Annotated in this window: 98 protein-coding genes and 3 pseudogenes (1 of these 101 running past the window's edge); 42 read left to right on the forward strand and 59 right to left on the reverse strand. The window is 59.3% G+C overall.

All coding sequences use genetic code 11. The features are described from left to right. Positions 1-211 precede the first annotated feature (211 nt). From L6762_RS06960 to L6762_RS06975, 6 genes and pseudogenes are all read right to left on the reverse strand, one after another. On the reverse strand, positions 212-379 hold the full coding sequence (locus L6762_RS06960; protein ID WP_002319681.1) for a cysteine-rich KTR domain-containing protein: 168 nt from the start codon (positions 377-379) through the stop codon (positions 212-214). Positions 380-501: 122 nt separating this feature from the next. Beyond that, positions 502-2,421, reverse strand: coding sequence for a tetracycline resistance ribosomal protection protein Tet(M) (gene tet(M) / locus L6762_RS06965; protein WP_002364936.1), 1,920 nt, complete (start codon positions 2,419-2,421; stop codon positions 502-504). A gap of 15 nt (positions 2,422-2,436) precedes the next feature. Next, a pseudogene (locus L6762_RS12045) lies at positions 2,437-2,490 on the reverse strand (hypothetical protein); the annotation flags it as partial. Between the two features lie 9 nt (positions 2,491-2,499). Continuing rightward, positions 2,500-2,907 (reverse strand): annotated as a pseudogene (locus L6762_RS12050) (HD domain-containing protein); the annotation flags it as partial. 453 nt (positions 2,908-3,360) lie between these two features. Then, positions 3,361-3,864 carry a CoA-binding protein gene (locus L6762_RS06970; protein ID WP_135012911.1) on the reverse strand — a complete coding sequence of 168 codons (504 nt, stop codon included), beginning with the start codon at positions 3,862-3,864 and terminating at the stop codon, positions 3,361-3,363. 3 nt (positions 3,865-3,867) lie between these two features. Next, positions 3,868-5,382, reverse strand: a complete 1,515-nt coding sequence (locus tag L6762_RS06975; protein WP_237186215.1) for an O-acetylhomoserine aminocarboxypropyltransferase/cysteine synthase family protein — start codon at positions 5,380-5,382, stop codon at positions 3,868-3,870. Between the two features lie 341 nt (positions 5,383-5,723). Here L6762_RS06975 and L6762_RS06980 point away from each other — a divergent pair, with 341 nt between their 5' ends. Then, the gene (locus L6762_RS06980; RefSeq protein ID WP_237186216.1) at positions 5,724-6,350 is read left to right on the forward strand and encodes a DedA family protein; all 627 of its coding nucleotides are present in this window, start codon (positions 5,724-5,726) and stop codon (positions 6,348-6,350) included. Between the two features lie 107 nt (positions 6,351-6,457). On the opposite strand, the gene L6762_RS06985 is transcribed toward L6762_RS06980, so the two are convergent. From L6762_RS06985 to L6762_RS07000, 4 genes are all read right to left on the reverse strand, one after another. After that, a complete protein-coding gene (locus L6762_RS06985) occupies positions 6,458-7,654 on the reverse strand; it encodes an RNase H family protein (protein ID WP_237186218.1) in 1,197 nt (398 codons plus the stop codon). A 346-nt stretch (positions 7,655-8,000) separates the two neighbouring features. Beyond that, positions 8,001-9,839 (reverse strand): dihydroxy-acid dehydratase, encoded by a 1,839-nt coding sequence (gene ilvD / locus L6762_RS06990; protein ID WP_237186219.1) that lies wholly within the window; start codon positions 9,837-9,839, stop codon positions 8,001-8,003. 174 nt (positions 9,840-10,013) lie between these two features. Next, on the reverse strand, positions 10,014-10,523 hold the full coding sequence (locus L6762_RS06995) for a GNAT family N-acetyltransferase (RefSeq protein WP_237186221.1): 510 nt from the start codon (positions 10,521-10,523) through the stop codon (positions 10,014-10,016). A gap of 8 nt (positions 10,524-10,531) precedes the next feature. Beyond that, positions 10,532-10,774 carry a hypothetical protein gene (locus L6762_RS07000; RefSeq protein WP_237186223.1) on the reverse strand — a complete coding sequence of 81 codons (243 nt, stop codon included), beginning with the start codon at positions 10,772-10,774 and terminating at the stop codon, positions 10,532-10,534. A gap of 347 nt (positions 10,775-11,121) precedes the next feature. On the opposite strand from L6762_RS07000, the gene L6762_RS07005 reads away from it, so the two are divergent. The 3 genes from L6762_RS07005 (at position 11,122) to L6762_RS07015 (ending at position 15,267) form a co-directional block, all read left to right on the forward strand. Next, positions 11,122-12,327 (forward strand): cobalamin-independent methionine synthase II family protein, encoded by a 1,206-nt coding sequence (locus tag L6762_RS07005; protein WP_237186474.1) that lies wholly within the window; start codon positions 11,122-11,124, stop codon positions 12,325-12,327. 396 nt (positions 12,328-12,723) lie between these two features. Then, entirely contained in the window at positions 12,724-13,458 is a 735-nt protein-coding gene (gene treR, locus L6762_RS07010) for a trehalose operon repressor (protein WP_237186225.1), read from the forward strand. Positions 13,459-13,617: 159 nt separating this feature from the next. After that, positions 13,618-15,267, forward strand: a complete 1,650-nt coding sequence (locus L6762_RS07015; protein WP_237186227.1) for an alpha,alpha-phosphotrehalase — start codon at positions 13,618-13,620, stop codon at positions 15,265-15,267. Here the strand turns inward: L6762_RS07015 and L6762_RS07020 are convergent. Continuing rightward, the gene (locus L6762_RS07020; protein ID WP_237186229.1) at positions 15,264-15,797 is read right to left on the reverse strand and encodes a TetR/AcrR family transcriptional regulator; all 534 of its coding nucleotides are present in this window, start codon (positions 15,795-15,797) and stop codon (positions 15,264-15,266) included. The two genes, L6762_RS07015 and L6762_RS07020, sit on opposite strands and share 4 nt — an antisense overlap. Before the next feature lie 174 nt (positions 15,798-15,971). Between L6762_RS07020 and L6762_RS07025 the strand changes: the two genes are divergently transcribed. Continuing rightward, positions 15,972-17,513, forward strand: coding sequence for an MFS transporter (locus L6762_RS07025; RefSeq protein WP_423817089.1), 1,542 nt, complete (start codon positions 15,972-15,974; stop codon positions 17,511-17,513). 135 nt (positions 17,514-17,648) lie between these two features. Here L6762_RS07025 and L6762_RS07030 read toward each other — a convergent pair whose 3' ends face one another. Together L6762_RS07030 and L6762_RS07035 are read right to left on the reverse strand one after the other, a co-directional pair. Further along, positions 17,649-18,662, reverse strand: coding sequence for a magnesium and cobalt transport protein CorA (locus L6762_RS07030; protein WP_237186236.1), 1,014 nt, complete (start codon positions 18,660-18,662; stop codon positions 17,649-17,651). Positions 18,663-18,786: 124 nt separating this feature from the next. Beyond that, entirely contained in the window at positions 18,787-20,082 is a 1,296-nt protein-coding gene (locus tag L6762_RS07035; protein WP_237186238.1) for an adenylosuccinate synthase, read from the reverse strand. A gap of 261 nt (positions 20,083-20,343) precedes the next feature. On the opposite strand from L6762_RS07035, the gene L6762_RS07040 reads away from it, so the two are divergent. Together L6762_RS07040 and L6762_RS07045 are read left to right on the forward strand one after the other, a co-directional pair. Beyond that, the gene (locus tag L6762_RS07040) at positions 20,344-21,261 is read left to right on the forward strand and encodes a DUF308 domain-containing protein (RefSeq protein WP_237186240.1); all 918 of its coding nucleotides are present in this window, start codon (positions 20,344-20,346) and stop codon (positions 21,259-21,261) included. A 117-nt stretch (positions 21,262-21,378) separates the two neighbouring features. Then, a complete protein-coding gene (locus tag L6762_RS07045) occupies positions 21,379-21,804 on the forward strand; it encodes a low molecular weight phosphatase family protein (RefSeq protein WP_237186241.1) in 426 nt (141 codons plus the stop codon). Between the two features lie 89 nt (positions 21,805-21,893). Here L6762_RS07045 and L6762_RS07050 read toward each other — a convergent pair whose 3' ends face one another. Then, on the reverse strand, positions 21,894-22,880 hold the full coding sequence (locus tag L6762_RS07050; RefSeq protein WP_423817090.1) for an aldo/keto reductase: 987 nt from the start codon (positions 22,878-22,880) through the stop codon (positions 21,894-21,896). 251 nt (positions 22,881-23,131) lie between these two features. On the opposite strand from L6762_RS07050, the gene L6762_RS12055 reads away from it, so the two are divergent. Both L6762_RS12055 and L6762_RS12060 read left to right on the forward strand, forming a co-directional pair. Next, a complete protein-coding gene (locus tag L6762_RS12055) occupies positions 23,132-23,392 on the forward strand; it encodes a methylenetetrahydrofolate reductase (RefSeq protein ID WP_423817092.1) in 261 nt (86 codons plus the stop codon). 36 nt (positions 23,393-23,428) lie between these two features. After that, entirely contained in the window at positions 23,429-23,674 is a 246-nt protein-coding gene (locus L6762_RS12060) for a hypothetical protein (RefSeq protein ID WP_423817091.1), read from the forward strand. 137 nt (positions 23,675-23,811) lie between these two features. On the opposite strand, the gene L6762_RS07060 is transcribed toward L6762_RS12060, so the two are convergent. Together L6762_RS07060 and L6762_RS07065 are read right to left on the reverse strand one after the other, a co-directional pair. Next, positions 23,812-25,329, reverse strand: coding sequence for an MDR family MFS transporter (locus tag L6762_RS07060; RefSeq protein ID WP_237186243.1), 1,518 nt, complete (start codon positions 25,327-25,329; stop codon positions 23,812-23,814). A gap of 177 nt (positions 25,330-25,506) precedes the next feature. Next, complete coding sequence (locus L6762_RS07065; protein ID WP_237186244.1) at positions 25,507-26,364, reverse strand: ChaB family protein; 858 nt, start codon at positions 26,362-26,364, stop codon at positions 25,507-25,509. Positions 26,365-26,639: 275 nt separating this feature from the next. Here L6762_RS07065 and L6762_RS07070 point away from each other — a divergent pair, with 275 nt between their 5' ends. Then, on the forward strand, positions 26,640-28,616 hold the full coding sequence (locus L6762_RS07070; RefSeq protein ID WP_237186245.1) for a M13 family metallopeptidase: 1,977 nt from the start codon (positions 26,640-26,642) through the stop codon (positions 28,614-28,616). Between the two features lie 196 nt (positions 28,617-28,812). On the opposite strand, the gene L6762_RS07075 is transcribed toward L6762_RS07070, so the two are convergent. Both L6762_RS07075 and L6762_RS07080 read right to left on the reverse strand, forming a co-directional pair. After that, complete coding sequence (locus tag L6762_RS07075) at positions 28,813-29,997, reverse strand: tyramine oxidase subunit B (RefSeq protein ID WP_237186246.1); 1,185 nt, start codon at positions 29,995-29,997, stop codon at positions 28,813-28,815. A 214-nt stretch (positions 29,998-30,211) separates the two neighbouring features. Further along, positions 30,212-30,769, reverse strand: a complete 558-nt coding sequence (locus L6762_RS07080) for a DUF4870 domain-containing protein (protein ID WP_237186247.1) — start codon at positions 30,767-30,769, stop codon at positions 30,212-30,214. A gap of 178 nt (positions 30,770-30,947) precedes the next feature. Here L6762_RS07080 and nadE point away from each other — a divergent pair, with 178 nt between their 5' ends. Then, a complete protein-coding gene (gene nadE, locus L6762_RS07085; protein WP_237186260.1) occupies positions 30,948-31,772 on the forward strand; it encodes an ammonia-dependent NAD(+) synthetase in 825 nt (274 codons plus the stop codon). A gap of 89 nt (positions 31,773-31,861) precedes the next feature. Further along, positions 31,862-33,130, forward strand: coding sequence for an ATP-binding protein (locus L6762_RS07090; RefSeq protein ID WP_237186262.1), 1,269 nt, complete (start codon positions 31,862-31,864; stop codon positions 33,128-33,130). Here L6762_RS07090 and L6762_RS07095 read toward each other — a convergent pair. Then, complete coding sequence (locus L6762_RS07095) at positions 33,118-33,855, reverse strand: phosphatase PAP2 family protein (protein ID WP_237186264.1); 738 nt, start codon at positions 33,853-33,855, stop codon at positions 33,118-33,120. The genes L6762_RS07090 and L6762_RS07095 overlap by 13 nt on opposite strands. Positions 33,856-33,953: 98 nt before the next feature. On the opposite strand from L6762_RS07095, the gene L6762_RS07100 reads away from it, so the two are divergent. Together L6762_RS07100 and L6762_RS07105 are read left to right on the forward strand one after the other, a co-directional pair. Continuing rightward, positions 33,954-34,409: a carboxymuconolactone decarboxylase family protein gene (locus tag L6762_RS07100; protein ID WP_237186266.1), complete on the forward strand. Its 456-nt coding sequence runs from the start codon at positions 33,954-33,956 to the stop codon at positions 34,407-34,409. 95 nt (positions 34,410-34,504) lie between these two features. Next, complete coding sequence (locus L6762_RS07105) at positions 34,505-34,867, forward strand: GNAT family N-acetyltransferase (RefSeq protein ID WP_237186268.1); 363 nt, start codon at positions 34,505-34,507, stop codon at positions 34,865-34,867. 89 nt (positions 34,868-34,956) lie between these two features. Here L6762_RS07105 and L6762_RS07110 read toward each other — a convergent pair whose 3' ends face one another. The 7 genes from L6762_RS07110 to L6762_RS07140 all read right to left on the reverse strand — a co-directional run bounded on the left by L6762_RS07110 (position 34,957) and on the right by L6762_RS07140 (position 41,271). Then, positions 34,957-36,261 carry a M18 family aminopeptidase gene (locus tag L6762_RS07110; protein ID WP_237186270.1) on the reverse strand — a complete coding sequence of 435 codons (1,305 nt, stop codon included), beginning with the start codon at positions 36,259-36,261 and terminating at the stop codon, positions 34,957-34,959. A gap of 10 nt (positions 36,262-36,271) precedes the next feature. Beyond that, complete coding sequence (locus L6762_RS07115) at positions 36,272-37,420, reverse strand: CPBP family intramembrane glutamic endopeptidase (RefSeq protein WP_237186271.1); 1,149 nt, start codon at positions 37,418-37,420, stop codon at positions 36,272-36,274. A gap of 60 nt (positions 37,421-37,480) precedes the next feature. After that, a complete protein-coding gene (locus tag L6762_RS07120) occupies positions 37,481-38,206 on the reverse strand; it encodes a hypothetical protein (RefSeq protein ID WP_237186273.1) in 726 nt (241 codons plus the stop codon). Continuing rightward, positions 38,196-38,855: a hypothetical protein gene (locus L6762_RS07125; RefSeq protein ID WP_237186274.1), complete on the reverse strand. Its 660-nt coding sequence runs from the start codon at positions 38,853-38,855 to the stop codon at positions 38,196-38,198. Before L6762_RS07125 ends, L6762_RS07120 begins: the two co-directional genes overlap by 11 nt. Before the next feature lie 118 nt (positions 38,856-38,973). Then, positions 38,974-40,275 (reverse strand): glycosyltransferase 87 family protein, encoded by a 1,302-nt coding sequence (locus L6762_RS07130; protein WP_237186278.1) that lies wholly within the window; start codon positions 40,273-40,275, stop codon positions 38,974-38,976. A gap of 6 nt (positions 40,276-40,281) precedes the next feature. After that, positions 40,282-40,749, reverse strand: coding sequence for a hypothetical protein (locus tag L6762_RS07135; RefSeq protein WP_237186279.1), 468 nt, complete (start codon positions 40,747-40,749; stop codon positions 40,282-40,284). Between the two features lie 18 nt (positions 40,750-40,767). Continuing rightward, positions 40,768-41,271: a DUF456 domain-containing protein gene (locus L6762_RS07140; protein WP_237186280.1), complete on the reverse strand. Its 504-nt coding sequence runs from the start codon at positions 41,269-41,271 to the stop codon at positions 40,768-40,770. Between the two features lie 199 nt (positions 41,272-41,470). On the opposite strand from L6762_RS07140, the gene L6762_RS07145 reads away from it, so the two are divergent. From L6762_RS07145 to L6762_RS07155, 3 genes are all read left to right on the forward strand, one after another. Then, positions 41,471-44,311 (forward strand): multicopper oxidase domain-containing protein, encoded by a 2,841-nt coding sequence (locus L6762_RS07145; RefSeq protein WP_237186288.1) that lies wholly within the window; start codon positions 41,471-41,473, stop codon positions 44,309-44,311. A 141-nt stretch (positions 44,312-44,452) separates the two neighbouring features. Next, positions 44,453-45,070: a lytic transglycosylase domain-containing protein gene (locus L6762_RS07150; RefSeq protein ID WP_237186290.1), complete on the forward strand. Its 618-nt coding sequence runs from the start codon at positions 44,453-44,455 to the stop codon at positions 45,068-45,070. A gap of 84 nt (positions 45,071-45,154) precedes the next feature. Continuing rightward, positions 45,155-45,556: a cupin domain-containing protein gene (locus L6762_RS07155; protein WP_237186292.1), complete on the forward strand. Its 402-nt coding sequence runs from the start codon at positions 45,155-45,157 to the stop codon at positions 45,554-45,556. A gap of 74 nt (positions 45,557-45,630) precedes the next feature. Here L6762_RS07155 and L6762_RS07160 read toward each other — a convergent pair whose 3' ends face one another. From L6762_RS07160 to L6762_RS07230, 15 genes are all read right to left on the reverse strand, one after another. Continuing rightward, positions 45,631-46,797: a cytochrome P450 gene (locus L6762_RS07160; RefSeq protein WP_237186298.1), complete on the reverse strand. Its 1,167-nt coding sequence runs from the start codon at positions 46,795-46,797 to the stop codon at positions 45,631-45,633. A 272-nt stretch (positions 46,798-47,069) separates the two neighbouring features. After that, the gene (locus L6762_RS07165; protein ID WP_237186299.1) at positions 47,070-48,563 is read right to left on the reverse strand and encodes a DUF1846 domain-containing protein; all 1,494 of its coding nucleotides are present in this window, start codon (positions 48,561-48,563) and stop codon (positions 47,070-47,072) included. A 77-nt stretch (positions 48,564-48,640) separates the two neighbouring features. After that, entirely contained in the window at positions 48,641-49,372 is a 732-nt protein-coding gene (locus tag L6762_RS07170; protein ID WP_237186301.1) for a glycerophosphodiester phosphodiesterase family protein, read from the reverse strand. Between the two features lie 145 nt (positions 49,373-49,517). Further along, complete coding sequence (locus tag L6762_RS07175; RefSeq protein ID WP_237186302.1) at positions 49,518-51,143, reverse strand: McrC family protein; 1,626 nt, start codon at positions 51,141-51,143, stop codon at positions 49,518-49,520. A gap of 2 nt (positions 51,144-51,145) precedes the next feature. After that, a complete protein-coding gene (locus tag L6762_RS07180) occupies positions 51,146-52,987 on the reverse strand; it encodes an McrB family protein (protein WP_237186304.1) in 1,842 nt (613 codons plus the stop codon). A gap of 273 nt (positions 52,988-53,260) precedes the next feature. Then, on the reverse strand, positions 53,261-53,830 hold the full coding sequence (locus L6762_RS07185; protein WP_336603590.1) for an ATP-binding protein: 570 nt from the start codon (positions 53,828-53,830) through the stop codon (positions 53,261-53,263). Further along, positions 53,827-54,603, reverse strand: a complete 777-nt coding sequence (locus tag L6762_RS07190) for a transposase (RefSeq protein WP_237186306.1) — start codon at positions 54,601-54,603, stop codon at positions 53,827-53,829. Before L6762_RS07190 ends, L6762_RS07185 begins: the two co-directional genes overlap by 4 nt. Positions 54,604-54,679: 76 nt before the next feature. Further along, entirely contained in the window at positions 54,680-55,639 is a 960-nt protein-coding gene (locus L6762_RS07195) for an AlbA family DNA-binding domain-containing protein (RefSeq protein WP_237186308.1), read from the reverse strand. Between the two features lie 138 nt (positions 55,640-55,777). Continuing rightward, a complete protein-coding gene (locus L6762_RS07200; protein WP_237186310.1) occupies positions 55,778-56,863 on the reverse strand; it encodes a Fic family protein in 1,086 nt (361 codons plus the stop codon). A 146-nt stretch (positions 56,864-57,009) separates the two neighbouring features. Next, a complete protein-coding gene (locus tag L6762_RS07205; protein WP_237186312.1) occupies positions 57,010-58,296 on the reverse strand; it encodes a PLP-dependent aminotransferase family protein in 1,287 nt (428 codons plus the stop codon). Between the two features lie 2 nt (positions 58,297-58,298). Further along, a complete protein-coding gene (gene speB, locus L6762_RS07210) occupies positions 58,299-59,318 on the reverse strand; it encodes an agmatinase (RefSeq protein ID WP_237186479.1) in 1,020 nt (339 codons plus the stop codon). Between the two features lie 389 nt (positions 59,319-59,707). Beyond that, the gene (locus tag L6762_RS07215) at positions 59,708-60,640 is read right to left on the reverse strand and encodes an aldose 1-epimerase family protein (protein WP_237186314.1); all 933 of its coding nucleotides are present in this window, start codon (positions 60,638-60,640) and stop codon (positions 59,708-59,710) included. 8 nt (positions 60,641-60,648) lie between these two features. After that, positions 60,649-61,983: a galactokinase gene (gene galK, locus L6762_RS07220; RefSeq protein WP_237186315.1), complete on the reverse strand. Its 1,335-nt coding sequence runs from the start codon at positions 61,981-61,983 to the stop codon at positions 60,649-60,651. A gap of 12 nt (positions 61,984-61,995) precedes the next feature. Beyond that, positions 61,996-63,120, reverse strand: coding sequence for a galactose-1-phosphate uridylyltransferase (gene galT / locus L6762_RS07225; protein WP_237186316.1), 1,125 nt, complete (start codon positions 63,118-63,120; stop codon positions 61,996-61,998). Beyond that, positions 63,117-63,887 (reverse strand): DeoR/GlpR family DNA-binding transcription regulator, encoded by a 771-nt coding sequence (locus tag L6762_RS07230; protein ID WP_237186317.1) that lies wholly within the window; start codon positions 63,885-63,887, stop codon positions 63,117-63,119. The genes galT and L6762_RS07230 overlap by 4 nt, the downstream gene beginning before the upstream one ends. Positions 63,888-64,133: 246 nt before the next feature. On the opposite strand from L6762_RS07230, the gene L6762_RS07235 reads away from it, so the two are divergent. From L6762_RS07235 to L6762_RS07250, 4 genes and pseudogenes are all read left to right on the forward strand, one after another. Continuing rightward, positions 64,134-67,199 carry a glycoside hydrolase family 2 TIM barrel-domain containing protein gene (locus L6762_RS07235; protein ID WP_237186318.1) on the forward strand — a complete coding sequence of 1,022 codons (3,066 nt, stop codon included), beginning with the start codon at positions 64,134-64,136 and terminating at the stop codon, positions 67,197-67,199. 27 nt (positions 67,200-67,226) lie between these two features. Continuing rightward, positions 67,227-68,636 (forward strand): MFS transporter, encoded by a 1,410-nt coding sequence (locus L6762_RS07240; protein WP_237186320.1) that lies wholly within the window; start codon positions 67,227-67,229, stop codon positions 68,634-68,636. Between the two features lie 203 nt (positions 68,637-68,839). Continuing rightward, positions 68,840-69,049: pseudogene (locus tag L6762_RS07245) on the forward strand (sodium:solute symporter); the annotation flags it as partial. A gap of 17 nt (positions 69,050-69,066) precedes the next feature. After that, positions 69,067-69,921 carry a GNAT family N-acetyltransferase gene (locus tag L6762_RS07250; RefSeq protein ID WP_237186321.1) on the forward strand — a complete coding sequence of 285 codons (855 nt, stop codon included), beginning with the start codon at positions 69,067-69,069 and terminating at the stop codon, positions 69,919-69,921. Between the two features lie 90 nt (positions 69,922-70,011). Here the strand turns inward: L6762_RS07250 and L6762_RS07255 are convergent, their stop codons facing one another. Continuing rightward, positions 70,012-71,070, reverse strand: a complete 1,059-nt coding sequence (locus L6762_RS07255) for a sugar phosphate isomerase/epimerase (protein ID WP_237186323.1) — start codon at positions 71,068-71,070, stop codon at positions 70,012-70,014. A 257-nt stretch (positions 71,071-71,327) separates the two neighbouring features. Here L6762_RS07255 and L6762_RS07260 point away from each other — a divergent pair, with 257 nt between their 5' ends. Further along, positions 71,328-72,977 carry a thiamine pyrophosphate-binding protein gene (locus L6762_RS07260; protein WP_237186325.1) on the forward strand — a complete coding sequence of 550 codons (1,650 nt, stop codon included), beginning with the start codon at positions 71,328-71,330 and terminating at the stop codon, positions 72,975-72,977. 112 nt (positions 72,978-73,089) lie between these two features. Here L6762_RS07260 and L6762_RS07265 read toward each other — a convergent pair whose 3' ends face one another. The 4 genes from L6762_RS07265 to L6762_RS07280 all read right to left on the reverse strand — a co-directional run bounded on the left by L6762_RS07265 (position 73,090) and on the right by L6762_RS07280 (position 77,202). Then, the gene (locus tag L6762_RS07265) at positions 73,090-74,382 is read right to left on the reverse strand and encodes an ABC transporter permease (protein WP_237186326.1); all 1,293 of its coding nucleotides are present in this window, start codon (positions 74,380-74,382) and stop codon (positions 73,090-73,092) included. Beyond that, positions 74,379-75,068 carry an ABC transporter ATP-binding protein gene (locus L6762_RS07270; protein WP_237186328.1) on the reverse strand — a complete coding sequence of 230 codons (690 nt, stop codon included), beginning with the start codon at positions 75,066-75,068 and terminating at the stop codon, positions 74,379-74,381. Before L6762_RS07270 ends, L6762_RS07265 begins: the two co-directional genes overlap by 4 nt. 3 nt (positions 75,069-75,071) lie before the next feature. Further along, a complete protein-coding gene (locus L6762_RS07275) occupies positions 75,072-76,496 on the reverse strand; it encodes an efflux RND transporter periplasmic adaptor subunit (RefSeq protein ID WP_237186331.1) in 1,425 nt (474 codons plus the stop codon). A gap of 235 nt (positions 76,497-76,731) precedes the next feature. Beyond that, on the reverse strand, positions 76,732-77,202 hold the full coding sequence (locus tag L6762_RS07280; protein WP_237186333.1) for a hypothetical protein: 471 nt from the start codon (positions 77,200-77,202) through the stop codon (positions 76,732-76,734). A gap of 253 nt (positions 77,203-77,455) precedes the next feature. Between L6762_RS07280 and L6762_RS12065 the strand changes: the two genes are divergently transcribed. Then, positions 77,456-77,908 carry a DUF805 domain-containing protein gene (locus L6762_RS12065; protein WP_423817093.1) on the forward strand — a complete coding sequence of 151 codons (453 nt, stop codon included), beginning with the start codon at positions 77,456-77,458 and terminating at the stop codon, positions 77,906-77,908. Positions 77,909-77,985: 77 nt separating this feature from the next. Here the strand turns inward: L6762_RS12065 and L6762_RS07285 are convergent, their stop codons facing one another. Next, positions 77,986-78,390 carry a tautomerase family protein gene (locus tag L6762_RS07285; protein ID WP_237186480.1) on the reverse strand — a complete coding sequence of 135 codons (405 nt, stop codon included), beginning with the start codon at positions 78,388-78,390 and terminating at the stop codon, positions 77,986-77,988. Between the two features lie 167 nt (positions 78,391-78,557). On the opposite strand from L6762_RS07285, the gene L6762_RS07290 reads away from it, so the two are divergent. The 3 genes from L6762_RS07290 to L6762_RS07300 all read left to right on the forward strand — a co-directional run bounded on the left by L6762_RS07290 (position 78,558) and on the right by L6762_RS07300 (position 81,039). Further along, a complete protein-coding gene (locus tag L6762_RS07290) occupies positions 78,558-79,295 on the forward strand; it encodes a GntR family transcriptional regulator (RefSeq protein WP_237186335.1) in 738 nt (245 codons plus the stop codon). A gap of 14 nt (positions 79,296-79,309) precedes the next feature. After that, positions 79,310-80,203 carry a 5-deoxy-glucuronate isomerase gene (gene iolB / locus L6762_RS07295; protein ID WP_237186341.1) on the forward strand — a complete coding sequence of 298 codons (894 nt, stop codon included), beginning with the start codon at positions 79,310-79,312 and terminating at the stop codon, positions 80,201-80,203. Between the two features lie 86 nt (positions 80,204-80,289). After that, a complete protein-coding gene (locus L6762_RS07300) occupies positions 80,290-81,039 on the forward strand; it encodes a sulfite exporter TauE/SafE family protein (protein WP_237186343.1) in 750 nt (249 codons plus the stop codon). A gap of 50 nt (positions 81,040-81,089) precedes the next feature. On the opposite strand, the gene L6762_RS07305 is transcribed toward L6762_RS07300, so the two are convergent. Both L6762_RS07305 and L6762_RS07310 read right to left on the reverse strand, forming a co-directional pair. Further along, complete coding sequence (locus L6762_RS07305) at positions 81,090-82,541, reverse strand: sugar porter family MFS transporter (protein ID WP_237186345.1); 1,452 nt, start codon at positions 82,539-82,541, stop codon at positions 81,090-81,092. A 43-nt stretch (positions 82,542-82,584) separates the two neighbouring features. Next, entirely contained in the window at positions 82,585-83,463 is an 879-nt protein-coding gene (locus L6762_RS07310; protein WP_237186347.1) for a sugar phosphate isomerase/epimerase family protein, read from the reverse strand. A 243-nt stretch (positions 83,464-83,706) separates the two neighbouring features. Here L6762_RS07310 and L6762_RS07315 point away from each other — a divergent pair, with 243 nt between their 5' ends. Beyond that, positions 83,707-84,687, forward strand: a complete 981-nt coding sequence (locus tag L6762_RS07315; protein WP_237186349.1) for a Gfo/Idh/MocA family protein — start codon at positions 83,707-83,709, stop codon at positions 84,685-84,687. Between the two features lie 75 nt (positions 84,688-84,762). Next, positions 84,763-85,539, forward strand: coding sequence for a TIM barrel protein (locus L6762_RS07320; protein ID WP_336603589.1), 777 nt, complete (start codon positions 84,763-84,765; stop codon positions 85,537-85,539). 103 nt (positions 85,540-85,642) lie between these two features. On the opposite strand, the gene L6762_RS07325 is transcribed toward L6762_RS07320, so the two are convergent. Next, complete coding sequence (locus L6762_RS07325) at positions 85,643-86,518, reverse strand: TIM barrel protein (RefSeq protein ID WP_237186350.1); 876 nt, start codon at positions 86,516-86,518, stop codon at positions 85,643-85,645. A gap of 365 nt (positions 86,519-86,883) precedes the next feature. Here L6762_RS07325 and L6762_RS07330 point away from each other — a divergent pair, with 365 nt between their 5' ends. From L6762_RS07330 to L6762_RS07340, 3 genes are read left to right on the forward strand one after another with little or no spacing between them, the layout of a single operon-like run. Further along, positions 86,884-87,903, forward strand: coding sequence for a substrate-binding domain-containing protein (locus L6762_RS07330; RefSeq protein WP_237186352.1), 1,020 nt, complete (start codon positions 86,884-86,886; stop codon positions 87,901-87,903). Positions 87,904-87,914: 11 nt separating this feature from the next. Continuing rightward, positions 87,915-88,946 carry an ABC transporter permease gene (locus tag L6762_RS07335; protein ID WP_237186355.1) on the forward strand — a complete coding sequence of 344 codons (1,032 nt, stop codon included), beginning with the start codon at positions 87,915-87,917 and terminating at the stop codon, positions 88,944-88,946. After that, positions 88,943-89,863: an ATP-binding cassette domain-containing protein gene (locus L6762_RS07340; protein ID WP_237186357.1), complete on the forward strand. Its 921-nt coding sequence runs from the start codon at positions 88,943-88,945 to the stop codon at positions 89,861-89,863. The genes L6762_RS07335 and L6762_RS07340 overlap by 4 nt, the downstream gene beginning before the upstream one ends. A gap of 135 nt (positions 89,864-89,998) precedes the next feature. Here the strand turns inward: L6762_RS07340 and L6762_RS07345 are convergent, their stop codons facing one another. From L6762_RS07345 to iolC, 5 genes are all read right to left on the reverse strand, one after another. After that, positions 89,999-90,913 carry a sugar phosphate isomerase/epimerase family protein gene (locus L6762_RS07345; protein ID WP_237186359.1) on the reverse strand — a complete coding sequence of 305 codons (915 nt, stop codon included), beginning with the start codon at positions 90,911-90,913 and terminating at the stop codon, positions 89,999-90,001. 214 nt (positions 90,914-91,127) lie between these two features. Then, positions 91,128-92,633, reverse strand: a complete 1,506-nt coding sequence (locus L6762_RS07350; protein WP_237186360.1) for a CoA-acylating methylmalonate-semialdehyde dehydrogenase — start codon at positions 92,631-92,633, stop codon at positions 91,128-91,130. Positions 92,634-92,775: 142 nt separating this feature from the next. After that, positions 92,776-94,692 carry a 3D-(3,5/4)-trihydroxycyclohexane-1,2-dione acylhydrolase (decyclizing) gene (gene iolD, locus L6762_RS07355; RefSeq protein WP_237186482.1) on the reverse strand — a complete coding sequence of 639 codons (1,917 nt, stop codon included), beginning with the start codon at positions 94,690-94,692 and terminating at the stop codon, positions 92,776-92,778. Positions 94,693-94,740: 48 nt separating this feature from the next. Beyond that, a complete protein-coding gene (locus L6762_RS07360) occupies positions 94,741-95,649 on the reverse strand; it encodes a Cgl0159 family (beta/alpha)8-fold protein (RefSeq protein ID WP_237186361.1) in 909 nt (302 codons plus the stop codon). A 17-nt stretch (positions 95,650-95,666) separates the two neighbouring features. Continuing rightward, positions 95,667-96,638 carry a 5-dehydro-2-deoxygluconokinase gene (gene iolC / locus L6762_RS07365; protein ID WP_237186363.1) on the reverse strand — a complete coding sequence of 324 codons (972 nt, stop codon included), beginning with the start codon at positions 96,636-96,638 and terminating at the stop codon, positions 95,667-95,669. A gap of 201 nt (positions 96,639-96,839) precedes the next feature. Here iolC and L6762_RS07370 point away from each other — a divergent pair, with 201 nt between their 5' ends. Then, positions 96,840-98,018: a Gfo/Idh/MocA family protein gene (locus L6762_RS07370; protein ID WP_237186365.1), complete on the forward strand. Its 1,179-nt coding sequence runs from the start codon at positions 96,840-96,842 to the stop codon at positions 98,016-98,018. Positions 98,019-98,098: 80 nt separating this feature from the next. Here L6762_RS07370 and L6762_RS07375 read toward each other — a convergent pair whose 3' ends face one another. Both L6762_RS07375 and L6762_RS07380 read right to left on the reverse strand, forming a co-directional pair. Then, positions 98,099-98,587, reverse strand: a complete 489-nt coding sequence (locus L6762_RS07375) for a hypothetical protein (RefSeq protein WP_237186367.1) — start codon at positions 98,585-98,587, stop codon at positions 98,099-98,101. Between the two features lie 8 nt (positions 98,588-98,595). Continuing rightward, on the reverse strand, positions 98,596-98,754 hold the full coding sequence (locus L6762_RS07380) for a hypothetical protein (RefSeq protein ID WP_237186369.1): 159 nt from the start codon (positions 98,752-98,754) through the stop codon (positions 98,596-98,598). Between L6762_RS07380 and L6762_RS07385 the strand changes: the two genes are divergently transcribed. The 5 genes from L6762_RS07385 (at position 98,753) to L6762_RS07405 (ending at position 104,946) form a co-directional block, all read left to right on the forward strand. Further along, on the forward strand, positions 98,753-99,514 hold the full coding sequence (locus tag L6762_RS07385) for a LamB/YcsF family protein (protein WP_237186379.1): 762 nt from the start codon (positions 98,753-98,755) through the stop codon (positions 99,512-99,514). The two genes, L6762_RS07380 and L6762_RS07385, sit on opposite strands and share 2 nt — an antisense overlap. Positions 99,515-99,667: 153 nt before the next feature. Further along, a complete protein-coding gene (locus L6762_RS07390; RefSeq protein WP_237186381.1) occupies positions 99,668-101,434 on the forward strand; it encodes an urea amidolyase family protein in 1,767 nt (588 codons plus the stop codon). 8 nt (positions 101,435-101,442) lie between these two features. After that, positions 101,443-103,197, forward strand: coding sequence for an acetyl/propionyl/methylcrotonyl-CoA carboxylase subunit alpha (locus L6762_RS07395; protein ID WP_237186383.1), 1,755 nt, complete (start codon positions 101,443-101,445; stop codon positions 103,195-103,197). Between the two features lie 176 nt (positions 103,198-103,373). Continuing rightward, positions 103,374-104,183: a hypothetical protein gene (locus tag L6762_RS07400; protein ID WP_237186384.1), complete on the forward strand. Its 810-nt coding sequence runs from the start codon at positions 103,374-103,376 to the stop codon at positions 104,181-104,183. Positions 104,184-104,250: 67 nt separating this feature from the next. Continuing rightward, positions 104,251-104,946, forward strand: coding sequence for a GntR family transcriptional regulator (locus L6762_RS07405; RefSeq protein ID WP_237186386.1), 696 nt, complete (start codon positions 104,251-104,253; stop codon positions 104,944-104,946). On the opposite strand, the gene L6762_RS07410 is transcribed toward L6762_RS07405, so the two are convergent. Further along, entirely contained in the window at positions 104,943-106,178 is a 1,236-nt protein-coding gene (locus tag L6762_RS07410) for an NRAMP family divalent metal transporter (protein WP_237186387.1), read from the reverse strand. The two genes, L6762_RS07405 and L6762_RS07410, sit on opposite strands and share 4 nt — an antisense overlap. 185 nt (positions 106,179-106,363) lie before the next feature. Next, entirely contained in the window at positions 106,364-109,141 is a 2,778-nt protein-coding gene (locus tag L6762_RS11940) for a choice-of-anchor M domain-containing protein (RefSeq protein WP_272878695.1), read from the reverse strand. Between the two features lie 124 nt (positions 109,142-109,265). Between L6762_RS11940 and L6762_RS07425 the strand changes: the two genes are divergently transcribed. The 5 genes in view from L6762_RS07425 to L6762_RS07450 are tightly spaced (at most 13 nt apart) and all read left to right on the forward strand, a layout consistent with a single transcriptional unit that may run on beyond the window. Next, positions 109,266-111,362 (forward strand): TIGR03773 family transporter-associated surface protein, encoded by a 2,097-nt coding sequence (locus tag L6762_RS07425; RefSeq protein WP_272878696.1) that lies wholly within the window; start codon positions 109,266-109,268, stop codon positions 111,360-111,362. Then, complete coding sequence (locus L6762_RS07435) at positions 111,328-112,926, forward strand: anchored repeat ABC transporter, substrate-binding protein (protein ID WP_237186395.1); 1,599 nt, start codon at positions 111,328-111,330, stop codon at positions 112,924-112,926. The genes L6762_RS07425 and L6762_RS07435 overlap by 35 nt, the downstream gene beginning before the upstream one ends. 13 nt (positions 112,927-112,939) lie before the next feature. Continuing rightward, positions 112,940-113,980 carry a choice-of-anchor M domain-containing protein gene (locus L6762_RS07440; protein WP_237186397.1) on the forward strand — a complete coding sequence of 347 codons (1,041 nt, stop codon included), beginning with the start codon at positions 112,940-112,942 and terminating at the stop codon, positions 113,978-113,980. Further along, a complete protein-coding gene (locus L6762_RS07445; protein WP_237186399.1) occupies positions 113,977-114,756 on the forward strand; it encodes an anchored repeat-type ABC transporter ATP-binding subunit in 780 nt (259 codons plus the stop codon). Before L6762_RS07440 ends, L6762_RS07445 begins: the two co-directional genes overlap by 4 nt. Continuing rightward, positions 114,753-115,343 carry the 5' portion of an anchored repeat-type ABC transporter permease subunit gene (locus tag L6762_RS07450; protein ID WP_237186400.1) on the forward strand. 261 nt of this gene lie beyond the right edge of the window, so only the first 591 of its 852 coding nucleotides appear in the window; it begins with the start codon at positions 114,753-114,755; the stop codon falls past the right edge of the window. The genes L6762_RS07445 and L6762_RS07450 overlap by 4 nt, the downstream gene beginning before the upstream one ends.

Consider the following 115,343-nt stretch of genomic DNA (forward strand, 5'->3'; position numbering starts at 1 on the left):
AGCAACGGTCTTGTCCGGTATGGCTTGAGGTTATTTGTAGAGATTTAACGCTCATATTTTTGCTGCGGGTGGGGCCGTTGTCTAGTTGGTGGGTGTGGGGTGCGTGTCTACTTTTGAATAAGCCTCAATGAATCAAGAAACATCAAAAACTAATCATAATAACAATACATAAAACAGAAAGAGCCGATAAAATGAGAATGCTAATCTCAGATTATCGGCTCTGCGTCTTTGCGTCTGGCTCTGTAATCACAGTTAACTTGAACTGCTTTATATCAACTAAATTTTCCTGTCTACATTTAGGACAATAGAGAGGAAAGTTCTTCAATTCAGTATCTTCCCTTATTTTCAAACGTGTTTTATTTCCACAGATGGGACACAGTACCCACTCACAGTTTATAATAATTATCTTCTCCTTTACATTTAATTCAAATCTGTATTAAAGAATATTTCATCTCGTTTCGTTTAACAAGAAGCCACATTTATATAACAATATAAAATGTGCTAAGTTATTTTATTGAACATATATCGTACTTTATCTATCCGACTATTTGGACGACGGGGCTGACAAACAGATTCACCAGTAGTAACATAGTACCCTTTTAACTCTGTTAAACAAACGCTACGTCCATTTGTAAAGAAAGTTAAATCATTACGATATTCTTGAATACACCGAGCAGGAATTTCTCCACTAAGAATGACCTCATTATTTTTCAGTTGAGTATTTACGATATTTGCACAATATTTGGGAGCATCGTTATATGCTCGTGAAAGATATTCTTGTGGTGCATAAATTTTAAAACTAAGATATGGCTCTAACAATTCTGTTCCAGCTTTTTTTAAAACTTGTTCCAATACAATAGGAGCAAGCATCCGAAAATCTGCTGGGGTACTAACAGGGCTATAGTATAAGCCATACTTAAAACAGATTTTACAGTCCGTCACATTCCAACCATACAATCCTTGTTCACAGCCATATCGTATCCCTTCCATAACTGCATTTTGAAACGATTGATTTAAGTATCCAAGAGAAACCGAGCTCTCATACTGTACTCCGCTCCCTAATGGAAGCGGTGCTACAGAAAGACCAATGGAAGCCCAGAAGGGATTCGGTGGCACTTCGATGTGAATGGTATACTCTGCTTTTTTTAACGGTCTTTCCATATAAATGACTGTAGGCTTTTTTATTTTTACCTCCACATGATACTTTTCTTGCAATAGAGCACAAGTCACTTCCATTTGTACTTTCCCTAAGAAAGAAAGTATGATTTCATGTGTCGTAGAATCCACATAATATTGTAGAAGCGGGTCACTGTCGGAGATTTCTAAAAGTGCATCAAGTAACATTTCCCTTTGTTGAGGTTTGCTCGGTTCAACAGTTGTTTGCAGCAGAGGGAGCGGATTTTCAATTCTCTCTCTCTGTGGCAATAGCTTTGTATCTCCAAGAACACTATTTAGCTTCAAAAACTCATTTTGCAAAATAACAATTTCCCCGGAATAAGCCTTATCAATTTTACATAATTCACCATTTATTGAAGTATACATTTCTGTAATTTTTATTTTTTCCTTTTCCGATATTCTAACCGAATCCCGCAAATGCAGGATTCCGCCATAAAGGCGTACATATGCAAGACGTTGTCTTTCTTCCGAATATTCAATTTTGAAGACATTTCCGCAAAGTTCAGACTTCTTTCTGTATGTTGATGAATAAAATTTATTCGTTATCACTTCTATAAGCTGCTCAATCCCTATGTTGCTTTTTGCGCTTCCATGATAAACAGGGTACAAGGAGCAATTCTGAAATCTTATGCTTTCCTCTTGTTCGAGTTCCAATGCTTCTAATGATTTACCGGACATATATTTCTCTAAAAGGTCATCGTTTCCCTCTATTACCGTATCCCATTGTTCAGATTCGGTAAAGTTCGTCACACACATATTAGGATACAGTTCTACCTTCTGTTTGATTACAATTTCGGCAGAAAGTTTCTCTTTAATATCCTGATAAACCGTTGATAAATCAATTCCATTTTGGTCAATCTTATTGATAAAAAAGATTGTGGGAATCCCCATTTTCCTAAGTGCATGAAATAATATACGAGTTTGTGCTTGTACGCCATCTTTTGCAGAAATCAGTAGAATTGCCCCATCTAAAACTGATAATGAACGATATACTTCTGCTAAGAAATCCATATGTCCTGGCGTGTCTATGATGTTCACCTTCGTATTTTCCCACTGAAAAGAGGTTATTCCTGTCTGAATTGTAATTCCTCTCTGACGTTCTAAAAGCGTATTATCCGTCCTCGTTGTACCTTTGTCCACGCTTCCTAATTCTGTAATCGCTCCACTGTTATATAATAAGCTTTCTGTTAAGGTAGTTTTTCCTGCATCAACATGAGCTAAAACACCTATATTAATAATTTTCATGTGATTTTCCTCCATTCAAAAGCCAAAAAGGCATAAAAAATCCCAGTGACAGATACTCTTATCACTGGGTACAAAAAACTAACCCCTCCTAAATAAGGTGCGGTAACTGCTCTGACCAAATTTTTCATCGAAGAACCGAGTCAAAATAATGTAGCTCGCTGCAGAGTGTGGGGACCACTGGTCTGAAGGTACTGCAGAAGGCACGTTCAAACCCGTTGCACGTATCTGGTCAGCCAGGAAACTATAGCGCGATGACTCGTTGAGCTGACTCGCGAAAGATTGACTAGCTTTGCCTACGTCGTGAGATCCGCACAGGAAAGCCACGAATCGCTGGCAGTCTTCACTCGATAAAGCAAGCTGTTCTTGAATGAACCTACGGTGATTTTCTGAGAGGTAGTGACTCCATAGGTAAGCCCCAACCTGGGCAGAATCCATCATGTGCTGGGGAAGGTTAAGCCAATCAGTACTCTGGTCGTCAGACCGGTCAGTCTTGGCCCATAGACTAGCGGCTTGCGGACTCCAGCTAGGGAAATCATCGGTAAAAAGCTACTTCATCGTCAACCTTCTTCGCGTGGGTACATCAGTTTAGTAGTATCTCCTAGTGCTTAGTAAACACCTTCAAGATTTTTATGTCAACTAGTATATGTGAGAAAATTTTTAGTATCTAGAACCATGTGAAAAGCCCCCCGGCAGTCAAAGCCAGGGGGCAGCCTCATCGACACGAGGAATAGGTACTTGATGCACATCTACTAGGGCTCATCTCCAAACTTCTTTGAAGATCAGTCTCGTGAAGCCCTCATCCTATTTCACCAGCTTTTTCGTGAAGGTGCTACCTACTGGAGCAACTGCAGATAGCCCTGTTCCTTGCCTCTATCCCCCTCCAGAAAAGACCACCAGCCAGGTGGTCATTTCTGATGTAGATGGTACCTACCCCAGGGGTTAAGCCAGGACCTGCCGCTTGGACGAAATCACGCCGGTCACGAAGCCCGCCAGGTGCAGGCCGCCGTGGAAGCGGGCGTGCTCAATCTTCACGCACCGGTCCATCACCACGTTCAGCCCGGCGTCCTCACCCAGCCGCGCAGCTTCCTCATTCCAGGAGCCCAGCTGCATCCACACCGTCTTCGCGCCCACCTCAATGGCCTCCTGCACCACACCCGGCAGGTCCTCGTTGCGGCGGAAAATCTCCACCAGGTCAGGGGCCTCAGGCAGGTCAGCCAGTGACGCGTACACCTTCTGCCCCAGCACCTCCTTACCCTTAGCTGCCAAAATCGGGTTCACAAAGTACAGGGTGTAAGGGCTCGACGACTGCAGATAGGTCGCCACAAAATACGAAGAGCGCGAAATCTTGTCAGACATACCCACAATCGCAATGGACTTAGTCTCGTGCAGAATCTTTAGTCGCTCCGGTGCGCTGGGGCCTTCCCAGGTACGAATCTCAGTCACGGCTTAGGCCTCCTTCTTGGGTGCAGGGATCTCGCAGGCAGGCGCGGACGCCGGGGCGGACGTCCCAGCCCCCTCCCGCGCGGCGCGTTCGGCGGCGTGGGCGGCAGCGTCCGCCTCCAGGGCAGCCTTCTGGGCAGCAGCCTCAGCCTCGGCAGCCTCACGGCGGGCCACCAGCTCATCAGCGCTAGCAACACCAACGACCTCACCGGCGTGGTTGCGGCCGGAGGCAACGGTCAGGGCCTGGTCCAAATCCCAGATGATATCGACGGCATCTTCCAGACCCACCGAAATACGGATCAAGTCCTCGCCCACGCCACCGGCAGCCAGCTGCTCAGCGGTCAGCTGCTGGTGGGTGGTGGACGCCGGGTGCAGAATCAGGGTGCGGGCATCACCAATGTTGGCCAGGTGGGAGGCCAACTGCAGGTTCTTGATGAACTCGGCGCCCACGTCGCGTCCGCCCGCCTTCTCGGTGCCGGCAACGCCGAAGGAGAAGACCGACCCAACCCCCAGCGGCAGCAGCTTCTGTGCCCGCTCATAGTGGGGGTGCTCCGGCAGGCCGGCGTAGTTAACGTAGGAGATGCGGGCGTCCTCGTTTAGCCAGGCGACGACGTCCTTGGCATTGGCCAGGTGGGCGTCCATGCGCTGGGGCAGAGTCTCAACACCCTGCAGCAGGTTGAAAGCCGCCTGGGCTGAGAGGGAGGGGCCGAAGTCACGCAGCTGCTCCGAACGCAGCTTGGTGAGGAAGCCGTATTCGCCGAAGTTACCCCACCAGGAGATGTTGTTGTACGAGGGAATCGGCTCGGTCATGGTAGGGAACTTACCGTTGCCCCAGTTGAAGCGGCCCGACTCGACAACCACACCGCCCAAGGTGGTGCCGTGCCCGCCCAGGAACTTAGTAACCGAGTGAATCACGATGTCAGCGCCGTGTTCGATGGGGCGGATCAGGTAGGGGGTAGAGAGGGTGGCGTCCACGACCAGGGGAATATCGTTCTCGTGGGCAACGCGGGCCAGACCCTCTAGGTCAGCGACCTGCCCCGAGGGGTTAGCCACGATTTCGGTGTAGACAGCCTTGGTTTCAGGACGAATCGCGGCGGCATAGTCGGCCGGGTCAGTGCCGTCCACAAAGGTAGTGTCGATACCGAACCGGCGCAGGGAAACATCCAGCTGGGTGATAGTGCCGCCGTAGAGGTTGGACGAAGCAACAATATGGTCCCCAGCCTGGCAGAGTGCCGCGAAGGTAATGAACTCAGCGGCCATACCCGAAGCGGTCGCCACCGCACCGATACCGCCCTCCAGCGAAGCGATACGCTCTTCCAGCGCCGCCACAGTGGGGTTACCCAGGCGGGAGTAGATATTGCCGTACTTCTGCAGGGCAAAAAGGTTGGCGGCGTCGTCCGCGTCCTTAAAAACAAAGGAGGTGGACTGGTAAATCGGAACCGCACGAGCACCGTGCTCGGCGTCGGGGGTACCGCCCGCGTGCAGGGCACGGGTGCGGAAGCCAAAAGTATGCTCAGCCATGGACTCTCCTGATAGTAGGCCTAGTTATCTACCCTCCATAGTCACCCATGCCCCTCTACCTGCGGTAACTTATTTCACCGTGTGAACAGGTTACGCAGCATTACCGGAAAGGCAGGGCGCCCCATTCCCCACCTCGGCCAGTGTCCACCAAACTCGCGTAACGTCCATCCCGCGCGTAAGCACCGCGCGATTCTAATGGACGCTCAGCCGCCCCCGTCCAACGTGACCAAAACCCCCAGCCTCTCTACAAGCTAGCTCATAGGAAAACACAGGGTTCTACGAGAGAATAGAGAAAGTTTTGTCACCGGGCGGCTGCCCGCACTCGCAGAGAAAGGGCACTCGTGCTCCAGAACATTATCGACTGGGTTATCTCCGTCATGGAGGCTATCGGCTCCCCCGGCGTTGGCCTGGCCGTCTTCCTTGAGAACGTCTTCCCGCCCATCCCCTCCGAGGTTATCCTGCCGCTGGCCGGCTTCACCGCCTCCCAGGGATCCATCAACGTAGTGGCCGCCTTCATCTGGGCGACCGTCGGCTCGCTCACCGGCGCCTACTTCCTCTACTACCTGGGCGCAGCTATCGGCGCTCACCGCCTGCGCAAGATCGCAGCCTGGATGTGGCTGGTCAAGGTTGAGGACGTCGACAACGCCCTGGCCTGGTTCGACAAGTACGGCAAGGCCTCTATTCTGATCGGCCGCGTCATCCCCGGTATTCGTTCGCTCATCTCGATTCCCGCCGGTATCGACCGTATGAACCCTCTGACCTTCGGTCTTTATACCCTGCTCGGTTCTTCTATCTGGAACGCCCTGCTCATCTACTGTGGCTGGGTCCTGGGCGAAAACTGGCACGCTGTTGAAGGCGTCATCGACCAGTACTCAAAGGTGGTCTACGCCCTGGTAGCCCTGGCCCTGGTGGCTGTCTTCATCTGGCTGCTGCGCCGCGCCCGCCAGGAAAAGCGCGACGTAGCCTAACGGCGGGCGTCCGTGCCACCCCGGTCAGTTAGTACCATCTAAATCAGAAAAACCCACCAACTAGGTGGGTTTTTCTGATTTAAATGGTACCTAGGGCAGCAGCCCCGCTACTTCCACAGACGGTTGCGGGCGTGTACCACCGACGGGCGAATCTGAATCCAATCCGCACAGGGCAGACGCAAAGCCTTCTCGCACCCAGACAGGGCGGTAATAATAGACTCGCAGCGCTTGTTGAACTCGGAAACATGCCCCTTATCCACAATCTGCCCGGGGAAGTGCCGGTGCATCTTCGATACAGAATCCGACGACTCCTGCAGCCCGTGCCCGGTATGCCCCGGAATATGTTTGACCAGCACCCGGCGCTCCCGAATGGCCTCGGTCAGCCGCTCCATCTCGTCCAGAACCTGCTGGTTCTGCACACCCTCGGTAGCCCAAGTGTTATACACCCAGCGGTTGTGCGCCAAGCGCAGCACAAAGGTCAGCGCCCCCAGCGAATCGGTGTGAATAATCAGCTGGCGGCCACCGTGATAGAAGATATTAAAGGCAGCCAGCATAGCCGAGAGCTCCCCGGTCATAATGTTCGTTGCATCGTAGTGGGAGTGGAAGAAGAAGCCGTCTTCACTCACCCCGCCGATGCCCATGCGTCCGCCCTTTAAATACTTCTTATTATTGGTTGACCGGAACGAACAGTCGGTAAAGACGCTGTACTCCACCAGCTTCTCTACCGGCAGCTGGGCGGTGTTCTTCTCAAGCTCGGCGTGAGCCAGACGCGAGGCCTCGTCCATAAAGTGCGGCATGAGCTCACCTGCCGGAGTGCCGATGAGCTTCACGTGAATCTCGCCCAGGGAGTGCGACTCGTAGGGGTTCATGACCTTATCAATGGACCGGTATTCCAAGAAGTCGCGGAAGGCCGTGAACTTGCGGAAGAGCAGCTTGAGGTAGTGCTTATCGGCTGCCACGGTGATGAGGTTGGTCTTATACTCCTCGGGGATGGCGTCCATGGTCGCCAGAATCGCACGGCCCAGCATGTCGGTGTGTACGGTGTCGCAGGGGTCCATGAGGCTGTGTGTCAGAGACTCAGCCACAGGTTCGCTCTCAATGACCTCTCGCTCGCCGTTTTCGCGCGAGATAAAAGCAAAGGACGTCAGCCCCACATGGCAGTCACCGGCAGCTCGCACCTGGTCCATGACCACCACGATGACAGCCACACCCTGCTCGGTGAAGCCTGCCGGGTAGGAGCTGGTGTAATCCGGCGGCTCCCAGGTCAGCTCACATTTCTTGATATGCGCAGGCGTAATTTCCACATTATTCATCTCCTAAGGGGTGTCTATAGTTGTTTTGCTTACTCTTTAAAGCTATACCAACTCCACGCCCTTTTGCCAACAGCTAGAGCCGCATCGGTTGCCCGTTCACTCTCTCGGTGAACGTCCACGGTTCTCGCGTGGCGTCCATCCCGCGCGTAAGCACCGCGCGAGTCTGGTGGGTACTCACGGACGGACGGGCGGACGCCCCCTCCCCCCAACAGCCCGGGCAGGCGGGGCGGACGCGCCCTGAGATAACCCGGGTAAGAGGCCCCCAGCACAAGGACGCCCCGCCCCAGCTTGCGTAAGCCGGGGCGGGCGTCCTTGTGATTTGAGAAAAGGCCGAGGTTTACTCGGGGACGATGCGCACGGCGCCCTTGTCGGCGCTGGTCACCATGGAGGCGTAGGCGCGCAGGGCGCTGGAGACCTGACGCTCACGGGGCTTGGTGGGCTTCCAGGGGGCAGGGCCCTTCTTGGCGCGGCGCTCAGCCAGCACCTCGTCGGGCACATTCACGCGCAGGATGCGGTTATGAACATCGATCTCAATTTCGTCGCCGTGCTCAATCAGACCCACAGCGCCACCGGCTGCTGCCTCGGGAGAGATATGGCCGATGGAGATACCGGAGGTGCCGCCCGAGAAACGTCCGTCGGTGATCAGGGCGCACTTCTTACCCAGGCCCAGGCCCTTGAGGTAGGAGGTGGGGTAGAGCATTTCCTGCATGCCGGGGCCGCCCTTGGGGCCCTCGTACTGAATGACGACGATGTCGCCTTCTTTCACGTTCTTCGACAGGATCTCGAAGACGGCCTCATCCTGGGATTCCACTACAAAAGCCTTACCGACGAAGTGGAAGAGCTCTTCGTCGATACCTGCGCTCTTGATGATGGCACCATCCTCGGCGATGTTGCCGTACAGAACCGCCAGGCCGCCGTCCTTGGTGTAGGCGTGCTCAACGGCGCGGATGCAGCCGTTTTCGGCATCGGTTTCGTGGGACTCGTACTTGTTGGCGGTGGAGAAGGCCTGGGTGGTGCGGACGCCACCCGGGGCAGCCAGGAAGAGCTCCTTGGCGGTGTCGGTGGCGGCACCGGAGCGAATGTCCCAGTCAGAGAGCCACTGCTCCAGGGAGTCAGCGTGCACGGAGTGGACGTCGCGGTTCAGCAAACCGGCACGGTCCAGCTCACCGAGCAGGGCAGGAATACCGCCTGCGCGATGCACGTGCTCGATGTGGTACTTGGTGGAGTTGGGGGCGACCTTAGCCAGGCAGGGCACCTTGCGGGAGATGGCATCGATGTCGCGCAGGGTGAAGTCGACGCCTGCCTCGTGGGCAATAGCCAGGATATGCAGGACGGTGTTGGTGGAGCCGCCCATGGCAACGTCCAGGGCCATGGCGTTCTCGAAGGCGGCCTTGGTGGCGATGGAGCGAGGCAGGACGGACTCGTCGTCCTGCTCGTAGTAGCGCTTGGCCAGCTCAACAATCTTGGCGCCAGCTTCGAGGAAGAGCTGCTTGCGGGCAACCTGGGTGGCCAGTGTGGTGCCGTTACCGGGCAGGGCCAAGCCGATGGCCTCATTCAGGCAGTTCATGGAGTTGGCGGTAAACATACCGGCGCAGGAGCCGCAGGTGGGGCAGGCATTCTTTTCAACCTGGGCTAGGGCGTCGTCGCTGACGCTGTCGTCCACGGCCATGACCATGGCGTCCACCAGGTCAAGGCGGTGCTCAACGACCCCCTCGATGCCTTCGCCGGACTCCATAGGCCCGCCGGAGACGAAGATGACGGGGATGTTCAGGCGCATAGCTGCCAGGAGCATACCGGGGGTGATCTTGTCGCAGTTAGAGATACAGACCAGGGCGTCGGCGCGGTGGGCGTTGACCATATATTCGACCGAGTCGGCGATCAGGTCGCGGGAGGGCAGGGAGTAGAGCATACCGTCGTGGCCCATGGCGATGCCGTCGTCCACGGCGATGGTGTTGAATTCCTTGGCTACGCCGCCCGCTTCGCGGATAGCACCGGCAACCAGTTCGCCCATGTTTTTGAGGTGCACGTGGCCGGGCACGAACTGGGTGAAGGAGTTGGCGATAGCGATGATGGGCTTACCGAAGTCGTCGTCGCCCATGCCGGTGGCGCGCCACAGTGCGCGGGCACCTGCCATGTTTCTGCCGTGGGTTGATGTACGCGAGCGCAGTTCTGGCATCGATAGCTCCCAAGAAAGTTTGTGGTTGGAGGTTTGTGTACTAGTCTACGCCTGAGCGCGGGTAGTCCACAGGGTGGGAAGTGGCGTTCTCATATAGTGTAGATAGGGGCGGACGGTCTCTCCCCCACTCCCCTGCCAAGGGGCAGGGACGGCAGGACGGGCGTCCGCGGGACGCTACTCCAGTAAGCCTCGCATAAATCTCAGCGCATATTCCAGAAGCTGGGGGTGGCTATCGTCAACTAGGGTAAATCCAAAGCGCTCAAAGGCCCGTTGAGACTTTGTATTTCTGCGGTCGATAGCGCAGGTCATGATGTCGCTGGTGAGGTCTTTAAATTTGGGGTGCTCTTGGGCTGTGATAACGCATTGCTGAATAAGCTGTTGTGCAATTCCCTGGTTTTGGGCGTGGGCGGCCGTAGAGATATAGGTAATGTCGAAGACATCATCATAGGGGCGATATGTAATGAGAGCGGCAGCTGCTATCTGCTTCTCCAAGAAAGCTCCGATAGAGACCTTGTAGGGATCTCGGGCAATTTTCTGGGGCTGAGTTTCCCGGACGAAGCTTTGAACCTTTAGCTCCCATTCCGCGGGGTGTGAAGCGGTGTGGTAGTGCCGCTTGGCAGGGTAGGTGCAGACCCATTGTTGAAGGGCCGGTATATCGCTTGTGCTGAGCTCTCGAAAATACACGTAGGCCCCTAGTTTTTGAGGGCTAATCCTACTGGGGTAGGCTCGAGCTGCTCAAGGGCTCTACGATGCTGAGCCGAAAAAGCCCGGTTCTGCTGGGTTTCGTATTCCGATGCGAGGGTTTTTCGCTCTGCATCCGTTAGACCATCGTTCCCGATAGCCGTGGTGTGATGGCGCAGAACTTTTTGCAGGGTTTGACGGGCCGCTCGATGAGTGGGCTGCCAGCGAGTTGCATCTTTAGCGTTTACGGTCATGGTTCTGCTCCTTTCCTTGGTCTTGTTGTTTCGAGTCTAACAAGTAGCTCTTGGGGATGACTAGGGGCGGACGGTTCCGCACCGCGCCCTCTCAAAGGGGACCTTAAAACTTAAAAGGGACCGCATGATATGAGGTCCCTTTTAAGTTTTGCGGTCCCCTTGCGGTGAGTCAGGCGCTCATGACGCGCGTATGACGCGCATCCGTCACCGAAGTTCATTTTTGAAATATGCCGTCTTAGGGCCTGGAGGGCTTGGGGGCTCGCCAGGTGGGGGTGTTAGCTGGGTTTATGGCCGCTGACCGAAGTGCAGCGTCCTCTACAGCCGTAGGACTACCCCAGGAGCAGACCATGCCCATCAACACCGACCGTATTCTGACCACTCACGTTGGTTCCCTGCCGCGCAGCCAGCGCCTGATTGAAGCTAACGCCGCCCGCCGCGGTGGCAGCATCGACGAGGCAGATTTCCAGCAGATTCTGACCGAGGAAACCCAGGCAGTGATTGACCGCCAGGTAGACATCGGTATCGACATTGTGAACGACGGCGAGTACGGGCATGCCATGAGTCAGGCGGTGGACTACGGCGCCTGGTGGCACTACTCCTTTGCCCGCACCGGCGGCTTGAAGCTGCTGACCGAGGGCAACCCCGCGAACGAGGTGCACCGCTCTGAGCCGGGCAAGCTCAAGTACACCAGCTTTGCCGACCGCCGCGACTGGACCCGCTTCCAGGACTTTTACACCGCGGAGCTCGACCTGGGCAACGACCCTGACCGCAGTTTCCCTGTTACCGTCGCCCCTCTGACCTACCAGGGCCAGGACGAGGTGGGGCGGGACGTCCGCAACCTGGCAGCTGCCACCGAGGGCAAGGGGGCGCACAGTGCTTTTGTTGCTGCCCTGTCACCCGGGTCAGCTGCCCGCGTGGGTAACCTCTACTACCCCACCGATAAGGAGCACATCTACGCCTGGGCCGATGTACTGAAGGAAGAGTACAAGGCCATCACCAATGCCGGCTTTACCCTGCAAATCGACGACCCTTCGGTGGCTGAGGGCTGGGACCAGATTAACCCCGAGCCCAGCGTCAGTGACTACCTTGACTTTATCCAGGTGGCGGTCGATGCCCTCAACTACGCGCTTGAGGACATCCCGACCGAGCAGACCCGCTTCCACCTGTGCTGGGGGTCCTGGCACGGGCCGCACAGCACCGACCTGGAGTTCAAGCACCTGGCCGATACCCTGCTGTCGATTGACGCCGCCGGCTACACCTTTGAGGCTGCCAACGCGCGCCACGCCCACGAGTGGAAGGTCTGGGAGAACCTGGAGCTGCCCGAGGGCAAGTACGTGATTCCCGGCGTCGTGTCGCACTCGACCAACCTGATTGAGCACCCCGAGCTGGTGGCCCAGCGCATTGAGCAGTTTGCTCAGGTGGTGGGCAAGGAGAACGTGGTGGCGTCGACCGACTGCGGTCTGGGCGGACGCCTGCACCCCGACTTGGCCTGGGCCAAGCTGGAATCGCTGACGGAAGGCGCCCGCATCGCCAGTGAGCGCCTCTTCGGCTAGGGCTAGACCCCACCCCACCGTTAAAGGGGACCGCATAACTTCAAAGGAACCTCATACTATGCGGTCCCTTTGAAGTTATGCGGTCCCCTTACTGCGGGCCGAGGGGGAGGCGGGCGGACGCTGGTGGGGGCCGCTTCTTACAACCCGAAAGTGCGTTTCGCGCCACATTTCCATCAGGGGTGCTCTCGCTAACCAAAGTTTTTGCAGGTCAAACTTACACCCTCCTGGAAAAACCGGCATGTCACATTCCTGTCTAACGTGTGACACACATTTACATGTGGGTCTCTCGCAAACATCGGGGCTGCGCCCTAGACTATAGGGAAACACAATCACCGTGTGAAACTCTCACTCCATCTCACACAATGTGCTCTCGCACCTGTTATACAGGGGAACCAAATGGGAAAGTTTGAACGCATCTACCACGACCTGGCTCGTGATATTGATGAAGGTAAGTACGGCGTCGGCGATCTGCTGCCCAGCGAAAAGAAGCTGACCGAAAAGTACAACGTCTCTCGTGAGACCGCCCGCAAGGCTCTGGCTATTCTGACCGACCGCGGCTACATCCAGCGCATCATGGGCAAGGGCTCCCTGGTCATTGACCACAAGCGCTACTCCATTCCCGTGTCATCACTGGTCAGCTACAAGGAATTTGCTGAGTCAGCCAGCCGCGACACCCAGACTGAACTGGTTGAGCTTGAGGACGCCCTGCTGCCGCATGTGCCCTTCCAGGCCCTAACGGACGACTCCGTAGAGCAGGTGCCCGTCACCCACATCATGCGAGTTCGCCACATGGACGGCGCCCCCGCCATCATCGACCATGACTACATCATCAAGAGCGTAGTAGCCGAAATTCCCCGCGAGGTCGCTGAGGATTCCCTCTACCACTACTTCGAGGGTGAACTGGGTCTGAACATTGTGTCATCTGCCAAGCAGATCAGCATCGAGCAGGCTACCCCCAACGATGCCAAGTACCTGAACCTGCACGCTGGCGAGTACGTTGCTGTGACCACCTCTATCACCATGCTTGAGGACGGCACCGCCTTCCAGTACACCATTTCCCGCCACCGCGCCGATAAGTTCCGTTACCTGGACTTCGCGCACCGCCGCCATGAAATTCCGGTTTCTGAATAAAGTTCCACATCAGCTGTAACAACAGCCGAAGCACCTGTTAGACAGGTAAGGTTAAGGAGCGTATCCCGCTTTAACGGGGTACGCTTCTTTTCTTTTACCCCACCTAACCTACCGGGCGCAGCCGCCCTAACACCGGCGTCCTACCCTTTGGAGCACACCATGAGCTTTCACGATAAGGTCATCTACCAGGTCTACCCCAAGTCCTTCTACGACTCGAACGGCACCGGCGTAGGCGATTTGCGGGGCATTATCGAGAAGGTCCCCTACATTGCCTCCCTGGGGGTCGATATGGTCTGGTTCAACCCCTTCTTCGTCTCCCCGCAGAACGATAACGGCTACGACATCGCCAACTACTACGAGGTAGACCCCGAGATGGGCACCATGGCGGACGCTGAAGAACTGATTGCAGCCCTGGGGCGAGAGGGAATCGGGGTGATGTTCGATATGGTGCTCAACCACGTCTCCACCGAGCACGAGTGGTTCCAACGGGCTCTAGCCGGCGAGAAGGAGTACCAGGACTTCTTCTACCTGCGCCCGGCCCAGGAGGACGGCTCCCTGCCGACCAACTGGGAATCCAAGTTCGGCGGCCCAGCCTGGTCACAGTTTGGCGATACCAACCTCTACTACATGCACCTCTACGATGTGACCCAGGCAGACCTGAACTGGCACAACCCCAGGGTGCGCGAAGAGCTCTTCAAGGTGGTCAATTTCTGGAAGGACAAGGGTGTTCGCGGCTTCCGCTTTGACGTGCTCAACGTGATTGGCAAGGCTGAGGACCTGCGGGATGCCGCACCCGGCGAGAACGACAAGCTCATCTACACCGACACCGAGCGCGTGCACCCCTGGGTGCAGGAACTGCACCGGGCCACTTTTGGCGACACCGAGGGTACCGTGACCGTGGGTGAGATGTCATCGACCACCATCGACAGCAGCGTGCGCTACACCAACCCGGCCAACCAGGAGCTGGACATGGTCTTCTCCTTCCACCACCTCAAGGTGGACTATGACGGTACCGAGAAATGGTCTGATGTGCCCTTTGATTTCATGGCTCTTAAGGGTCTGCTGACCGACTGGGCGGTAGGTATTCAGGCAGGAGGCGGTTGGCAGGCGTCCTTCTGGAATAACCACGACCAGCCCCGCGCCATCAACCGCTTTGGTGATGTGGAGCGTTACCGGGCAGAGTCCGCCACCATGCTGGCTGCCGCCGTGCACCTGACCCGCGGTACCCCCTACATCTATCAGGGTGAAGAGATCGGCATGGTTGATCCGGTCTATTCGTCCATGGATGACTACGTGGACGTTGAATCCCACAACGCCTTTGCCATTCTGCAGGAGCGGGGCGTGAGCGAGGCCGAGGCCTTCCGCATTGTCACCAAGAAGTCCCGCGACAACTCCCGTACCCCCATGCAGTGGGACGCATCTGAGTTCGCCGGCTTCTCTCAGGTGAAGCCCTGGCTGATGCCCACCTCGCAGGCCGACATTAACGTGGAGCGCGAAGAGGCTGAGGGCACCATTTTGCCCTTCTACCGGGAGCTGGTGCGCCTGCGCCATACGATGCCTCTGATTGCTGAGGGCTCCTACGAGCCCTTTGCCCGCGAGCACGAGAGCGTCTACGGGTTTGCACGAGAGCATGAGGGTCAGCGCCTGCTGGTGCTCTGCAACTTCTACGGTAAGGACGCCGCCGTGCCGCTGCCTGCCGAGTTCGCGGCGGGGTCGGCACTTCTGTGTAATTACAAGAATGAGCCTGGGCTGGGAACCAGCGAGCTGGTCTTGCGGCCCTACGAGACGGTAGCTGTACTGGCTGGCTAACGCCCCTTGAGCTGCTCTACTACCTCCAGCAGGGCATCCATATCGCCGCTGAGAGCAAGGTTGGGGCGGGACTCACTACTGGCGACCGCCGCGTTGTAGTAGAGCCCGTCCCCCATCAGCAAGATAGCGCGGGCCGCAGCATCCGAGGGGGTCTCAGCCCGAATCATCTCAAACCAGCGCCCCTGGATCCTGTCGTAGACCTCGGCAACCTTCTCGGCGGCGTCCTGACGCAGGCGCGAAGCGGCCACAAACACCCGGTCAAAAGGGGTGTCCTGATACATAGAGGTGCGCACATAGTAGGCGCAGGCCCCGGCGGGGTCATCTGCCATGGCCTTGAAATCCCGCTCAGCAAGCACCCAGGCCCGCTCCAACAGCCCGTCGATCAGGGCGGTCTTATCGGGGAAGTGGTAGAGCAGCCCTCCCTTGGACACCCCGGCACGAGCGGCAATAGCGTTCAAGGACGCTGCCCGCTCCCCCTCCTCAATCAGTAGGGCTTCGTAGGCGTCAAGGATTTTTTCGCGAGAACTCATGTGCCCCACCCTACCGCCTCCCCACTTGAAAACAAAACCGTCCAGACGGTACAGTAACAAGTGTGCTCCCCACCGAGCACCCCGCTACCGATGAGCGGCCAAGCGTACCCCGGCGTCCTGCCCGGTACCGCGCCCGCACCAACCCCAGGTAGCCGTCCTCACGAAAGAGCAGACATGCACCCCGCAACCGGCCAGATGAGAGCCGTCACCACTGAAGAATCCTCAATCACCCCCTATTCCCGTCGCTGGGCAGCCCTGGCTGTGCTCATGCTGCCGGTACTGCTGGTCTCGGTCGATAACACAGTGCTCTCTTTCGCCCTGCCCGAGATTTCAGCCCAGCTCTCCCCCAGCGGCACCCAGCTACTCTGGATCAACGATGTCTACCCCCTGATCCTCTCGGGTCTGCTCATTCCCGCAGGTAGCATGGGCGACCGCTTCGGCCGCCGCACCATGCTGCTACTGGGCGGCTTCGGCTTTACCGTTATTTCAGCTGCTGCCGCCTTCGCCCCCACCGCCGCCTGGCTCATTGCCGCCCGCGCCGGTATGGGTATCTTCGGGGCTATGCTTATGCCCGCAACCCTCTCCATCATCCGCAACATGTTCGCCGACGCCACCGAACGCCGCACCGCTATTGCCATCTGGGCCTCAGGTTTCGCAGGTGGCGCAGCCCTGGGCCCGGTCGTCGGCGGGTTCCTGCTAGAGCACTTCTACTGGGGCTCGGTCTTCCTCATGGCCGTGCCCGTCCTGCTGCCCATGCTCCTGCTGGGCTTCTGGCTGATTCCTAACTCCAAGGACCCGGCTCCCGGCGCCATCGACTTCGTCAGCATCGCCCTGATCATGGCGACCATGACCCCCTTCGTCTACGCCATCAAGCACTTTGCCCACGACGGCTTCGACCTGCTCACCGTCGCCCTGCTGCTGGTAGCAACCATCTGCGGTATTGTCTTCACCCGCCGCCAGCTGGCCCGCACCAACCCCATGCTGGACGTCCGCCTCTTCACCAACAAGCAGTTCACCGGTGCGGTACTGACCAATCTCATGGCGATTTTCTCACTGGTTGGCTTCCTCTACTTCGTCTCCCAGCACCTGCAGTTGGTCAGCGGCCATTCCCCCTTCAGCGCCGCCCTCCTGCTGCTGCCCGGCCTGGTACTGACCGTTATTGCGGGCCTGGTGGTTGTCTATATCGTTAAAGTCCTCAAGCCCTGGATCGTCATTTCAGGTGCCCTGCTGATGAATGCGGCAGCCTTTGGCCTGGTCTTCTTCACTGCCGATTCAGGCTCTGATACCGGTATTCTGGTCGCCTTCGCCCTGCTCGGTGTAGGCATTGGCTTCGCTGAGACCCTGACCAACGACATCATCCTGGCCGCTGTTCCCCCGCACAAGGCGGGTGCGGCGTCCGCTATCTCGGAGACCGCCTACGAGACCGGCTCGGTCATGGGTACCGCGATTCTGGGGTCAATCCTGAACGCAGCCTATGTTGCCCACCTGGTGGTACCCGAGGGGGTTAGTGCTGCGGACGCGGACGCCGCCCGCGAGACCCTGGGTGGGGCAGCTGAGGTGGCTGAGAACATCGGCGGAGAAACCGGCGCGGCCCTGCTGGTCTCAGCCCAGCACGCCTTCGACTCGGGCGTGGTCTACACCTCGGCTATCGGTGTGGTGCTCATGCTTCTCTGCGCTGTGATGGTAGTGCGCACCCTGCGCGGGGTGAAGATGTAGAGCCGCCCGCCCTGCCCCTTCAGGCTAGGTACCATCTAAATCAGAAAAACCCACGAACTAGGTGGGTTTTTCTGGTTTAGATGGTCTTTTCCGAAAGCGGAGGTGGCGCAACTAGGCCTGGGAGCCATCTAGCCCCTACAGCCACTCCTTCTTCTTGAACACCAGCCACAGCCCGAAGGACACCCCCGCCATGAGCAGCAGTGAGGCCGGATAGCCGAAGGTCCAGTGCAGCTCGGGCATAACGTCAAAGTTCATGCCATAAATCGATCCGATGATGGTGGGGGCCACCAGAATCGCAGCCCAGGCTGAAATGCGCTTCATGTCGTCATTCTGCCGCTCAGCTACGATCGTTGAGTTCACCGCCAGGGCATTCTCTAGGGAAGACCGCAAGTCGTCCACCCGGTCTACCACACTGATGACGTGGTCCTTCACATCGCGGAAGTAGCGGAGCAGCTCAAGCTGGTGCTCATCGCCGGTCTCAGCCTGAATACGAATACGCCCCATGAGCAAATCCAGCATCTGCCCCACCGGCTTGACCGCGCGTTTGAAGTCGGTAACCTCATTCAGCAGGCTGTAGATGCGCTGAGATATCTCGCTAGCTTCAGAGTTGTCGGAGAAAAGGGCGTCCTCGATTTCGTCGCCGTCGTTTTCTAGCCCCTCGATGACGGGGAAGTAGCCGTCCACCAGCATATCGAGCACCCGGTGCAGGAAGACGAGAGGGTCGGCCTGTCGTGTGGCACCGCCTGTAGCGCTGGTGAAGACCGTATCCATAGTCTGGCGGGTGGTAGCGTCTGACCGTAAGGCATCTTTGACCAGCCAAATCGCGAAATTCTGCCCTACGAACATGTGGGTTTCGCCGAAACGAATCTCTTCGATGTCGTCGAGATAAATCGCAGGGCGGAGCACTAGGTAGTAGGTGTCGCCGTACCGTTCGAGCTTAGCGCGCTGATGGCCCTGCTCGGAGTCTTCGACGGCAAGGGGGTGCAGGTCGAAGAGGCCGGTGAGGGTGGTGAGGTCGTCGCGGGAGGGGTCGACCAGGCCGATGTAGGCGCAGTCGGTGCCGGGCGTGAAGGCCTGGGCGAGGTCGGTGAGGGAGTCGTAGCCGGTGACGGCCCCGGTGGTGTGGTTGAGTGTGTTGAGTAAGGGCATGGTGTCTATCGTAGTCCTCTCTTGCTCCCGCAAGGGGACCTTAAAACCTAAAAAGGACCGCATATTATGCGGTCCTTTTTAGGAAATCTGGTCCCCTTGCAGGAAAAGGGGGCGGACGTCCGCCCTACTTCTCCTCGTCGATCAGGTCGCGCACCACAATGGTCTGCTCGCGGCCGGGGCCAACGCCAATTGCCGAGATACGGCAGCCGGAAATCTCTTCCAGCTTCTCCAGGTACTTGCGGGCGTTCTCGGGCAGTTCATCGAGGGTCTTGGCCTCGGTGATGTCTTCGGTCCAGCCGTCGAAGTACTCGTAGATGGGCTTGGCGTGGTGGAAGTCTGACTGGGTCATGGGCATCTCGTCAAAGCGAACACCGTCTACGTCGTAGGCGACGCAGACAGGAATCTTCTCTAGCCCGGTGAGCACGTCCAGCTTGGTGATGAAGAGGTCGGTGAAGCCGTTGATGCGCACAGCCTGGCGGGCCAGAACCGCGTCGTACCAGCCGCAGCGGCGGGGGCGGCCGGTGTTCACGCCGAACTCGCCACCGGTGGTGCGCAGGAATTCGCCCATGTCGTCGAAGAGTTCGGTGGGGAAGGGGCCAGCGCCCACGCGGGTGGTGTAGGCCTTCTGAATACCGATGACGCGGGAGATGCGGGTAGGGCCGACGCCGGAGCCAACGGAGGCACCGCCTGCGGTGGGGTTAGATGAGGTGACGAAGGGGTAGGTGCCGTGGTCTACGTCGAGGAAGGTGGCCTGGCCGCCTTCCATGAGCAGGGTCTTGCCCTCGTCCAGGGCCTTGTTGAGCAGCTGGGTTGATTCAACAATCATGGGTGCCAGGCGGTCGGCGAAGCTCATGAAGTACTCGACGATTTCTTCGACCTCGACGTGGCGGCGGTTGTAGACCTTGACCAGCAGTTCGTTCTTCTGACGCAGGGCACCTTCGACCTTCTGGCGCAGGATGGACTCGTCGAGGATGTCCTGCACGCGAATGCCCAGGCGGCCTACCTTGTCCATGTAGGTGGGGCCGATGCCGCGGCCGGTGGTGCCGATGGCGCGCTTGCCGAGGAAGCGTTCGGTGACCTTGTCCATGGTCTGGTGGTAGGGCGCTACCAGGTGGGCGTTAGCTGAAATTTTGAGCTTGGAGGTGTCTGCGCCGCGGGCTTCGAGGCCGTCAATTTCTTCGAAGAGGGCTTCGGGGTTGACGACCACGCCGTTGCCAATGACGGGTACAGCGTTTTCTGAGAGGATGCCGGCGGGAAGGAGCTTGAGCTCGAACTTCTGGCCGTTGACGACGACGGTGTGGCCTGCGTTGTTACCGCCGTTGGGCTTGACGACGTAGTCGACGCGGCCGCCGAGCAGGTCGGTTGCTTTGCCCTTACCTTCGTCGCCCCACTGGGCGCCTACAATCACAATTGCTGGCATAAGTCTTACTCCTGAATAGGGTGGTCACCGCCGGGTTTCACGGCGGTGGGGTGGGGCTGCGCGGCCTGTGCAGACGGCGCGGACGCAGGGCACACCATTCTTAAGGATAGCAAGGGTGGTTTGTGTTTGGGTGGGTGTTCCAGGTTTTGCGCTACTAGCGGTAGAGGGTGAGCGGACGCCGGTGGCAGGTTCCCGGGAATCACCGAGAAATAATCCGAAATGTGGCCAGTGGGTACCGGGATTATCTTTAAACTGGAAAGTATGAACGAAAACCCATACACACCTAACACTTCGTCTTCTCAGCCCGATCAGCCCGGTGGGCCTTCATCGTCTGCCGGGGCTTATACGGCACCGGGCCAGGACCCCTACGCCGTGCCCCAGCAACCTAACGGCAAAAAGCCTAAGAACGTGGTTGGCCTGGTGGCTCTAGGCCTGGGCGTTCTCGGCTTTATCTTGGGCTGCATTCCCGCCGTTGCCGTCCTTGGCTGGCTGTTTCTGTTTGCAGCTTTTGTGACCTCTATCGTTGGTCTATTCCAGAAGGGTAAAGAGAAGGTTTCATCTATTGTTGCCCTAGTCCTATCAATCGTTGGGTCAATTGTTTCAGCTATCGTCCTGATTTTTGTTGTGGCTAACGCCGTGGCAACCGACCCTGAATTTGAGCAGGCAATGGAAGATCTTGAGTCGGCTCTAGCTACTCCCTCTGCCGTTGCATCCGTTGATTCTGGGGCATCCTCTTCCGAACCTGCCACTGAAGACTCTGCTGCAGCTCCTGACTCAGCCACTGCCATTGATGGTGTCTTGCAGTTCGGCGACACGGCAGAGTTTGAGGACGGTCTGCGCCTTACTGTCTCCGAGCCTCGCACCGATTATGTTCCCAGCGAGTACGCCTCACGTTTAGATGAGTCTTTGACAGATTACGTGGCTTTCACCGTAACGATTGAGAACGGCACAAGTGAACCGTTTGAGCCTCTCTTCTATGCTGAAGGTAATTCAGGGGGTAAGGCTGTTGATCAGATTTTTGACTCTGAACAGAACATCGGTTCAGCTCCTAGCGGCCGTATTCTGCCCGGTGAATCTGTCACCTTTGATGTTGCCTTTGGTGTAGCTGATCCGGCGAGCGTTACCCTTGATGTCTCTGCAGATTTCGATCACGATGCCGTCCTGTACAGCAATAAGTAGGTTCTTCGTCTAGTTGTTTCTACGCTGATGAAAGCCCCACTCGTTCTACCTCCCTGCGGTAGGGTGAGTGGGGCTTTTGTGCATGTAGAAGTTCTCGGCGGGCCGTATGATGGAGCTATGACTTCTACCCCGCATGTTCTTTTTATCTGCCAGTCCAATAAGGGCAAGTCTCAGATGGCTGAGGCCCTGATGAACCTCCATGCGCAAGGACGCGTGCGGGCGACCTCCGCAGGCACCAAGGCTGCGGTGGGCAGCGCGGTCAATGCTGAATCTGCCGCTTCGCTCGCTGAAATCGGTGCTGATATGAGCCAGGGTAAGCCCAAGTTCGCGAGCGCCGACGACCTGGCCACTGCCGACCGTATCGTCATTCTGGGTGGGGCTGCCCAGCTTGAGACGACGGATGAGGAGGTCCTGGCTAAGACCGAACGCTGGAATACCGTTGAGCCCTCCCACGATGGAATCGAGGGGGCTGAGCGTATGAACCTGATTCGGGACGACATCGACGCCCGCGTCCGCGCCCTGCTGGCTGAGCTTACTGCCTAGTTCGACATACAACGGCGCCCCTTCCCTCTTTCCACGCACCGGAATGCTGCGGGAAAGAGGGAAGGGGCGTCGTTTGCTGCATGGGGGAGTTAGAAAAGCGCTACTTTCGGCGGTGCCGGGAAAATCTCGTCGAGTAGGGCGAGCTCGTCCGCGTCGAACCGGCGGACGATAGCCGCCGTGTTGGCGCGCACCTGCTCTTCGGTGGTGGCCCCGGCAATCACGGAGGCAACCGGCTCCTGCTGAGCCAGCCACGAGAAGGCGACCTGTACCTCGGTCAGGCCGCGCTCGGCGGCAAAGGCTGAGAAGGCTTCGAGCTGGTCCCAGTTAGCGCCGTCCAAGATGTCGGGTTTGATGCGGGTCAGACGGCCGTCCGCCGGGGCAAAAGAGCGCGAATACTTGCCCGTTAGTAGCCCGTTAGCCAGGGGGAAGTAGGGCAGCACGCCCAGCCCGAACTCGCGGGCGGCGGGTAGAACCTCGAGTTCAGCGCGGCGGTCAAGCAGGTTGTAGTGGTTCTCAGCCGCAATGTAGCGGTGCCCCAGGGCCCGGCCCAGGTGTTCGGCGTGGGCGATCTGCCAGCCAGTGTGGTTGGACGACCCGATGTAGCGCACCTTGCCCTGCTCAATCAGGGTACCCAGAGCTGAGAGGGTTTCTTCGATGGGGGTTGCCGGGTCGGGGGTGTGGTGGAAGTAGAGGTCGATGTAGTCCGTGCCTAGGCGGCTCAGGGAGGCCTCAACCGCCCGCATAATATACCGACGGGAGCCGCGCACCCCGTGGTCGGTGCCGTTGGCCCCTCCCATGTCCATGCCGAATTTAGAGACAATCACGATCTCGTCGCGGTCAATCCCGGTCTCCCGCAGGGCCTTCCCAAACATGGTTTCAGAAACTCCCGGTGCGGACCCGTAAATATCGGCCACGTCAAAGAGGGTGATTCCGGCTTCAACGGCGGCGGTGAGGACGGCGTTGGTTCCGCTTTGCGTTTCGGTGGCGGTTGTGGCGCGGCCCAGGTTGTTGCAGCCCAGACCCACGTTCGAGACGGTCAACCCGCTTTTTCCTAGTTGGCGATACTCAATACTCATACCCGTCATATTACTGTCATGTGTCTCAACACACCCGACACAGAGTCAAAAAGGTACATAGAGCGGCGGTTTCTTGCCAGCGCCCTGTGTGGCGCCCTCCCGCCACCAGTGGGAGCGGCCAGCGCATTCTTTCGGGTCTACCCAACGACCTGTAAGGAAACTATGAGTACCCATATACCGGCGCTCTCTTATGAACTTTTCCACCGCGAAGTTCCGCCAGCTGTGAGAGCCTGCTGACAACTATCGACCAGCTGGCTCCCACTAACCCCGACTACGTCTCGGTGACCTACTCCGGTGATCGGGCTCGTAAGCAGAAAACCCTGGCCCTGCTCGACCACCTGGTTCACGAAACCCGGCTCACGCCCCTGGCCCATCTCACCTGTGTGGGGCACAGCGCCAATGAGCTGGAAGCCGCTGCGCGTCGCATACTGGCAATCGGCGTCCGCGGGTTTTTAGCCCTGCGCGAGCTGCTGCCCCTGCGGGCTGAGGACCAGGCGGCCTACCTGGACTAGTCGGTAGGTGCCTTCCGCCTGGAGCTGCTGGCCGATGTGCCTGAGAGCTTCGATCGCGGCATCGGGCCCGGCGTCTGGGACATTCACTCCCCGTGTGTACCCTCAGCTGATGAGGTGCAGGCGCTTCTGACGACCGCGCTAGAGCACATTCCTACCCGCCAGCTCTGGGTCAACCCCGACTGCGGCCTGAAGACCCGTGCCTACAAGGAGACCAAGGCCTCCATCGAGTCCCTGGTTGCCGCGACCGAGGCGGTACGGGCCAGCCTGACGGTGGCGGTCTAAGCCCCCGGGAGTTAGAGAGTCAGCAGAAGGACGCCGCCTCCCGCTCTACCTGCCAGATGGCAGGAGGGCAGGGGCGGCGTCCTTCTGATCAGGGATTACCGGGACTTAGCAGGCCGGTGCTAGCTCTAATGGGTCATCTAGTGACCCATGGGCGCGGAGCCAGCTGCCGGCTTACCTGCGGGCACCAGCAGGGCCACCACGATAGAGCCCAACGACATGAAGGCTGCCACCAGGAAGGCAAGGTGCACACCTGCCATGTAAGCCTCGGTGCCAGTGCCACCGTGGGCTGCTGAACCGATGCCCAGTAGAGCCACAAAGAGGGCGGTCGCGGCGGCGCCTGAGACCTGCTGGAAGGTGGTCATAGCTGAAGAGCCAAAAGCGTGGAGCTCGTGCCCCAGGGATCCCAGGCCCAGCGACATCAGAGGGGTGTTAATGAGCGGCAGAGCAAAGGTCATGAGCATGTAGGTGCCCACCAGGTACCAGATCGGGGTGGTGGCGCTGAAGGTACTCATCAGCCAGATAGAGGCGCTAAAGAGAACTGCGCCGGGAATCACCAGGGTACGGGCACCGAAGCGGTCCGACAGGCGACCCACAACGGGGCTCAATACTGCCATAATCACGCCACCGGGCAACAGCATCAGACCGGTCTGTAGGGCGCTCATGCCCAGCACGTTGGCGGCGTAGAGGGGAATCAGAATTGCGGTTCCCAGCATCACACCCATGCCCAGGGAGGTCATAATGACGGTCAGGGTGAAGGGGCGGGCGCGGAAGATACGCATATCCATGAAGGGGCCGCGATCCTGTAGCTGAATCTGGCGGCGTACGAAAATAGCGAGGAGCGCCGCAGCTGCTACCACAACAACCCAGGGGTTGACGGGCAGGTGAGCGCCGCCGTGGGAGGAGTCCCCGCCCATGGATGACAGCCCCAGCACCAAGCCACCGAAGCCCAGGGTGGAAAGCACGATGGAGAAGATGTCGAGTTTCTGTGAGGTGCCTTCGGGCTTCTCAGCAGGTGCCAGACACAGGCCAATCAGCAGAGCAATAATACCGATGGGCAGAATTAGCCAGAAGAGCCAGCGCCAGCTAGCGGCGTTCAGAATGATGCCTGAGACAGTCGGGCCGGCTGCGGGAGCAGCTGAGATCACCATGCCGATGATGCCCATAGCCTGACCGATTTTGCTGGGGGCAACCAGGCGCATCATGGTGGTCATGAGCAGGGGGATCATCACGCCGGTACCGCCAGCCTGGAGCACACGCCCGACCAGCAAGAGGGCGATACCGGGGGCGGTAGCCGCCACTAGGGTTCCGGCGGAGAAGAGCGCCATAGCTGCGACAAAGACGGTGCGAATAGAGTAGCGGGAGATGATGAAGCCAGAAGCCGGGGTCACGACTGCCATGGTCAGCATGAAGCCGGTGGAGGTCCACTGGGCGGTGGAGGCGCTGATGTTCAGGTCTGCCATGATGTCGGGCAGGGCCACGCCCAACAGGGTTTCATTCAGAATGAGCACGAAGGCCGCAATCACCATAATGGCCAGGAGCAGGAACTCGTGGCGCTCTAGCTTGCGGGCGGCAGGCATTGATGCGGTGTGTGCTGCCGGCTCGGTGACCGAGTGCGCTCCAGTTTCGGGGTAAGAGTGTGTTTGCGTAGAAGACATAGGCGTTAAGCCTACTCTTTGCAGTTATGTAGCAAAATAGCTGATTGCTCACAGACCCAGGTCACATGGGATTTTATTGGACAGGCCACCGGGTAGCCAGAGCTTGCTAGAGCGAATACTGGTAACCAAAAGGGGACCAGGTTTCCCCGATCCCCTATCAGTGGCTTTTTGACTTTTCTACTGGGCGGCTCGGACCGCGATGAGCAGGTCGCCCTTGGTCATGGACGAGCGGCCCGGCACCTCAAGCTGCTTGGCTAGCTCGTAGAGCTCGGCGCGGGTGAGCTCCGCCAGGGGGCGCACCTCTGCAACCAGGAAGGTCTGGTCGTCGTCCTGCAGGTCAGGGGCGGACGCCGCATCCTCCTGGGCAGGCGCCTCGGCCAGGGGTTCGGTGGTCAGGTCTTCGTCGAAGTCAGCAGGGTCGGCACTGGCGAAGGTTTCCTCGTAGAGCTCTTCGGCTTCTTCAGGCTCGTCGGCTTCTTCGGGAGCCAGTCCCTCATCTTCCCCAACCTCGGTCACGGCATCGGGAGCATCCAGCTCGGGGGCTTCTTCCTCACCCTCGAACGCTTCAAGATCACCGGGCTCCAGGCTCTCAGCATCAAGAATCTCTTCGTAGCCGGCAGTTTCTTCCCCGGCCTCGGTTACATCAGCCAGAATCAGCTCAGCCTCACGTTGGGCTGTGCTCTTCTTGTTATTCTTAGCTTTCTTCTTTGAGTCCTTCTTATCGGATTTCTTCGGCTCGCGCTTCTTCTCTGCCTTTACCTTCTCAGCTTTCTTCTTGCCTTTACCGGCAGCGAGGGCGGCGGCGTCCTTGCCCTTGTCTTTACCCTTGGGGGCAGGCTGGGGCTTGTCGGCAATTTTTTCGTACTTCTTGCCCACCAGCTCGTACTTCTTCTCAAGTTTCTTCTGGGCCTTCTTGCGGGCCTTCTTTTCATCGCCGTACTTGTCCAGGGCCTTGGCATATGCCTTCACGTAGCGCTTTTGTGCCTTGTCGCTGGAACGCTTGAGTTCCTTGCTGAGTTCTGGCTTCTTGCCCATGGTTCACCTTCCAGTTATCAGTGTTCTTACTGTCTAAGCGTAGTCCCGGTCACGCGCCACCCCAAGCGCGGCACGGTTTGGTTACGCCCCTCTAACCCACTTTGTACCGCGCCCTGCCCACTTTTGACCCAAAAAGTGGGCAGGGCACGGTACAAAATAACGGGACGGCAGAACACGGAGCAGCGGAAGGGGGCGGAACAGCTCCCCCTCACGCTCTGAGCCGAACCCGCGCACGGCACCTGACGGGTGGCGTCCGCGCCCCTAAACTAGGTGATATGACTAACTCAGGTATCGACACTAGCTTCCTTGACCCCGCGACCAGCCCCGCCGACGACTTCTTCCGTCACGTCAACGGCACCTGGTACGACGCCCACGTCATCCCCGCCGACCGCTCGCGCGACGGCGGCATGTACTTCCTCCGCGACGCCGCCGAGGAGCACGTGCGCGACATCGTCGAGAAGTTCGCCGCCGAGCAGCCGTCCTCACGCATTGGCGCCCTCTACTCGTCCTTCATGAACACCGAGAAAATTGAGGCGGACGCCGCCGCCCCGCTGCTCGCCGAGGTGCAGCCGGTGCTGGACGCGGCTACCCCCGATGATTTTGTGCAGGTCATGGCGGAGCTTGACCGTCAGGGCCACGGCGGCCCCTTCGGCTGGTACACCAGCATCGACGCCAAGAACCCCGAGAAGTACGTGCTCTACCTGGCGCAGACCGGCCTGGGTCTGCCCGATGAGTCCTACTACCGCGACGAGAAGTACGCCGACCTGCGTGAGGCCTACGTCGCCCACATTGAGCGTATGTTTGAGCTGACCGGCCTGGCCGAGAACTTCGGTCTTGAACCGGCGGACGCCGCCCGCGCCGTCTTCGCCCACGAGACCGAAATTGCCTCCCACCATTGGGATAACGTACGTACCCGCGACGCCGACCAGCGCTACAACCCGGTCGACGCCGCCGAGCTAGACGAGAAGTTCCCCGGCTTCCCCTTCACCACCTGGCTGGCAGGCATGGGCATTTCCACCGAGAAGGCCGGCACCGTTGTGGTCAACCAGCCCTCCTACTTTGAGGCAGCCGCCCAGATGTGGGCCACCGCTCCCCTCTTCATCTGGAAGCTCTGGTACATCTGGCACATGGCCCACTCCCGCGCCCCCTACCTCAACCAGGCCATCGTCGAAGAGAACTTTGACTTCTACGGCCGCACCCTCTCAGGCTCCGAAGAACTGCGTGACCGCTGGAAGCGCGGTGTCGGTCTGGTCGAAGGCTCCCTGGGTGAGGAGCTGGGCAAGGAATACGTAGCTATTCACTTCCCGCCCACCCACAAGGCCAAGATGATGGAGCTGGTCGACGACCTGCTTGAAGCCTACCGCCGTTCCATCACCGACCTGGACTGGATGACCGACGAAACCCGCACCCGCGCCCTCGAGAAGCTCAGCAAGTTTGTCACCAAGATCGGCTACCCCGACAAGTGGCGCGACTACTCCGCCCTGGAACTAACCGACGACCTCTTCGAAAACCTGCGCCGCTCAGGCGTGTTCGAGCACGAGTTCCAGATCAACCGCATCAACGAGCCCGTTGACAAGACCGAATGGCTCATGACCCCGCAAACCGTCAACGCCTACTACATGCCCCCGGCCAACGAAATCGTCTTCCCCGCCGCAATCCTGCAGGCTCCCTACTTCGATGTGGACGCGGACGCCGCCGTCAACTACGGCGCTATCGGCGGCGTGATTGGCCACGAGATTGGCCACGGCTTTGATGACCAGGGCTCCAAGTACGACGGCACCGGTGCACTGAACAACTGGTGGACGGACGCCGACCGCGAAGAGTTCACCGCCCGCACCAAGGCCCTGGTCGAACAGTACAACGGCTACACCCCCACCGGTCTAGACCCCGAAAAGTTCACCGTCAACGGCGAGCTGACCCTGGGTGAAAACATCGGCGACCTGGGCGGCCTCTCCATCGCGCTCAAGGCATATCAGATTTACCTGGAACGCCAGGGCCTCACCCTTGAGACCGCCCCCATCATCGACGGCCTGACCGCCACCCAGCGCGTCTTCATCTCCTGGGCCCAGGGCTGGCGTATGAAGACCCGCCCGCAGACCGCCGAGATGTTCCTGGCCATCGACCCGCACTCCCCCGAGGAGTTCCGCGTCAACGGCGTGGTCCGCAACATCGACGAGTTCTACACCGCCTTCGATGTGCAGCCCGACAACGCCCTCTACCTGGCACCGGAGGAGCGCGTGCGTATCTGGTAGAAGAAGCTATATAAGGTGCAGGGGGCTTTCCCCTCCGGCGACTAACCTTCTCGAGCTCGCGCTGGCGCGCTCCCTCGATTCATGCCAGACCCAGCCAGTCGCCTTCCGGGGAAAGCCCCCCCTGCACCCCCGCTTAACTAAAAGGACGCCGGTGAGCTGCTCACCGGCGTCCTTTCTGCTATCCCAGGGAAAGGGGTTAGGACATGGCGGGGACGTCCCAGAGGTTCAGCACGGTGCCGATACCCTTGCGGACGGCGTTGCGGTAGACCACGGTGCCCCAGGCGACGTCCTCAATCGGCATGCCGCCAACGGAGTAAACGGTAATTTTCTCTTCGTCATCTTCGGGAGCGGGGTGGTTGAGGGCTTCACCCATGTCGCGCAGTTCTTCAGGGGCCATCAGACCGTTGTGGATGCGGTCGTTGAACTTGCAGCCGATGATGGAAACGTAGTTGTGGGACTTGCCGGGTTCGGTTTCTTCGGCCCAGGCGTCGTACATGCCGGCGTTGTCGACGAGTTTACGCACGTCATCGGCGAACATCCCCTCGTCCAGGTTGCAGGCGGCGGGCATAGCGAAGAAGGCGCCGGGCTTGACCCATTCGCGGCGGACGGTGGGGTAGGTTTCGGGGTCGCCCACGTGAATCGAGGTGCAGAAGGTGACGATGTCAGAGTCGCGCACAACCTCTTCGAGTTCCTCAACGGCAATGACGTTCATGCCAGGGTAGGTCTCTTCAGCCCAGCTGATGAAGGTGTCGATGCCCTTCTGGGATCGGCCGAGTACCTTGATGGTGTCGACCGTGGGGCGGGCTTCGATGAGGGCTGCAACAGTTGCTTTGGCGATGACGCCGGGGCCCAGCAGGCCGAGCACCTTGGCGTTCTTGGGGGCGAAGCGGCGGGCGCCGACGCCGGAGGCGCAGCCGGTGCGGTAGGCCGAGAGCAGGTTGGCGCTCATGTAGGCCAGGGGGGCGCCGGAGGTCGCGTCGTTGAGGGTGAGCATGAGAATGGAGCGGGGTAGGCCAATCTCGCGGTTGTCGATGTTAGAAGCGTAGGTTTTGACGCCCATGGTGCGGAAGGAGCCGCCCAGGTAGGCGGGCATGGCGACGTAGCGGCGGTCGGGGCCGTCGGCGGGCATGCCTTCGTGGGCGGGGTTGACGGGGAACTGTACCTTAGCGCCGTGGGATTCGCCGTTGTGGCCGGCCATGCGGTAGTCGCCGCGGGCGTGCAGGGCCAGGGCTTCTTCCATGGCGTCGGTGCAGGCGGCGACGTCTTCTACGCCCGCCGCAATCATGTCGGCTTCTGAGAGGTAGCGGAAGTCGATGCGGGGGAAGACGGGGTTGAGTTCGGGGTCAACGGCTGCGTTGAGGTAGGCGTCGTGTGAAGTCAAGCGGGGGATCTCCAACTGTGAGTGTTAAAAGTTCAGACGAATCAACATAACACTTTTAAACGCCGCTGATAAATGAGTTTTTGGGCATACCCGACAGCTGGGTGGACACTATTTTGCGTACTTCCGCTATAGAGTCGCTTCATCTGCCAAACAGGTTGGGCAAGAATTCATTTGCTGTTGAGCAAAAATCAAACCCTTCTCTGACTGGCCTTAGCTATTTGAGCACCTTCAGAACCATAGGATAAGTGAACACTTCACCGTTATTGGCTTTGACCGCAGCAAGAATATGCACAACGATGAGGGCCACCCACACCGCTATGAAAACAATCCAGGTAAAGAGACCTGCTAGCCCGAAGGTAGCGATAGTAAGTACCCAGGCGGCAATATTGACCAGCCAGAGGGTGAAGCTGAAATTGAAAGCCCCTGCGGCAGCTACGCGCACAAACCCGTAGCCCGGCTTATCCTTGTAGATAGCCCAGAAAATCAGGGGGCCGATAAAGTTGGCGAAAGATGCGGTCAGCACCAGGCCCAACAGACCCGAGAGATGGGCAAACATAGCCATGCTTTTAGCATCAGCAGGAATGACGTTGCCGTAAGCATCGTAGGTAGGGGCGCCAAAGCCAGGTTGCTGCCAGTGACCGTACTGACCTCCCTGAGGCTGCCCCTGCATGCCGGGCTGCTGCTGAGAGGGCTGGCCTTGCTGCGGGTGCGAAGGGCCATTTGGGCCCTGTTGATTGTAGTTACCGTAGGGGTTCTGGTTCTGCTCGTTCATATCGACCTGTGTTCCGTTCGGGGCTGGTTCTCTCGCTTTCCACCATAGCCAATCCGAAGAGGTAAGGGCGAGGAAGGCGCTCACTCTCCACCGCAAAATCATTCTCTGGGTGGAGAGTTAACCAATCCGTTACGCCCTGACAGTGAACCTGATGCGTACCGGGCAGTAGCATAGAGTCATGCGCGATTTACAGGCTCACATCATTGAAGAACTGGGCGTGAAGCCCTCCATCGACCCCACCGAGGAGGTGCGCAAGCGCGTCCAATTCCTCGTGGATTATCTCAAGGCCACCGGCACCCGCGGTTTTGTGCTGGGCATTTCGGGCGGGCTGGATTCCACTCTGGCCGGACGCCTGTGCCAGCTGGCTGTGGAGCAGCTGGAACTAGAGGGTGTTGAGGCTGAATTTATTGCCGTCCGCCTACCCTACAAGGTGCAGGCCGACGAGGACGACGCCCAGGCTGCCCTGCGCTTCATCATGCCCCAGCAGACCGTCACCTACAACATTGCAGAGGCTGTTGACGGCTTCGAGTCCGCTTTTGCTACCGCAACCGGCCGCCCCATTGCTGACTTCAACAAGGGCAACGTGAAGGCCCGTGCCCGCATGATCGCCCAGTACGCCCTGGCGGGTGAGAAGAACCTGCTGGTGGTCGGCACCGATCACGGTGCTGAGGCTGTCACCGGCTTCTTTACCAAGTTCGGTGACGGTGGAGCTGACATCATGCCCCTCTTTGGTCTGAATAAGCGCCAGAATCGGGCTCTGCTCAAGGTGCTAGGGGCTGACACCCGTCTGTGGGAGAAGGTGCCCACAGCCGACCTGCTCGACGGTAAGCCGGGCCACACCGACGAGGACGAACTGGGCGTCACCTACGACCAAATCGACGACTACCTAGAAGGTAAGGACATCGACCCGGCGGCAGCAGAAAACATCGAGGGTAGGTTCCTGCGGTCGCGCCACAAGCGCACTACCCCGGTCACAATTTTTGATTCTTGGTATAAGCAGTAATATTCAGAGGTGGCAAATCTCCACGTTGAAGGTGGCAAATATCCATTCCAAGGGTGGTAAATCTCCACGCACTCTCTAAAATAAGGAGTATGACCACCCCCTTCCCACGCCATCTTTACCCCATCTGCCAAGAGCTCCTTTTAGATACCCCCATTATGGTCATCCAAGGGGCCAGGCAGGTGGGGAAATCTACCTTGGCGCAACAACTCGCCGGAGAAAAATCAACCGTCGTTACGCTTGATGATGCCGGTCAACGAGAATTCGCTCAGGCTGATCCCGCTAGATTTCTACAGCAGGCCAATGGGCACACCCTCGTGATTGATGAGCTCCAGCGTGTTCCTGAACTGACCTTGCAACTCAAAGCGGCCGTTGACCAGGACCGGCGCCCGGGGCGTTTTATCATTACGGGCTCAGCTAACCTTCTCAAAACACGGGGTTCTGGTGATTCACTGGCAGGGCGTCAAGAGTCAGTGACGCTTCGCCCCCTGAGTGTCGGTGAACAGCTCTCACTACCCCCTGAAGATTTTGTCAGCTGGGTTCTTGCCGGAGCACAAGGCGACTTCACCGCCCAGGACCCCGCTCCCTTCGTCCTGAGGGGCGGTTATCCTGTACCTCTGCTCCGCACCAGCGAACGCACTAAACGGTCGTGGTTCACTAACTATGTTGACGCATTAGCTACTCATGATGCCGCAGAAATTGAAGAAGGAGATTTTTCAGCACATCTCCGAAACCTTATGAGCTATCTTGCAACTCACGGAGCCCATGAGCTCGTCAAACGCCGAATAGCTCAGCATCTAGGCACCAGTGAAACTACCGTGAACAAATACATCGGGTTGCTTCAACGCATGTATCTGCTAGAAGAGGCCCCCGCTTGGGGTCTCAACTATGGCTCTCGGGTTATCCGACGCCCTAAAGTCGGGTTAATAGACACCGGTTTAGCAGCATCATTGACCGGGTTCACCCTAGATAAAGTTTCAACCGTTGGGGGAAGAGAACACTATGGCTCTTTACTGGAACAGTTTGTCACCAATGAGCTGCTCAAGCAGCAAGAATGGAGCGATACGGCCTTCCGTGTGCATCATTTCCGGGAACGCAACCAAGAGGTTGACCTGGTCCTAGAACTCAACGATGGTCGTCTTATCCTCCTCGAGGTGAAGAGCCGGTCTGTCGCTGGTGTAAGGCAAGCTGGGCATCTTCAGGCTATGAAGGAGCGGTTAGGCGACAGGGTCGCAGCAGCAGCTGTTCTTTATACTGGTGAACTGGCTTTTTCCCCCGAGCCCTGGCTTCATGTTCTTCCGATATCAGCGCTGTGGGCGCATCCACGCGTTGAGACGCACCACCCCGGTCACGATTTTTGATTCCTGGTATAGGCAGTAAAAACGGCCAGGTGCACCAGGCAGGCGATTGCCAGGCCCAGGGCTAGGCCGCCGACCACGTCGGTAGCCCAGTGCACCCCCACATAGATACGGGAAAACCCGATGGTCACCGCGAGGACGCCGAGCCCTACTCCCAGGGCGCGGCGTCCTCGCTGCGTCAGGGCGGGGTAGGCGGTAAGGAAGAGGGCAGCGCAGAAGGCAGCGGTGCTGGTGGAATGCCCCGACGGGAACGAGAAGGTCAGCTCCTCAACGAGGCGGTGCGTGAGGGAGGGACGCGGGCGGTCCACAAGGTTTTTGATGAGGGTGACGGTGAGCGGGGCCAGAATCATGGTTACGCCCAGGGTCGCCAGGGGCCAGGCAGAGCGGTAGCGCCAGATGAAGAACCCCAGAGTCACCAGCACATAGATTGTCATGGGCAGGGTGTTGAAGGCCTGGGTGAGCACCGAGAAAAAGGCATCGAGCGTGCCCGTGCGCCAGGTCAGCGACGCCTGCCAGACGGCGTTATCCACGGGGTTGGTGAGGGACTGCGCGTTGACCAGCCACATTGCCACAAAAACCAGAAGGCCCGTAAGTCTGGCGCGAGCCAGACGGGCCCGGAGCCCCGCCCGCTCGCCGGGGGCAGGAGCAGGCGCGGGGGCGTCCTTGGGAGCAGCGGGCGGACGGACGCGCGCCCCACCGGTACAGGGCGATTCGGGGGTGTGGTTCACGGCTACCTCTCTTCACGGGGCACCCTCTAGATTACCGGCTTGCCCCGGGCTATCCCGTCTAGCTGCTTGCTAGAGAGCCGGGCAAGTAAGCTGGTGCTATGTCTGATACACCCAAAGAGTTTTATCTCGATAAATCCGACCCGGCAGCCTGGGCAGCTTTTGGTGCCCTGAGCAAGCAGGCGGGCGAGTCAGCCCGCGCGGCGGGCCTGGACGACCAGCTCATTGAACTGGTCTGCCTGCGTATCTCGCAGATTAACGGTTGCGCCTACTGCCTGAAGGTGCACACAAAGCGGGCCATTAAGGCGGGGCTAAGTGAGAACCGTCGGGCCCTGGTGAGCGTCTGGGAGGAAAGCAGCGAATACAGCCTCACTGAAAAGGCGGCGCTCTTCCTGGCTGAAACCGTCACGAAGCTCCCCTGCCCCGAGGACCGCGACTTTGCCCGCACCTACGCCCGGGGTGTGCTCACTGATGAGCAGTACAGTGCCGTGCAGTGGCTAGCGATCTCTATGAACGCGGCTAACCGGATTTCGATTATGTCGCAGCACCCGGCCTAGCCACCTGCCCTTATTCAGCAAGTTACACAGGCTCACGCTCGCTGTGAGCCTGCTTCACCTGGTTTTTTGGATAAGTCTCATGAAAGGACTTCCCTATGAACGCAACCCTTGAGAACCCGCTTGTTGCTGAGCGCGACGAGGACGGCCGCGGCGCCTACGAAATCTTTGCCGACAGTTCCGGCAGCCCGGCTGGCTTCACCCAGTTCTTCACCTACACCGAAGGCGGGGGCAAGCAGCGCATCTTCCCCCACACGGTGGTGAAGGAAGAATTCGGCGGGCACGGGCTGGCATCCAAGCTCGTCAAAAGTGCCCTCGACCAGGCCATTGAGGCCGGGTACGAACCGGTCATTGTCTGCCCCTACATCAAGGGCTGGGTGGAGAAGCACCCCGACTACGCCGACAAGACCCGCAAGCCCGAACCTGCCCACCTGCGCTTTTTAGCGAAGGCAGTTAAGTAAAGGTAAAGCCCGATGGTCTTGTGCGCGTCGGCTAGCTCGGGGCTGGCGTTCAGGGTGCCGACGCGCACAAGACTATCGGGCTGTGCCTTCTAGATTCTGTAGAACCCCTCAATCGCGCGGGTCAGGTGGGCCATGTCGGCTACGGTTGTGAGTTCGCGGGCTGAGTGCATGGAGAGCAGGCCGACGCCGACGTCCACGGTGCGCATACCCAGGCGGGTGGCGGTGATGGGACCGATAGTGGAACCGCAGGGCACATTGTTGTTGGAGACGAACTCCTGGTAGGGTACCTCGGCTAGGGCGCATGCCTGGGCGAAGATTCCGGCGCCGACGGCGTCGGTGGCGTAGCGCTGGTTGGCGTTGATTTTGAGCAGGGGCCCGCCGCCGGGCACGGGGCGGACGGTCGGGTCATGGTGCCCGGCGTAGTTGGGGTGCACCAGGTGGCCGGCGTCTGAGGAGAGGCAGACCGACTCTGAGATGGAGCGGCGGTAGGCTTCGGCGGAGTCGCCGCGGGCCTCAGAAAGCCGCACCAGGACGTCCTCCAGGAAGGGCCCGGCAGCCCCGGACCGCGATTCTGAGCCGATTTCTTCGTGGTCAAAGGCGGCGAGCACGGCGGTCTGGGCCGACTCTACCCCGGCCTCGGCGTAGCGGATGAGGGCGGTGAGGCCGGCGTGGACGGAGCTGAGGTTGTCCAGGCGACCCGATGCAAAGAGCTCGTCGTTTTCACCGACGACGCGGGGTTCGGCGGAGTCGGCGAACATGAGGTCGTAGCCCACGATGGTTTCGGGGTCGATGGGCCCACCCTCGGCACGTTCGGCCAGGTAGGCGAGCACGTCGCCGGTGGAGTCGCCGAAGCCCCAGACGGGGTAGAGGTTGCCTTGCTTATCGAGTTTGAGGCCCTCGTTGGCGGCGCGGTCCAGGTGGATGGCGAGCTGGGGGACGCGGGCAATCGGCCCGGTGGCGACCAGGCGGGTTTCGAGTGCCCCGTCGACCAGGACGGTGAGGCGCCCGGCCAGACGCAGTTCGCGGTCGAGCCAGGAGTTGAGCAGGGGCCCGCCGTAGACTTCGACCCCCACCTGGTTCCAGGTCAGGGTGCGTACGGAGGACTTGGGCTTGACCTTGAAGCCCGGGGAGTCGGTGTGGGCACCCAGCACCCGGTAGCTCTCGTGGGCTTCGGTGCCCACCCAGGCGATGATGGCCCCGTCGCGCACCACGAAGTGCTTGCCGGTCGCAGCTGTGCTGCCCCAGGCGTCCTGCTCGCTCAACTCTGTGAAACCGGCAGCGGTGAGGCGGCGGGCGGCCTCGGCTGCCGCGTGGAAGGAGGTGGGGGACGCGGTGACGAAGGCGGCTAGGTCATCAATGTTGGTTCGGGCATCGAAGGTCTGTGAAAGAGTCATAGACCACATTTTACCGGACAGGCTGCGACTCTTCAGGGTGGCCTTCCTTGACCCAGACCAGGGCTGGGCGGGTGCGTTCTAGCCCGCGACGGTTCGCCGCCCAGATGACGACCAGCACGAACAGGCCGTTCGACACCAGCGACGAGATGAACATGCCCACGGTGGAACCTTCCTGCAGGAAGGGGTCGGCCATGCCCAGCACACCGAAGCTCATGGCCAGCAGGTTGTTGACCACGTGCAGGGCGATCGCCGCTTCGAGCCCGCCGGTACGCCAGGTAATGTACCCGGCAGCCAAACCCATGACCAGCACGGAAAGCTGGCCCCACAGGTCGTAGAGGTGCCCCAGCATAAAGAGCGGGGCCGGAATCACGATGGCCCAGGCGGGGTGTTTCAGCCAGCGGCCGATGGTCTGCATGAGGTAGCCGCGGAAGACCAGTTCTTCGGCGTAGGCCTGCACCGGCACCACCAGGGCGATAGCGACCAGCATAGCGATGAGGCCGCTCACCGGCAGGGTCGTGCTGGGAACGTAGCGAGCCCCCAGGGCCGTATCAAAGGCGAGGGGCAGGGCCACAATGAGCAGGGCGGCTATCCCAAAGCAGGTAGCCAGCCAGCCCCAGCGCATACGCCCGGCGACCGAGTGAATCAGGCCCCAGGGCTTGGGCCCCAGAATCAGGCGGGCAACCCAGAGGGCGGGGAACATGAGGGCTACAGACCCGAACAGGAAGACGAACGTGGCGGGGCTCCGCAGGGCCTCTTGTTCAAGGATTCCCGGGCTCGCAGCGAGGATGAGGTAGCTGGGGTCAGCGGGCAGGGCGGGGTCAAGACCCAGCAGGAGCACAAAGAAGAAGGCAGCTACCAACAGCAGGGAGAGCACTAGGTAGAGCGGCACCCCGATGACAGCTTCGACCAGGGGCTTCCACCAGGCACCTTTAGGATCGGCGTGGGAGAGCCGGTGGTAGCCCAGATTCTGCTTCTCTTGCCGATAGCCGGGGCGCCAGCCGACCGGCGGCAGGGGCACCGGGTTGGGGTGGGTTGCTAGCGGGTGGGGCACCTGCCCCTGCGGGTGGGCGGACGCCGCCCCGTAGCCCGGTGCCGCAGCCTGCGGTGGATTGGGGGCGGGCGTCTGCCAGGGAATACGGGGGTCGTTGGGTGTACTCATGCCTCTACCCTACAGGGCAGGTTTACAGAGAAAACCGAGGAAGGGCTTTCTTACACAGGTCTAACGCTCGAGAATTTTAAGCAACCGGTTAAGCGATTCAACTGACTCAGCATCTGAAGACACACTCAACGAACCCTGGATTCCTTTTTTCAGTCGATATTTTTGTTTACCGCTTAACCCAACTATGCGTCTTCGCTCCGTTACACTGAGAACTTTACTCAGCAGAGCTATATCTGCAAGGTGACGGCTTTTATCAGTGTCCCCATTATTCAAAAGTGCAGAGCATTTCCCATATAAAGCTCCTAGCGCTGTTGGGCGGTTAACGATGCCTTGACGCTCGTTCACCTGCACCAGCACCTTTTCGACATCAAATAAAACGAATTGCGCTCCCCGAGTCGGCAAAAGCTTGCCAAATCCCGGGTAGTTCCACGATAGCGTCCTCAAGCTCAACCCAGAGGGAACAAGAACATCAATCTGAGCTCGGCCTCGTACCCACCGATGATTCTGCCCACTTGCATTATGTCCATCTACAGAAAATCCAACCCGGTCAAGAGCCTCATAAAACTCGGAGACATTTGCACGACGAGCTCTCACATCAAGTACAACGTCAATGTCGTTTGTCGCCCGCGCGCCAAGGTGCTGTCTTTCTTCAAGAAGAAGTCTCATGAGACTTCCACCGGTTATTGCCCACCCGTCTGGCATTTGGAGGGCAATATCAAAGAGGGCCCACCAGGTCTCTTTTTCAGCTTCACTAAGAGCATTGATTTTAACGACGTTAGTCTCCATGGCTTAGTCCTTGTTGCATTACTTGCTCAAAGAGTTCTCGTGCACGAGTTTGTGAACGAGGAGTAGCATCCTCATAGAGGTCAGCGGCAATATGCAAACGTGAGATGTTCTTAGGTACATCCCCTACTCTGAGCCGCACATTATGGTGTGCTTTTGTTGCGGGAGATAGAGAGTAGAAAAGTACGATATCTTCTAGCTGTTCCCTGGATACGTAGGCGTCAACGAGAGTTCCGTTTATTCCTGCTATCGGATTACTAACGCCGGTGAGCTGTGAAGCAAGCTCTTGAGAAAGTTCAGCAATCTCCTGGTGGGAGAGCAAGAAGTACTGCACATCGAGATCTGTTCTACGAGCAAAACCAAGAAAACGGCTAAAGCCTTCTACTTTTAGCTGTTGAAGTCTTTGTTTAGCCCGGTGCTTGCGCTGAGGTGGAAGTTCTGGGGAAAAATTGTCAGCAATAAGAGCTAAGTCGTTAAAAGCCCGAGTTGAGAGGGGGCGACCAGCAGATAACTTTTCAGCAGATGAGGGATCTTCTTCGATAACCCACTGATTTCCAAATTTATGTGCCTTTATCAGCCCCCGCTGGGCTTTGGCTCGCACTGCCCTGGGGGTTATGCCTGCTTTTTGGGAGTAAGCTTCAACGGTTATCATTCCATAATTGTACTGCCTCCGGCACAATTATGGAATGTCTCTCCGTCAGGCTCCACTATCAAAGCACTAAATTGTCTCACTCCCCTAAATTTCAGGCGCCCTCGTGAAAACTTGCACGTCACACGGCCTTGCGGGCAGAAAGATAGCTGGCAAGCACCCGCCGGTAGCGCACCGCAACCGCGACCCAGAGCAACACCGCTGCGGTGAGGCAGATGATGGGGGCAGAGGACACCGCCAGGGCCGCCTGGCTGAGCTCGTCGAGGTTGTGGGTGGTGGGGTCGAGGCGAATGCCAATGCGCATGGGCCCGTAGATGAGCCCGGCGAAGCCGATGATCGTTAGGGCACCGGCCAGTAGGCGTACCGCGCGGGGGGCGAGGGTGAAGAAGGTGGGGAAGGCATCCAGCCAGAAGGCAGCAATCAGCAGGGGTAGCCAGATGTTGTGGTGGGACCAGGAAATGGGCGACATGGCCATCATCAAGAACCCGTTGAGGGCTATCTGGGAGAGCACCATGCCGCGGCGGTGCAACACCGGGATCAGGTAGGCTACACCCACCAGCAGGGCAAGGATAAGACCGTAGCGCAGGGCCGACAGGAGCGGCCCCTCAACCAGGCCAAGGTGCAGGAGCCAGCCCAGGGTGGAGATGTTATCGACGTAGGCGATGTTGCCCACGCGGGAGGGGTCTGAGATGGCGAAGAACCAGAATTCTCGGGCGGTGGCGGGCATGAAGATGAACCCTGCCGCGACCGTGGCTGCGAAGGTGACGCCCAGGGTAAGCACCCCCTTGATGTCCCGGCGCATGAGCAGGATTAGGCCGAAGGCCAGCGGGGTGAGTTTGATACCGCCAGCGATACCGATGAGCACGCCGCGGGGCACCCGGGTGGCTGGGCGGAGCAGGTCGATGAGCACCAGCAGCAGGATTAGGGCGTTGATTTGGGCTAGGCCAATACCACGGTCCCAGGGGCTAAACATGGTGATGCAGGTAGCCATCACTACAACCGTTGAGCGGCTACCCAGCAGGGCCTCGCCGGGTACGGTGATTCCGCGAGCGCGCGCGTGGTTGAGAATCAGCACCGAGATCCAGAGGGCTGCCAGGACGGCCAGGAGGGTCATAGCCCCGGCGCCGGCCCAGAGGGGCAGGAAGGCGAAGGGGGCGAAGACCATGACCGCAAAGGGCGGGTAGGTGAAGGGCAGGGTGATGGGCTGCCCGTCTTCTAGGTAGTAGTTGTAGAGGGTTTTGCCGGGGTAGAGGTCGCCGAAGACCACGCCTGCGCCGGTGCGGTAGACCTCGAAGTCTTGGCCGTTGAGAATCATGGAGTGGCGGATGTGCCACTGCATGACCGCTACGAAGAAGAGGCCGGTGAGGGCCGGCCAGATGATGTTCCGGGCGGGTAGGCGGGTGGTGAGGCTGAAGAGGGGCACCTGGGGCTACTTTTCGGTGGGGGTTGCGGCGTCCTGATCTGCGGTCTTGCGGACGGCTACCAGGTTGGTGCCGCGCTTGGTTTTGGCGCGGCCGGGTAGGCGTTTGGCAGGACGCTCCTCGGCGGCTTTCTTGGGCAGGGCGGCGATGCGCAGGGCGAGTTCGAGAACGAGTAGGCCGAGGGCTGCGTAGAAGACGTAGTAGGAGGGGTAGAAGTAGTAGAGGCTGGCGCTCCACCCGGCGATGGTGGCGCCCAGGGCTACGACGGCGAGGGCGGCGATGATGATGTGGGCGAGGGGGAAGGCGCCGTTGTTTTCTTTGTTGCGCCAGGTGATGTAGATGGCCATGAGCGCAAAGAGTACGGGGAAGAAGATTTGACCGGAGAGGGCCATGGTGTCTTCGGTGTAGCGGAAGATACCGAGGGCCTGGACGATGGCGGTGGCGGCAAGGATGAGGGAAGCAGGCAGTGTTTTCACGGGAAACCAGTCTACCGGCTAGGCGGTGATGAAGTAGGTGATGGCGCAGATAGTGAAGATGGTGCCGGTGGTGAGGGCTGCGGCGAGTTCGATGAGGATGCCGATGCCCATTGATTTGAGGGCGGCCAGGGTGCTGCGTGCTGAGGTGGCGATATCGCCCTGGCTGCGCACGGTTTCGCTGAGCAGCAGGGCTACCGCGAAGCCGACGAAGAGGCCGATGACGGGGATTACGAACATGCCGATTACCGCGCCGAGCACGCCCCAGAGAATAGAGCGGTTGGGAATGGCTCGCTGTTTGAGGGTCTTGCCGGTGAGGAGGGCCTGGGCAGCCATGCCCGCAATCATGATGGGAAGGCCTAGGCCGAGAAGCCACCAGCCTTCCGGCCCGCGCAGGGTAAGCCCCCAGAGCAGCACGCCGCCGATCACGGCGAAGGAGCCGGGCAGGATGGGGTAGACGATACCGACAATACCGACGGCAATGAGGACGACGGCGATAAGGGTCATCACGATAGCTAGGGTCATACTGTTCAGTTTACCGGTGCGGTTACTGGCAAGCATTGGGCATGCCAAAGCCTATTGGCCGGGGCTGGCGTGAATTGCGACGAGCCCCCAGGCGAGGAGCAAGAGGGTCGATAGGCAGAGGTATGCCCAATGCTTAGCTATCTCATCGTAAAACCACACTGATATAATCAGCATTACGCATACAAGTTTTGGAGTAGAGATGCCAGATAAGGACGCCACCCCCCGCCCCGGTTACCGCGAGCAGCTGACTCTGGGGGCGCGTCCGCTCGACGCTCCCGGCGCACCGGTCACCGACCGGCAGGCCCGCGATATCGCCAGCGGCCGCCGCACCTGGCACCGGAAGGCATCTAAGCCGGTATCAGTGTGGATGCTCGCCCTCTTCATCACGCTCATGACCCACAGGTGGATCCCTGAATCCCTCTGGCTGATGGTTCACATGGTCACCCTGGGTCTGATTACCAACTCGATTCTGGTCTGGTCCCAGCACTTTACCGAGGCCCTGCTCAAGCATAAGCTCCCCGATAGCGCCAGGCCCGTGCAGCTGGCCCGCATCTACACCTTGAACGCCTCAATGGTGGTGCTCATGGTGGGCGTGGCCTTTTCCCTCTACCCGCTGACCGTGCTGGGCTCGGTAGGCGTAGGTGCTGTGGTCACCTGGCACGGGGTCGCCCTGTTACAGCAGATGCGTACTGCCCTACCCGCCCGCTTCGGGGTGACGATTCGCTACTACATTGCAGCCTCCTGGCTACTGCCGGTGGGTGCTACTTTTGGTACCCTGCTGGCCTATGACGGGCTGAGTGCCACCTGGCACGGCCGTCTCCTACTGGCCCACGAGGCTATCAACGTTCTGGGCTTTGTGGGTATCACGGTGGTGGGTACCCTGATGACCCTCTGGCCGACCATGCTGCGCACGGTCATGGTGCCGGACGCCGTCGTCCGCTCCACCCGCGCCCTGGCAGGCCTGTGTGCGGGGTTGGGGCTCACTGTGGCTGGCGCCCTGGCAGGTCTCACCTGGCTGGCTGTTACCGGCCTGCTGCTCTATGCCGGTGCCCTGGGGCTAGTTCTTGCCCTCATGGTGCGCACCACCACCGCCAAGAAGCCTGCCGACTACGCGACTTTCTCGGTAGCTGCTGGTATGGTCTGGCTGACCGCGGGCGTCCTTTTCTCTGCCTACCTGGTCGCGACCTCACCCTTTGACTCCCTGACCCTGCGCCCGGTCACCCCCATGTTTGTTGCCGGCTTCCTGGCTCAGACCCTACTGGGTGCCATGACCTACCTACTGCCTGCCCGTATGGGCGGCGGCCCCAAGGCCGTCCGCGCCGCCAACAAGGAGTTCAACCGTTTCGCTGCGGGCCGCGCCGTCATGGTCAACCTCTCCCTGCTGATCTTCATCCTGCCGGTTTCCCTCACCGGCTCTTGGGTGCGCACCGGCGCCTCCCTGCTCGGAGCCTTTACCCTCTTCGCCTTCATCCCCCTCATGATGCGCGGGGTGCGGGCCTCCGTCAGTGCGCGCAAGGCCATGATTCAGGCCCGAGCCCGCGGCGAGGCGCCCACCCCCGACCCCGAGGCGCTCGCGCCGACTCCCGTACCCCACCTGCGCAATGCCCTCATCGGTGCCCTGGCTGTGGCTCTGATCGTAGCCTTAGGGGTCGCGGTTGACCCGGCGGCCCGCGCCCGACTTGCCGCGCCCTCGTCCGCCGGGAGTGCCACCGGCCAGACCACCACCCTGGCCGTCGAAGCCACCGCCGACATGCGCTTTACCCCCGACACCGCAGAGGTTCCGGTAGGCAACCGCCTGGTCATTGAGGTCACCAACACCGACACCAAGAACGCCCACGACCTAACTTTCTCCAACGGAGCCACCACCGGCCGCATCGACCCCCGGGCAACCAAGAGCGTGGACGTCGGCATCATCACCGGTGACCTAGAGGGCTGGTGCTCGGTGGTCGGGCACAAGGCTATGGGTATGACCTTCACGGTGGTAGCAAGCGGGGCGGACGCCGCCCAGGCGGGCACCAGCGCCGCCGATAGTTCAGCCCACGCCGGGCACAGCACCGGCGGGGTGACCAACTCGGTACTAGCCCCCACCGATATTGACCTGCAGGGCGATATCTCTGAAAGCTACCAGACCCGCGACGCCACCCTGGCTCCCGTAGCCGACGGTGAAAGCATCGACGGCCGCACCGTGCACCGCCAGACCCTGGATGTGCAGGAACTCCCCCGCGAAATCGCCCCCGGGGTCAACCTCAACGCCTGGACCTTCAACGGCTCCTACATGGGCCCCACCCTGCGCGGGCGCGTGGGCGATATTTTTGAAATTACACTCGTCAACAACGGGAGCATGGGGCACTCGGTAGACTTCCACGCCGGAACCGTCTCCCCCGATGAGGTTATGCGCACCATTGCCCCCGGTGAATCCCTCACCTACCGCTTTGAAGCCGTGCGTTCGGGCATCTGGCTCTACCACTGCTCCACCATGCCCATGAGTACCCACCTGGCAGCGGGGATGTTTGGGGCGGTCATTATCGACCCCGCCGACCTGCCCCAGGTCGACCGCGAATACCTGCTGGTGCAGTCAGAGGTAGCCCTGACCGAAACCACGAGCACCCAAACTTCCACCGCCAACCCGGGCGAGGGCGTCCTCACCGACATCTCGCCCGAGGGGCTGGCCGCAGGCACCCCTACCCTCACCCTCTTCAACGGCCACGCCACCCAATACCTGCGCGACCCCCTCACCGCCCGCGTCGGCGAGCGCGTGCGCATCTGGGTACTCAACGCCGGACCCAACGGTGAGCTGAGCTTCCACGTGGTGGGTAGCCAGTTCGACACGGTCTACAAGGAAGGCGGCTACCTACTACAGGACGGCGTAGACGCATTTGGTTCCAGCGGGGGCGGCGCCCAAGCCCTCGACCTTTCAGCCGCCCAGGGCGGCTTCGTCGAAATGGTCTTTACCGAACCGGGCACCTACACCTTCGTCAACCACAACTTTGCCGCCGCCGAACGCGGGGCCCGCGGGCAGATCACCGTCGCCGGCAGCTAGAGCTGGCTTAAAGTCGCGGACGCCGCCACCAGCGGGCATCTGGCAGTAGCCCCTAGTGCCGGGGTTGGGTGCATCACCCTAGGGTGTGTAGGGCGGGTGAGCGCCTGACGAGCAGGAGGGTTTTCCAGTAGTCTTGACCTGATGACAAGTGAACGCACCAAGCCCAATCTAGCCCTGCGCATCGGCGCAGGACTGGTCGCGCACTGGCAAATTGTGGCATCAGCAGTGCTGATGACAGCCGGTGTCGCGGGGCTTTCTGCTACCTACGAGGACTACTGCGGGCAAACCGACCTGGCCTACGCCCCCACCGAGCTGCGGGACGATATTGAAGCTGCAGCCCAAGTTTCTGGCTTCCGGGCAGGCGTTCTGGCAGCCCAGCTAGAAACCGAGTCAGGCTGGATTACCACCGCCGAATCCCACGCGGGCGCCCACGGCCTAGCCCAGTTCACCCAAGACACCTGGGATATCTGGGGCGAGGGGGACATCAACAACCCCGAAGACTCCATCGCCGCCCAGGGCCGCTACCTGGCCTATCTTTCTGAGCGCCTAGCCCCCTACGCCTCGGCTGAAACTTCGCTTCAGGATATCGTGCTGGCAGGCTACAACGCCGGACCCGGTGCCGTGGAGGAATTTGGTGGCATCCCGCCCTATTTTGAAACCCAGAACTACGTGGTCAAAATCGACGAGCTGGCCGCCACTAAATACGCGGTCACCTGCGCACCCGACCCCAGCTTCAAGCAGGCTACCCTGGTGCGCTAGGGGAGCCGTAAAATAAACATCTGTTATACATGTTTTGGCCTCTGTGGGCGATAATGGGAAAACCTAACCATTAAGGAGATTCCCGTGACCGCTTCGTCCGTTCCCTCAGATCAGCTCTTCCCGCAGGGCAAGCCCGCCCCTGCCGGTTCTTTCACCGGCCAAGTATATATGCACCCGCTGGCACCCAGCAGCCAGCTCCAGTCGCTTGCCGTTACCTTCGAGGCTGAAGCCCGCACCAACTGGCACACCCACGACGTTGGCCAGCTCATCGTGGTGACCTCCGGAATCTGCGTCTACCAGCTCGAAGGCCAGGAACCCAAAACCCTCGAGCCCGGGGAAGCCTTCTTCTTCGAACCCGGCGTCAACCACTGGCACGGGGCCACCAGTGACGGGCCCATGACCCACATCGCCGTCACCCCCTTCAACGAGGACGGCGAATTCGTCAACTGGGGCGCCCCCGTCGACGACGCTACCTACACCGGCTAAAAGAGCGAAGGCAGCCACAGACTATCCGGGTAGCACTTTGGCTGCCCGGATAAGCAGCTGCTACTGGCTCTCCCCTACCTCATGACAACCTTCACCGAAGAGTACCCAGCCACTGGAAACTGAGCATTCTCAGTAGACTCAACTATGATTGACTCCGTCGCTGCAAGCAACTCTTCAACCAGTACGCGCAGCTCCAACCGAGCTAGAGGAGCCCCCGGGCACACGTGAATTCCCGCGCCATAGGTCAGGTTCATCGACTGATCACGATCAGGACGGTAGTCCAGGGCATCCTCAAAAGCGTCCTCATCCCGGTTCGCCGACGTCCAGTTGATGGTCACCGGGCATCCAGCAGGAATCGTACGACCGCCCACCTCAACGTCTGCAGTTGTCACACGGCGGTTCGCAATGAGAGGATCTTGCAAACGCAAGATCTCCTCAACAGCGTGACCAATATATTCAGGATTCTGCCGCAAACGGTCAGCCTCACCCTGATTCTCACCCAAAAAGTTCACGATGACTCCCACAATGGCCGAAACCGTCGACAGCTCACCAACAGTCCAGTTTCGGATAAGGGAGACAATCTCTTCATCCGTCATAACACGAGGCTGCTCCCCCGGCAGTTCAACAAGGTCCTGCAGAAGCTCGGCTGTGACATCCTGAATTTCATGGTTCGCCCGCCGTTCATTCAGAAGGTCGCGAATGTAGCCGTCAAATTCTAAAGCAACTGCAGCGATTTCAGCGCGGTCACGCTTAAGAGTGGCAGATCGATTCTTGTTCATCCAGGCAATCAGAGCTTCTTCAAGACTCTCTGGCCACCCCATAAAAGCATTTTGCACGCGCATGGCGTAGCGGGTGGCGAACTCCCCCATGATGTCAACCGTCTCACCACGAGGAGTATCACGAACAAGCTGCCGCACCACTTCACGAATCTGCGGCTCAAAAGCCTGCATACGTTCTGGGGTAAAGTACTTATCGTTAATCGCTCTGAAAGCAGTGTGTTCGGGCGCGTCCATTCCGTTAGGGACCGCTATGTGGCGGGTCGACACCCGGTTAGAGAACAGTTCAGGATGTTCAAGGGCATACCGGACATCCTCATTTTTGAAGAGGGTGTAGCCCATAAATTCATCGTGAGCAACAGGACACCGAGCGCGCATAGAATCGTAGGCTGCGATCTGGTCTTCTTGCACTTCGAGCGAGCGGGAGTTCCAGTCGTAGTGTGTTTCGTCAACGTGTTGAGTCATGATTCTCCCCTGACATAACGGTCATTGGTATTAGATATGCAAATTATTGCTATTTTGAACCTATCAGAAGTTATCCAACAAGCGCACCCACATCGCCCGTCTGCTCAACCACACAGGTGCGTGGGCAGGAGCATAAACAGGGGCTTCACAGGGGGCGGGTTTCGAGCACCCCGAGCCCCCCGCAGTTAAACGTAAAACCCCGCAGTTAAGTGCGGGGTTTTACGCTTAAATGCGGGGTTAAGTGAATCTTAGACCTCAGGACGGCGGGCAGCCTAGCGCTTCTGGTAGAGAGCCTTCTTCTGGAACTTGGGGTCAGAGGTGACCAGCATGCCCAGGGAGCGGAAGACCCCCTCGTCCACCGAACCCAAAATGGTGGTGGTGTGCACGTCAGCCCCACGCAGGTTCTTAATCTGCTCAAGGGCGGCGCGGGCGTCCTCATCGTGAGCCGCAGAGGTTGAGAGGGCAATCAGCACCTCGTCGGTGTGCAGGCGGGGGTTCTGGCTACCCAGGTGCAGGGTCTTCAGGCGCTGGATGGGTTCCAGGGCCTCGTTCGACAGCAGGTGCTTGTTGTCGTCCAAGCCTGCCAGGTGCTTGAGTGCGTTGAGCAGGGCAACAGCCGAGCAGCCGAGCAGGTCGGTGGTCTTACCGGTGATAATGGTTCCATCTGCCAGCTCGATCGCCGCACCGGGGGCACCGGTGGTTTCTTCGCGCAGGCGGGCGGGGGTGACGACCGGGCGGTCGGTTTCCTTAATACCGGCCTTGGCCATGACCACGGCAGCGCGGTCCGACTGGGTGGAATCCAGGCCGCCGCGGGCCTCGTCCACCAGGGCCTTGAAGTAGCGGCGGATAATCTCCTGCTCAGAGGCATAGCGGCAGGCGGCGTCATCAGTGATGCAGTTACCGGCCATGTTCACACCCATGTCGGTGGGCGACTGGTAGGGGGTGGTGCCGGTCATCTTCTGCAGCAACACCTTGAGCAGCGGGAAAGCCTCAACGTCGCGGTTGTAGTTGACGGTGGACTCACCGTAGGCGGTCAGGTGGAAATGGTCGATAACGTTAGCGTCATCGAGATCAACGGTCGCAGCCTCGTAGGCCAGGTTAACCGGGTGTTCCAGGGGCAGGTTCCAGATGGGGAAGGTCTCAAACTTGGCGTAGCCAGCCTTCACACCGCGCTTGTTCTCGTGGTAGACCTGCGACAGGGCGGTTGCCAGCTTGCCGGAACCGGGGCCGGGAGCGGTAACAACCACCAGGTTACGGGTGGTTTCAGCGAACTCGTTGCGGCCCAGGCCGTCCTCGCTCACGATCAGGTCGGTGTTGGTGGGGTAACCGGGAATGACGCGGTGACGCGAAACCTTCAGGCCCAGGCGCTCCAGGCGCTGCTTGAAGGCAACGGCCTTGGCGTTGTCGTCCTCCATCTGGGTGAGCACCACGTGCTCGACCAGGAAGCCGCGGTCGCGGAAGACATCGACCAGGCGCAGCACGTCGTCCTCGTAGGTAATGCCCAGGTCAGCACGGATTTTGTTGCGCTGCAGGTCTTTGGCGTTGAGGCAGATAAGAATTTCTACCTCGTCGCGGATTTGCTCCAGCATCGCAATCTTGTTGTCGGGCGTGAAGCCGGGTAGCACACGGGAGGCGTGCATGTCGTCAAAGAGTTTGCCACCCATTTCGAGGTAGAGCTTGCCGCCGATTTCTTCGCGGCGCTCCTGGATGTGTCGAGACTGCATCTCGATGTACTTCTCACGGTCAAAACCAATTTTGTTCACCATGGAATTCAAGCCTATCAAGACCATGGGTGCGAGCGCCCGCGCCCCGACCGCGTGGCGGCGGTGAGAGCGGGCACGCTTTACTTCTCTAGGTGCAGTAGCCGCTCGGGGTAGTCGGTAAAGACACCGGTGGCGCCCCAGTTTTTCAGCTCGTTGGCGCGGGCGGGGCTGTTGACCGTCCAGACGTTAACCTCGTACCCGGCTTCGCGCAGGGCGCGGACGGTCGCGCGGGTCAGGCCCCGGTCTTCCAGGTGAGCGGCGCTGGCACCGATGAGTTCTAGAACGGAGCGCCAGTCAGGCTGGAACATCTCGGTGACGAAGAGGGCCCCCACCGCATACTGCGGGGCGCGGCGTTTGAACTCGGCCAGGAGCAGGTGGTTGAAGGATGAGACGATTACCTCTCGCCCCGGCAGCAGGCGGGCCAGCTCTTCAATAACCCGGTCAACCAGCAGACGGGAACGCTCTGCCCCCTGTTCGTTGGATTTCAGTTCGATGTTGAGGTTGAGCCCGCGCTCATTGGCCAGATCAATCAGCTGGGCCAGAGTGGGCACTGCCTCCCCCGCCGTGTCGGGCGAAAACCAGGCGCCGGCGTCCGCCCGAGATAGCTGCTCGGCGGTGTAGCTGTAGAGGGGGCCGGTGAGGTTGGTGGTGCGGTCGAGATCGGTGTCGTGCAGAAGGACGGGCGTGCCGCAGGCGGCGATGTCAACGTCGGTTTCGACCCAGGTCGCGCCGGAGTCAGCGGCGGCGGTGAAGGCGGCGAGGGTGTTTTCAGGGCGGGTTCCGGACGCCCCGCGGTGAGCAAAAATACGCATGGCACCAGTATGGGGCAGGGAGGTTAACGAAAGGTGCCCCATCGTAGGCCTCTGTGCAGGGTTCTCGGCGTGTGTGCAGGGAAAACCCTGCACACACCCTAGGAACCTTGCACCCGCTGGATATGGCTCTCAGGAGAACAGCTGGCTAAGAGCCACGAAAGATCTCACGAATACGTTCCCGATATGCCTCAGCCAAGCTAAAGTCCACAGCATCAGGGCTAGGAAAGGGCAGGGAAAGGACGCCGATACGGTTCCAGTCTTCGGACTTTTGGGGCTGCCTCTCTTCCCTGCCGATACCATAACCTGGAGGTGCCAGGAAGAGAGAGGAAACCTTGTTGCACTGAGATCCTCCGCCAGACGCCTCTTGCTCGGCAACCGCTAGCTCTGGATAGATCAAAAAAGCACTGCACCCCATCCGGTAGGAGTAGGTAGTGAGCTGATACTGGTCACTCATACTAGCCCGAGTAATAGACCCCTTAGAGAACTTATACTTGGCATCAAATACCATGGTCTTCTGCTGGGTAGTAACGATAAGGTCAGGTGTTTTGGGGGTAACGAAAGCGCTCTTCTTACCGTCGTAGTAAAGATAGAGTTTCTTTTGCTCATCCACCGTAGCCTCATCGACACTTTGCCGCATGTAACCAGCAACAATCTTTTCCCACAGGTCGCTGGTGGTGTATTTGATGTTGGCGATGACACCACCCTCCGTGAGGGGTTCTTCAACGCCGAGCCCGAAGTGCTCGCTGATGATTGCCCGGCCCAGGAAGTAGGCCTTCTTCAAGTCTGCACTCAGCCGAGCTAGTTCATTAGCGGCGATGCTGCTCGTGAGGAGTGTTAAAGGCTGAATCAGGCGGACGTCTCGAATGTGGGCATCAACTTCAACAGCGGCATCTAGGGTTCTTTGGTTGTTGCTGGTGGCAGCAAGCTGGGTAGCGGCGCGAATGACCTGCCAGATGTAACTATCGGTTGTGAGAGCATCAAACTCGCACAGGATAGGCATACGTCGCTGGATTTTACGGTCAACGAGCCCTCTTGGCACCATGCGTCCCCGCACGAACCCCAGCTCTTCCTGAACGGGTAAGAAGGTGGGTTTACGGTGGCGAACGGCTTCAAGGGCATAGCGGACGAACTGGGCGTAAAAAACTTCACGCATAGCAGGAATATTCGGGAAGAGTTCTATGCCTGAAGGCGGAAAGTCGCGGTGACCGGCAACCCTGCTGGGGTGCTGGTCGTAGTGGGAGAGCATGTACCACATGAGCTTGGCGTGGTCGTCCTCTAAGGGCTTGAGTTCGACTTTGTGGGGGTCTTTTCCGGGTTGCGTGACTTCCTGCCAGAGAGGGTCTACCTCGCCGTCTTCCCTATCGTCTTCCTCACCGTGTTGTTTTACTTCTGATACAAGCTCAGTTTCTTGGGTTTCTTCTTCAAATTCAGTTGAGTTTGGGGTGGCGACAGCTAGGCATTTAGCCCATTCGTCCGGAAGTTGGAGGGTGTCCATCTCGTAGAGATAGCTGTGCCAAGTATCTTTCCCCTCGTGCTCTGAGGTGCTGAGGTCTGGGAGGGTACGCAGGAGCTTGAAGTCTTTCTCCTTGCGACCTTTACCCTCGTCGAGCCACTCTTTTCGAAGTTTCTTGTAGTCTGACCAGATTTTGGGGAGGACGTGCAGCGTAAGGGTGGTTGGGCCAGTAGGGTTTTCTTCCCCCACCAGCCTCAGCACGGTGATTCCGATACCGTTGCCCTTCCCGCTCACACGGAAATAGCGGTAGGCGGTCATGACTACTGGTTGCCCTGCTCATCTTCAGAGGTAGCGCTCTCAGAACCCTCATTCTCAAAGTTGCTGCCCCGGTCGGTCGCTGAAGATTTACCTTTATCGTCAATTTTTTTAACGACGGGGCGGCGGCCGAGACCCTCGCCCTCATTCTGCACACCCCAGAGTTGTTTTTTCTCTTCCTGATTATCTTTCTGGATAATTACTTTCACTGCACCAATATGTTTCTTAGACTCTAAACATTTTTTAGACTCTAAACAGTAGACAGGGTTATCTTTATTAAATTTCCCATCTTTGGAAACTCCCCAGAGAACCTTTTCATCAATGTTGAAAGTGAATGCAATTTCCTTGAGCTGGCTCAGCAGGGCATCGGCGATAGCTTCCGCATCGCCGTTTTTATTGAAAAAGTAGGCGTGTCCCAGACGGGCGTCAGGGCCAACCTTTGAGCCTAAAACTTCATTTGCATGCATAAACCAATCAGCCACTAAACCAACTGATTTATCCTTATCATCTGAAAGCTTCAAAGCCTTGAGCAGTTCAGCCTTATTACTCATGGGCTCCTGGGTAATCCAATAAAAGCGACGACGCAGGGCCAGGTCAATGGTACCTACGGAACGGTCAGTGGTGTTCATGGTGCCCAGGACGTGCAGGTTAGAAGGGACCGCGAGTTTACTAAACTCAATCCCCTGCTTAATAATAGGAGTTTGCAGGCGGACATATTCGGCAGGCTTCCCATCTTCGGTGGATGGAATCATTGTCTCTGAGGAGAAGAGAGCACCATATTGGTAAGCTTTCAAAGGATATTTTTCGCTCTTAGCAACTTGTCCGTCTGCTGATTCGTCAGCACCCAAAGAAGTTACTTTAGGTTTATTTTCTGTTTCAAAATTTTCATCTTCAGGAGATTTAGTGGTGAATTTACTGAAGTCCACACGTTTTGAATCTTCGATGACCAGCATGAGGTCGCCAAAGACTCGGGAGGTGTTTGCGCGATTGATTTCGTCGATGAAGAGTAAGAATTTCTTATCTGGGTTGGCGGCTGCTCTGTTGCACATCTGTACGAAGATGCCCTCTTGAGTTACAAATTCTCTTTCGCCTTTCTTTTTCGTAAAGTTCGGACGAATACCGGAAACAAACTCTTCATAAGAAGTGGAGGGGTGAAAGACAACAACCTCAATCTGACTGCCGTTTTCACCATACTCCCCGCTTTCACGCAGTTCCTGAAGCATGTGAGACTTGCCAGAGCCGGCAACACCTTCCACGATGGCATTTTTCTGGAATTTCAATAGATTAACCATCTCCATCACAGATTCTTCCTCCTCAGGGAGCCTTCCCGCTGTCTTTAGATCACTTTTAAAAATCCCATCTTTAGGATTCCCATTAGCATCTGTTTTTAATTTTGCACTTATCATTATTGAATCCAAATTATCTGAGAACTGACTGTAGTTTTCAAACATTTGAACAAGGTTTTTGACCACACCAGGGGCAGAGTTAGTCGACCTATAGGGAATACCTAAATTCGATTCCTTACGAATATCATCATATACTTCGAATAAATACACACCTGAATACTCTTCTCTCAAGTTTTCCAGAGACTCCCGAATTTCGTGAGAAAACTTAATTGAAAACTCATCATATTCCGGAATACAGTACTTCTTCATGCCAGATCCAGAATCCTGAAAGGTATTAAAACGCTCTATAAACTCCTTCGCAGAAAGGGACTCTGCAGGAAATTTTGTTATAAAGTAACTTCGATCTTGATCAATTGTTGGATGCTTATAACTTTTCTGGTTTTTTCCCTCCTTCATATGGTTATCTATATTTTTGTTGCAAAATATAAAATCTTTTCTCAACTATTTCTCCTTTTGCTTAAAAATATCTATAATCTCTTCACTCAAGAAGAGCTTCTCTCTACCAAATTTTTCTTCCCGACGCACCCCAGCTGCGACATACTCACTCAGATATTTGACAGCGGCGATAGGTCGTTGTGGGGTTCATCGACAGACCAGGTCATGTACAAAATCTACCGATTTTTTGGGAGGTAGGCCCTCAAAACTGCTGATATTTCAAAATTTTCGTGTTTTTGACAGGTTCCGCGCTAGACAGCTACTTCCACCTGCTGAGAACTACCCGGCAACGCCATAGACTGCCCCACGCTTCCCAGGAACATGAGAAGAGCTAATGAGCCCAGTGTCCTTGAGCTTACCGAGATTGTAGGCAACCTGTCGGCGGGTCAGTTGAAGCCCCTCCATAATTTCTGCGACGGTTCGATCGCCACCCTGGAGCAGATAAGAGTAGATTTTCTGCTCAGTTTCTGCAAGCTCCAGAGGCGCACCGTCCTGCCCAGACTCAAGAAGCTGAGCTACTTCGTCCTTCTGCACGTCCATCGAAGGGCGCCGAATAATCACAGTAAATTGGAAGCCCTTATCTACAAACTCCAGCGGCGGCAGACCGGCCTGCCACATGGCCTTTTGAGCCTCAAAAATACCGTTCCCTTCACCCTCAATCACCCTGGAACCATCAGAAATCTGAGCAAGTTTACAAATTTCATAGAGGGCAGAATTAACCGCAGTTTTGTGCCCCGGTTGAGCAAGGTTGGCAGTAGTCACAGCCCATAACCCTCCAGGGTTAGTGATAACAATGCGATTGCGATAAACCCGAATAACAACGTCTTTCGCGTAGGCAGTGAGGCTTATTCAAAAGTCCCACCCGCAGCCAAAAACACCAACCCCCGCACCACCGCAAACACCCGCCCATACAACCCCAACGGCCGCCTAAACCCCGTATGAAGAATCCGCCAAGTCTTGATGTGAGCGATAACCCGCTCCACCACCGACCGCAGCCGATTCAGCACTCGATTATTCCGCCTCTGCTCCCGACTCAGCCGTTGACCCGGCTTGCGCCTGGCCGGGGTAGCCAACCCCAACCCGATATAGCCCTTATCAGCCACAGTGCTCTCATCAAGATATCTTTCCAAGCCATGATGTTTGAAGGCGTAAGCATCATGCCTGGCCCCGGGCACCGGGTCTGTGATAGCCAGCAACTTTCCATCCAAGGTGCAAATGACTTGGTGGTTGAATCCGGCTCGTTTGTGCTTTCCAGAGAAATTTGTTTTACCAAGTGAACGCCAATTCCACGTGGGTATCAGAGTCCCGTCAACTACTAAGGACCCGGGTGCTTTGAGGCTTTCTTTCAAAGGCTGAGTCAGCGGAGTGAGAATCTTCTCCAGGGTCTTTTCGATGGTGTTGATAGCTCGTGAGACTGTCGATTGAGAGACAGCAAAAAGTTCTGCGAGGAGTTCTTCGGTGAGGTTGTGGCGGTGGTAGAGCAGGGTGATTTTGAGGGCTTGGGTGAGGGTTAGCGCTGGTGGTCTTCCGCCTGGTTTTGACCAGGTGAGGTGATGGGTGAGGGCTGTGTGTAGTGTGGCGAATTGCGTGGCTGTGAGGCCGGTTGTACGCTGGTGTAGCAACGGTCTTGTCCGGTATGGCTTGAGGTTATTTGTAGAGATTTAACGCTCATATTTTTGCTGCGGGTGGGGCCGTTGTCTAGTTGGTGGGTGTGGGGTGCGTGTCTACTTTTGAATAAGCCTCAGTATCAGCGTCAAGGGCACGGTGAACCAGAGCATTCGCCACCAGCTCACGAAGCACAATGAGCGGAATCTCAGGCTGATTTTTCAGCCCTCCCTGACCATCAGGAACCACAGAAAAACGAAGATTTCTTACTAACCATTGCAGAGTTTGCTCCAGCATCTCTACCAAGGGGCCGTCAGCTTCTAACTTGTCTGCATTACGCAAGACCTCATCTTCAACCCACCCAGAAACTTTGAGAGCAGGGTAGAACTGCTGCGGGTAGTTTCCCAGGGCATACAAGCCAGCCAGGGTCAGCTGTCGGTGGTCTGCTGTAGTAACGCTTTTGCGAGCAAGCACGACCTTGTCGTCTATCTGACTCAGCCGCTGCGAAGTATGCCGGGCAGCTGAAACAAATTTTTCGGTGTACCGCCTATCGAGGTCTTCAGGGCTCGTGTGAGCAACCGCTTCAAGGTCATGCTGCCTGCGTTCCCGTGCGGCCAGAACACGGGTAATCTCGTAGTCGTCCATGGCGTAGTCGCCGTCGGAATAGCGCATGTAGGCCTTGCCCCGGTAATAGCAGGGGCGGTCAACCAGAGGGAGGGGCGCAACGCTCACGATGAGGACGGCAGCATCACCCACTGTTATGCGATCAAAGGTGGCGTTCCCCTTAGGGGTCAAAGAGTTTCGCAGGGCAGAGGCAATGGACTTTTCAAGTTCATCTATGTCATAGACTCCAACAACGGAGAAGTTCTCTGCTTCATCGATACCGCAGATAAGGGTTCCCCCGTCAGGCATATTGGAGAAGGCACAGAGGGTTTCAGCGATACTAGTGGGGTAGCCTTCCGTTGCCTTTTTAATTTCAAGGCGGGGTTCTTCGGAACCGTAGGTTCTGAGCCGGTTCAGGGTCTCATTGAGATGTTCTAATGTCCATTCCATATGTACATATATACACACTTATACACATGATGTACATGGTTTTGCACATTTCAATGTACATCTCCCCTATCAATCCGCGCAGACCCCTCAGGCCGTATGCAGCGATAAACCGGCACAGAGCGAATACGACAAAGAGTTCTACCCTTTCACTACGTCACTCTTCAAAATATCCATCAGCCTCTCATTCACGAAGAGCTTCTCTCTACCAACTTTTTCTTCCCGCAGTACCCCGGCCAAGACGAGCTCCCCCAGGTACTTGGTTGCGGTCTGGCGGGTCACCGAGCATCGACCCACCACGTCCTTAATACGGCAGTAGGGCTGCTCAAAAAGAATATCTACAACACCTACCGGCATCTGAGAGCCAACACATTCTTTTACCTGTTCCTGCAACGCCTGAATCTGCTTAATCTTCTGCAGAGTACTCACTGCCGTTGAACGCATAGCTTCAACCATGTAGAGCATCCAGTCTTCCCATGCCCCCTCAGAAGTCACCGCATTCAAAAGGCGGTAGTAGTCATTCTTCTGGGCAATAATGCTCTGAGAAATATAAAGAATAGGCTCACTCAAAAGCCCAGAAGATACCAGCATCAGCACGTTCAGAATTCGCCCGGTGCGCCCATTGCCATCGTCGAAAGGATGGATAGCCTCAAACTGATAATGGGCAAGCGCAACCTTCACCAACGGGTCAAAGCTACCAGCAGAGTTCACGAACTCTTCCCAGTTGCTCAGCTTCGCAGAAATCACCTCAGCGCCCTGGGGCGGGGTGTAGATACGACGGCGAGTTACCGGGTTACCGATATACACGCCGTCCCCGTGTCTGACCCGAGTATCAATATCGCGGATAGTGCTACAGATTTCTCGGGCAGTATTAGCAGTGATAATGCCCTGACGCTCCCGCATCGCTTCAAGCCCAGCAAAGAGGGCTTTTTGATAGCGCAGAGCCTCCCGGGTCGCTCCGCTAGCCTCCGTTGATACCGTTGCTGCCTTAAAGAGTTCATCAGTGGTAGTTACAATGTTCTCAATTTCAGAGCTTGCCTGGGCCTCAAGCAGGGCAAGAGAATGCAGGAAGATGCCCGGATTAGGCAGGGACACTAGGGCCTCATTTAAACCAGCAATAGCTGCCCGCGCTTCGATGACCGCCTTGAGTACGCGGGTAGTTTCCACGTAGTCGACGGGCGGTAACGGCGGAAGATCATTGTAGGGTTCATCAGCAGACCAGGTCATGTTCAAAATCTACCCATTTTTTGACATATAAGCCCCAAAAACCACTGATATGTTAAAAATTTCGGGATTTTTTGACAGATCCAGGTCACATGTTCAATCTTTGACAGGTTCTCCAGCCGCTCCGCCCCACCCGCTTCGGTCATCTCTTAGGAGCTCGCATGCTCGCTCCCGATGACCTCAGCTAACCGCCTCACACCCTCGGTCAGGGCGTCCGGCTCGATGGCTGAGAAGGCGATGCGTAGCTGGTTGGCGCCGGGGTTTCGCGAAACACCATCTGAACCAACCACCGGCTCGTAGAAAGCCGAGCCGGGAATGAAAACCACACCTGCGTCGATCGCGGGGGCGAGGGCGTCCGTCGCGTCCTCATACTTGCCACCGGCGGGCAGGGTCAGCCAGGTGAAGAAGCCGCCCTCGGGCACCGTCCAGGTGGTGCCTTCGGGCATGTACTTCTCGCAGGCGTCCAGCACGGCCTTGCAGCGGGCCTCATAGAGGGCGGCGGTGGCGCGGGTGTGGGACTCCCACAGGCCCTCGCTCATGAAGCCCAGCACCAGGCGTTGCGAGAGCACCGACGGGCAAATCGTTACAGCTTCGCCCGCAATCTGCAGGAACTTACGTACGCGGAAGGGGGCAACCATCCAGCCCACGCGCACGCCGGGCGAGAAAACCTTCGAGAAGGAGCCCAGGTAGAGCACGTTCTCGGGGTCCAGCGAGTAGAGGGAGCGGCGGCGTTCCCCGGTGAAGGAGAGCTGGCCGTAGGGGTTATCCTCAACGATCAGCACGTCGGCTTCGCGGCAGACGCGCACCAGCTCGGCGCGGCGCTCATCCGACAGGGAAATGCCGGTGGGGTTCTGGAAGTTGGGGATGGTGTAGAGGAACTTAACCTGCTTACCCTCAGCCCGAATCGCCTCAATAGCCCGAGCGACGGCGGCGGGGTCGAGGCCGTCCGCGTCCAGGGGTACCTGGCGGACGTCCGCCTGGTAGCCCTCAAAGACGCCCAGGGCGCCGGTGTAGGTGGGGCCCTCAGCCAGGATCACGTCGCCGGGGTTGACGAAGAGCTTGGTGGCCAGGTCCAGGCCCATCTGGGAACCCGCGGTCATCTGAATATCATCGACAGCCGGGCGGGCACCCTCAGATTCCATGAAGTCGCAGACTAGCTCGGCGAGGGCTTCCAGACCAGCACCTGAGCCGTACTGCAGGACTTCCAGCCCCTCTTCTTCGATAATGCGGGCGCTCATAGCCCCGAGGGTATCAAGGGGTAGCAGGTCTAGGTCGGGGTTGCCACCTGCCAGGGAAATAATGCCGGGGCGCATGGCCACCTCAAAGACGTCACGCACAGCGGACGGGCGGAACCCGGCGGCGCGGTCAGCGAAGTGGCGCATGATGCGGGCTTCGGCAGGGTTAGCTTCAGCTAGTAGGGCTGCAATCTTGCTCATGGTTACTCCTTGCCACCGTAGGTAATGTCGGCAACGCCGGACGCCGGTGAGGTCGGCTCAGCACCTACCCCGGCGGCGTGCAGGGAGATGAGTTCGTAGACGGTGTGGGCGGCGGCGATGCCGGTCAGTTCGGCGTGGTCGTAGGCCGGGGACACTTCAACAACCTCGGAGCCCACCAGGTTGAGCCCGCGCAGGCCGCGCAGGATTTCGAGCAGTTCACGGGAGGTAATGCCGCCCGCTTCGGGGGTGCCGGTGCCTGGTGCGTGGGCGGGGTCGAGCACGTCGATGTCGATGGAAACGTAGAGCGGCTTATCACCAATGCGCTCCCGCAGCAGCTCAACGACCTTCTGCACGCCCAGGTAGTAGACGTCCGCACTGGTGACGATGCCAAAGCCGAAGCGGGCATCGTCCTCAAGGTCTTCGGTGCCGTAGAGGGGGCCGCGGGTGCCCACGTGGCAGAGGGCGTCGGTGTCGAGCAGGTCTTCTTCGAAGGCGCGGCGGAAGGGGGTACCGTGGGTGTATTCGGCGCCGAAGTAGGTGTCCCAGGTGTCCAGGTGGGCGTCGAAATGTAGTAGGGCGATTTTGCCGTGCTTCTTGGCCAGGTTGCGCAGGTTGGCGAGCGCTATGGTGTGGTCGCCGCCGATGGTGACCAGGCGGGCGCCGTCCTTGGTGAGTTCGTGGGCCCCTGCCTCAAACATGGCGAGGGCTTCTTCGATGTTGAAGGGGTTGCCGATGATGTCACCGGCGTCGGCCACCTGGGCTTCTTTGAAGGGGGAGATGTTGGCAGCCGGGTTGAAGGGGCGCAGTAGGCGGGAGGATTCGCGCACGTGGTTGGAGCCGAAGCGGGCGCCGGGGCGGTAGGAGACGCCGGAGTCCCAGGGCATACCGGCTACGACGATGTCGGCTTTCTCGACCTGATCCAGGCGGGGCAGGCGGGCGAAGGTGGCAAGGCCGGCCCAGCGGGGTACTTCGGCGGCGTTGACGGGGCCGACGCGTTCGACGCCGTCGGCTCCGGTGGCGATGACGCGGTTGGGGTCAGCTGAGAAGAAGGCTTGAGTCACGGGTTCTCCAAGAAGGTTAGGACGCGGGTAGCTGGCTCAGTGCGCGGGACAGGTTGGGTGCGGGCTAAGCCCGGGGCTAGTGTGGCCGGGCGCACTAGAATCGCTACCACTATAACCCGCCTGCGGGGCAGCGGCGGGGCAGGTTCTCCAGCTGGCAGGCCTGCGCTACCGATACTTATTCAGGTGCCGGTAAAGCTATGCCAAGCCTCCGGGGGTACCCGGGCGGGGGCAAGCGTCCTTACCGCTCAGGACAGGGGCGGGGGTGCATAAATTTGCAGCAGGGCGGGCATAAAAAATATGAGGGCACTATGGCGCAAAGTCCCACACTTTTATATGCAGCCGGTTTGCCCCTAGTCTTCTTGGATTCGCCACCAGCTGGTGTGGCTTTGGTGTGGTTCTAGTTCAATGAGGTCTGTGCCGCTGTTGAAGGCGTTTGCGGGGGCTGTCATGGGTTCAGCAGCAAGGGCTCGCCGCTGAGTTCCGTCTGTATAGAACTGCAACCATTCGATACCGTCTCCGATTGTTAGTCGGGTGGCTTCACCGTTGGGAGCGGTGAGGACGATGTGTGCTTCTCCAGCAGTTTTTTGGATTCCTCCAAAGGCGTGGTCGAGATTTATGCCCTTGAGGGGGAGTGTATCTGCGAGATTGAGGTCTTCGGTGAGGGGGAGTTCCTGGGTGGGAATCATGGATTCGTTGACCTTGAGGTAGGTAGAGACAGGAGCAGTGAGGTTCCATGAGTCGACTGCGCCGGGGGTTTCCTGTTCTGTGCCTGCCATGAGGTAGGGGTGTGCGCCGAGGGCGTAGGGGGCTGTTGTTTCTCCAGTATTGAGTGCGGTGAAGGTTGTGGTGAGCCCTTGGGCGGTGAGGGTGTAGGTTGCGGTGAGTTTGAGGGGGAAGGGGTAGCCGGGTTGGGGTACTAGGTGGAGATTGGCAGTGACTGATGATGAGTCGGGGGTGTTAATTGCTTGGTTGAGTTCCCAGCGGGTCCAGTCAGCGAGTCCGTGGATTGCATTTCTAAGGGTGGGTTCATTGATGGGCAGCTGGTACTCGGCGCCCTTCCAGGTGTATCGGCCTTCTGCTATGCGGTTGGGCCAGGGGGCTAGGAGGGCGCCTCGAGCGGCTTCTCGTATTTTGTGTGGTGGGGCGGGGAGTACGAGCTGGCGCCCTTTGGGGGAAGTGAGCGATGAGAGGTTGGCACCGACTTCGGTAATTATTGCTTGGTAGCCGGAGTGTTTGAGGGTGACTGCGGCTCCCTGTGGCTGGTTCTGGGTGGAGGTGGACATGGGGGGTCTTACTCCTTCTCCGCGGATCGGGAGGGGGTGGCTACCAAGAACTCTGGGGGGTTGAAGCCTTCATGGTCGAATGCTTCTGCAACTGCTTCAGCGAGGTTCGTCAGGTTTTCAGTAGGAACCAGTGCAATAGCAGAGCCACCGAAGCCACCTCCTGTCATGCGGGCTCCTAGTGCTCCTGCTTCGCGGGCGGCGTTCACTGCGGTGTCTAGTTCGGGGCATGAGACTCGGTACTGATCACGGAGGGAGTCGTGGGAGGCGTTGAGGAGTTCACCGAGCTTTTCCCATACGTCATCGGCTGGTGAGTTTACGTTGTCGAAGAGGGCGATACATTCTTCAACGCGGGCAATTTCGGTCCAGACATGGCGTAGGGCATCACGGATTACTGCCCGGTCTGTTCCGTCGGGCAGGTTGTAGGAGTCTACGTTGTTATCCCACTGTTCGATGAGTTCTTGGGCTTCTTTGAGGGTGGGGGTTCCTTGGAAAGCGTCTCGGAGGTAGTTCACGCCCAGGGCTTCGCGGGCAACCTCGGTTGCTGCCCGTCGGGCGGCGTATTGCCCGTCGGAGAGGTTGTGGTAGGCACGGGTGTCTATCACGAGTACGGAGAGGTTGGCTGAGGCGACATCGATGGTAAGAGGGCGGGTGGAGAAGTCGCGGCAGTCGATGGCGAGGACGGAGCCTTCTTCTGCACGGAGGGAAATTGACTGGTCCATGCCCCCTGTTGAGGCCCCTGCGATGTCGTTTTCTGCTTGGATACAGGCTGAGGCCAGTGCGGCACGTCCCTGGTCGGTGCTGGCGAGAAGTTCTCTAGTGGGCTGTTGGGCGGTTAGCAGGTCGTCAACGCCGAGAGCTACAGCGCACTCTAGGGCAGCTGATGATGAGAGTCCTGCACCCAGGGGGACGGAAGAGTCGATGGCGATGTTGGCGCCGAACCCTTCCGGCGAGAAACCAGCAAAATCGCCCTGCTTTTGCTGTTGCATAGCCCAGGGAACACCTGCAACGTAGGAGAGCCAGCCGGAGAGGGGCTGGGTGCCCACCTCAGCAAACTGAACGGTTTCAGTATTGTTATCAGGGGCGGTTGAACCGGCATCACCCTGAGCGGTGACTGCCGTAATTTTTCCGTCTTGGCGGGGGGTCATTGCTACGAAGGTGCGTTGGGGGAGGGCAAAGGGAAGGACGGTGCCACCGCAGTAGTCGATGTGTTCGCCCAGAAGGTTGACGCGCCCAGGGGCTGAGTACACTCCGTAAGGGGCTTCCCCAAAGGAAGTATAGAAGCGGTCTTCGACGTTCTTGCGGAGTGTCTGTGCAGGTACGGTGTTCTTCCAGATAGCAGGCATGGTGTGTTTCCTTTATGCGTCAGAAGCAAGTTCTTTGAATCGGGTGGCGATACGCTCGGGTGTGGTGTCAGATACCCACGCGGCCATAGCGGATTCTGAGCCAGCCAGGTATTTCATCTTTCCGGGGGCACGCAGGAGGGAGAAAACGTGGAGGTACATGCGTGAGACGTTTTTTCCGCCGATGATGGGGGCCTGGTGCCAGGCTGAGATGTAGGGGAGTTTGTCTACCCCTTCGAAGAATTTGTCGAGTCGATGCAACAGGTCTAGGTACAGCTCGGTGAGTTCGTCTTTTTCTGCTTCGGTAAGTTCTGTGAAGTCACGAACCGGGCGTTTGGGCATGACCATAAGTTCTACAGGCCACTTGGCGGCATACGGTACATACGCCACAAAGGAGTCGGTTTTCCTAATGATTCGTTCTTCTGCTGCAAGTTCCGCAGCGAGAACATCTCCCAGGAGGTCTCCACCGGTTTCTGATGCCCATGCGTCTGCTCGCCGTGCAACAGAAGCTGTATAGGACGGCATGTAGGGGTAGGCGTAGATCTGACCGTGGGGGTGGGGCAGGGTTACACCAATTTCTTCTCCACGGTTTTCGAAAGGAAAGACCTGTACGACTCCGTCGAGGGCTGAGAGCTCCTTGGTGCGGTGGGTCCAAGCTTCTACAACGGTGCGTGCCCGTTCATAGCTGAGGGAGCCAAAAGAACCGTACTGGTCTGAGGTGAAGCTGATAACCTCGCAACGGCCGCCTGGTGTGGTCTCCTTGAAAAGGGGCTCGTCTCGGAGGGTCTCTAGCGGCCCTTGCAGTGAAGGGAAACGGTTTTCAAAGACAACAACGTCGTAGGATTCTTCCGGGATTTCACCGGGTACGGTTCCTACGCCAGCAGGTGCCAGGGGGTCCTCATCAGCAGGCGGCAGGAAGGTTCGGTTGTTGCGGTGAGCGGCGATAGCAATTGATTCGCCGGTCAGAGGGTCGGTACGCACGCAGGCAGCTTCGTGGGGAGGCAGAGTGCGAGGTTCCAGGGGGCGGGTATCGCGGATGGTTCGGGTTTTCCGGCCTGAGACGTAGGGTTCAGAGTCATCGAAGAAGATGATTTCTCGCCCGTCTGCGAGGGTTCCTTTAGTAACTTTTACGTTGGTCATGCGGTAATCACCTTAGCTACGTTGTCGGATAGGAAGTTGTGTCGTTCCTGGGTGAGTTCGTCGGTGACGACGGTGTTGATGTCTGCCCAGGAGGCAAACCGAGATAGCCCAGCCACATTCCATTTACTGGAGTCGAAAACAGCCACGGTGTCGTGGGCGTTTGCGATAAAAGTTCTGTTAGTACTGGTCTCGTTCATGTTGGGGGTGTACATGCCTTTCAGAGTCACCCCGTGAGCACCCAGAAACAGAACATCGATGTTGAGGTTTGCCAGGGTTGCGTCCGCAAGCGGTCCAACGAAGGCGTCAGAGGGTGTGCGCTCACCGCCGATAAGGAGCACTTTGGGCTTGTTCTTTGTATCAGCTAACCCGTGGAAGAAGTCAGAGACGGGGAGGGAGTTCGTGACGATGGTGAGGTTCTCAAGCTCTGTGCGGGCAGCTATTTCTTGGGCAAGGCGTGCGCTGGTTGACCCTCCGCCGATTGCAATTGATTGGCCGCTTCGGACTAGCTGGGCTGCGGCCTTTGCAATTTTTGCTTTCGACTCTGCGTTGAGCGTGGTCTTCTCAGCAAAGATTGGCTCATGGGTAGATTCAGAGATAGTTGCACCTCCGTGAACCCTGCTCAGTAACCCCTGTTCTTCTAGTTCTGCCAGGTCACGGCGAATCGTCATCGCAGATACATTCAGCAGGCCAGCCAGATCTTGGACCTGAACAGTGCCTTTTTCCTGTACTTTTGCAACGATTGCGTTGTGGCGTTGTTGAGCCAGCACTTAAACCTCATTCCGGTTGTAACGACTTCTTCTAAACTGAACAATATCAAACAAAAACAAGCATTTCCAGAGCTGAAACATGCTCAAAATGAGTCTTTTGAACAAAAAGGAACGATTTTTTGTTCAGATATCTACAAAAAGCAACAATCTTGAACTAATATGAACACCGTAGGGCTTGAACCTCAGCCCTCTCGATAGCAACAGGACCCGAGGTTCAGCCAATTCCATCAGGAAGGACAAGAGAGCATGTACCCCACCAAGCACCACGAGAGCCTCAACGTTCTCCACGAGAACGTCCTCGCCCCCCGGGCCTACTACGTCCCTGCCTCCCATGACATGGGCCCGCTGGTGAACAACCGTGAGTCCTCCGACCGCTTCCTCAACCTCAATGGAACCTGGCAGTTCACCTACTTCAACGACGATTCCGAACTACCACAGGACTTCCACACTGCCACATACGCCCACACCGACGCGTCCCCCATCATCGTCCCGGGCGCCTGGCAAACCCAGGGCTTCGACACCCACCAGTACACCAACTTCAAATACCCCTTCCCTCTTGACCCACCCTTCGTACCCCACGAAAACCCCTGCGGTCTTTACACTCTAGACTTCCAGTACACCCAGGATCAGCAGGCCCCGCTCGCCCACCTCACCTTTGAAGGCGTTGATTCATGCTTCTACCTCTGGGTCAACGGAAGCTACATCGGCTACAGCCAGGTATCCCACGCAAGCAGCGAATTCGACATCACCGAATACCTCACCAACGGCTCAAACCGCCTCACCGTACTTGTCTACAAGTGGTGCGATGGCTCCTACCTCGAAGACCAGGACAAATTCCGCATGAGCGGCATCTTCCGAGACGTCTACATTCTCAGCCGCCCCCGCCACGCCCTCTACGACTACTTCATCACCACCAACCTCAACGAAAAAACCAGCGACGCGACCCTCAACATCGCGGCACACTTCCTCAGCCAAGAAACACACACCATACTCACCCTCACCAACGCTGAAGGCGAAGAGGTAGCGAGCTCCACGCTCACACCCAATGCTGCCAACCCCAACTTCACTCACTCAGCAACCCTTCATATCCCTAACGCCCATACCTGGAACCCAGAAAACCCCTACCTCTACACCCTCCACCTAAAAACCCAGGACGAGGTCATCACCGAACGCGTGGGCGTCCGCACCATTCGCATTGAACACAATGTCATTCTGCTCAACGGCAAGCCCATCACCTTCCGCGGCGTAAACCGCCACGACTCCGACCCCGTCACCGGCCCAACCGTGGACTACAACCACATCAAACGCGACCTCGGGCTCATCAAACAGCACAACTTCAACGCTATCCGTAGCAGCCACTACCCCAACTCCCCCTACTTCTACCAAATGTGCGATGAGTACGGGTTCCTCGTCATGAGCGAAGCCGACAACGAAAGCCACGGCACCCAGGTCCAGTACCTCGAAGATGGCTCCTTCGACAACCAGGTAAATCACTGGAACGAACGCATCTCAGACAATCCAGAATGGACTGAAGCAACACTCGACCGTGTCCAGCTCTGCGTGCTCCGCGAAAAGAACCGCCCCAGCATTGTCTCCTGGTCAGCAGGTAACGAATGCGGCTACGGCGTTACCCTCGAAAAGTCCCTCGCCTGGGTCAAGTCCTACGACACCACCCGAATCACCCAGTACGAAAGCGCCTACTACGACGACAAAAAGCGCCGCTACGACTACTCCAACATCGACCTCTACAGCCGCATGTACCCGCCCTTCGAGGACATCGAACAGTACCTCAACAGCAACTCCAATAAGCCCTTCCTCCTCGTCGAGTACGCCCACGCTATGGGCAACGGCCCCGGCAACCTCGAAGACTACTTCCAGGTCATCGACCAGAACCAGGCAATGTGCGGCGGCTTCGTTTGGGAATGGTGCGACCACGCCATCTACGCTGGTACCACCGAAAATGGCACACCCAAATACCTCTACGGCGGCGACCACGGCGAAGAAGTACACGACGGAAACTTCTGCATGGACGGCCTTGTCTACCCCGACCGCACTCCCCACGTTGGTCTCCTCGAATACCGCAACGTCTACCGCCCCCTCAGAGTCGTCTCCTTCGACACCGTATCCGGCTCCCTCACCCTCAAGAACTACCTTGACTTCACCGACGCACAAGAAGCCATAGAACTGAAATACACCTTCAGCCAGGACGGCATAGAAGTAGCATCAGGCACCTACCACTTTGAGCAGGCATTCCTCCCCCACCAAGAAACCACCATTAACCTTGAGGCACCTTCGCTCACCAGCGGACGCTGCTACCTCCACATCGAATACATTCTCAAGAAGGACCTCCCCCTACTTCCCACAGGCCTCTTCCTCGGCCGCGACGAAGTACCCGTCCACACCATCAACCCCACCCATGCCAAGGCACTAGATATTCTGGGCACCACCAACAACGCACAGAACCTCGCTGTAACCGAAACAGGTAAGCACTACACCGTCCAAGGCGATGGATTCACCTACACCTTCAACCGACGAACCGGTGTATTCGACCAGCTCTCCACCAAAGACCACAACCTCCTCACCCAGCCCATGAACATCAATATCTGGCGGGCACCCACAGATAATGACATGTACATCAAACTCAAATGGGCAGAAGCGCACTACCACCAGGCCTACTCAAGGGTCTACACCAGTGGATACACGCACACCGAAAACGGTGTCACCATCTCCTGCACCCTGAGCATGGTAGCCCCCACAGTGCAACCCATCTTCACCGGCACCGTCCTCTGGAACGTCACAAACGACGGAAAAATCACCGCTCGATTCAACATCGAACGCGCCCCAGAATTCCCCGATCTCCCCCGCTTCGGAGTTCGCCTCTTCCTCGACAAGTCTTTTGCCGATGTTGAGTACTTCGGCATGGGTCCCCATGAAAGCTACAGCGACAAACACGAAGCAAGCTACCACGGCACCTTCCAATCTTCCGTCGAAGATCTCCACGAGGACTACATCATGCCGCAGGAAAACGGTAGCCGATTCGACTGCGACTACGTCCACCTATCAAGCCCCCACCATCAGCTCTCTGTAGCCTCCGAACACCCCTTCTCGTTCAGCGCCTCCCACTACACGCAGGAAGAGCTGACGAACAAAAACCATAATTTCGAGCTGGTCGAAGCCGACTCAACAGTCCTCTGCCTCGACTACGCCCACAACGGAATCGGGTCCAACAGCTGCGGCCCCGAAGTCTTAGACGAGTACAAACTCAACGCACAAAACATCAACTTTGGTTTCACTCTCGCCCCCACCCTATAGCGCGAGAAACAGGCAAAAGGTAACACAATGAAAGAAACAAAATACCTGAAATGGTACAACGTAGTAGGTTACGGTTCCGGCGATGTTGCCGGCAACGTGGTCTACGCCTTCCTCGCATCATTCGTGATGATTTACCTTACCGACACGGTAGGACTCAACCCAGGAATTATCGGCACCCTCATTCTTGTCTCCAAGATTTTTGACGGCGTTTCCGACCTCTTCTTTGGGGCAATGATCGACAAAACCAACACCCGCATGGGTAAAGCACGCCCCTGGATGCTCTGGGGCTACGTCGGCTGCGCCGCAATGATTATCGCCATCTTCGCGATTCCGCCATCACTCGGTGATTTCGCCCAGTACGCCTGGTTCTTCATCGCCTACACCCTCCTCAACGGCGTGTTCTACACCGCCAACAACATTGCCTACTCCGCACTCACCTCACTCATCACCAAGAACGGTAACGAACGCGTACAGATGGGTTCAACCCGCTTCATGTTTGCGTTCGGCACCAGCCTCCTCATTCAAAGCATCACCGTTCAAGGCGTCGAAATGTTCGGCGGCGGCGCAGAAGGCTGGCGCACCATCGCCATCATCTACGCCCTCATCGGCCTCGCCGTCAATACCCTCTCCGTCTTCTCCGTCAAGGAGCTCCCCAAATCAGTCCTTGAAGAAGAAACCCAGGCTATCCCCATCATTCACGAGAGGAACAACCCTGTTCCCGAGAAGTACAGCTTCAAAGAATCCCTCGGCCTGCTCGGAAGCAACAAGTTCTATCTCCTGATTCTTGCAGTCTTCCTGCTCAACCAGATTTTCAACACTACACTGAGCATGGGCATCTACTTCATGACCTATATCCTGGGTGATGCCAAGCTCCTCGGCCCCTTCGCCTGGGCTATCAACGTCCCCCTCATCATTGGCCTGCTCTTCACCCCCATCGTGGTGAAAAAATTCCAAGGCATGTACAAAATCAACGTCATCGGCTACATCATCGCGTTCGTTGCCCGCGTTCTTGTAATCGTGGCAGCCTACATGGGCAATATCCCCCTGATGCTGGTCTTCTCCGGTATTGCCTCCATCGGAATGAGCCCCCTCCAGGGCACCATCAACGCACTCATCGCTGAAGCCTCGGAATACACCTTCCTCTCCAAAAAGAAGAGGGTAGATGGAACCATGTTCTCCGCAACCTCACTGGGCGTCAAGATCGGTGGCGGTGTAGGCACTGCGCTCGCTGGCTGGCTACTCGCTTTCAGCGGCTACGTCGCTAACGCACCGGAGCAATCAGAATCTGCACTACAGATGCTCTACATCATGTACCTATGGATCCCGGCAGCGGTCAACCTCATCATTCTTCTCCTGCTCACCCAGCTTAAGGTGGAGAAAGCCAACAAGGAACTAAGGGAAAACGCACCTATCAATTACACGGTGCTCGATAGGTAAAAGTATTCTGCTGAACCCCAAAAGCGTTGCACGCCATTCCCCTGGTGTGCAACGCTTTTATGCGGTTATTAGGTATTCCTCGTATCGAGGTCAGCGGGGGATCTACAAACGCCTTCCTAGGCTCACCAACAATTTCTATATGTGACAACCATCGCGTATGCTACATCACGACCTTAAAGCCGTATCACCACGAAAGGCGACCCATGAACCTCGCCATTATCCTGCTTTACCTCGGTGCCCTCGTTTTCTTCGGGTACCTTGGCAAGCGCCGCGCCAACAGTACCGAAGACTTCCGTGTTGCAGGTCGCCGTCTAGGCCCCGTCCTTTATACCGGCACCATGAGCGCGGTAGTGCTGGGCGGGGCCTCAACCGTGGGCGGTGTGGGCCTGGGCTATACCTATGGCCTGGCAGGAACGGCTGAATAGCTAGTATGCAACTGGTTTATTCTGGAGCTCCAGCTGGCCATCGGGAGCAGCTGCCGGCCTGGGCGCAAGCCGTGTATTTCGCGGATTTCACCCGCGATGAGCACACGCGCTGCCTCCTGGCCTATCACGATAGAGAGTTGATAGGAATTGTTGCCTGGTGGACGGCCCGCGCCCACCACACCCGCTATGAACTCCAGCTTGCGGTGGCGCCCCATCTGCGGCGTCAGGGTATAGGTGCTGCCCTCTACCGGCAGGCGCGGGCGCAGGCGTCCGCTCCCCTACCCTTCTTCATGCGTGACTATCTGGGCGAACCGACCCTGCACTTAGCCGACTCGCTGGGTGCCCAGACTATTCAGATGGTTCCGCCCGCCGCCATACCCACTTCATCGGCGCAGGCCCTGCGGGAGCACGCGTCCGCCCGCTCTGCACGCAGCGTGAGCTACCCAGAATTCGAGCAGGCCTACATCGATTTTTACGAGTGGACGCACGCCAGCTGGCACCCCGTATCGGGCGACCACCGGCCGGTACTGGCACGCCATGCCGCCGAAGCCTACAACGACTACTCGTCAATCGCAGTGGACGCCGCCGGGCAGGTGCGCGCGGTCATAGCGGTTTTCCCCGGTGACCAGCCTGAACTCTGCGGAGAGACAACCACCCCAGCTCCTAATCAGGGGGAACTGCTCTTAGAGGCCTGCCTGCGACGCTCCCTCGAAAAACTAGCAGACGTAGGGCACAGTACGGTCGAAGCTGACGGGCACATCTCAGACCCGCATCTATTCCCCGCCTGGGCAAAAACCGGAGCGAGCGGACGCTGGTACCGGCTAGTGGAGATACCGGCAGCCTCCTCACGCCGAATGTGACTTCTTTTCCCGAGCGGGCGTTAAAGAAACGCCCGCTCGGGAAAAGAAGTCACATTCACGCCAGGGTTCGCTTGCCAGATAACCCCGACCCTACTGGTAGGTCACCACATAGGGCTTGGGGGTGAGGGCATAGGTCTGGGCGGGGGTCAGAGTGGGGGTGTCCTCGTCGTAGAAATTCTTCCACGAGGGCTTAATGGCCGGGTCAAGATCGCGGATAAGCTCCTGGTAGGTAGAGTTTTTCAGCTCAGGTGTGCCGTGGCCGTCCGCGTGCAGGGTAAGAGCCAACTCCGGGTGGCTCGTATCGAGTGTCGCCCGGTTGGTGATCATGGAATGCGTGAACTGGTGCAACACCACCATTTTCTGGGGCAGGCGGTGCTTATCGGTCAGAGCCGCCAGGTAGTCCAGAGTTTCATTGATTTCTGAGGCATCTACAGTACCGATTTGTTGCAGGTGCACCTGGCCGGGGTAGATACGCCACTCAGGGTCGATGCCCAGGCCAACATGGGGTTCCTTGAGCAACTCCTCATACTGTTTGACCTGCTCGGTGAAGGTACTGCGGCCGGGCTGGAAGTCCAAGATAACGTAGACCCCGTTTTTACGGGCCTCATCGACAAGCGGGCGCAGGCTTTCAATGGTTGCCTCATCGGAGTAATCGCCGTCGGGCCCGGGAGCTGAGCTGGCTACCGTGGTGATGATTTCAAAGGCGGGAATGACCTTTTCGTCGGTGTGTGCCTGGTATTCAGCGGCGAGATTTTTAACCCGGGCAACAGATTCAGCCGGGCCCTGCTCACCGAGCACTCCCAGGGACGGGCCGCCGGGGTTCCCGTAGAGTGCCACATAGCGGTGGGCAAAGATTTGGTCGCCGCCGCCGAGCACCTCGCTCTTAGGGGCGTTGGCCCGTGAGGTTTGTGCGGGAGCGGACGCCGTAGCGCTGGCACTTGCGGACGGGCTAGCGGTCGAGGTGGCAGGAGCAGGTGAGGACGCCGCCGCACTCGCGCTGGGTGTGGGGCTGGCGGTTGCCGAGCTGCTTGCGGCCGTTGTGGGGGTGGTTTCGCTCGCAGAGTTATCAGCTGGAGTAGCTGAGCACCCTGTCAGGACGAGGGCAGAGAGGGTCGCAAGGGCAAGAAGATAAGTGTGACGAGTAGGCATGGTGTCCTGGGAGTTGACTGCAAATGTTTAATCAGTCTACTGAATATTTGCCCTTAATGTCTTTCTGTGACGCAGCATGAAACCATAACAGAGCCCCTACCACCAGAGCCACCCAGCGCAACCAAGTCGCCACGCGCGTCCGCTCATAAACATACTGTGCTCCGCATAACATTTCAGGAGCGAAAATCCCGCATATCTATGCATTGACCCCGTATGCTAAAGCGGAAGCCCGCACCCCGCGCCCACGAAAGGCCACCATGACTCACCCATCACTTCCCGACCGTTCCGGCGAAACCACAGAGCCCCGCCGCAACGCCGGCTACGCCATTCTGGCGACCCTGCGTAGCTACGGCATCGACACCGTTTTCGGCATTCCCGGCACCCACAACCTCGAGTTCTACCGCCACCTCGAAGAGCTCGACATCCACCCCGTCACTACCCGCCACGAGCAGGGTGCCTCCTACGGGGCGGACGGCTGGTCGCTGACCCGCGGCCTGCCCGGCGTCGTCATCACCACTTCGGGCCCCGGCCTGCTCAACTCCCTCTCGGGTGCCGCCACCGCCTATGCCGAGTCGCGCCCCATGATTATCCTCTCCCCCGGCCGCCCCGTGGGTCACGAGTTCCGCGACATCGGCGCCCTGCACGAGACCAAGAACCCCACCGGTGCCGTCAACTCCATCGTCGAGTTCTCCCGCCGCGTGAACTCCGCCGAAGAGGCCGTGGACATCATCCACAACGCCTTCCGCTCCTTCGCCCACAACCGTCCGCGCCCCATCCACATCGAAGTACCCCTCGACGTGCTCGAACGCGAGGTTGAGCTTGACCCCGCTATCCTGCAGGCCCGTCCCCTCGGCAAGCCCCAGCCCGCACCCATCGACGATGTGCGCGAGGCTGCCCGCATGCTGGCTGAATCGAAAAAACCCATTATCGTTGCCGGTGGCGGCTCTATCGGCGCGGCAGCCGACCTGCTGCGCCTGGCAGAAACCCTGGAAGCTCCCGTCATCACCTCGGTCAACGGCAAGGGCGCCATTCCCGAAAAGCACCGCCTCTCCCTCGGCGCTGACCTGCGCCTGAGCGCAGCCCACGCCTTCTGCCGTGAGGCTGATGCCATGCTGATTATCGGCTCGAAGATCGGTGAAGCGGAGCTCTGGGACGGCGACATCCGCCCCGCTGGCCCCGTCATTCGCATCGATATTACGCGCGACCAGATGCTCACCAACATCACCCCCGATATCGAGCTGCCGGGCAACTCCAAGGCCGTCATTCCGCAGCTTCTGGACGCCCTCGCCGAGCTCGGCCTAGCTCCCGGCTCCCGCGAGCCCCGCGACCTGCAAAACATCTTCGACGCCCTCGACAACGAGGGGCGGGCAATCGCGCCCGAACTGGCAGAGCTCAACGAGAAGATCATGGAGATCCTGCCCGAAGACACCATCATCGCCGGCGACTCCTCCCAGGTCACCTACATGGGCACCACCACCTTCTACCGGGCGGCCCGCCCCAACTCCCTGCTCTACATGGCAACCTACGCCACCCTGGGCTACGGCCTGCCCGCCGCTATCGGCGCCAAGGTAGCTGCACCCGAGCGTCCGGTGGTCTGCCTACTCGGTGACGGCGCCCTCATGTTCGCCATCCAGGAGCTCATGACCGCCGTTGAGCAGCAGCTCGACCTCCCCATCATCTGCGTTGAGAACGGCGGCTACGGCGAGATCCGCCAGAACGAGCGCGACCGCGGCATCGCCCCTGTAGCGGTAGACCTGGTGCAGCCTGACTGGGTCAAACTGGCCGAGGGCTTCGGCGCTACAGGCTTCTCAGCCACCATGGACACCCTGGCCGAGACCGTCCAGCAGGCTCTTGCTACCAGCGGCCCCTCGGTCGTGCACCTGAAGATTGGTGAGACCCTGCGCTAGGCGCAGCTAGCTCATAGAGATAAGGACGCCGCCCCGCACTTCCCTGCCAATTGGCAGGAAAGTGCGGGGCGGCGTCCTTTTTTCGTCTGCTCACCCGGGGTGAGATGGATAGCTACTCGTAGCGCAGGGCGTCGATGGGGTCGAGCTTAGCCGCCTTGTTGGCCGGGTAGTAGCCGAAGAAGAGACCGATGGCCAGGGAGAACCCCAGGGCTAGAAGCACGGCGCTGAGCGGCGGGAAGACGAAGGTGCCCAGCATATTGGCTCCCAGCATGCCCAGGCCACCACCGATGAGAACACCGAGGATACCGCCGACCAGGCAGACCATCATGGCCTCCACCACGAACTGTAGGCGGATTGCCCCTCGCGTTGCCCCCAGGGCCTTGCGGATGCCGATTTCGCGGGTACGTTCGGTGACGGTCACGAGCATAATGTTCATGACGCCAATGCCGCCTACCAGTAGTGAGATACCGGCGATAGCCGAGATAGCTGCGCTGATGCCGTCCAGTACCGCATTGAAGGACTCGGTCATGGCTGAGAAGTCTTGAATTTCAGCCATGAACTGGTCGTCACTACGGTACATGCTGGTCAGGTGGGCCTGCAGTAGGGCCTTGACCTGCCCCAGGTCCTTGCCTTCGGCGGGACGCACGGTGATGCTATTCCAGCCGTCGCTGTTATAGGAGTTGAAGTCGGGTTCTAGGGACAGCGGCAGGTAGACCGAGCCGGGGCCGTTGAAGGCAAAGGGGCCGCTAGCCATCTCGGTCTGGTAGACACCCACCACGAGAACCGTGCGCGAGGTCAGCCCCGCCTGCACATCAATTTCGCTTCCCACTGCCGCCTGGGGGTCGCCAAAGAGCGGGACAGCCTGATCCATGGAAAGGAGGGTGACCGGCCGCTTGGTGTCCATATCCGCCTGGGTCAGGGAGCGCCCCGCCACCAGGGTGACCGGGTTAAGTTCCAGGTAGTCCATATTGACGAACTGGGCATTGGTGTAGGGGGCCTCATTCTCACCGGCGAACAGATCTACGCCGAAGTAGGAGTTTGCCCCGAGGGGAATACCCGCAATGTTGTCGCCCAGGGCCTCTTTGAGGCGGGCGATGTTATCCTCGTCGAACTTGGACTCAGCTGCGGGCTCGATGTATTCCCCGTTCGGCATACCCATGGGGCCGGAGGTCAGCCCCGCTTCTTCCTGCTCCTCAGTGGGGCGCTGCACCACGCTCACCATCAGGTCGTTAGCACCGGAGCTCACAATCGACTCAGAGGCCTGAGTTTTCAGCGAATGCCCCAGGGTCAAAATCGTAATGACCGAAGCAATACCCACGATGATGCCAAGCAGGGTAAGGAAGGAGCGCATCTTGTTGTTGCGCAGGCTCCCCAGGGCCAGGGAGATTGATTCACGCACGTTCATTGCGAGACCTCCTCTGTAATCCGACCATCGACCATGGTGACGATGCGGTCGGTCTCAGCAGCCAGTTCGGGGTTGTGGGTAATGAAGACGATGGTCTTGCCCTGCTCACGGTTGAGCTCGTGGAAGAGGTCCATGACCATGCGCCCGGTCTGGGAGTCCAGGGCACCGGTGGGCTCGTCGGCCAGGAGTAGGGGCGGGTCGTTGGCCAGGGCACGGGCGATAGCAACACGCTGCTTCTGGCCACCGGAGAGAGCTGCGGGGCTGTGGTTCATGCGGTCGGCCATGCCCATCTGCTCTAGCAGGTGGGCGGCGCGTTCGCGGCGGTCACGGGGGTTCATACCGGCGTACATCATGGGCATTTCCACGTTCTTGAGGGCAGAAATACGGCCCACCAGGTTGAAGCTCTGGAAGATAAACCCGATGTTCTGGCTACGGTAGTAGGCTAGCTCGTCATCACTGAGGGAGGGGATATTCTCACCGGCAAAGGTGTAATAACCCTGGGTGGCCCGGTCGAGCAGGCCGATGATGTTCATCAGTGTGGTCTTACCCGAGCCGGACTGGCCGACCACTGACACGAATTCACCGTGGTCCACGTGGAAGTCGATACCGGGTAGCACCGTGATAGCGCTGGGTGTTCCCGCGTTGAAGGTTTTGACGATACCTCGCATATCGAGCAGAGTGCTCATGGCCTACCACCCGAAGCTGGTGCCGGCATCGAGGGTGACGGTTTCACCCACGCGGTAGCGGTAGGTTTCACCGTAGGTGAGCACCATGTCGCCGGAAGCTACGTCACCACCGGTAATGGCGATATCAAATTCATTAGCCAGGCCGGTTTCAATGGAGCGTTCTTCAAGGGTGAAGGAGCCGTCGTCGTTGGCGACAGCCACCACAACACTCTCGCTACCGAGATCGTTGGTGTAGACCGCATCGATGGGCACAGCCAGGGAGCTTTCCTCTTCAGCGGTGATAATGCTGGCCTTGACTGAGGACCCCAGGTAGAGGCCGTCGCGGTCACCGGTAACTTCGATGGTGACGGTAAAGGTGGGTGAACCACCGGCTGCCATGCCCGCTGCGGCAGCCTCAGGGTTGGCCTGCTGGGCGGAGTCGGCGATGGACGCAACCGAGGTGACGGTGCCCGAGTATTCCTTGGTGCCGGTTGCTCCGGCGGTGAAGGTGACGCGGTTACCTTCCTTGATGGTGGCAACGTCAGTCTCGCGGACGCTGGTGGTAATGGTGAGCTTGGAATCGTCGCCGATGGTCACCACGGGGCCGGTTGCCGGGGCACCGGGCTTGGCTACGCTCATAACGACACCGTTGATGGGTGAGGTGAGGGTGGCTGAGCTGAGATCGCCCTGTAGGGCTCCCAGGGTCTGGTCGCGAGTGGTTTCTGAGCTGGTCAGGGCGGTGCGGGCGCTGTTGAGCTCGGTTTCGAGGGCTGCAAGCTGGGTGTTGGCGGAGGTGCGGGCGGTGGCGACGCCGGTGTCTGCGTCCGCCTTTGCCCCGTTAGCCAGGCGCAGGGCCGACTCGGCGGCGGCGACTTCGGCGTTAATCATGGTGAGGTCTTCACCGGCGGCAGCGGCCTGGTCGCGTACCTGGTACTTGGCGTTGAGGTCGGTGGCAGCCAGGGAGGCCTGTTCGTTAGCGGAGCGCTGAGTGGCGAGGGCCGCTAGAATTTCGGGGTTGGTGCCGTTGGTGATTCCCTGGCTGTACTGGTCATAGGCAGTCTGGGCTGCGGTCAGAGCGCCCTGGGCGCTGGTGACAGCCCCATCGAGCTGGGTGCGTTGGGTATCGAGGCCCCCCTGGAGGGTGGAGGTGTCGATGGTGGCTAGGGTTTGGCCGAGCTCGACCCGGTCGCCGACCTCTACCTCAACGGAGCTGATTGGGCTGGTGAGGTGGGTGGTGATGGAGCGGACTTCGCCGGGGGCGATGGTACCATCCACCCGTACTTTGTTGCTGACGCCTTCGTCGCTCAAAATCAGGTAGTCGGTGGAGGGGATGGAGTTCTGAGCGCTGGTGTTGCCACCAAACATGCTACCTACGACTAGCGCGCCGATGGCGATGAGGGCGATGACGCCTACAGCCAGACCAATGAGCACCTTGGTGAGGGTGCTCATTTTCTTTTTGGCAGGCGGACGCCGGTGCGCAGCTTCCGGTGCTTGGGTCGGAGGTGTGGGGGTTGTGCTCATGGTGCTGGTCCTTCACTAGCGGAGATAAATGTGGTGCAGTTCTCTTTTAGTGTAAGCGTTAACCTGCCCAGACAACACCCGGTTGCTGCCCAGAAAACAACAAATCATACCGGGGTATACAAATCATACCGGGGTATGAGGGGTAGGCTTGCAGCCTCATCCTCTAGGCGAAGCCGCCTCCCACCCACATGATGAAGGTTATGGCGAGAATGAAGAATAGCGGGGCAGCAACGATAATCAACACCCCTAAAATCAGGGCAAAAATCGCGGTTATTTTCTCTCGGCCTCTCACGAAGAGGGCCCCTATTGCCAGCCCCATGGCACCAAGCCAGGTAAACCCTGTGGGCAGGGCTATGCTGAGTTCCCAGTCGAAGAAGATGAAGTTGGCAAGCCCTACACAGGTCATAAGTAGCATCATGACCAGGGAGATCGTGCCGTAGGGATTGAGCTTCTTTGCCTGTTCCGGCGGGCGAACCGCTGGAGGGTAATGGGCAACTGGGTGCTGGCCAGCGCCTACATGGTGCCCGGCACCCGGGGGCGGGTATGCGTTGGGCTGACCGGGGTGGGCCGGATAAGCCGGGGCGGTAGATAGCGGGCGAGGCGGACGCTCGGGGTGCTGAAAGGTATTATTCATGGCACCAGTATGGGCAAAAATTCATGTTCCCACTAGGTCTTTTAAAAATCTGTGGATAACTCCGGGGTGCCCGGCGGATTTATGACCGAGCATTACAGGGGTTATCCACAGACGCGCCAATGAAAGCTGGCCCCTCACGTTTCCTCTGTAGAATATGGTAAACGGACTAACAAGGAGGTTTTCCGTGACCACTCCTCTTTTCTCTTCCCCTGAGCCTATTCCAGGAGCAAGCCCCCTTCTAGCAACACGTCGCATGTTCGCCAAGACCTTTACCTTCTCGGGGCGGGCGTCTCGTAGTGAGTTCTGGTGGCCCAATATGCTTGCCTTGAGTGTGCTGATGGCATGCGATATTGCGGCACGACGTTACGACCGCTCCCGAAACCCTGATTCCTATACAGGGCCTCACAACAAGGATGCCTTCTGGCCCTTCCCTGATCGACCGGCCCCAGGCATGCCCGAGACACAAGAAGAACAGGCAGCGCGTAAACAACGTTTTAACAGAGCTGAGATGACTTCCTTGGCTTTTAGTGCTCCGGCGCTTGTAGCACTCGGCGTGCCTACGTTGTCGCTTTCGGTTCGACGCCTCCATGATGCTAATTTGTCAGGTCATTGGATGTGGATTCATGCATTCCCTTTTATAGGTTCCCTCGTAACCTTCGCGCTCTCAGCCCTACCCAGTAACCCCAAGGGTGAGAGATTTGACTAGAGCAAACGACTTTTAACGAGAGAAAGCGAGCCGATCGGCTCGCCTTCTCCTCCACTCAGAGGCAACATAGTGAGACACTAGGCCTTGGGTACTCCCAGTTCCCCGGTAACATATTGGGCGACCCCGAAGCCGAAGGACCAATCGTAAAATGTGTTCTCAACATAACCAATGAACACATCTTCACCAGCAATTCCCACCTGCCCCAGCTTCTCCGCTATACGAGCATAAAGTTCCTGCTTAGCCTCTGATGAGCGACCTTCTTGGGTGAAAATCTGAATCATAACTACACCCTCACTACGATCAAACCCCAGACTAGCATCTTCAGCAATAATTTCTCCGGGCTGATGACGATTGATGATCTGGAAACGGTCACGGACAGGGATGCCATAGACCTCAACAATAGCTTCATGAACAGCATCCGCAATAGTACGAGCACGCTCGGGAGTATGAGATTCATTGAGGTCGATTCGAACAAGGGGCATAGCCATTCCTTTCTGTAGCCATACCCACCCTACATTTTGTCCTTACAAAGTTCAATCATTACGAAAAATTTCCAGAAAAGAACTCCTTCATCCATGCGAATATTCCGTGAAAATCCTGTAATCTGATTTTGTAATTACAAAGTAACATTATCGAGAAGACTCGAACTATGACGCTCCTACCCCCCATAAGCATCGACCGCAGCTCCCCGGTTCCCCTCTATCACCAGCTCATTACGGGTATCCGCAACGCTATCTCCGAAGGCACCCTCAGTGCTGGGTCAATGCTTCCCAATGAGTTAGATATCGCCAAAACCCTCCACCTCTCTCGCCCAACCGTCCGCAAGGCCATGGACGAGCTCGTCCGGTCTGGTCTGCTCGTCCGTAAGCGCGGAGTAGGCACCCAGGTCGTCTCTAACGAGATCAGACGCCCCCTCTCCCTCAGTTCCCTCTACGACGACCTAGCCCGCAGCGGCATCGACCCCAGCACCCGCGTCCTCACCTTTGATACCATCGTCCCTCCCCCCTTCATCACAGAAGAGCTAGGGCTAGATGATAAGGCCAGGGTCTACTACATCCGCCGTATCCGCTATGAGAACAAGACCCCCCTCGCCCTCATGGAAAACTGGGTACCCACATCCATCGGCGACATCACCCCCGCCATGCTTGAAGAGAACGGCCTCTACGAAACGATGAGAAGCCTAGGCGCAACATTCAGCGTCGGCCACCAAAAAGTTGGCGCAACCGTCGCCACCGCCGAACAAGCGGAGCACCTTGAAACCACCCCCGGTGCTGCCCTCGTCACCATGAAGCGTACCATCATGAACGACGTAGGAACGCGCATTGAAACGGGTTCCCACGTTTACCGTGCAGACCTCTACACCTTTGAGATGACCCTCTCCCAGTAAGGAAGGAAAGCAAAATGACCAACTGGTTCTACCCTGCCGGCACTGCCCAGGACGGCCCCTGGGATGTTTCCCTCGGTGCCTCCGATTCATCCACCACCGTCGACGGCTGGAAGCATACCGGCGTTAAAACCGCAACCTTCACCGATGCGCCTCTTACCCTAGAGGCCACCCACGAAGAACGAATCATCGTCCCCCTGACCGGTGATGTCAGCGTAACCATGAAGGGTCGCACCTACCACCTCTCCGGGCGCCGCAGCGTTTTTCACGGCCCCGCCGATGTCCTCTACACCGGTGTGAACGCCGAAGTCACCTTAACTGCAGCCCCCGGAGTGAGGGTCGCCGTTGCGTCTGGCCCGGCTAACAAGGACTACCCCACACGCCACATCACCAAGGACGAGATTCCCGTTGAACTCCGGGGCGCCGGTACCAGCTCCCGTCAGGTGCATAACTTTGGCACCCCGGCGTCTCTCGAAGCAGACCGGATTATTGTCTGCGAAGTGATTACTCCTGGTGGCAACTGGTCTTCCTACCCTCCCCACAAGCACGATGAGGAAAAGGATGGCGAAACTGCCCTCGAGGAAATCTACTACTTCGAAACTCGACCCACCCCCGGTGCTCCGGCTGAAGCAACCGATGCGATTGGCTACCAGAGGGTTTATGCCTCCGATGACCGCCCCATTGATGTCAATGAGGAGGTCCGTACCGGTGACGTTATCCTGGTCCCCTACGGTTGGCACGGTCCGGCCATGGCAGCGCCCGGCTACGATCTCTACTACCTGAATGTCATGGCAGGCCCCGGCCCCGTCCGTGACTGGCTCATTAGCGACGACCCCCACCACGGCTGGGTCCGGAGCACCTGGGAGGGGCAAGATATCGACCCCCGCCTGCCCTTTACCGCTGACCAGTAGCCCTTCCTTTCATCGGACGCACCCCGCCCATCCCGGGCGTGGTGCGTCTATTTTCTGCCTGGCCATATCGCACATAAAGGGGCATCATGGATTTCCCAGCTCTTACCTGGACTTTTCTCGCGCTAGCAGCCTTTCTTACCGGTCTGTCAAAGACGGCTATCCCGGGAATTAATACTGTTTCTGTGGCCCTTGTGGCAGCTTTGCTCCCGGCTAAGGCGTCAACCGGAATCGTCCTTCTCTTGTTTATGGTGGGTGACGTTTTCGCTCTAGCTATGTACCGCAAGCACGCCCATTGGCCCACCCTACTCGGTATGATTCCTGCCGTTTTGGTAGGTCTTCTGGCTGGGGTTCTCTTCCTGGCTCAGGCAACAGATAGCGGGGTTAAACAGCTGATTGGAGGGATTCTCCTTGCGGCTCTCGGTGTGACTTTCTGGCAGCGGCATACCCAACAGAGGGCTGGAGTCGTCAGCTCTCAGAGAAGGTCACGGGCCCGTCGTCTAGGGTACGGGGCTCTTGCTGGCTTCACGACGACGGTTGCTAACGCTGGTGGCCCCATGATGAGTATGTATTTTCTCGCTGCACGGTTTGATGTGAAGGCTTTTTTGGGAACGGCTGCCTGGTTTTTTGCCGTGGTTAACCTCTGTAAGCTCCCTTTTTCCCTGGGGCTGGAGATCATTACTCCTGATTCCTTAGCTGTGGCTTCTTTTCTTGCTCCTGCTGTGGTAATTGGTGCCTTTTTGGGTAGGTTTCTGGCAAGAATAATTAGTCAGACCGTATTTGATCGTCTTGTCGGTGTGACGACCTTGTTTGGAGCTCTCTATCTTCTTCTCGGTTAAAGAAAGGCCGCCCGCCAGATTTCTGGTGGGCGGCCTGCGCTTCGGGGGTTTTAGCGCTTGATGTCCTTGGGCTGGACGATGTAGATAGCGCCGGTTGTTACTCCGACTTCTACTTCTTCCAGGGACTTTCCGCGGGTTTCAGGCAGGAACTTGACCATCACGAGGACGGCTGCGGCGTTGATGGCGGCGAAGCCGAAGAAGGTGGTGTTCAAGCCAACAGCCTCAAGAACAATGGGGAAGGTGAAGGAGATAGCTGCATTGGCGATCCACATGCAGAATACTGCGGTACCCATACCGAAGGCGCGAATCTGCTGGGGGAAGATTTCAGAGAGTAGCACCCAGGTGGAGACGTTGAGGAAGGTCTGCATGGAGCCGACAAAGCCAACGATAAGAACAAGCAGAATCCAGGGGCGGGCGGCGGAATCTGCGGGAATGGCGAGGGAAGCCAGGCCAATGAGGAGGTGGAGGAGGGTGACCAGGGAGTAGCCGGTGATGACGGTGGTGCGGCGGTTAATTTTTTCCATCATCCAGAGGGCTACGAAGGCACCGAGGACGGCGATCACGCCGGGAGCTACGTTAGCGATGAGGGCTGCTTGATGGGAGAAACCGGCGTCCTGCAGGACGATGGTTCCGTAATACATGATGGAGTTAATACCGGTGAATTGCTGGAATACAGCCAGGGCGATACCGACGAGCAGAATACGGAAGATCCACTTGTCTTTGATCATGGAGCCCAAGGAGGGGGTGACCATGCTGGAGTCTCGTTCGAGGGACTTCTCTACTTCGCGGGCTTCGGCAAGAGCACGGTCCTCGGAGCGGATTGTTTTGAGGACGGCGATAGCTTCTTCCTTGCGTCCCTTGGAGAGTAGCCAGCGGGGAGATTCGGGCATGCGGAGCATGCCGATAAAGAGGAAGACTGCAGGTAGGGCACATATGGCTAGCATGATTCGCCAGACGTGATCGAGGTGGCCCATGGTGGTGCCCAGGATTGCATTGACGACGAAGGCAGCTAGCTGGCCGACAACAATCATCATTTCGTTTCGGCCTGAGAGGGATCCGCGGATTTCGTAGGGGGCGAGTTCGGCGAGGAAAACGGGGACGACGGTGGATGCGCCGCCGACGCCGAGGCCCAGGAGAACACGACCAACCAGGAGGATGCCTAAGTTAGGTGCAACTGCACATAAAACTGCGCCGAGGAAGAAGATGGTAGCTAGCAGGAGGATGGTCTTGCGACGGCCAATTGCGTCTGACAAGTAGCCAATGGAGATTGCGCCCAGGGCAGCGCCAACCAGCAGGGTTGCGGTGACGAGGCCGATGCCTGATGCTTCTAGCCCGAGCTCTGCGGTCATGGGGTCGATTGCGCCGTTGATCACGCCGGTGTCGTACCCGAAGAGGAGGCCGCCGAGGGTGGCGACGGTGGCTACTTGACCCAGTCGGCGGGTGTGGGGTCCTTTGGTGAGCGGGGGCAGATTGCTCTCGCTGGCAGAAACTGCATGACTCATGTTTTTATGATCTTTCTATTCAAAAGTTATCTTCGTTGAATAACTATGCCTTACGAGCCTCTTGGACCATGTTTTTCATGGTGGTTAGTTGGTATGTGGATACTTCGTGGGCGTTTTCGTTTTCTGCGAAGACTGATGAGGCCATCACTGTATCGGGGTTATCGAGGAATCCGATTTCTTGTAGGCCGGAGAAGAACTCTTGCCAGTTGACGTCTCCATCGCCGATTTTGAGGTGCTGGTGGACGCGGACGGGGTTGCCCGGGGGATTGGTGATGTAGCGGAGGCCGTGGGAGCGGTGGTGATCCATGGTATCTGCAACGTGAACGATTCGGATTCGGTCTCCTGCTGCACGCATGATGTCGAGGGGGGCGTCCTTCATGTGGAAGGTGTGGGGGGCTACGTAGACCATGCCCAGGTTTTTGGAGTTGACCCCTCGGATGACCCGCCAGGCGGCGAGGCCTTCTTCGACAAAGTCGTCGGGGTGGGGGTCGATAGCGACGTGTAGGCCCTCTCGTTCGATGATGGGGAGGAGTTCTTCCATGGAGCGGTAGAAGGCTCGTTCTGATTCTTCGGCGAGCTCTGGGCGGCCGGAGAATTCGGTTCCTATTTGCTGGACGCCGAGGTCAACGGCGATGCGGAGAACGCGCTTCCAGTAGCGTACGGCGGCTTCTCGGGCGTCGGGGTCTGGGGAGGACCAGCGGAGGACGGGCAGGAGGGAGGCAATTTCTACTTCGGCGTCTTTACAGGCTTGAGCCAGTTGGCGAACGAGCTCGTCGTCGGCTTTGGGGTGGTTGAAGAAGGGAATGAAGTCGGCGTGGGGTGTCATCTGCAGGTAGTCGTATCCCAGGTCTTTGGCGAGACGAGGGAACTCCAGCAGGCTGTGGGAGTGGTGGAAGGGGGTGGGATCCAACGCAATTTTCACCGTGTTCTCCGTAAATATCTATGGAAGGGTTTGTGCAACTCTGCAGGTCACCCCTGGGATTGTTCTGTGCTACACACCACTATAGCTTTGTTAGGTCATATATACAATATGGGTAGACCAGGTCAATTATTGATTTTGTTCTTACAAACAATTGACAGGACTAAGTATCGTAGGACACTCTTTAAGAGCAACAACAGTTATGCTCATCACAGGTAATGTGGTGGCTACCAACAAAGGACACTCATGAGCGCAGAACTCCGTATCGCCGTCGTCGGCGCTGGTCGCATGGGATCAGATCATATCTCCCGCATTCGCGACCGCATGAAGAAGGCCCGCCTCACCGCCGTCATCGACATCAATGAAGAAGCAGCAACCCAGGCTATCGAAGGTATCGAAGGCGCCAAGGTCTACACTAATTTCCTTGAGGCTCTGGACTCCGATACCGTTGACGCCGTCCTAATTGCAACACCCGGTTTCCTCCACGAAGCTGTCCTGATTCCCGCTATCGAACGTGGGCTTCCCATCCTCTGTGAAAAGCCCCTCACTACCGATTCGGGGTCTGCCTGGCGAGTTGTTGAAGCCGAAGTCAAGGCCGGCAAGAAGCTGGTCCAGGTAGGCTTCAACCGCCGTTTCGATGCAGGGTACCAGGACATCAAGACTAAGCTGGACACCGGTGAATACGGTGAACTTCTCCAGCTCAACCTGGAACACGTCAACCCCGATGTCCCCGACTGGTACACCGGTCGCAACCTCATCGACGACACTGTAGTCCATGAGTTTGATGCCGTCCGCTACTTTACCAACGAAGAGGTCTCCACCGTCCAGGTTCGCGCAGGTAAGAAGTCAGCAGACGTCCTCAACCCTGAACTCAAGGACCCCGCCCTGGTTCTTATGGAAACCACTTCAGGAGTTCTCGTAACCGTCAATACCCACGTTGTCTCAAACTACGGCTACCAGGTCACCACCCGGGCGATCACCGAGAAAGACCACCTCACCGCCGGAATCGACCAGATCACCGAAGGCTTCGTTGAGCGCTTCCAGGACTCATACGACCGTGAGGTCCAGGCCTGGATCGACGCCACCCTAGCCGGTGAGCAGGTTGGCCCTTCCGCCTGGGACGGCTATGCCGCCACCGCCTGCTGTGAAGCCGGCATTGAGGCCGTAGAAAATATCGGCTCCACCGTGACCGTCAAGCTCAACGAAAAGCCTGACCTCTACAAGTAACAACGCCCCTTAGAGAGCCCCGTCCCTACGGGGCTCTTCTTGTACCTCCCCCCCCCCTAAGCGCAAAGGAACATCATGCCCTATCAATTGGCTGCCTGTGCTGAAATGCACTATCTGGATTTACCCTTGCTTGACCGCATCTCCGCCATCCACAACCAGGGGTTCCAGGTTGAAATCTGGGATTTCACCTCTAAAAACCTGCCGGAGCTCGCTGCTACAGGCGCGACCTTTTCCTCCATGACGGGGTACATCAGAGGAAACTTTACAACGGAAGCCGGTAGGCAGGAGCTCATCGAAACAGCCCGACTGGCCTTAGAAGCCTCTCTGGTCTTAGATCTTCCCCGGCTCAACCTTCACGGGACAGGATTGGGAGAAGGGGGGCTTCCCGTCCTGGCCCAGGAAGAGGTCACAGGGTACGACTGGATCAAGACTGCAGACACCCTCCGCCGGCTGGGAGATGAGGCAGCTAAATTCAATAAAACCTTCATCCTCGAAAATCTCAATACCGCGGTAGACCACCCCGGAACCCCGTGGGCTAAGGCTGAGGATACTTTGGCCCTCATCCAGGCAGTAGACCACCCGAATATCCGACTCAACCTCGATCTCTACCATGCCCAGATTGGGGAGGGTAACTTGATTCAGCTCCTTGAACGTTGCATGCCCTGGATAGGAGAGATACAAATTGCGGATGTACCCGGGCGATGCGAACCAGGTACAGGAGAGATCCGCTACGAGGCTATTGCCTCTTACCTCCAGTCCGTTGACTACCAGGGGGTCATAGCCCTGGAATCCTACGCGAAGACTTCTTCAGACCTGGCCCTCCAGATCTTCCGGGACATCTTCACTCCCTAGCTTAAACAAGGCTGGCTGGCCTACTCGGGCAATGCGAGTAGGCCAGCCAGCCTCATTTTTATGCGGGGTAACTACCAAAGGAGGCGGGCCCTACCCCACCAACCTAGGCTTGGAGGCACTGACGCAGGAATTCCAGGGATGCTTTAGCGTCCAAGAGGGGTCCTTCACCAGGCTGCGGTTCTGCAGTGATGACGTTGTCTTGCTCTAGGACGAACCAGCCCTGGTAGCCGCTGGCGACCAGGCTGGAGACGATCCGGGCGATATCAACGTCCCCGGCCCCCAAAGGGGTGTACATGCCCTGCACAACGCCATCGTAGTAGGTGATAGAGCCGTCCTGCACCTTCCGGGCCAGGTCTAGGCGGACGTCCTTGAGATGGACGTGGGACACCCGGCTTGCGTAGTCAACGGCGAACTCTACGGGGTCGATTCCGCCGATAAACATGTGGCCGGTATCGAAGCAGATATTGACGGTGGTATTCTGCAAAATCTTATCAAGGTCTTCAGCTTGCTCCACCATGGTTCCAGCATGAGGGTGAAGGGAAACTGCAATACCTACAGCAGAGGCCGCTTCAGCAATTCGTTCAAGGTTGCTGTACACAGTCTGCCACTGCTCCGAGGTGAGAACCGGGCGGGGAGCATCATATCCATTGATACCGGTTGCCGCAGCCAAAACCAGGGTCTCCGCACCAGCTGCAACAAAGCTCTCCAGTTCGCGCTTGATAGCAGGGAGGGGGTCCTTATCTTCGTCGTGCAGAACGACGGGCACGAACCCAGCAATTGCTTTCATTCCATATTCTTCAAGAACCTCAACCTTGCCTGCCGGCTCGGCGGGCAGGAAGCCTTCTGGGCCAAATTCGGTTGCAGCGAACCCTAGCTCCTTCATCTCGGCTAGAACTCGCTGGGGATTCATCTGGTGACCCCAGCCTTCAACCTCACAAACTCCCCAAGAGATGGGAGCAGCAGAAATTTTGTATGCCATTTTCATTCCTCTCATTGTGGTGGAACCACAGGATTTTTACGTTTTCCTTGTTTCAGCATGCCGGTGGCAAGGCCGGTTTACCCCCGGGGGGCAAAAGTCCAAACTTCAGTGTTTCAACCAGCCAAACCCCACTTATTTCACATCGGAAGCGGAATAACCAATTAATTTTTTTCTTCATACGCGACCAGCTTGCGACCCTTCATGCCCCACCGCACCATTGCCGAGACAATCGATATTGCGTGCGACACTCTCAAATGATCTCAAAAAAATAGTGTTGCCCATCTCACTAATGTGATGTAGCTTTATCTGAAACAAACCTTTGTACGGTCATACTAACCTACCCACTATCCCTTTGGGAGGAAATCATGAAACTTTTCTCAAGCACTCTTGCTCGCAAGTCAGCAATTGCAACCGCAGCAACAACTGTTCTCCTCCTCAGCGCCTGCGGCGGCCCCGCCGGCGTCAACGGTGAACTCAAGAATTCAAGCTCAACCGGCACCTCCGTGACCAACACCGTCAGCACCCCCTCCATGAAGGTTGCTTTCATTACCCACGCCTCCCCCGGTGATACCTTCTGGGACATCGCCCGCAAGGGTGCTGAAACCGCAGCAGCCAAGGACAACATCGAACTGCTCTACAACTCCGACCCCGATGGCTCCCGCCAGGCCCAGCTCGTCGAACAGGCTGTAGACCAGGGCGTTGATGGCATCGTCGTCACCCTCGCCAAGCCCGACGCTCTCGCAGGTGCCCTGGCCAAGGCCAAGGAAGCCGGAATCCCCGTCTTCACTATCAACTCCGGCGAAGCAGAATCAGCCACCGTTGGCGCCCTGGCCCATTTTGGCCAGAACGAATCCGTCGCCGGTGAAGCCGCCGGTGAAGCCCTCAACGACCAGGGTTCCAAGCGCGTCATCTGCGTGATTCACGAACAGGGCAACGTTGGACTTGAAAGCCGCTGTGAAGGCGTCAGCAAGACCTTCTCCGGCCAGTACGAAGTCCTCTACGTCCAGGGAACCGACATGACCAACGTCGCCTCCACCATCACCTCCAAGCTCCAGACCAACTCAGACATCGATGCGATTCTGACCCTGGGCGCCCCTATCGCCATGACCGCCATCGACTCCGCAGCTGACGCCGGCTCCGAAGCAGCTATCGCCACCTTCGATATGAACTCCGACGCCATCGGTGCCCTCCAGAGCGGCGGTCTGGACTTCATCGTCGACCAGCAGCCCTACCTGCAGGGCTACTCAGCCGTTGACGGCATCTGGCTCTACAAGACCAACGGCAACGTCCTCGGTGGCGGTCAGGCCGTCCTCACCGGTCCCCAAATCATCACTTCCGAAAATGCCGATGCTGTTGCTGAATACGCAGCCAACGGCACCCGCTAAGGAGCACACTCATGACCACAACTGACGAGCGCCTCGCTCGCCCCAACCTCTTCGTTAGGTTCTTTAGCCAACCCATCGCAGGCGCCTCCACCGCAGCTGTTGCCCTCTTCATCATCTTCGCGATGGCCTCCAGCCAGTTCCTCCAACCGACCTCTATCGCCACCGTCCTCTACGGTGCCTCCACCGTAGGCATCATGGCAGTCGGCGTCTCCCTCCTCATGATTGGCGGTGAGGTAGACCTATCAGCAGGTGTCGCCGTCACCACCAGCGCCCTCTCAGGAGCCATCTTCGTCTACTGGTTCGGCTCAAACGTCTGGCTGGGTGTCCTCTTCTCCCTGCTACTCTCCCTAGCAATTGGCGCCCTCAATGGTTACCTCCTGACCAAGTCAAAGCTAGCTAGCTTCATCGTAACCCTCGCCACCTTCTTCATGCTGACCGGTATCAACCTCGGTGTCACCCGCATGCTCACCGGCGGCGTCGCTACTCCCTCCATCGGCTCTGGCGCAGGGTTCTCTTCAGCAGAAGCAGTTTTCGCCTCAGACATCAATCTCTTTGGCGTCAACGTCAAAATCACTGTCCTCTACTGGATCGCCCTCGTCCTCGTTGCCACCTGGATTCTCCAGCGCACCCGGGCAGGTAACTGGATCTTCGCCTCCGGTGGAGCCCCCGACGCGGCCCGCGCTGTAGGCGTCCCCGTCGTCCGCACCAAAATTGCCCTCTACATGGGTGTCAGCTTCTGCGCCTGGCTCCTGGGCATGCACCAGCTCTTCGCCTTCCGCACCGTCCAATCCGGTGAAGGTATCGGCAACGAGTTCCTCTACATCATCGCAGCAGTCGTCGGTGGCTGTCTCATGACCGGTGGCTACGGCTCAGCTATCGGAGGCGCAATCGGCGCCCTCATCTACGGCATGGCCCTCAAGGGCATTGTCTACGCCGAGTGGAATCCGGACTGGCTCAAGTTCTTCCTGGGCCTCATGCTCCTGATTGCAACCGTCCTTAACTTCACCCTCCAACGTCGAGCAGCCCGAGGTGGCAAGAAATGACACAAGATACCGCAACCGCTACCGCAGCACCGCTGGTCAAACTTGACACCGTCGGCAAGGACTACGGCAACATCATCGCCCTCCGAGACATCACCCTCGAAGTAGGCGCCGGGGAAGTCACCTGCGTTCTGGGCGACAACGGTGCAGGTAAATCAACCCTGATTAAAATCATCGCTGGCCTCCACAAGCACGATCACGGCACCTACGAGGTCAGCGGTGAGGACGTCCGCTTCAACTCCCCCCGTGAAGCCCTTGACCGGGGTATCGCAACCGTCTACCAGGACCTCGCTGTAGCCCCCCTCATGCCCGTCTGGCGCAACTTCTTCCTCGGGTCTGAAGTGACTAAGGGCTGGGGCCCCTTCAAGCGTCTCGATGTTGAGTACATGCGCGAGACCACCAAAAAAGAACTGCTGGATATGGGTATCGACCTGCGCGATGTCAACCAGCCCATCGGCACCCTGTCTGGTGGCGAGCGCCAGTGTGTAGCTATCGCCCGTGCCGTCCACTTCGGCGCTAAGGTACTGATTCTGGACGAGCCCACGGCAGCTCTCGGTGTGAAGCAGTCTGGTGTGGTTCTGAAGTACATCCTGCAGGCCCGTGACCGGGGCCTGGGCGTCATCTTCATTACCCACAACCCCCACCATGCCTACCCGGTGGGTGACCGCTTCCTGCTCCTGAAGCGTGGTCGTTCTATTGGCTACCACAAGAAGAGCGATATCACTGTTGAAGAGCTGACTTCTTTGATGGCTGGTGGCGCTGAGCTAGAAGCCCTGGTGCATGAGCTCCGGGCAGCTGGCACGGATACCGGCGAGATCCGTCAGGTCCGCGACGATATCTCCAGTGATAAGAGCGCAGGAGTTGGCCATATTCCGGTCACCTCTGCAATCAAGGTGATTACCGTGGATGAAGACCAGTAGTATCTGGTAGATTCAACGCCTCAGTGGTCCCACAGGATCTTCCTGTGGGGCCACTGTGTTCGTGCGTCATGGCAAGAAAATACTGCCCATGGACGCCCCGGATGGGGTTCCATGGGCAGTATCTTGTTGAGGGGTTTAGCCGATGGTGGTGCGTGAACCACAGCCGAGCAGGTAGTTCTTGGTGCGCTTGGCAATCGGCAAGGGGGTATCGAAGGAGTCGACGGGGTACATGTCTTGTTCGACGATGCCAAAGAGGGGGCGGCCGAGGGCTTCTGCTGCTTCGATGACCTTGGAGAGGTCAGGCAAACCGTAGGGGGGCTCGCACATGGCCCCGAGGCGGACGGCCTTGGAGAAGGACATTTCTTCAGCCCTAACCTGGGCGACAATCTTGGGGTCTACCTGCTTCAGGTGCAGGTAGCCAATGCGGTCAGGGTATTTTTCGATTAGTTCGACGGAGGATGCTCCACCGTATTCGGCGTGGCCGGTGTCGAGGCAGAGGGTAACTAGCTTGGGGTCGGTTACGGCTAGGAATTTTTCGATTTCTTCCATGGTTTCGACGTGGGAGTCGGCGTGGGAGTGGAACTGTTGGAAGAGGCCGAATTCTTTCTGGAGGGTTTCGCCGAGGCGGTTGTGGCCTGCGGCGAGGTCGTCCCACTGCTTGTCGGTGAGGGTGGAGGGTTCAAGTTCCTTGCCGGTCTTGTCGTCGCGCCAGAGGGCGGGGATGACGACGATGTGCTGGGCTCCCATGGCTGCGGTAAGTTCTGCTACCTTGCGGGCGGGTTCCCAGGCGATATCCCACTGGTCGAGGCCGCGGTGGAAGGCGGTGAAGACGGTTCCTGCAGACACCTGCAGGTCGCGGTCTTTGAGTTCCTTGGCTAGGATTTCGGGGTCTGCGGGGAGGTAGCCGTAGGGCCCCAGTTCAATCCACTTATAGCCTGCTTCTGCGACCTCGTCGAGGAAGCGTTGCCAGGGGGTCTGGGCGTCGTCTTCGGGGAACCAGACTCCCCAGGAATCCGGGGCGGTGCCAATGATGAGCTTGTTCTCTGTCATGTGTAGTCTCTTTCTGCGGTGAAAGGGAAGGGGGCGGGGCAGAAACCCCACAGATTTGTCCTTACATTCTATCAAATCTGCTACTTAGCCGTGTGCTCGGTCTCACCAGAACCGCTATTCAGTCATAAAAAACTCCGGCCAAGATACCTACCCAAAGGTCAGTATCCTGGCCGGAGTACTCTTTCCAGCAGAGCCCCAGTGGGGTCACCTCACCCTAGGAGTTAGAGCGGGACTCAAAATTGAAGGACGCCCCTGAAGCCTGCTTGGGCTCGGGCCAGCGCTGGGTGATGGCCTTAGCGCGGGTGTAGAAGCGGACCCCTTCTTCACCGTAGATGTGGTGCTCACCGAAGAGGGAATCATTCCAGCCACCGAAGGAGTGGTTAGCCAGGGGCACCGGCAGGGGTACGTTCACGCCGACCATACCGACCTTGATGTCGCGGGTGAAGCGACGGGCAGCAGCCCCAGATGAGGTGAAGATGCAGGTACCGTTACCGAAGGGGTTGGAGTTAATCAGCTGGATACCTTCTTCCAGGGATTCAACACGCACCACTACGAGTACGGGGCCAAAAATTTCTTCACCGTAGGCGGCCATTTCAGTCTTGACCTGGTCCAGGATGGTGGGGCCAACGAAGTTGCCACCCTCGTAGCCTTCAACGACGAGGTTGCGGCCGTCAACCACAACAGCCGCACCGGCCTGCTCCGCTTCGGTGATAATACGCTGGACGCGGTCGCGGGAAGCGGGGGTAATCAGCGGGCCCATGTCGGCGTCCTGATCCATACCGTTCGAAACCTTGATCTTCTGGGCGCGTTCTGCCACCTTGGCGATGGAGATTTCTGCAGCGTCCCCTACAGCAACTGCCACTGAGATTGCCATGCAACGCTGACCGGCAGCACCGAAGGCGGCGGCGCTGAGGTGGTCAGCGACGACGTCCATGTCAGCATCGGGCATGATCAGGGCATGGTTCTTGGCGCCGCCCAGGGCCTGGACGCGCTTGCCGTGAGCGGTTCCGGTCTCGTAGACGTACTTGGCGATGGGGGTTGAACCAACGAAGGAGATACCGTCAACATCAGGGTGGGTAAGCAGGCCATCGACCATCTCCTTGCCACCGTGCAGGACGTTGAAGACACCGTCAGGCAGACCTGCCTCCTTCCACAGCTTGGCAATGAAGTTAGCGGCAGAAGGGTCGCGCTCTGAAGGCTTGAGGATGAAAGCGTTACCTGAGGCAATAGCCAGAGGAGCCATCCAGAGCTGAATCATGACGGGGAAGTTGAAGGGGGTGATACCTGCAACGACGCCCAGGGGCTGCCGCATGGAGTAGGCGTCAATACCGGTTGCCGCCTGGGGGGTGTAGGCACCGGAGATGATGTTGGTAATACCGCAGGCGTATTCTACGATTTCCTGGCCACGGGCAATTTCACCCTTGGCATCGGAGAAGACCTTACCGTGCTCCCTAACAACGATTTCTGCCAGTTCGTCAGTCCGCTCAACAAGCAGTTCACGGAAGCGGAAAAGAATGGCAGTGCGCTTGGCCAGGGAGACCTCAGACCAGCTCTGGCCCGCAGTCTTGGCAGCGGCAACAGCAGCCTGCAGCTCGTCCTGACCACCCAAGTGCAGGGTGCCAATGGTTTCGCCGGTAGCAGGGTTGAAGATATCCTGGCGGGCGTCGCCTGCGCTGGCAACCTCGGAGCCCTGGATGAAGTGTACGACCTCGTATGACATGAACTTTTTCTTTCTCTTGATGTTGATATGTACATCGATCGGGTTCCAGCCCCGTGAGCCTGACGCTCATGGAGACTTGCGGGGTATCTAGGGCTGGAACCCAGGCTTAGTTTTGCCCTCTGCAGGGGCAGTGGAGGGTGGCCTAGCCGAGCAGGGGACGCTGCTTGGCCTTGTTGCTGACGTAATCCTGATAGGCCTGCTGGGTTGATTCCAACTCGCTCTCGGCAGTGACCGGAACGTCCCACCAGGATTCCGATGAGGGGGCATCAATCATGGGATCTGACTCGACATGAATGACGATGGGCCCTGACCCTTCGGGGGCTGCCTTAGCTTCCTTGATAGCTGCCATCAGGTCTTCGCGGACATTCTCCCCCGGCTCAACGCGGATTACACGGGCACCGAGGGACTCAGCGTTGGTTGCCAGGTCGATCGGGAGCTTGTCGCCGTGGTCGAAGGTGTGGTTTTCGGCGTCGTGCATACGGTACTTGGTGCCGAAGCGCTGGGAGCCCAGGGATTCTGAGAGGGCACCAATGGAGGCGTAGCCGTGGTTCTGGATCAAGACGGTAATGAGCTTGATTCCCTCTGCAACTGCGGTCACCAATTCGGTGTGCATCATCAGGTAGGAGCCGTCCCCCACCATGACGACGACGTCGCGTCCGTCCTGGGCATCCAGGGAGGCTCGCTTGACGCCCAGGCCGCCGGGGATTTCGTAACCCATGCAAGAGTAGGCATATTCGACGTGGTAGCCGAAGGCGTCCTTGACCCGCCACATCTTGTGGAGGTCACCGGGTAGAGAACCGGCAGCGCACACAACGACGTCCCGGTCGTCCATCGCTTCGTTGACGGCACCGATGATTTCGTTCTGGCTCATCAGGGGGCGGAATCGCTGGGCGAAAGCCTCGTCCACAATGCCGTCCCACCGCTGCTTCTCGTCGGCAACCTGCTGACGGACAGCGTCCGAGACGCTAAAGCCGCTCATCGCTTCATTGAGCTTCACCAGGGCCTTGCGGGCGTCAGCAACCATAGATACGGCAGCACCCTGCTTGTAGGCGTCGAAGGCCGCAACGTTGATGTTGACGAACTTTACGTCGGGGTTCTGGAAGGCGGTGCGGGAGGCCGTGGTGAAGTCCTCGTAGCGGGTGCCGATACCGATAATCAGGTCTGCCTCACGGACCAGGGCGTTTGAGGCGGTAGAGCCGGTGGAGCCGACAGCGCCCAGGCAGAGGGGATGGTCCCAGTCCATGACGCCTACAGCTGCCTGAGTGTAAGCCACGGGGATACCCGTTGCCTCAACGAACTTCTTGAGCTCATCTGTTGCAAAGGCATAGTGGACACCGCCACCGGCAATAATGACCGGCTTCTGGGCGGCCCGAATAGCCTCAACAGCAGCCCGGATATCAACCTCTTCAGGTTCCGGACGGCGGATCCGCCACTCGCGGGGGGCCAAGAACTCTTCCGGCACATCCAGGACCTCAGCCTGGACGTCCTGGGGCAGGGCAATGGTGACAGCACCGGTGTCGACCGGATCGGTCAGCACCCGCATACCGTTGAGGAGAGCTGAAAAGACCTGCTCGGGACGCTGGACCCGATCGAAGTAGCGGGAAACAGGGCGGAAAATATCATTGACCGTGATATCACCGGCATCAAAACGTTCCAGCTGCTGGAGCACCGGATCGGGGGTGCGGGTTGCAAACTGGTCTGAGGGGAAGAGCAAGGCGGGCAGGCGGTTAGTGGTCGCCAGGGCGGCGCCGGTAACCATATTGGAGGAGCCGGGGCCGATGGAGGTGGTCACGGCGAAGGTCTGACGACGACGGGTGTGACGGGCATAGCCAACAGCCTGGTGAACCTGGGCCTGCTCATTGCGGCCCTGGTAGTAGGGCATAAGACCCGGAGCGGTTTCCTGGTACTGGCGCAGGGCCTGCCCCATACCGGCGACGTTGCCGTGGCCAAAAATACCGAACATACCCGGAACGGTGCGGGCCCGGAAAGTTTCGTCGCCGATGGTATCGACGGTGTACTGGTTGCCAAGGAAGGTAACGACTGCCTGGGCGACAGACATTCTCTGATGTGCCATGAGGGTTTCTTTCTAACCGGAGTGATTCTTCTTTTAAGCGGTGTGGTGGAGCAGGGAAGCTGCGGTCGCAACGGCCCCGGCGACGTCGCCGTCCTCGGGGTAGAGCAGGGTCCGCCCTACAGTTAGCCCCTGCACGCCGGGGAGCTTAAGGGCAGCTTCCCAGGTGGCGAAAACTTCATCGGGGGACGAGGAGGGGTCACCCCCCAGCAGGACGGTAGGCAGGGTGGTGGAGGCCATGACCCGCTCCATCTCATCAACGACCGGCAGTTTCATCCAGGTGTAGGCACTGTTGGTACCCAGGGCACTGGCAATGCCCACTGACTTTATGACAGCGTCGGGAGTGAGGTCATTGCGGATTGCCCCATCAATGGTTTCAGAGATGAAGGGCTCAACCATGGCATAGAGCCCCTGGTCAGCAAGGGAGTTCACGGCCTGGGCTGTGGCTTCAAGGGTCGCAACCGTGTTGGGGTCCCCGTAGTGGATTCGGGTCAGCATTTTGCCACCGTCAGCCCCGATGGATTTGAGGTAGTCAGCGGTGTGGCCGGTAAAGCGGTCATCCATTTCATTGACAAGCCCCGAAAGACCACCCCGGTTCATAGACCCGAAGACGAGCTTTCCGTCGAGGGCACCAAGCAGGAGGAGGTCGTCGAGGATATCGGGGGAAGCCAGGACGCCGTCAACAGCCGGGTTGGCCAGGGCAATCTGGAGGCGGTCAAGAAGGTCCCGACGGTCTGCCATGGCCATGGGGTTTGAACCTACGCGGTTAGCGCCCCGGGCTGGGTGGTCTGCTGCCACAATGAAGTTCTGACGCCCGTAGGTCGGCCCCTCATGGCGGGGTCGGGCTGCAGCAGCCCTGGCTACTGCCTGGGGGTCTTCCAGGCGGATTTTGGTGAGATGCTCGTAGCGGCGGGGGTCCCGATCAGCGGTGAGATCAATCGTCATGGTCGTTCCCGTCCTTTCTAGAATCCGCGGTTACGGTCGTTCAGGAAGTCCATGACGTCCTGTTCCTGGGGCATTGCCTCTGAGCAGGCAATCTGGGAGGCAACAATAGCGCCAGCTGCATTCGCAAAGGTCAGAGCATTTTCCAGGGGCCAGCCTGAGAGAATTCCATGGGTGAAGGCCCCACCGAAGGAGTCTCCTGCGCCAAGTCCGTTAGCGGTTTCGACCGGGGTGGGGGCTGAGACAACTCGTTCAGTAGCAGTCTTCGCCATCACACCCTCAGCGCCCATCTTGACCACAGCAATTTTCACGCCTGCAGCCAGGAGACGGTCAGCCTGTTCGTCCGGGGTGCCATCACCGACAGCAACAGCGCATTCTTCCCGGTTACCAATGGCAATGGTGGCGTACTTAAGCAGTTCCTGAGCTGCGGCAGTTGCCTCTTCGGGCTTCTCCCAGAACATGGGGCGATAGTCCAGATCGAGAATCGTGTGCTGACCCTCAGCCAGGTTGTCGCGTCCACGAGCCTCATGGGCTGCTAGCTGGGCGGAGCGGGCCGGCTCCTGGCACATACCGGTCAGGGTCGTCCAGAAAATGGTGGCATTTTTGACGGCTTCCATATCGATGTCGTCGGCGGTGATCTGAAGATCCGGCGCGGTGGGGAAGCGCCCATAGAAGTAGAGGGGGAAATCTTCTGGGGGTTTAATCGCGCAGAAGGTGACGCAGGTCTGGAGGTTCGAATCGACGGTGACGTTTGCGTCATCTGCCCCGTAGCGGTTGAGTTCCCGGCGCAAGTATGTGCCGAAAGGATCATTGCCGACGCGGGTGATTACAGAGGTCTTATGTCCGTACTTAGCTGCGGCTACGGCGACATTGGCCGGTGAGCCACCCAGGTATTTACCGAAGCTGGTGACGTCTTCAAGGCCAACGCCGATGTCATTGGGGTAAACATCAACGCTGATACGCCCCATAGTCAGTAGTTCGTAGTGTGTCATGTGCTGCCCGTCCTTGGTATGAAACGTGGGAGTTGGAGGTTCTTACCCTCTAGAGTGCTACACAGCACACCCCCATGTCAAGGTTTGTACTTACATATTGACAAAATAAGTTATTTGGGACTTAAATGAAGAATTAAGAATGACGCAGGTCTCCACCACCGAAGGACACACGTCTCCCCACCCACTGAGAAAGCACACCCCATGACTCCTCAAAAACCCCTCGGCATTGGCCTCATCAGCGTCGGCTGGATGGGCAAAGTCCACACCAAGGCCTACCGCGAACTCCCCAGCGTCTACCCCGAACTCGGTGTCGCCCCCCGCCTGGTCCAAGCAGCAGACACCAGCGAAGAACGCGTCCAATACGCCCAAGAAGTCCTCGGTTACGAAAGCGGAACCACCGACTACCACGAGGTCCTCGCCAACCCAGACGTAGACGTCGTCTCCATCTGCGCCCCCAACTTCCTCCACCGCGAAATGGGCATAGCTGCAGCCAAAGCAGGAAAACCCTTCTGGATTGAAAAGCCTGCAGGACGATCCGGCGACGAAACCGCTGACATTGCCCAGGCCGCAGCCGAGGCAGGCGTCCTAACCTCCGTCGGCTTCAACTACCGCAACGCCCCCGCCCTAGAACACGCAAAAAAAATCATCGCCGAAGGAAAACTCGGGCGAATCACCCATGTACGCGGAATCTTCTTTGCAGACTACTCAGCCAACCCCAAGGGCGCCCTCTCCTGGCGATTTATCCGCGACAAGGCCGGTAGCGGCGTCCTCGGCGACCTCATGGGCCACCTCGTAGACCTCATGCACTACATCGTTGCCCCCATCGAAGAAGTCACCGCCCTCACCAGCACCTTCTACACCGAACGCCCCGTACTCCCCATGGGCCAAGCCACCCATTTCGCCATTATTGAAGACGGAGAAACGGGCCCCGTAGAAAATGAAGACTACGCCGCCATGCTCGTCCGCTTCACCCCCGACGAAAGCGGCCTCCCCGCCGTTGGAACCCTCGAAGCCTCCCGCGCTTCCTCCGGCCCCCGCGCCCGCTACGCCCTTGAAATCTACGGCACCGAAGGCTCCCTCATGTGGGACTTCGAACGCATGAACGAACTCGAGATCGCCCTCAACTCAGCAGAATACACCGGCTACACCCGCGTCATGGCCGACCCCACCATGGGCGACTTCTCCCACTTCCAACCGGGTGCCGGAACCTCCATGGGCTACGACGACCTCAAAATTATCGAAGCCCAAAAGTTTGTCCGCGCCCTCCTCGGCGAAGACAGCGACCACGCCAGCATTGAGGACACCGTAGCCTCAGCCCGCGTCCTCGACGCAGCTGAACGCTCAGCAGCCTCCGGCCGCTGGGAAACTGTCACCCGCTAAATTCACCGAGAAAGGCGAGCCACCTCTGGCTCGCCTTTTCTCAAAACACACACATTTTGCGCGGCCCTGACGGGCAGTTACTATGCGAAGAAAGATTTGCCCTTCTGCGCCTGTGAAGCCTCAAGAATGGCCGCCTGCTGCTCCGGGGTATAGGTAGCATCAACGGTACGAATGGCCTCGCGCAGGTCGTAGGCGTCCTGCTCGGCTAAGAGCTGGGCAGAATCAGCTAGCACGTCCGCCACCCGGGTCTTCAAGTCAGCCGCGCTGGCTAGGCCGTCCTCCTGTAGCACGAGCTGCTCACCAGCGTCCGCATCCGGCTCAGCGCCCGGCTCTGCGGCGTCCTCTAGCTCAAAGAGAGCGAAGCCGTAGCGGCGTTCATCCCCAATATAAAAAATGTTCAGCAGCAGGGTAAAGACGCGACCGGTCAGGTCAATATAGGTCTTCTCAAGTTCGGCGGTCTCTAGCCAGAGGCCATCGACCTCAGCCGGGGCGTCGTACTCAAAATCGTAGCCAAAGTCGGTAGCCAGGGCGTGGGCCAGCGGGCCAATGCCGTAGTCGGGGCGAGCCATAGGGTTCCTTAGGGTAGTAGGGCGGACGCCGGGGGTATGACGAGAGACCTCAGCAATTCTAGCCCTCTTGCCCCGCCCAGGGAACATGCGCAGGCTAAGCCGGGGCGGACGTCCGCGCCCCAGCAAGGTGCGCCCGGCAGGTAGCTGCGGCGGTAGGCTAGTGCCATGAGCACCCTACATATTGATGTGAATTCTGATTCTGGGGAGTCGTTTGGCTCCTGGACCATGGGAGATGACGCTGCGATGATGCAGACCGTCTCTTCAGCCAATATCGCCTGCGGTTTTCATGCCGGTGACCCGTCGGTTGCGCGTGCTACCGTGCGGGCGGCGCGGGAGAACGGCGTGACGATCGGGGCCCACGTTTCTTACCCCGACCTGGCTGGTTTTGGCCGCCGCTTCATGGATATGACGGCCACCGAACTCACCGACGCGGTGATTTACCAGGTGGGCGCGCTTGAGGCGGTAGCGCGGGTTGAGGGTGCCGAAGTGCGCTACTGTAAGCCCCACGGCGGACTCTATAACGCTATTGTTCACCACGATGTGCAGGCGGCGGCAGTGGCACAGGCCCTGCACGAACTCGGTGACCTGCCGGTTCTCTGCCTGCCCAATTCAGCTGTTGCCCGCGAGGCTCAGGCGCTGGGTGTTCCGGTTTTCTACGAGGCCTTTGCCGACCGTGGGTACACCCCCGAAGGCACCCTGGTGTCCCGCCGGGAGGCCGGGGCAGTCATCCACGACCCGCAGGCTGTGGCCGAGCGTGTGGTGCGCATGGCGGTGGAGCGCAAAGTGGTAGCTGTTGATGGGTCGGTTGTTCCTTTGCATGCCGACAGCATCTGCGTTCACGGCGATACCCCTGGGGCTGTCGCCATCGCCCAGCAGGTGCGGGAAGCCCTTGAGGACGCCGGGGCGGACGTCCGCGCCTTCGCCTAGGAAGGCGGGCGGCGGCGCAGCTTGCGTGGGCGGCGCCACATCTGCCAGAATTGTTGAACAATCTTAGGAGTGGTGGCACGGCCCAGACCCCGGCGCAATAACGCACAGCCTGCCACCCCTCCCCCGCCAACGAAGCTAGCAGAGAGGGGCGCTATGGCCACCGCGCAGACACCCGGCAGACCCACCACCGGCGGCCACACAGCCGATATCTACACGGTCAAGCCCTTCGGTCTGCTGGCAGTGATGGTGAACTGCCGCACCCTCGAAAACGCCCTGCACCTGCACGGGCACCTGCAGCAGCACCCGGCTCAGGGTCAGGTTGAGCTGGTCCCGGCAGCTCAAACCGTGCTCGTCCGCTTTGCTACCGCCGAGCACACCACCGCCTTTCTTGCTGCACCCGATCTGCCACAGGCGTCCGGCGATGTGCGCACCCACGGGCGCACCGTGACCATTCCGGTGGTCTACGACGGCCAGGACCTCGCGGACGTCGCAACCCACCTGGGCATCAGCGAGCAGGCGGTTATCTACGCCCACACCACCGGCCACTGGTCGGTGGCTTTCGCGGGTTTTGCCCCCGGCTTCTTCTACCTGCACCGGCACGATAATGTGCTCGATGTTCCGCGACGAACCACCCCGCGCACTTCTGTGCCTGCCGGGTCGGTGGGTCTGGCCGGTGATTTTTCGGGCATCTACCCCCGCACCTCCCCCGGCGGCTGGCAGCTGATCGGTCACACCAATGCGCCCCTCTGGGACCTCACCCAGAACCCGCCAGCCCTGCTAGAGCCGGGCATGCAGGTGCAGTTCGAGGCGGTGCGGGAGCTTATCTCTCTCGAGCACAAGGACGCCCCCACCCACCCCGCTGAAGCTGGGCAGGCACCTGCCCGACCCGTACTTGAGGTGAAGACGCCGGGGCTGCAGACTCTCTTCCAGGACGGGGGACGAGCCGGACTAACCCATTGGGGCGTCTCCCCCTCTGGGCCTGCAGACCGGGCTGCAGCAGCTGAAGCTAACCGTCTGGTCGGCAATTCGGCTGGTGCCACCGTACTCGAAAACCTCGCTGGCGGGCTGAAGCTGACCGCCCTGACCGATGTGGAGCTAGCCCTGACTGGGGCAGATACCCCGGCGCAGATTACCGAGGACGCCCCTGAGCAGGTCACAGATCCCGCAGAAGGTTCAGTCCCGGCGGCAGAGACACCCCTGGCTGTGCCTTCCTATGCCCCCTTTGCCCTGAAGCCCGGCCAGACGCTTACCCTGGGCGCCCCGGCCCGGGGCTTACGCACCTATATCGCGGTACGCGGAGGGTTTGCCGCTAGAACCGAAGCGGCAAGCGCCTCCCGCGATACTCTGGCTAGTCTAGGCCCCGAACCTCTCACCGCGGGCGAACAGCTCTCCCTCGCCAACCCGCCCGTAGCGGTGGTGGCTGATCCCGTGCCAGCTCTGCCCTTGCCGGAGCCGGGCGCTGTATTGACAGTGCGAGCGCTGCCCGGGCCGCGTGAGGACTGGTTTACCCCCGAGTCTCTGGACCGCTTCACCGAGGTGACTTGGGAAGTCTCCCAGTCCAGTGACCGTATCGGGGTCAGGCTGATTTTGGCTGACGCTGCACAGGAAGCCCCGCTGGGGCAGGACGTCCTGAGCACCCCCGCCGACGGGCCCGTAGCCCCCCAGCCCACCGACGTCCTCACCCGGGCCGTGCCCCGGGAGCTGCCCAGTGAGGGCATGGTGGCGGGGGCAGTCCAGGTGCCGCCGAGTGGTGAGCCCGTGGTCTTCCTGGCCGACCACCCGGTCACCGGCGGCTACCCCGTGATTGCCACGGTTCACCCGGCTGACCTGCGCCTGCTGGCCCAGGCCCCGCCCGGCGCCCGCCTGCGCTTCACCCTGCTAACCCCACCCCAGACCACCCCTACCTCGACCGAAAAGTGAGCCCCCGCATGCGTAAAGTTCTCGTTGCCAACCGTGGCGAAATTGCCGTCCGTATTATTGGCGCCTGCGCCGCCCAGGGTATCGCGTCGGTAGCGGTTTACGCCGATTCGGACGCCGAGGCCCTGCACACCGCCCTGGCCGATGAGGCCTACGCCCTGGAGGGCACCGGCCCGGCCGAAACCTACCTGGATATGGAGAAAGTACTGGCCATTGCGGTGACCTCGGGGGCTACCGACGTTCACCCCGGCTACGGTTTTTTGGCGGAGAACGCTGACTTTGCCCGGGCGGTCATGGCAGCCGGTCTGACCTGGATTGGCCCCGCCCCCGAGACCATCGAGGCCCTGGGTGACAAGGTCAAGGCCCGCGAACTGGCTCAGTCGGTGGGCGCCCCGCTGGCGCCGGGGTCGGACGGCCCCGTGGCCTCCCCCGAGGAGGCCCGCGCCTTTGCCCAGGAGCACGGCCTGCCCTCTATTATTAAGGCCGCCCACGGTGGCGGCGGGCGCGGTATGCGCATTGTGCGGGAGCTGGGCGAGGTTGAGGACGCCTTCGTCGCAGCTTCGCGCGAGGCTGTGGCTGCTTTCGGTAACGGGGAGTGCTTCATTGAGCGCTTCCTAGAGAAGCCCCGCCATGTGGAAGCCCAGGTGGCTGCGGATTCCCACGGGAATGTGGTGGTAGTTGGAACCCGCGACTGCTCCCTGCAGCGTCGTAACCAGAAGCTGGTGGAGGAGGCTCCCGCTCCCTTCCTCACAAATGAGCAGCGGGCCCAGATTGAGCGGGCGTCCGCTGAGATTTTCCGGGCCGCCGGGTATGTGGGTGTAGGCACCGCCGAGTTTATGGTGGCCCTCGACGGCACGATTTCCTTCCTTGAGGTCAACACCCGCATTCAGGTGGAGCACCCGGTCACCGAGGAGGTCACCGGCGTTGACCTGGTAGCCCTGCAGCTCGATATTGCGGCGGGCAAGCCCCTGCCCTTTACTGAGACTCCCGAGCCGGTCGGTCACGCCTTTGAGTTCCGTATCAATGCCGAGGACCCGGCGCGGGGCTTCCTGCCTGCCGCCGGCCGCATTGAGTCCATGACCATACCCTCTGGCCCCGGGATTCGCTGGGACGCCGGGGTACGCCCCGGTTCTGTAGTCAGCGGGGAGTTCGATTCCATGCTGGCCAAGCTGATTGTCACCGGCCCGACCCGCGAGGTGGCCCTGCGCAGGGCCCGCTTTGCCCTGGCCCAGATGGATATTGCCGGGGTGGCGACCGTGCTGCCCTTTGACCGGCAGGTGCTTGAGGCCCCGGCCTTTACCGCCGAGAGCGGCGACTTTGGGGTCTACACGACCTGGATCGAGGATTCTTTCCTGGCGTCCGAACCTGCCCAGGGCTACCGCCAGCCCCTGCTGCCGGTGGGTGCCAGTGTCTTCCCGGGCACCGGCGTCACCCGCTTCACCCTGGAGATTGACGGCACCCCGCACAGGGTGGGTCTGCCCGATTCGGTGTTTGCTTCTTTGAGGTCGGGTGCGGACGCCGTCGCCCCCACCAGCGGGCAGGGGCAGGCGGGTGCCGGTCAGGTACTGGCACCCATGGGCGGGGCCCTGCTTAACTACACGGTTGCCGTGGGCGATGAGGTAGCCGCCGGCGACCAGGTGGCCTTGATGGAGGCCATGAAGACCGAGGTTCCGGTGCTGGCAGAAACCGCTGGTACCGTGGCTGACCTCCCCGCCCAGGCAGGCGAGCGCCTGACCGCGGGCCAGGTGCTGGTGGTCTTCGAATAAAAGAAGTCCCCGCATTCGCGAGCGAATGCGGGGATTTATACTTCATTCAAAAATACCTGGGTCACTTTCATAACCAACATAGCAAGTTGGCGGCCCGGTTTCTGATTAAAGCCTACGCGCGCGCAACAGGAGAATCAATAGAACATATTTTCTAAAATGCAGGTTACTATCTATACATGACCTACCCTTTTGAAGCTCATATGGCTCCTGCCCGATTTGCTTCCTACGCTTCATGGAGCCCAAATAGAGAGGCACAGAGAGCACTTTATCTGTGGAATATCGAGTTAGCCCAGGCCCTCAATACGACGCTAGGTCACGTCGAAGTTTTTTTGAGACACGCTATCGATACTCAACTGCGCACCTGGAATTCACAGCAACCATATTTAGATCCCATGCCTGAAGTTCACCCTCGTGACCCCAGGTATCGGTACGGTGGAGCGAGCGAAGAGTGGTTAAAGCACCCCGCCAAAGAATTAGCCACACTTATCATTACAGGCCGAGGTAGAAAAACCTCCCCTTACGACACGGCCTACCAGCGAGCTATTGCTGACCAAAGTAACCGGATTGCTACCCACCCCAGATACGGTCACACGGTTAACTATGACGACATTCTTGCTCATACAACCCTGGGACTTTGGGGGCGCCTTTTACCCGATGCGAGATATAGAACTGACCCTTCTAATCCAAGGCATCTGAGCCGCGACAAGCAGAGAATACGCGATGCACAGATTAAACTCTGGAATGAAAGTATCAAAAACGCCTTTCCCCACCAGAACGCCTATCCGTATCTCATCTCCCATCGAGTCAACCAAGTAAGTACTGCTCGAAACCGCATAGCTCATCAAGAAAGCCTGCTCAACGTCGATGTTAAGAAGGTTTTTCGCTCCGCTGTCCGCCTTACTCAGGCTATCGACCCAGCCCTTGGAAGCTGGGTAGCTGGCACTTCTCGCGTTATGCAGGTCTACGCTAAAAAACCCTATGGATAGCACCCTGTTCCCAGGAGCGGGGTTTATTGCTTAACTACCAGAGACGCCTGCTCGGTAAAATGAAACTGTGACTTCCCTAGCCCCTGAACCCCTGCCGTCCGCGTCCCTTGATGAGATAGCCCGCAAGCGCCCCGCCGAGTTGCGGGCGTCCGAGTGGGCTGTGTATGCCCTGCGAACCGCCATGGATGCGGGTGTTCTCACCCCCGGCACCCAGCTCACGGAAGAAGCACTGGCCGCCACCCTGGATGTCTCCCGCAACACCCTGCGCCAGGCCTTCACCGAGCTTGAGGGGCAGAACCTGGTGCAGCGCATCCCCCACCGCGGGGTTTTTGTGGCCCGGCCCGACAGCACGCAAGTGCGAGAGCTTTTTATTGAGCGGTGGGCGGTGCAGGCGGCCGCCCTTGACCTGGCTCCTGCTGGGGAGAATAAGGACGCCCGGGCCGCCCTCGCGCGTGCAAGAGCGGCCCGGGATGCGGGGTCGGTGGACGGTATGGCCAACGCCAACCAGGATTTTCACCGGGCCCTGGTTGCGGCTGCCGGGTCAGAGCGGCTAAGCCGCACCATGTCACGGTTGCTTGCCGAGATGCGCCTGCTCTTTTTTGAGTACACCCAGGACGGGGGCTTCCACGCTCCCTACGTTGAAATGAACGCCCACCTGCTCGATCTGGTCGAGCACGGTGAGCGGACCGCCGCCCACGAGGCCTTACGCAGTTACCTGGTGGCCTCGCGGGATAAGTTTTTGCAGCGGCAGGCGGATTCCTAGCCAGCCCAGAGGGCGGCGATACCGCTGAGGGACTTGTAGCCCAGGTAGATGGTCAGCAGCCAGGAGATCCAGCCAATTACGATGAGCCAGACGGGGTAGCGGTAGCCGCCCAGCAGGGTTTTGGCGCGGAAGGTCGCTACGAAGAGAAGCACCGCAAAACCTACCGGCAGGATGAGGCCGTTGACGGCACCAGCCACGATCAGCAGGGTGGCGGGGGCCTTGCCCGCAACGATGAAGACGACAGTTGAGACGACGATGAAGCCGATGGTCAGGGCATTCTTGACGGTTACGGAAGTCTTAGCGGTGGTTAGGAAGGACACCGAGGTAAAGGCCGCACCGATGACGGACGAGATTGCTGCGCCCCAGAGAATCAGACCGAAGAGGCGGGTTCCAATTTCACCGGCGGCGATGCCGAAGGCCTGACCGGCGATGGACTTGTCGGTATCGAGGGCTACGCCGGTAGCGACCACGCCCAGAATGGCGAGGAAAAGTAGGAAGCGCATGATGCCGGTGATGACGATGCCGGTGACGGATGAGCGGGAGATGTCCTTGACGTACTCGGGGCCGTGGATACCGGCGTCCAGCATGCGGTGGGCACCGGCGTAGGTGATGTAACCGCCCACGGTGCCGCCGACCAGGGTGGTGATGACGGTGAAGTTCACTTCACTGGGAATAACGGTGTTCTTGAGGGCCTCACCGACGGGTGGGTTGGAGACAATCGCGACGTAGAGGGTTGCCAGAATCATGACGGCGCCGAGGACGACGACGATGCGGTCCAGGGCGACGCCGGCTCGCTTGGAAAGGAAGACACCGATAGCGAGGGCGGCGGTGATGATGCCGCCGGTGGTGGCGTCCATGCCGAGCATGGAGTTGAGGCCCAGGCCGCCACCGGCGACGTTACCGACGTTGAAGACGAAGCCGCCGAGGGCTACCAGGATAGCGAGGAAGATGCCGAGGCCAGGAAGGACGGAGTTGGCAAGTTCCTGGGCTTTCATGCCGGAGACGCCAATAACGCGCCAGACATTGAGCTGCACGGCGATGTCGATGAGGATCGATACCAGAATCGCGAAGGCGAAGGCTGCGCCCATCTGGTAGGTGAACTGGCCGGTCTGGGTGATGAAGCCGGGGCCGATGGCGCTGGTGGCCATGAGGAAGAGGGAGCCGAGCAGAGCTGTACGGCGCCCCTTGGCGGCCTGGTCTTTGGGGGTGATCAGGGCGTTTGCGTCTGCCATGTCTCTCCTTGGGGTGCGGGCACGCGACGGGGGCGTCATAATGCGTGCTAGGTCATAGACATAGATTACACAATTGTTGAACAATCGCAAGAGGAGAGCTCGCGCACGTGCCATCGTAAAAGTGCAACTGCCCGTCACTTAGTGAAGGGCAGTTGCACTTTTAAGGGGGCGGGTTCAGCAGGGGGTTAGCGCTGACGGCGGCGCAGCGTCAGGACGCCCGCTGTCAGGGCTGCGAGTCCAGCTAGGCCAAGACCGACCACCTGGGCACCGGTGGAGGCAAGCACCCCGCCACTTGCAGCAGGCTGGCTACCTGCAGGCTGGGCGGCAGGCTGGAAGCCCTGCTGGGTTCCGGCACCACCGTTCGGGGTATCCACCTGGACGCCGGGGGTCGCGGACTGGCTTGCCCCTGCAGTAGCGCCGGGGGTGGGAGCAGGCTGGCTGCTGGCGCTAGGAGCGGGGGTCGACTGGGGCGCAAAGACGGGCAGGCTGCTGGGGTCGGCACTCGGCACAGGGCTGGGCTGACTGGTCGGCTCGACGCTGGGTTCAACAGTCGGTTCGACACTAGGTTCTACAGTCGGCTCAGGGCTGGGGGCATTCTCAGCTACAGCCAGGCAGTCGTCAATCGCCGCGCCGCCTACAGCAAAGACCGCACGCTGGGTCTCGCTGCGGGCCGTGGTTCCATTGGGCAGCGGGGCGCTGTAGTAGACTTCGAAGCCGTAGACGCCGGGAGTGGTAAAGACCCAGTTAGCGTGGGCGTGGGTGGCGAAGTCAATGTCGATGGTGGTGTCCTTGGCTGTGCCACCGGCGTGCAGGGTGACAGCACCGGCGAAGTCCTGCTCGTAGACGCCGTAACTAGCGCCTTCGGGTACTTCAACCGGCACAAGGTGCAAGGTGGCAGGCCCGGCAAGCTGGGCGTAGTCAACGTCCTGGGTGTTCCAGCCGGGCCAGAGAATACCGGCCTGCTGGGTCTGCGGCAGGCCGTAGAACTCGCTACCGGCATCGCCCAGGAAGTCCAGCTCGGGGGCCATCATCTGCTCCTGGCGGGCAAAGCGGGTGTTATCGCCCAGACCCAGCACCACGTCATTGAGAGATCGCTCAGCAGCTTCACGGGTGACAGCCCCGGTCTCGTCCTTCAGCGCCAGCTTCAGCGCCCCGCCTGCCAGGGAGGCCTTGATATCGACGTGCCCGTCGGTGAGCAGGTAGCGACCTTCAAGCTCAGGAGCCTTGCACTGGCGGGCATCGGGCAGGGGCTGGGCGGGGGTGGAAGGGCTGGTGGTAGGCTCAGGCTGAACCGGGGCGGACGGACTCGGGGCCGGAGTGCTGGGTGAAGGAGCAGGTGAGCTGGGCTCAGGGCTGGGCGCAGGCTGGCTAGGAGCTACCACGGGGTCGGTGAGTGTAAGGGAGCCGCTGGAGCTATATTCCTGGCCGGGCACATAGTCGCTGGTGACAGTGTGCCGGTCGGTGCGGGCGTCCATGTCGGGGTGGGGGGTGATATTGAAGATGGCATGGTAGCCCTTGAGCCAGCTGGCTGCGCTCAGGTAGCAGCTAGCGACCCCGTTGTCGATGTGGGCATAGCAGTTGGCGGCGCCCGAGGCGTCCTCGGCCCGGCGGAACATACCGCCTGAAACGTAGCCGCGCACGGTGGGGTCGGCAAATTTAATCTGTACCAGGTTGTACCCCTCATGGTCTGAGGGTTTGATGGTGACGGTGTAGTCGCCGCTGGTCAGGGCGTGGTGGCCGGTGGGGAGCACGGTGTTGCCGGGGTCAGCGGTGGGGGCGGGCCAGCGTCCTTCACCCGCATCTGAGCGCACGGACGCGCTCCCCCCGGGTGCGTAGGTCAGGGCGGGGGTGACCCACTTGGCGGCCTTGGCACCGGAAGCCGCCGCGGCGCCATCCGGAATAAAGACGCCCTGAATCTGAGAATCTAGGGAACCCAGCATTTCTGACCAGGTGGCCTTACCGTTTTCAACACGCACGTCGGTGAGGAAGTAGCCCTGGTTGTAGAGAGTCAGGGTGCCCGAGACGTCGGTGCGCCCGGCATCGAAGGTGATGTCGGTGAGGGAGTCGTCGCCGTCCTTTTCAGGGTTCGCCTTGGGAGCCAGGGTCAGACTGTAGTTTTCCCTGGTGAGGGCGGTAGTCAGGGCCCTGTTGTAGGCATCAATCAGGGGTGCCTCAGTTGCAACACCAGCGCCGTCTGCCGGGCGATTTCCGCCCACCTGCCAGACGGCGGTGGTGGGCTTAGATTCGATGGTTTGACCGTCAAGACCGCGGGCGACGGTGCGGTAGGTGACCTCGTAGCGGCCAGGGCGAGAGAAGGTGGTGAAGTTGTGGGTGTGGGCGCCGGGGGTGAGCACGGCCGACTGGAAATCGGGGTCGGTGGAGCTGAGCATGCGGCGCACGTCGTTGGGGAAGTAGTTGGAGCGGTAGGTGAACATCTCCATGACGCCGGGGCCGTTGACGTTCAACAGGTCGAGGGTAAAGGTGCCGTCGCGGAAGTTTTCAACGGGGATGTTGGTGTCTGCCCCGAAGCCAATCCAGGCCGGGTTGTGGTTGCCGTAGGGCAGGGAGGGGGCCATGTAGAGCTTGTCGCCGGGCCTGCCCAGGAAGCTAGCATTGGGCGAATCGGGCACGGTGAAGATGTACTGGTTTTTGGCTTCAGCGCGGGCGGAGTAACCCTTGCCCAGCCAGAGAACCGACTGGTCAAAGGGCACGAGGGCGTCATTTTTGTCGCCGTGGGGCATCTTGCCGTAGAGGCTAAAGCCGTTGTTTTCCCAGACGGTTTGCGGGGCGTCGATATGGGCCTGGGTGCCCACGATTTTGCCGTCGTCGGGCCCGGCAGTGGCGGGCAGGGCTGAGCCGACCAGGGTGGCGATGGCCAGGGCCGAGAGGGTTAGAGCGCGGTAAGGACGCCTGCGGGCAACTGGGCGCAGTGAGGGGGAGGACGCGGGTGCTTGGGTCTGCATTGCGGTCTTTCTAGTGTGTGCGGGGTGGGTGGCGAGAAGCTCACCCATAAGTTGAGAATGATTATCATTAAAGATATTCTATGTGTCGAGAAAAGCCAAACAACACACAGCTAGAAAGCACACCATGTACCAGTTCCCCCGCGCCCTCTCGGTCGCAGCCCTTTCCGTGGCCCTGCTTGCAGGCCCCCTAGCAGCCTCACCCGCAGTAGCCGAACAGGGCGGCCCCGCCCCTGCCGCCAGCCAGGCAGCCCCCACCGCGAGCCAAGAAGCCGCGGCGCGCACCGTTCTCGCCGTCGAGCACACCGACGCCCTAGCTATGGCTCTAACCAACGGGCAGCTAGAACTCTTCACCTACGCCGACCTGCCCGGCGCACCCCGCACCCGCCTTGACCCCGCCCAGACAGTCTTCAACCTGCAAGACCGTGCTGACACCAGGGTCAGCGTGCCCGCAGGGTTCGATTTTTTGGGTGCCGAGGGGTCAACCATCTGGCTGGCACCCCAGACCCAGGTAGCCGGGGTGCTCTGGCCCGGCTGGAATACCGAGGGGATCCACCCCGGTGAGTTAGCCGGCGACAAACTGACCCTAGAACTCGTAAAAACCAAGGCCCCCGAAGGCGGTGCGGTCGAGGTCTTCCAGTCCTCCCCCTTCGGCACCGAACGGGTCTTTAGCTCCCGCGAGAAACTGCCCGCCCTGCAACAGCCGGTTGGTTCCCACGTACACGCCAACTGGGCTTTCACCGCCACCGGAACCTACGAGCTCACCTTCCGCGCCAGCGCCACCCGGGCGGACGGCACCCCCGTCAGCACCGAGCAGACCTACACCTTTGTGGTAGGGCAGCTCCCCGCCGAACTGGGCGGCCCAACCGAGGCAACCCAGCCGACCGCCACCCCCTCCCCCAGCACGGCACCCGAGACACCTTCATCTACTAGCCCCAAACCCAGCGCACCCGCACCGGTAGAGACAACCGAAGCACCGGCGTCCGCACCGGCAGCACCAAGCTACGCTCCCTTCAACCCGGCACCGGCCCCCGGCGGTAGCCAGGAAAGCGCCAGCACCCAGACCAGCCAGCAGCATGCAGCCCCGGCGGCGGGAAGCAGCAACCAGGTTCACCGAGCACCGACCGCCCAGAATCCAGCTCAGCAGCACCCCGCCCAGCAGCACTCAGCGGCAGGCGGTAGCGGGGGCGCCGCGCCCCAGCAGTGCCTGGTCACCGAGGAACTGGTCAAACCTGCCGAGCAGGCTCAGCAGGGTGAGGCAGGTACGGCTAACCGGGCGTCCGCGCGCACCCTGGACAAGCCCGCCTTCACCATTCAAAAAGCCGTTAATACAAGCACCAGCAAGGCCACCAGCGGCCACTTTGATTTTGGTGCGGTCCTGAGCGGCGGTAACCTCTCAGCCCAGGTCAAGGACGACCGCACCTCCCCTGCCACCTGGAAGCAGCCAGGTGCCCTCACTTTTGTGCTGGGTGACGGCGCAAAGACCACCATGCCCGGCGGCATGGACCATATCGCCCCGGCGGGGGCCGAGGTCTACCTGATCGGGGCAACCCAGCAGGCCACCGTGCCCTGGGTCGGCTGGAACACACAGAACCCCGAACTGGTTGCCCAGGCCTCCGGCCCGGCCACCCTCACCCTGACCGATTTGCAGGGTCCGGGTAGGCTGTCGGTTTTCCTCTCGGGCAACTTTGGCTCAGCTGGAACCACCGTCTTCAACGGGGTAGGTGACTCCTTCTCGGTACCGCTCAATACTCACCAGCACGCCAACTGGGTCTTCACTGCCCCCGGTGCTTACTCTGCAACCCTCACCTGGACGGTGCCGCTCAAGAGCGGCGGGCAGGCAACAGCTAGCGGAACCTTGAATTTTGAGGTGGGCGATATGGCCCAGTCCCAACAGCAGACCCAGCAGCAGGACGCCGGTAGCGGCTCTAGCTCCAAGGCCCCCGCAGGTGGTGGGCAGGGCTCTGTCGATAGCGCCACCGGCCTGGTCACGCGACCCGACGGCTCCCAGGTGCGCATTGTGGGCAAGACCGCCGACGGGCGCGACTGCACCCTGAGCGAGGACGAACTCGCCAAGGCCCAGCAGGCCTCAGCCCGAGGCGAGCTGGCCTACACCGGCACCTCATCGACTGGCACCCTCGCCGCAGCCGGTGGCCTGGCCCTGCTGGCCGGGGCGGGCGTCCTGCTCTTTGTTCGTCGTCGCTCTGCCCGCCGTGCAGCGTAACCGTTTTCGCCGCTTCGCCCCTCTCCTACTGACCGCTCTGCTGGCCCTCACCGGCTGTGGCGGTGCAGGGGAGCGGGGCCAGGAGGGCCTGCAGGTGGTAGCATCCACCCCCATTGTGGCCGACCTGGCCTCGGCCGTTGCCGGGGACAGGGCCCAGGTGACCTCGCTGGTTCCCGCCGGGGCTGACCCCCACACCTACGAGCCCTCCCTGCGCGACGTTCGCGACGTAGCCTACGCCGATGTAGCCTTCACCAACGGCCTGCTGCTAGAACAGCAGAAGCTGGTGCGCACGGTCGACGCCAACCTGCCTGAGGGGGCGCTCTCGGTGGCGGTTGCCGAAGAGATTGAGAGCTACGGAGGCAGCCTGATTCCGATTGTTGAGGACGCCTCCCTCGACTCCATCTGGCTGGGCCTGCGCACCTCTGGCGCCCCGCGCGATGCCGACCTGGGTCGTGACGCCTCGGTCACATTCAGGGCCACTGCTGCCAGCGGGCCGGGCCAGCTCGCCGCCTTTATTACCGGAACCTTCGGGTCGGTTGAGAAGGTAGCGGACTCCGGCGCGGACGGCGGCACACAGGCGGGAAACCTGGGGGAAACCTCCCTACCCCTTCAGGCCCATACCCATCTTTCATGGGCATATACCCAGCCGGGCATATACTCCCTGGAGCTTGAAGCCCAGGCCCGCGGCGCTGACGGCGCGGCCCTGGACGGCCTCACCGACGTCCGCCCAACCACCGTGCACTTTGCCGTCGGCGTCTCCCCCGACGCCCAGGCACGCGCCCTACAGGAGGCCACCGGCCAGCCCGTCACCGTCCTCGATGCCGGGCATGCCGACCTCACCGCCCAGCTCGACACCGGCCGCCTGGTGATTCGCACCGATTCCGACGGGCAGGTCACCGAGCACGACCCCGCCAGCACCGTCATTGCGGTACCCTCCCGCACCCTGCAGGAACTCCCTACCGGGCCCCAGTACCGCTTCCTCGGCAAGCCCGGCGACCAGGTCTACCTGCTGGCCCAGGCGGTGCTGGGCAAGCACGTCCACGGCGAAATCGACCCCCACATCTGGCACTCGGTACCCAACGCCATGGCCGCAGCCCAGCTCATACGCGACACCCTCACCGCCGCCGACCCCGCCGGGGCCGCCACCTACCGGGCCAACACCGAAGCCCTGCTCACCGAACTGGCAGACACCGACCGGGAACTCCACCGCATCTACGGCCAGCTCCCCGACGCTGCTAAGAACCTGGTCACCACCCACGACGGTTACCGCTACCTCGCCTCAACCTACGGGCTCACCGTCGCCGGCTACGTCTCCCCCGGCGCGGGCGTAGAACCCAGCATCCAGCAGCGCGAGCGCCTGCGCCGCACCATCGACGACCTAGCCGTACCCGCCCTCTACACCGAGCGCGGGTCAATGAACAGGACGCCGGTGCTCCAACAGGTAGGCAAGGAGGCCGGGGTGCGGGTCTGCGAACTCTACTCCGACTCCCTCGATGCAGATGCCCCCAGGTACTCCCAAATGATGCTGGCCAACGCGCAGGCCATTACCGACTGTTCCACCTAACCCAAGGATTTCCATGAAAATCTCTCCCCGATTCACTACCGCCCTGGCCCTGGCAGCCCTGCTGGTGCCGGCGTCCGCGCTGACCCCCGCAGCCTACGCGGCCGAAGAGAACAAGAGCGCCGAAGAGCGCGCCCTGGAACAGACCCTCTCGCCCGACGAGCCGGTCGTCAGCGGCCAGCACGAGATTGCTGCCGGGCACGTTGATATGGGCCCGGCCTTCGTTGAGGGCTCCTGGGAGCTCATGTTCCGCGACGATTCAACTGCCGAGCCGGTCTGGCGCGACCCTGCCGACGTGGTGCTGCGCGGCGATGACACCGCCATGATGGCCGTACCCGATGACCCCCGCTACTCCTTTGTGCAGGCCTCCCCCGGGGAGCAGGTCTACGTGATTCCGCAGACCGAGCTGGCCGGGGTGGTCTGGCCCGGCTGGAACACCCAGAACCCCCAGGTGGTGGAGCGCCTGGGTCGCGGCGTCACCTTCACCCTTGAGGCGGTAGAGGGCCCCGGCGGGTTCTCCATGTACCTGGAAAACGGCACCTTCGGGGCGCCGGAAGTGCTGTGGACCTCCGACAGCACCGACCCCCAGGACATCTTCGTTGAACCCAACGTGCACACCCACGCCAACTGGGTCTTCACCGCCCCCGGCGCCTACTACCTGACCGTGCGCGCCCACGCTGAACTGGCCGACGGCACCGTCGTCAGCGACACCGCCCGCCTGCTCTTCGCCGTCGGCTCGACCGTGAGTAACGAGCAGGTCTTTGCCGGGGCGGACGCCCTCGGTGCGGTTGACGAGGGCAGCTCAGGGGGCGAGAGCCAGGGGGAAGACCAGGACGCGAGCGCCCAGGCGACCGAGGCAACCTCCACCGCTGCGGCAGCTGGCGATTCAAGCACCAGCAGTGAAGCAGAGAACAGCGACTCAACCCTACCGATTGGCCTCATGGCCGGTGGTGGCGCGCTACTTCTGGCCCTCACCGTCGGTGGTGTTCTCCTAGCCCGTCGCTCCGCAGCCGCTAAGGCTGAAGCCTTCGAGCAGTCCACCGGGGGCCGCGCATGACCACCACCTCACCTACCCTCACCCGAGAAACCGGTGCAGAGGCATCCGCCCCCACCGTCACCATCACCGACCTACACGCAGGCTACCCGGGGCGGCCCGTCCTCACCAGCCTCAACCTAACCCTGCACCCCGGCGAATTCGTCGGGCTCATCGGGGCAAACGGCGCAGGCAAAACCACCCTGCTGCGCTCCCTGCTCGGGCTTGTGCCTACCAGTAAAGGGCGTATCGATATTCTCGATGAACCGCCCCTCAAAGCCCGCGCCCACATCGGCTACGTACCCCAAAAGCACCTCTTCCAGTGGGACTTCCCCATTACCGTTGAAAACGCCGTCATGAGCGGGCGCACCCGCGCCATCGGCTGGTTCCGCCGCCCCCGCCGCACCGACTGGCAGGCGGTCTACTCCGCCCTCGACAAGGCAGAGCTGACCGACCTCAAAGACCGCCCCGTGGGCGAACTCTCCGGCGGGCAAAAGCAGCGAGTCCTGCTGGCCCGCGCCCTGGCGTCCGCACCCAAGCTCCTGCTTCTCGACGAGCCCTTCACCGGCGTGGACGCCCCCACCCAGGACTCCCTCAACCGCCTCTACCGGGCACTAGCCGCCGAGGGGATGACCATTCTGATGTCCACCCACGACATGATCGCCGCCCGCACCTGGTGCACCCGCATCGTCGGGGTGCGCGGCCACCTCGCCGTGGACGCCCCCGCCCAGCAGCACAGCATCGAAGAACTCTACGCCTTCCTGCACGGCCAGCACGAAGGGTGTGAACGAGCCCTATGATTACTCCCTACGAATTTATCCAAGACCTTTTCAACCCCAACCTGGCCTTCCTGGCGCGGGCGCTGGCGGCGGTCGTGATTGCCTCCCTGATTACCGGGCTGGTGGGCTGCCATGTGGTCATGCGCGGCATGGTCTTCATCGGTGACGCTGTTGCCCACTCGGTCTTCCCCGGCCTGGCGGTGGCCTTTGTGGTTGGCGGGTCGCTGGTAGTGGGCGGCCTGGTGGCGGGCGTCATCACCGCTATTCTGGTGGCGATTTTTAGCCAGAACCAGAAGCTCAAAGAGGACTCGGTCATCGGTATTTTCTTTGCCGGTTCCTTCGCCCTGGGTATCACCATCATTTCCCTGGCCCCGGGCTACTCGGGGTCGGTGCAGGATTTTTTGTTCGGTTCCATCGTGGGTATTTCGGGGGCGGACGTCGCCCAGGCAGCGGCCATTGCTGCTGTGCTGGCACTTGTGCTGGGGCTCTTCCATAAAGAGATTGTGGCGGTATCACTCGATAAGGAGAGCGCCAAAGCTGCGGGTCTGCCGGTGCTAGCCCTGGATATTTTGCTCTACGTGGTGGTTACCGTGTCTGTTGTGATCTCC

Origin of the sequence: Rothia nasimurium, from assembly GCF_928381705.1 — a bacterium.
Taxonomy (GTDB): domain Bacteria; phylum Actinomycetota; class Actinomycetes; order Actinomycetales; family Micrococcaceae; genus Rothia; species Rothia nasimurium_G.

Coding starts and splice junctions, on each gene's coding strand:
- L6762_RS07215 (WP_237186314.1), bottom strand. CDS start 60,640: ATGTCCACCTCCACCCAGAACCAGCCACAGGGAGCCGCAGTCACCCTC.
- L6762_RS07040 (WP_237186240.1), top strand. CDS start 20,344: ATGAACGAAAACCCATACACACCTAACACTTCGTCTTCTCAGCCCGAT.
- L6762_RS07140 (WP_237186280.1), bottom strand. CDS start 41,271: ATGACCCTAGCTATCGTGATGACCCTTATCGCCGTCGTCCTCATTGCC.
- L6762_RS07100 (WP_237186266.1), top strand. CDS start 33,954: ATGTCTGATACACCCAAAGAGTTTTATCTCGATAAATCCGACCCGGCA.
- L6762_RS07440 (WP_237186397.1), top strand. CDS start 112,940: ATGAAAATCTCTCCCCGATTCACTACCGCCCTGGCCCTGGCAGCCCTG.
- L6762_RS07385 (WP_237186379.1), top strand. CDS start 98,753: ATGAGCACCCTACATATTGATGTGAATTCTGATTCTGGGGAGTCGTTT.
- treR (WP_237186225.1), top strand. CDS start 12,724: ATGGGAAAGTTTGAACGCATCTACCACGACCTGGCTCGTGATATTGAT.
- L6762_RS07285 (WP_237186480.1), bottom strand. CDS start 78,390: ATGCCCCTTGTTCGAATCGACCTCAATGAATCTCATACTCCCGAGCGT.
- L6762_RS07375 (WP_237186367.1), bottom strand. CDS start 98,587: ATGGCTCGCCCCGACTACGGCATTGGCCCGCTGGCCCACGCCCTGGCT.
- L6762_RS07015 (WP_237186227.1), top strand. CDS start 13,618: ATGAGCTTTCACGATAAGGTCATCTACCAGGTCTACCCCAAGTCCTTC.
- L6762_RS07090 (WP_237186262.1), top strand. CDS start 31,862: ATGACCACCCCCTTCCCACGCCATCTTTACCCCATCTGCCAAGAGCTC.
- L6762_RS07260 (WP_237186325.1), top strand. CDS start 71,328: ATGACTCACCCATCACTTCCCGACCGTTCCGGCGAAACCACAGAGCCC.
- L6762_RS07300 (WP_237186343.1), top strand. CDS start 80,290: ATGGATTTCCCAGCTCTTACCTGGACTTTTCTCGCGCTAGCAGCCTTT.
- ilvD (WP_237186219.1), bottom strand. CDS start 9,839: ATGCCAGAACTGCGCTCGCGTACATCAACCCACGGCAGAAACATGGCA.
- L6762_RS07255 (WP_237186323.1), bottom strand. CDS start 71,070: ATGCCTACTCGTCACACTTATCTTCTTGCCCTTGCGACCCTCTCTGCC.
- L6762_RS07350 (WP_237186360.1), bottom strand. CDS start 92,633: ATGTCATACGAGGTCGTACACTTCATCCAGGGCTCCGAGGTTGCCAGC.
- L6762_RS07270 (WP_237186328.1), bottom strand. CDS start 75,068: ATGAGCACTCTGCTCGATATGCGAGGTATCGTCAAAACCTTCAACGCG.
- L6762_RS07195 (WP_237186308.1), bottom strand. CDS start 55,639: ATGGAATGGACATTAGAACATCTCAATGAGACCCTGAACCGGCTCAGA.
- L6762_RS07150 (WP_237186290.1), top strand. CDS start 44,453: ATGACAAGTGAACGCACCAAGCCCAATCTAGCCCTGCGCATCGGCGCA.
- L6762_RS07125 (WP_237186274.1), bottom strand. CDS start 38,855: ATGATAACCGTTGAAGCTTACTCCCAAAAAGCAGGCATAACCCCCAGG.
- L6762_RS07370 (WP_237186365.1), top strand. CDS start 96,840: ATGACTCCTCAAAAACCCCTCGGCATTGGCCTCATCAGCGTCGGCTGG.
- L6762_RS07275 (WP_237186331.1), bottom strand. CDS start 76,496: ATGAGCACCCTCACCAAGGTGCTCATTGGTCTGGCTGTAGGCGTCATC.
- L6762_RS07160 (WP_237186298.1), bottom strand. CDS start 46,797: ATGACTCAACACGTTGACGAAACACACTACGACTGGAACTCCCGCTCG.
- L6762_RS07070 (WP_237186245.1), top strand. CDS start 26,640: ATGACTAACTCAGGTATCGACACTAGCTTCCTTGACCCCGCGACCAGC.
- L6762_RS11940 (WP_272878695.1), bottom strand. CDS start 109,141: ATGCAGACCCAAGCACCCGCGTCCTCCCCCTCACTGCGCCCAGTTGCC.
- L6762_RS07035 (WP_237186238.1), bottom strand. CDS start 20,082: ATGCCAGCAATTGTGATTGTAGGCGCCCAGTGGGGCGACGAAGGTAAG.
- L6762_RS07005 (WP_237186474.1), top strand. CDS start 11,122: ATGCCCATCAACACCGACCGTATTCTGACCACTCACGTTGGTTCCCTG.
- iolD (WP_237186482.1), bottom strand. CDS start 94,692: ATGTCTGTCGCCCAGGCAGTCGTTACCTTCCTTGGCAACCAGTACACC.
- L6762_RS07445 (WP_237186399.1), top strand. CDS start 113,977: ATGACCACCACCTCACCTACCCTCACCCGAGAAACCGGTGCAGAGGCA.
- L6762_RS07115 (WP_237186271.1), bottom strand. CDS start 37,420: ATGAGTACACCCAACGACCCCCGTATTCCCTGGCAGACGCCCGCCCCC.
- galT (WP_237186316.1), bottom strand. CDS start 63,120: ATGACCAACGTAAAAGTTACTAAAGGAACCCTCGCAGACGGGCGAGAA.
- L6762_RS07025 (WP_423817089.1), top strand. CDS start 15,972: ATGCACCCCGCAACCGGCCAGATGAGAGCCGTCACCACTGAAGAATCC.
- L6762_RS07205 (WP_237186312.1), bottom strand. CDS start 58,296: ATGAGCAAGATTGCAGCCCTACTAGCTGAAGCTAACCCTGCCGAAGCC.
- L6762_RS07170 (WP_237186301.1), bottom strand. CDS start 49,372: ATGCGTATTTTTGCTCACCGCGGGGCGTCCGGAACCCGCCCTGAAAAC.
- L6762_RS07050 (WP_423817090.1), bottom strand. CDS start 22,880: ATGAGTATTGAGTATCGCCAACTAGGAAAAAGCGGGTTGACCGTCTCG.
- L6762_RS07020 (WP_237186229.1), bottom strand. CDS start 15,797: ATGAGTTCTCGCGAAAAAATCCTTGACGCCTACGAAGCCCTACTGATT.
- L6762_RS07060 (WP_237186243.1), bottom strand. CDS start 25,329: ATGTCTTCTACGCAAACACACTCTTACCCCGAAACTGGAGCGCACTCG.
- galK (WP_237186315.1), bottom strand. CDS start 61,983: ATGCCTGCTATCTGGAAGAACACCGTACCTGCACAGACACTCCGCAAG.
- L6762_RS07235 (WP_237186318.1), top strand. CDS start 64,134: ATGTACCCCACCAAGCACCACGAGAGCCTCAACGTTCTCCACGAGAAC.
- L6762_RS07380 (WP_237186369.1), bottom strand. CDS start 98,754: ATGGCACTAGCCTACCGCCGCAGCTACCTGCCGGGCGCACCTTGCTGG.
- L6762_RS07360 (WP_237186361.1), bottom strand. CDS start 95,649: ATGACGATTGATCTCACCGCTGATCGGGACCCCCGCCGCTACGAGCAT.
- L6762_RS07045 (WP_237186241.1), top strand. CDS start 21,379: ATGACTTCTACCCCGCATGTTCTTTTTATCTGCCAGTCCAATAAGGGC.
- L6762_RS07330 (WP_237186352.1), top strand. CDS start 86,884: ATGAAACTTTTCTCAAGCACTCTTGCTCGCAAGTCAGCAATTGCAACC.
- L6762_RS07030 (WP_237186236.1), bottom strand. CDS start 18,662: ATGCCCTTACTCAACACACTCAACCACACCACCGGGGCCGTCACCGGC.
- L6762_RS07425 (WP_272878696.1), top strand. CDS start 109,266: ATGTACCAGTTCCCCCGCGCCCTCTCGGTCGCAGCCCTTTCCGTGGCC.
- L6762_RS07105 (WP_237186268.1), top strand. CDS start 34,505: ATGAACGCAACCCTTGAGAACCCGCTTGTTGCTGAGCGCGACGAGGAC.
- L6762_RS07290 (WP_237186335.1), top strand. CDS start 78,558: ATGACGCTCCTACCCCCCATAAGCATCGACCGCAGCTCCCCGGTTCCC.
- L6762_RS07410 (WP_237186387.1), bottom strand. CDS start 106,178: ATGGCAGACGCAAACGCCCTGATCACCCCCAAAGACCAGGCCGCCAAG.
- L6762_RS07305 (WP_237186345.1), bottom strand. CDS start 82,541: ATGAGTCATGCAGTTTCTGCCAGCGAGAGCAATCTGCCCCCGCTCACC.
- L6762_RS07080 (WP_237186247.1), bottom strand. CDS start 30,769: ATGAACGAGCAGAACCAGAACCCCTACGGTAACTACAATCAACAGGGC.
- L6762_RS07395 (WP_237186383.1), top strand. CDS start 101,443: ATGCGTAAAGTTCTCGTTGCCAACCGTGGCGAAATTGCCGTCCGTATT.
- L6762_RS07390 (WP_237186381.1), top strand. CDS start 99,668: ATGGCCACCGCGCAGACACCCGGCAGACCCACCACCGGCGGCCACACA.
- L6762_RS07200 (WP_237186310.1), bottom strand. CDS start 56,863: ATGACCTGGTCTGCTGATGAACCCTACAATGATCTTCCGCCGTTACCG.
- L6762_RS07335 (WP_237186355.1), top strand. CDS start 87,915: ATGACCACAACTGACGAGCGCCTCGCTCGCCCCAACCTCTTCGTTAGG.
- nadE (WP_237186260.1), top strand. CDS start 30,948: ATGCGCGATTTACAGGCTCACATCATTGAAGAACTGGGCGTGAAGCCC.
- iolC (WP_237186363.1), bottom strand. CDS start 96,638: ATGACACACTACGAACTACTGACTATGGGGCGTATCAGCGTTGATGTT.
- iolB (WP_237186341.1), top strand. CDS start 79,310: ATGACCAACTGGTTCTACCCTGCCGGCACTGCCCAGGACGGCCCCTGG.
- L6762_RS07000 (WP_237186223.1), bottom strand. CDS start 10,774: ATGACCGTAAACGCTAAAGATGCAACTCGCTGGCAGCCCACTCATCGA.
- L6762_RS07345 (WP_237186359.1), bottom strand. CDS start 90,913: ATGACAGAGAACAAGCTCATCATTGGCACCGCCCCGGATTCCTGGGGA.
- L6762_RS07320 (WP_336603589.1), top strand. CDS start 84,763: ATGCCCTATCAATTGGCTGCCTGTGCTGAAATGCACTATCTGGATTTA.
- L6762_RS07250 (WP_237186321.1), top strand. CDS start 69,067: ATGCAACTGGTTTATTCTGGAGCTCCAGCTGGCCATCGGGAGCAGCTG.
- L6762_RS07265 (WP_237186326.1), bottom strand. CDS start 74,382: ATGAACGTGCGTGAATCAATCTCCCTGGCCCTGGGGAGCCTGCGCAAC.
- L6762_RS07240 (WP_237186320.1), top strand. CDS start 67,227: ATGAAAGAAACAAAATACCTGAAATGGTACAACGTAGTAGGTTACGGT.
- L6762_RS07400 (WP_237186384.1), top strand. CDS start 103,374: ATGACCTACCCTTTTGAAGCTCATATGGCTCCTGCCCGATTTGCTTCC.
- L6762_RS07325 (WP_237186350.1), bottom strand. CDS start 86,518: ATGGCATACAAAATTTCTGCTGCTCCCATCTCTTGGGGAGTTTGTGAG.
- L6762_RS07120 (WP_237186273.1), bottom strand. CDS start 38,206: ATGGAGACTAACGTCGTTAAAATCAATGCTCTTAGTGAAGCTGAAAAA.
- L6762_RS07145 (WP_237186288.1), top strand. CDS start 41,471: ATGCCAGATAAGGACGCCACCCCCCGCCCCGGTTACCGCGAGCAGCTG.
- L6762_RS07315 (WP_237186349.1), top strand. CDS start 83,707: ATGAGCGCAGAACTCCGTATCGCCGTCGTCGGCGCTGGTCGCATGGGA.
- L6762_RS07340 (WP_237186357.1), top strand. CDS start 88,943: ATGACACAAGATACCGCAACCGCTACCGCAGCACCGCTGGTCAAACTT.
- L6762_RS07280 (WP_237186333.1), bottom strand. CDS start 77,202: ATGAATAATACCTTTCAGCACCCCGAGCGTCCGCCTCGCCCGCTATCT.
- L6762_RS07165 (WP_237186299.1), bottom strand. CDS start 48,563: ATGGTGAACAAAATTGGTTTTGACCGTGAGAAGTACATCGAGATGCAG.
- L6762_RS07175 (WP_237186302.1), bottom strand. CDS start 51,143: ATGACCGCCTACCGCTATTTCCGTGTGAGCGGGAAGGGCAACGGTATC.
- L6762_RS12065 (WP_423817093.1), top strand. CDS start 77,456: ATGTTCGCCAAGACCTTTACCTTCTCGGGGCGGGCGTCTCGTAGTGAG.
- L6762_RS06975 (WP_237186215.1), bottom strand. CDS start 5,382: ATGGCTGAGCATACTTTTGGCTTCCGCACCCGTGCCCTGCACGCGGGC.
- L6762_RS07110 (WP_237186270.1), bottom strand. CDS start 36,261: ATGACTCTTTCACAGACCTTCGATGCCCGAACCAACATTGATGACCTA.
- L6762_RS07065 (WP_237186244.1), bottom strand. CDS start 26,364: ATGGGCAAGAAGCCAGAACTCAGCAAGGAACTCAAGCGTTCCAGCGAC.